The organism is Clostridium neonatale (genome assembly GCF_900465025.1).
Classification (GTDB): domain Bacteria; phylum Bacillota; class Clostridia; order Clostridiales; family Clostridiaceae; genus Clostridium; species Clostridium neonatale.
Window position 1 is genome coordinate 1,384,114 of the sequence record NZ_UICR01000002.1, and the last position, 115,343, is coordinate 1,499,456.

Below are 115,343 nucleotides of genomic sequence, written 5' to 3' on the forward strand. Positions count from 1 at the left end.
ACGTGAGTAGCTCCACCATAAGCATTTAAGAATACAGAACATGCATGTTTTACTTTGACATTCGGAGTATTTGGTATTTCAACTGAACTGTTTACAACTACATCTGCATCTGTAAAGTAAGTATATAAGCCAGCTCCATAAAGCTCATGATTTTTAACTGTATCTCCTACTTTATATGAAGCATAACCGTTTACAGTTCCATCATTACTCATCCATGCCTCTTGATTTGGAACATCATAAGGGAATTCTGTTTGATAAAAATATACTTTACCATTTTCACCATTCCATAATGTCTGATATTCATTAAAATGCTCTACAAACAAACCGTAAATTGTGACATCGTTTCCATTAACGACAAGTCCATTATCGCATCTGTTAAGTTCCCAGCCTACTCCATCACCATGATCAGCACGCCATACCCAGAAATGATCACCTATAACATCATCACTATTTATTACTATACATGATTTAGCTCTTGCACCTTCTTTGCCATCACCACCAACTCTAAAGAATAAGTCAGCTAAAAGGATTGGATTTTCTGAGTGATCTTTGTGTGATCCTTCTTCTCCTACTTTTAATAGATAAGGAGATTCCCCTTGTGCCGCATTAAACAATAATCCTGAAATATTTACTCCATCTACATCATCTACTACAATAGCTGCATTTCTATTATTTGGATTTAATGTTGCTAGACCAATTCCTAATATAATAGTATCTGGTCTTGTAATATGAAGCTCTTTATTTAGATAATATATACCTGGTGTAAATAAAATATTTTTCCCTTCATTAAGTGCTTCATTTAATGTATCTGCTGTATCTTTTTCCGGTTTTGCTATATAAAAAGTATCAGTTACAGATAATGATTCGCCTTTACCTAAACCATTTTCCCAAGATACTCCTTGCACATTCTTTCTTACATCTGGTACAAATACTTTATATTTACCATCATCATCAATATAAAGGAATGGCTTTTCTCTTATTATTGGTGTTTTATCAACAACAGTATATGCTGCTTTACCAGATACATACTTGTCGTCATCCACTTTTGGTGTGCCTTGATCTCCTACAAATACCATGTTCCAATTTGAACCATTCCAAGAATCCATATCAACATTTCTAGTGAAAAACTGTTGTTGTGACGCAGATCCAATCTTACCATCTACCTTTGAATCTGCAATAAATCCACCACTAGCCCAAGCAAGGTCATAATCGTTTTCATACGGATCCCACAATGATACGTTTCCTTTAATATGAGTACGTCTCATTGGCGCCGCTTGCGATACTGCCCAAGTTAAATCTCCTTCTTCGCTTGTTACGTTATTAGATTTATATTTAGGTGTAACTGATATATTTTCTACTGTCCTCCAGAAATTTTGAGTAGCATTTCCTGGCTGTTCTGGGAACCAGTCTGCTTCACAACGTACTGCACCTGTTATATCTACATCATCAGGAGTTTTTCCAAGACCCATTACAGAAGTATAAAAACCAACATTAACATTTGTGTTATATTTACCTGGTTTAAATAGAAGAGCGTATCTTCCAGTACCAAATTGTTCTGTTTCCATCTCATTAAACACTTCGTCAACAGTATTTTGAATTTCCTCTTTTGGCATTGAAGGATCAAAGATCTTTACTTTATCTCCTAAATCTAAATCTTCAACAATTGTTATTGAAGTATAATCCAAGACTTCCGATTCATCATTATTTTCATCTATTGATTTTAATTTATAATAGTATTTTTTTATATCTAATTCATCGGTATCAGTGTATTCTGTACCTGTTATAGGCTCTTTATTTATTTTTTCAAAACCACTATCCGCATTACTTGAACGATAAATATTATATCCCTTAGCACTATCTTCAGCATACCATTTTAACTTTACCGATTCACTTTTTCCTGATATTGATTTAAATCCAGACTCACGCCCATATACTTCAAAATCGAATATAGAATATCCATAAGTAGTAACTCTCTTTGTTCCGTACATTCTTATATATCGGCCAGTTACAGTTTCATCACAATCAAGTTCTCTTGTCTCTCCTCCCTTTCCATCTGTAACTTCCGCTACATTTTCCCATTTATTTCCATCCTTTGATAGTTGAATGTTATAAACTTCTGCTCCTGCACCTTCCCATTTTAACTTTACTTTTTTTATTTTAAAATTTCCTCCAAGATCAATGCAAATCCATTGTGGATCTTTAGTCTCAGATTCCCATCTACTCCCACCATTACCATCTACAGCTAAAGCAGCACTATTTTGTCCTGATGATGATGTTGCAGGTTTTCCCATCGCTATGTCCTCAAATTGACCATTCTCTTGAATCTCTAACACATCAATGTTCACAGCTTCATCAGTAGTATTATCAACTTCCTCTGGTATAATTACATCTACTGCTTCGTCAGTAGTCTCATCATTAAAATCCATTAAATTATTTTTAACTTCTAATTCGGTATTATTTTTTTTATCAAATTCTTTAGCCTTAGTTACAATAGAACTCTCAGCTAACAAACTGCCTAAAATACTGGTTGCTAAAATCAGAGTCAGTATTTTTTTATTTCTTTTTTTCATTTTTTTCTCCCCCTAATTGTTTGGATATTGTAAAGTTTCTTATTACTACACTTTTATATTTTCATAATCTTCTGATAAAATTCTAAAAAAAAAGAGACTCCTCTTTGTATAATAATTAAAAATTTTGATTATTAGCAAGAAGAAGTCTCATGTTTTTTAAGTTAATATTGCTGTTATTATATAAATTTTTTTTAATTTTATCTAGTAATATAAATCTATCATTTTTGAGATTTATGTGATATTTTTTCTAAGCTTGCACATTATTTTGTGCAGCTAATTCATTTTCATAATTCATTTTATCTACCTTCTTAAAGAATGGAAGATAAGTAAAGAATGAAATTGATAATACAACTATTTGCAATAATGCACCTCTAACTCCATTTACCAAGAATCCTGAGATTATTGGAGGGCAAGTCCATGGTACCATTACTCCTCCAAATGGTGGTACTAAACCGGTTGCTATTGCAAAATATGTTATAAGGCCTGAAAGCATTGGTGTAAGAATAAATGGTATTGCCATAAATGGATTCATTACAATTGGTGTACCAAATGTAAGTGGTTCATTAATGTTAAATGCAGCTGGTAGTGAAGCAAGCCTTCCAAGTTGCTTACATTGTGCTGATTTTGCTAAGAATAGCATACAAACTACTAATCCAATAGTCATACCTGCTCCAGTAACTGTCATGTATTGATCTAAGAATTGTTGAGTTACTATGTGAGCACCATTTGCTATAGTTAATTCTCTTCCACTATCTATAATTGCTTGATTTTCTAATGTATTAGCTGTTAATATACTTCCCATTATACCACCAACTATTGTTGAACCATGAACTCCAAACCACCATAAGAATGGTATAAGGAATCCCATTGCTATCACTCCACCTAAAGAATCTGTCAATCCTTGCACTGGTGTTTGTATAACCTTATATATTACATCTACAAAAGTTGTATGGAATCCCCAATTAAATACTGCATATACAATGGTTGATCCAATTATAATTACTGCTGCTGGTATTAATGATGAAAATGAGTTTGCAACTCCTTCTGGCACTCCAGCTGGCATCTTAATTCTAATATCTTTTTTCATAAACCAAGAATAAACTGCACCTACAATCAATCCAATAATAATTGCAGTAACCATTCCTTTACCGCCTAACCACGTTTTAGGAATAACATCTCCTACTTTAGTTCCATCTTCAGTAACTACGAAACCTTCAATTGTTATTAAAAATGATACAAATCCAATAACCCCTGCTGATAAAGGCTCATAGCCTTCATTTTTAGCATAAGTATATGCAATTCCTACAACTGCAATCAATGCTATTATATTGAATGATGAACCATATGCTTGTAGTAAAGGATCGGTCCACCCTTCGCCTAATGTATTAGCTAGCCATACATTTAATGTTTCAGATGGTAATGATGATAATAGTAAAAATACTGAGCCAATAAGAGTTAATGGAAGAGTATATAATAAACCATCTTTTAATGCAACTACTCCTTTGAGATTTACAAATTTCATAACAGCTGGTAATACGTTTTCATTTAATTTATCACTAAATGCCATAATCTTTTCCCCCTAAATTTATATTATAGTATATAATATAATTGATAATAATTCCGAAATTATTACTAATTCAATTTAATAGATAAATGTATTTTTTGAATCTGCCAATTCTGATATAAACATATTTATCTATTATTTTATTAAATTTAATGCAAAATCTAGTACTTTTTCTCCATTCATCATTCCATAGTCTACCATTGGAATAACTTCAACTGGAATATTTTTAGGTTCACATATTTGCTTTGCCTTTGACAAAGTATATCCTACTTGTGGGCCAAGTAGTGCCACGTTTACACCATTTAAGTGTTGGTCCATTTGTCCTTCTGGAAATGCTGCGATATCAGCTTCAATTCCTCTTTTACTAGCGGCATCTTTCATTTTATTTACTAGTAGGCTTGTTGACATTCCTGCTGCGCAAAATAATCTAATAGTTACCATTTTAATCTCTCCTTTTCTTTTAAATTAATTTATTAAATCTATATTATTATTTATTGTGATATAATAAATTTCTAGATTAACAATTTATACTCTTTCTTAACTCTATAATTTCTTGAATTAAGTTTTTCTCTGACATCGTTGTCATTAAGTGGTCTTGAGCATGTACAAATAATACTGAAAACTCTACTTTTTCTCCACTTGCTTCTTTTTGAATCATAGCTGTTTGATAATCATGTGCTCTTGCTATAGCATCTTCAGCTAATTCCATTTCTTTTTCTGCTTCTTCATATTTTTTTTCCTTAGCTTTTTTTAACGCCTCATATGCATGGTTCTTGCAATCTCCAGCATTAACTATGATATTCATGATCTGCATTTCTAACTCTTCCATTTTATCCACCTCATTTATATCGTTATCATTAATTCATTGGTATGAATTTATTATATTCCTAATATTAACTTTTGTAAATATAAATTTTGTAATTTTTTTATTTATTATATATTTAGTCAAAAAAATCCATAGCTATATTCATGCACACTACTTTAATAGCCGCCTTAAAATATAGTTATGGATTTATCAAATTCTATAATATTAAAATATCTTATATTCTATTTTATTTTTACACTTAGCTATAAGCATTTTAAATATATCAAATGATTGTCCATCTTCATCTGACATTATTTCTAGATGCCATTGTGCTGCAATAACATGTAATTTATTCATGATAGCATACAACCGGGGTCCCTGGCTCTATATTATTAAAAATTTTATTTGCCAAATCATATGGAGCATTTATGCACCCATGAGAACCATTGGTTGTATAAATATCCCCGCCAAAATTATATCTCCAGCTTGCATCATGTATTCCTATGCCTCCATTAAACGGCATCCAAAAATTAACTGGTGAAGCATATCCCTGCCCTTTTAATACTGTGTCCTTCTGCTTATAAACTAAGGAATATATCCCTGCTGGAGTTGCACAATCATTATTCACATTTCCTGATACAATATCACCTTCTGTTATTAATCTTCCGGCTTTATAAAACCATAAATGCTGTCTAGACAAATCTATTTCTACATAGGTGTTTCCTATATCATTTTTTCCAGTAGATGCTGCCTTTTGCAAATACTCTGGCTCTTTTGATATGTTTTTTCCATTTTTTATTGCCTCAATTAATAGTACACCTTCAAAATCTTCATCTATTTTATTTCCATAGCTTCCTCCTGCAACTTTAATCTTGTTTCCTAATGAAGTTGTAAATTCTCTTTCTTTACCTACTGTATTATATTTATTAGCAAGTGTTTTAATATACTCTTTTACATTTTTATCATCAATATATACTTCGTATTTATCATCAATCCTTAGCCAATTACGAATTTGCTCTTTATTTAAAATTTCTTTATCATTGCCAAATGAATAAGTTACTTCTGCACATAAATATTTGTTTAAAGTATCCTTAGCTTGTAATACTTCTTTAGATTTTGATGTATATTCTGGTTTTGTATAACAATCTAGTTTTTCTATATTTATTTCTTGTTCTACTTTTTCAACGGCTTCAGTAATCTTTTCCTCTAATACATTCTTATCGATTATATTTCCATATATCTCATCAGCAATAATATACTCTCCATTATTATAATTAATTTTAGCATTCTCGTTTTCTCTAACATCTTTATTTCTTGATTCTATTATTTTATCTACTGATTTTTTTAATAACTCTTTATCTAAAGTAACCATACTATTTATTTCATAGCTGTTATGTTTCAACATTCCAGTAATACACCAAAATGGATTTTCTTTATCCTTTATTTTTTCTATTTGATTTCCCAGATCATATTTTAATCCAATGCTATTTCCTGTTATATATTGAGTTTTTTGATCTTCTTCATTTATATTCACGCAATAATTATCTAACTTGTATGAAATAATGTCTTTTGCATCCTCAACACTTTTTCCAAACATATTAATTCCATCAATTGTTGTATTATAAAAATGAGTTCTAAAAAATATTGTTATTCCTATATATATTATAAAAACAATACAAATTAAAGTAATAATAGCCCCATTCTTTTTTATTATTTTTTTCTTTTTATTTTCTCCCAAAATTTTTGCCCCCCATAAAATAGAATAAAAACTGCAAGATTGACACCTTCACAGTTTTATACTCTATACTATGATTGATATATAAAATTAATACTAATTTTTATTAATTAACTGCTTTTATATTTTATACATATTTTAATTAAACTTCTAAACTTTTCATTACTCATATGGTAAAATTATATATATACTTTTAAATTTATACATTTTATAATATATCGAATTAGGAGAATTTTAATGGAAGAAAAAAGATTTGCTATTTTAATAGATGCAGATAATATTTCTGCAAAATATATAAAAAATATATTAGATGAAACATCTAATTATGGTACAGTCACTTACAAAAGAATATATGCTGATTGGACACAACCCACTAGCAACTCATGGAAAAATATTTTATTAGAAAATTCAATTATTCCTATTCAACAATATAGTTATACAACTGGGAAGAATTCTACTGACTCAGCTTTGATAATAGATGCTATGGATATACTTTATTCAAATACAGTTGAAGGATTTTCCATTGTATCTAGTGATAGCGATTTTACACGTCTTGCTATGAGACTTCGCGAATCTGGTATGATGGTTATTGGTATGGGAGAGCAAAAAACACCCAAACCATTTGTTTCATCATGCAATCAGTTTAAATTTTTAGACATTATTTCTGAAGAAGATGATAATAATTCTTCTATATCTGAATCTCAATCAGAATCAAATTCTGATAACACTCAAAGTCCATCTTTTAAAGATAAAAGTCTAACAAATATTGAAACAATAAAGAAAGAAATCATAAACATAATTAGTGATATTCAAGATAGTGAATCTGGTGTAAATATAGGAGAAGTAGGACAAAGATTGATAAAAAGATACCCCGATTTTGATGTTAGAAATTATGGATATAGTAAATTATCTCGTTTCTTAGCTGAAATAGAATCTTTAACTGTTAATCAAACTCTTGTGACACTAAAAATTGAAGATAATAATACTGATGCTCACACTCTAAAAATATCTAATGATATAAAAGATATGATTATTAAAATGATTAGCGAAAATAATAATAAAGTAAGAATGAGTTTAGTTCATCAGAAAATTTTAGAAAAATATCCAAATTATATAAAGAAGTATGGGTATAATAAAGCTGTTAACTTTTTTAAGTCACTTGATTTTTTAAATGTAAAACAAACCAATACTTCCTTATTCCTTACAATGCGAAAATAATTTATATAAAATGAAAAATTTATAAAATTAATAAAGAATCCTCTAAAATTATTGTTCAATTTTAGAGGATTCTTTGTAATATTTTTAAATTTTAATTTTATGCTTAGTAATTTTTTATTATATATGTTTAGTAATGTACTGTATTTCTAGTATGCTTTTTTATTTATATTAGTTAGAGAATGTTTGAGTCCCCATATACTTACCATTTCCTTTAAGTACGCCTATACCAACTTTTGTATAGTTAGGGTTCATCATATTTTGTCTATGCCCTGATGAATTCCACCATTGATTAAATAACTCAACTGGATCATAACTATTATATGCAATATTCTCTGCTGTCGCAGTATACTTATAGCCTAAAGTCTTAAGCCAATTAGTCCAGTTTGTTCCATCTGGATTTGTGTGACTAAAGTAATTATATTGAATCATATGATTACTTTTATATCTTGCAACATCTAATAATGTATTGTCCATAGTTAATGGTTTTAATCCAGCAGCTACTCTCTTTTCATTCATTAATTCAAGTATCTTTTGTTCCGCACTACTTTGAATTGTTGTTGAATAATTTGTAGGTAATGTAGGTAAACCACTTACATTTACTGACCCATTATCGTTTTGATTGTTGTCTGGAGTTGTTGATCCATTATTACCGTTTGATCCAGCATTATTGTCTGGAGTTTCTGTTGTTCCATTATCTCCATTTGATCCTCCATCATTATCTGGAGTTTCTGTCGTTCCATTATCTTCGTTTGACCCTCCATTATTATCTGGAGTTTCTGTTGTTCCATTATCTCCGTTTGATCCTCCATTATTATCTGGAGTTTCTGTTGTTCCGTTATCTTCGTTTGATCCTCCATTGTTATCTGGAGTTTCTGTTGTTCCATTATCTCCGTTTGATCCTCCATTGTTATCTGGAGTTTCTGTTGTTCCATTATCTCCGTTTGATCCTCCATTGTTATCTGGAGTTTCTGTTGTTCCATTATCTCCGTTTGATATTAAATTTCCGTTGCAATCAAATTCTTTTGAAGCATTTGGAATTTTATTTCCTACCGCTTGCCCATTCTTAGCAAATCTATATGTTGTTCCATTTATTCTAACTCTACCTGTTTGCATTACGCCTGATTTATTAAAGTAATATGTTTTTCCATCAATTTTTATTACGCCAGTTTGGATTACACCTTTACTATCTGCAAAATACCATTTGCCTCTACTTTTTATCCATCCAGTCTTAACTTTACCATTTTCCTTATAGCACAGCCTGCCATTATTTTTAGCAAATCCATTTGTGCTACTTACCTCATTAGTAGTTTGAGTAATCTCATTTCCTTGTGAAGTTGAAATATTTCCTTGTGCAGATACTCCTAATGGGTTTGATGCTATTATTGTAGCTGCAATCGCTACCCCACTTATACTTTTTAAAATAAAAGATCTCTTCATTAGTTTTTCTCCTTTTCTTTTTTATTTGGTTAATCATAACAATTATCTTTTCTTATCTTTTATAAGATTCTTTATCATTTATTCAAATTATTACAAGCAACCTTTGCACTTATGGTAACATACATTTCGTCATTTCGATTTTGTTCGACATTTGTTCTCATGCTATAAGATAAAGATATTTTAATATAACTCAAAAATACTATAAAAAACATGCATTTTACTATATGATATCCCTCTATATCCCATATAGTAAGGGCTACCCCCTATTATTTTTTTCTAAATCTATATATGCTTATATACTTTTTTAATAATTTTCAGATCTTAAAAATTGCTAAGCTAATCACACTCTTCTTTGTTACAATTCAGCTTTTAATTCATATAATAGGAATTGGAAATTAATAAATATGGAGTAAGTATGTATAAAAAAGGCGATTTTCATATTCATTCAACTTATTCTGATGGAAAATGTACACCTACTCAAATAATAGATATAGCTAAAAGACATGGTGTTGATATAATTTCAATAACAGATCATAATTGTACAAATGGAATATCAGAAAGCATAAAACATGGTAAAGAGATTGGGATAAAGGTTATACCTGGTGTTGAAGTATCTACTAGATATAATAGAACACGCGTACACATTTTGGGATACTTCAATGGTGAAATCTTCAATGACAGAACATTAATAAAATGCTTAAAATGCATAAAAAATCACAACATCTCAGAATTTAACAAAATATTAAAAAAGGAATTCTCAATTGCTTATAGAAGTGAAAACATCTGTGTTGAAAAAGGAATTGAATTACTTAGAGCTTTTGGTGCTACAGTAATTTTAGCTCATCCTGTTTTACTACCACGAAATCAATTTGAAGAGATAATCAAATTAGGTTTTGATGGATTAGAGGCAAAATATTTTAGTAATACAGAAAGAGAGACTGAATTTTTTATAAATTATGCCAATGAAAATAATATGATTTATACTGCCGGATCTGATTTTCATAGAAATAATGAATTATATAGAGCTCATGGTCTTATTGGTGATGCTTATTTAGATGAAAAAGAAATTCAGATTTTTCTTAATCATCTAGAAAAAAACGCTATTTAACTAACATTCTCATAGATTCACTGTAATCTAATTTCCTGAATAACAAAAAATATTGATGATTATGCCTAATTAAAAATCCTTAATTTGGTATAATCATCAATATTCTCTTAATACTTTTCTATTATTTTCAATATCTCATCGCCATATGCTTCTACCTTTTTACTTCCCACGCCTCTTATTTCCAATAATTCTTCTTTATCTTTAGGTATATTATTAACAATTTCAATTAAACTTGAATCAGAAAAAATAATATACGGTCTAATTCTTTCTTTATATGCTTTTTCTTTTCGCCATTTTTTAAGGTCTTCAAATAATTCTTTATTAAGAATAGTTTCTTCTTTATCCAAAATTTTAAATACTACATTTTCCTGACTTTTAAGTACTTTATACGAACGTGCATTTAATTTAAGCATGGAATAAGTTCCTTCTTTTAAATCTACATATCCTTCATTTAGAAGACTTTTAATTAAATCTTTTATAAAAGAATTTCCATATTCCTTCATTATTCCATATGTAGTTACTTTATCTAAATTATTTTGAATTATTTTAGGTCCTTTAAATCCCTTTAAAATATCAACTAAAACCGATATTCCATATTTTTCTCTCGTTCTAAATACAGTTGATAAAATCATTTGACTTTCTTTTGTAAAATCTTTGAGTTCATCATCATTTAAACAATTGCTGCAGTTATTACAATAACTTACTATTCTTTTATTCCCAAAGTAATTTAATATGTATTTTCTAAAACATTCATGATAATTACAGTAATCTATCATAGATTGAAACTTTTTAAGTTGAATAGATAATCTACTCAAAGCTGAACTTTTATTTATTATATACTCTATTCTACTTAAATCACTTTCGCTGTAGAAAAGATAACAATCACATTGCTCTCCATCTCTCCCACCTCTACCAATTTCCTGATAATAGCTTTCTATATTTTGTGGAATGGTGAAATGAACTATGAATCTTATATTTGATTTATCAATCCCCATTCCAAATGCAGTTGTAGCAATTATTATATTGTATCTTTCGTACAAAAATCCTTCTTGATACTCTTCCTTTTCTTCATCACTAAGTCCGCCATGATATTTACCCACGCTATACCCTAGTTCTTTTAAATAATAATATAAACTATCAACTTCTTTTCTCGCAGCACAATAAACTATACCTGATTGTTCATCATGAGCTCTTATAATATCTTTCACTTCTTCAAGCTTATCAATCTCTTTAAATACAGAAATATTTAAATTTTCCCTATTAATATCACCTATGTACATATAAGGGTTATTTAATCCTAGAAGCTTAATTGAATCCATCCTTACTTCATCTGTTGCAGTTGCAGTAAATGCTGAAATTACTGGTTTTGTTTTCAATATCTTATAGAATTCAGAAATTTGTAAATAACTTTTTCTAAAATCATGTCCCCATTGTGATACGCAATGGGCTTCATCTATAGCAATCTGGCATATATCCAGGTCTTTTACCATATCTTTAAATATTTTAGATTCTAATCTTTCTGGGGCCACATAAATAATTTTGTATCCCCCAAGGCTTGCTTCTATTAATATATTTTTAATATTTTCCATTGTTTGAGTACTATTTATATATGCACTTTTTACTCCAAGCTCAGTTAAATTATCAACTTGATCTTTCATTAAAGATATTAATGGAGAAATTACAATTGTTATTCCGCTAAGTATAATTGCTGGTATCTGATAACAAACTGATTTTCCTGCTCCAGTTGGCATAAGACAGAATGTATCTTCTTTGTTTAATATACTGTTTATTATTTCAAACTGTCCACGTCTTAAAGTGCTATATCCATAATACTTCTTTAAAACATAAAATATCTTTTCTTTATTATCCACACCATTCTCCTCCCTAATAATATTAATTATCTAATTTATGTAAACAGAAAGTGGCACCATTTTAACTGTTATGCCACTTAATAATAATACTATAATAATTTCCAATAATAAATAAATTATAAATATTTTATGTTATTTTTAGAATTCTCCAGTATAAAAATATTTTTTATTTAGCCTATTTAATAATTTAAATATTCTTTCTCCTAAAAATAGCATTATAAAATAATTTCCTGTTCCGTGTACAATATCATATGGAATTCCTGAAATCCAATATCCAATCCCCGAATTTATTCCAGTAAATATAAATACAGGAATAGCATATAATGCACCAAATATTAATCCAAAAATCCCCGAATAAATTGATAATAATAAATATCTCTCTTTAATTTTATTTCTTATTAAATATGTAATCATACTCAATGATGGCCATATTATTAAGTAACCAAACCACCATGTTCCAAATCCATATATAAGTCCCATCATCATTACAAAAATCACTACTATATACATCGATTTCTTCTCATAAATTAAAGAATATAATATTATCAATAAGCTTACAGTTTCAACATTTGGAATAAAACTTAACGATACCTGAGATATAGTTAAAATTGCAGCTAATACTCCAAATAAGATTAATTCTTTTACAGAACACTTCATTGCTTTACCATCCTGTTGTTAATATAAATTCTACCGTGTCACCATCATTTATCATTACATCATCAATACCTGTTGAAGAACTTTCACCATTAACAACTAAATTCCACCATTCTTGTTTTGATTCATCTGCTTTTCTTCCATTAACTTCAGTTACAAATCTTCCATATGAACCATTTTCAGATTCTATAAGTTTTCTCTTATCTAAATCTTCTCCAAGTGATTTTTCTTTTGTTGTAACATCAAATTCTTCACTAAAAGTTTTATCAGAATCTGTAACAATTATTTTATATTCTTTAATTCCATCTACTGCTTTACTATTTATATAAAATTTATATCCTGCAAAACCAAATACAGCTATAAGTAAGACAATAATTGAAACTATAAATTTCTTATTTTTTAAAATTGTATTTTTCATCTTCTCCTCCTTGATATTTTAATACCTTAAGTATATACCATATGTCTCATTTCTAAAACATATGATTTTAAATATATAAATATCTAATATTTATAACAATTATTAAGCATCTCATGCAAATCAATTTCCTGTTTAGTACATTCCTATTATAATAATACTAAAATATAATATATAAGAAGGACTTCCTTTGAAAATTTTTAATTATATGCGCTTACAAAAATATATAAAATGTATTATACCTTTAATAATATTTTTTTATTTAATGTAACGTTACCACTTCTAATTGCATCTTACACAATAATTAGCATTATTAATATTTGTAAAATAAATTCTTATAATTGTAACAATATTTCAAATAGTTTATTTACTCTAAAATCTTCTAACAATAATAGATATCTTATTCTTTTAATGTGGTTCTTTTTTGGGGAGATTGTTTTAGAAAATGATCTTTACACAAAGGATTTACCTAACGGTTCATTTACTTTTATTTGTAATTTTTTCCTTTTATGATAAGACACTCTCTCCCGAAATGATATTATTTTATATAGTTGTATGTATTGCTATTTTTCTTGAAATTTATGTATATAAAAATAATAAACCTTTAATATATGAGGATGGCTTATTTAAAAATTTATATTTTTTAAATTTTTAACTTGGTTAATTAACTATTCCTTAATTTAAAAATGTATTTATGCATAGCAACATAATACCGATACTCTGAATTTAGATGAAACAAAGAAATAAAGCTCTTATGTTGGCGGTGTCTTGCATTCGAAAATGAAGCTTTAGAATTCTTCATGTAGACTTGTTCCACAATTGTTTGTCTAAGGTATATTAAAGGAAACATCTTCATCGGTAGATGAAGATGGGCTATACTGCTAAGTTCGTACCTCACTAAGCATTATATGCCTTGGAGCAAACATTTGTGGATACAAGTCTACATGTTTGAATTCTTAGCTTCATTTTTGTAGCAAGCGAGCCACACATAAGAGCTTTATTTCGGTTATTTCACTCTAAACTTTGTACGTCCCTTATTTATTCTATGCATTATTAGATTTCCAAAATTAATTTTATTTTTTAATTTTATTAAATTCATCCTTAATTTCTTTAGCAGCCTTCTTTATATCTTTTTGTGCTATTATTGCTGAAATTATAGCAACTCCATCAATATTTATGTCTTTAAAATCTTTTATTCTTTCTTTATTAACTCCGCCAATAACAACCATTGGAAGTTTAACATTATCACTTATTTTTCTGACTTCCTCCATTGTTACTGCTGTTGCATCTTTTTTACTTCCTGTGACATAAACCGCCCCTACTCCTATATAGTCTGCTCCATCTTTTTCAGCTGTTAATGCTTCTTCAAGATTTCCTGCCGATACTCCAATTATTTTATCATTTCCTAATATATTTCTTACAATAGTCAATGGTAAATCACTTTGACCAACATGTACCCCGGCTGCATCAACTGCTTGTGCAATATCAAGTCTATCATTTATTAATAATGGTATATTATATTTATCAGTTATTTTTTTCACATTAACTGCTGTACTATAAAAATCAAGTGATGAACATTCTTTTTCTCTAAGCTGAATTAATGTACAGCCTCCCTTAATAGCTTCTTCAACTGCTTCTTCTAAAGTTTCCGTACTCATTAAGTCTCTATCTGTTACAAGATATACACTATAATCAATATAAGGCTTCATAAAATAAATTCCTCCTATAATAATAACAACTTCAATTAAATGATCAAAACTATATTAAGCTTATCAAAAATATAAATAAAGCTTGGCTCACATATGTTAGCAGATGAAACTATAATATAAAACCAAATATTTTGGTTTTTAACTTAAGAATATATATTCTTATATTCTTAAAAATTTGCTTATTTATTGAAGCTTCAGCTTATATCAATATTATTTTTAAACTCTATAAAAAAGTTATTTTTCCTCTATCCTTAATTATCTCTGCTGTAATATTACTTATTGCATCCATTATCCCAACATGAAAACTTCCGAGACCAATATTTTTATTTTTTTCTTCTGAAATTTCTCCACTTATACTCATAGATAATACAGCTCCTACTGCTGCTATAAAATAATCATTCCCACTACCTGCATAAGCTCCACAAAGTGCACTTGTCATGCATCCTGTTCCTGTGACACTTGCAAGCATTTTGCTTCCATTTGATAAAATTACACTTCTTTCACTATCTGAAACAACATCTTCTACACCTGTAATTGCAACTGTACAATTTAGTTTTTGTGCTAGATTTTTTGCTACATTAACTTTATCTTCATTAGTCATATTCATATCACTTTCAGATGCATCAACACCTTTAGTAACTGAACTTATTCCACTTATGAATTTAATTTCAGATATATTTCCTCTTATAATATCCATCTTAACTTCTCTTAAAAGTCTTTGAGCTACACTATTCCTGTATGGTGCAACACCTGCACCTACCGGATCATATATTACTGGAATACCACATTTATTAGCTTTTTTACCTGCAATAATCATAGCTTCAACCATATCATCATTTATTATTCCCATATTTAAAACTACAGCAGATGAAATAGATGCTATTGCTTCAACTTCTTTTGAAAAATCAGCCATTGTTGGTGATCCGCCAATAGCAAGTATTATATTTGCACAGTCAGTTGCTGTAACATAATTAGTTATACTATGTACTAATGGCTTCTTTTTCTTAATATTTTCTAATAAATTTCCTACTTTATTTAAAATTTCACTGCTCATTTAAACCCCTCCTTTTGACAGCTGACACCTGTAACCTTTACGCCTTAACTGTCAGCTCTCAACTACTTACTCTCTTTTTGTAATAATTCAACTTTTTCTCCATTTAAAATTCTGTTTGTAGTTCTTACTGCGCACATTTTTCCGCACATAGAACAACTGTGTTGATCCTCTGGTGGAATGCTTTCAAAGTATTCTCTAGCCTTATTACCATCAAGTGCAACCTTAAACATAGCTTCCCAATCTAATTTTTGACGTGCATCTGCCATTGCATTATCTCTATCTCTTGCTCCTTTAACACCATTTGCTATATCAGCTGCATGGGCTGCAATCTTTGATGCTATAATTCCTTCTTTAACATCATTAATATCTGGTAATCTTAAATGTTCTGCTGGTGTAACATAGCAAAGGAAGTTTGCTCCATTGGTTGCTGCAATAGCTCCACCAATCGCTGATGTTATATGATCATATCCTGGTGCAATATCTGTTACTAATGGTCCAAGTACATAAAATGGTGCTCCATGGCATAGTCTTTTTTCTATTTGCATATTAGCTGCTATTTCATTCATTGCCATATGTCCCGGTCCTTCAATCATAACTTGTACATCTTTTTCCCATGCTCTTTTAGTCAATAAGCCAAGTTCCATTAATTCTGAAATTTGACCTGCATCAGTTGAATCATCAATACATCCTGGTCTCATAGCATCCCCAAGACTAATAGTTACATCATGCTCTCTAAGAATTTCTAATAATTCATCATAATGTTCATAAAATGGATTTTCATTTCCTGTCATCTCCATCCATGCAAATAGAAGAGAACCTCCTCTAGATACTATATTCATCTTTCTTTTATCTTCTTTAAATACAGAAATAGTTCTTTTATTTATTCCAGCATGAATAGTAACAAAATCAACACCTTGTTCTGCATGTTTTCTTACTACTTCAAGAAAATCCTCTGCTTTAATATCTAAAAGATCTTTTTCTAAATATCCAATTGCATCATACATAGGAACTGTTCCTATCATAGCTGGAGAATATTCTATTAGTTTTTCTCTAAATTCTTGTGTCTTACCATAATTACTTAAATCCATTATAGCTTCTGCACCATATTCAATAGCTAATTTAACTTTTTCCATTTCTCTGCAATAATCTACTGAGTCACCTGAAATACCTAAGTTCACATTTATCTTAGTTCTTAATCCATCGCCAACACCTTCTGGATTTAGTGATTTATGATTAACATTAGCCGGTATTACAACTTTTCCTTCTGCTATAAGTTGTCTTAATTTTTCTGCTTCTATTTGTTCCTTATCTGCTACGATTTCCATTTGTTTTGTAATTATACCTTTTTTAGCTGCTTCCATTTGTGTTTTATAACTCATCTTAATTTTCCTCCTAAATATTTCCCTAGAGAATTCTAAGGGAATTTTTAAACAAATTTAGACTTAACCCAATTTTTTTATTACCCCTGATCTACCTCAGGGGTACAACTAATTAATAATATTTATAAAAATGGTGAGTTGGGCCAACGCCTTTGCCAAGCTCAAAACCATTTTTGATAGCTCCCGTAATATAATTTTTAGCTTCACCTACTGCATCTTTTATATTCATTTTCTTAGCTATATTAGCAGCAATTGCTGATGATAATGTACATCCTGTCCCATGTGTATGAGTTGTATTTATTCTTTCTTGTGGAAATAATACAAATTCATTACCATCATATAATAAGTCTGTTGCATCATCTTCTAAGTGACCACCTTTAACTAATACTGCCTTTGGCCCTAATTCAATTAATTTTTTAGCAGCATCCTTCATTTGCTCTAAATTCTTTATTTCAACGCCTAAAATCTCTTCCGCTTCTGGAAGATTAGGTGTTATTAATGTTGCTAGTGGAAATAATTCTTTTACTAATGTTTCTTTTGCATCTGGTGATAATAAATTAAATCCACTTTTTGAAATCATAACTGGATCTAACACAATATCACATAAATCTTCAACTTTGTTTAATGCATTTGCTATAGCCTTTATAGATTCAATTTTAGATACCATTCCAATTTTTACTGCATCTACTCTTATATCTTCAAAAATTACGTCTATTTGTTTTTCTATCATTTGCGGTTCTATATCTTGTATCCCAAATACGCCCATTGTATTTTGAGCAGTTATAGCAGTTATAACACTCATTCCATATACACCATTTGCAGAAAATGATTTTAAATCTGCTTGTATTCCTGCTCCCCCACAACTGTCTGAACCTGCAATTGTTAATGCTCTATACATACCTTCACATCCTTTGTTTTAGATATAATACTTAATATTTAGTTAGTTTTAGCTTCTAAATTATGCGAGCTTCTATTTATTAATGTATGTTCTATAACAGGAATCTTTAGAAATACATATGCAATTATTGCACCTGCACTGCAGCTAAGCATAAATGGTGCTACAAACATTATTACTGCTCCTTCTTTTCCTAAAAATGCTGCTGCTAGTGGATACGCAAGTAATGCTCCTAATATTCCTGTACCTACTACTTCTCCAATTACAGCAACAAGTATTCTCTTAAATTTTTTATAAAGAATACCTGAAAATAATGCACCTACCATACTACCTGGGAATGCTAACAGACTGCCTGTCCCTAATATATTTCGTATAAGTGATGCTACAAACGCATTACACATCGCATATATTGGTCCAAGAGTTACTGCTCCAACTACATTAACAAAATGTTGTACTGGCGATATTTTTGCTGCTCCTATTGGTATTGAGAATGTTCCGAATATAACAGCCATACCAATAAGTACACCACTTAGTGCAATTTTTTGTGCTTTACTCTTTTCGTTCATTTTTCAGCCTCCTTATCTTTTAATTTTAGGAAACTATACAAAAACTACGTAAAAAAAAATGTAACCCAAAGGGTTACATTATAAATATACACGCAATTATTTTGTACTTCCCTCCGTTGGCATTAACCAAATCAGGTTATAAGAGTCTAGGAAATCAATCTTTCCAATCTCAGCCGATGTATCAGCTCCCCTAGTTATAAATTATTTAATTTTATCCACAAATTAAACATTATACCAATATTATAAAATAGTCAAGATATTTTACATTCTTTACTCATTATTTTTTCCAAATACTTTTTCTTTAAGCCTAAGTCCTTCCTTTGTTGCAGCTACTCCTCCCATTGCAGTTTCTCTAAGTGCTGATGGTAAACTTTTTCCTACTTTATACATTGCTTCAACAGCATCATCAAAAGGTATTTTAGCTTCAACCCCTGCCATCACCATATCTGCTGTACAAAGAGCAGTAATAGCACCTTGTGCATTTCTTTTTGCACATGGTATTTCTACTAAACCTGCTACTGGATCGCATACTAAACCTAATACATTTTGAAGTATTATTGACCCAGCATCTAAACTCATTTTAGGAGTTCCACCCATTAATTCAACTACTGCTGCTGCTCCCATTGCAGAGGCTGATCCGCACTCTGCCTGGCATCCTCCTTCTGCACCGGAAAGGGTTGCATTCATTCCAATAATCATTCCAACAGCTGAAGCTGCAAGAAGTCCATTTATCATTTCATCCTCTGACAATTCCAACACTTCACCTGCTGCTAAAATAACTGCTGGTAATATTCCACATGATCCTGCTGTTGGACATGCAACTATTTTCCCCATGGAAGCATTTACTTCTGATGATGCAAGGGCCATTGCCATAGCTATATTAGTAGCTCTTCCTGTTAAAGTCTTCTTATTTTTAGCGTAATTATTTAATCTATGTCCATCTCCGCCAATAAGGCCACTAAGTGAGTAAACTTCTTTTTCAGTTCCTGCTTTTGCTGCATCCTTCATTACTTTTAAGTTTTTTCTCATCTTTTCTATTACTTTCTCTCTTGTTGATCCCTTCTCTTCAACTTCACATCTTATAGCATACTCGCTTAAAGAAATATTATGTTTATCACATAATTCTAATAACTCTTCTCCTGTTCTTGCAAGCATATTACCTGTTCCACCTTTCTTCTTACGCTATTGTTTAATACTATATCTCAAATTATATGCATTCCAAAGCAATTTATTATTCTTCTTGTACTGGGCTAATTGCAATAACTTTAAATACAAATTCTAATTTTTTTATTTTATCTATAACATCCTCATTTATCCTATTATCCATTTCAAAAATCATAGTTGCTTCTTCGCCTTTTCTATCTCTAAAAACTTTCATAAATGCTATGTTTATATTTTCACTTGAAAGAATCTGAGTAACTGAATTAATGACCCCCGGTACATCTTTATGAGATATAATCAATGTTTCATATATTCCTGTAAATTCTACTTCATTATCATTTACCTCACATATTTTAATATTTCCACCACCAATAGAAGATCCCATCACTTCACAATAGTTATCATCTACAGTTCTCATTATAAACTTAACTGTATTAGGATGAACATCACCTAAATCTGCTTCTTTAAATAGGAATTTCACTCCTAATTCTTTTGCTATTTCCATAGAATCTCTAAGCCTTTCATCATAAGGTTCCATCCCAAGTATTCCTGCTACCAAAGCTTTATCTGTTCCATGACCTCTATATGTTTTTGCAAAAGAACCATGTAGTAAAAATGTTACTTCTGCTATTTCTCCTCCAGCTATACTTCTTGCTATTTTCCCAAGTCTAGCTGCTCCTGCTGTATGTGAACTAGATGGACCTATCATTACTGGTCCAAGTATATCAAATATTCCTATACCTTTCATAATCGAATTTCTCCTTATTTACTTTTAACGATTGTAATGTTTCTCAAAATTTATTAAAACATATTATATTTAAAGTATCTACATTATATAATTATTTTGTCATTTTTATAAGAATATAAGCATAGTTTATTTAAATATTTAAATTTTATAACTCAAAAAATTTAAATATATATGTTGCAATTACTTTTCTACATTTTGTAGGCTGGTATTTACTTAGACTGTAAACATCTTAAATGAAATTTTATTATTGTAATATATATATTTTTCTAACTTATTAAATAATACATTAATATTATTAATTTACCCGAAATAAGGATAGCAATTAGAATGCTATCCTTATAAATGATTAATTATTTAAATATTTCTTTATAAACAATTTATTATCTACATAGTTTTTTAAATTCATCAGCTACAAATTGAACTTGCGTACCTACTATAACTTGTAGGCTTGTCTTACCTGGTCTCATAACGCCTGATACACCTGCTGATTTAATTAATTTTTCATCTACGCGTGATTGATCTTTAATTTCTAAACGTAATCTTGTTACACAATTATCAATTGAAGTTATATTTTCTTTTCCTCCAACACCTTTTAATATGATAGATGCAACTTCTGTATAATTATTATTAGCAAGTACTGCATTCATTTCTTCAGCATCATCATCTTCTCTGCCCGGAGTCTTTAAATTAAATTTTGTAATAGCAAAACGGAATACAACGTAGTAAATAACTGCAAAAACTAAGCCTATTGGTATAATATAAAGTGGATTTTCAGCCATTGGGGCTTTAAAACTTAAGAACCAGTCTACAAAACCTGCACTAAAGTTAAATCCGCATCTTACTGGCAATAATGTACATACCACTGCTGAAATTCCTGATAATATTGCATGAACTAAGTATAATCCTGGTGCTAAGAACATAAATGAGAATTCTAAAGGTTCTGTTACCCCTGTGAAAAATGCTGATATTGACGCTGCTAATAATAATCCATAAACTGCTTTCTTCTTGTTATCTTTAGCAGTATGATACATTGCAAGAGCTCCTGCTGGTAAACCAAACATCATTACTGGGAAGAATCCTGTCATATACATACCAGTCACGCCTTGTGTACCAGTTCCTGCCCAGAAGTTTCCTATATTATTGATTCCTGCAACGTCGAACCAGAATACTGAATTAAGTGCATGATGAAGACCTGTTGGAATTAAAAGCCTATTGAAGAATGTATAAATACCTGAACCAATTGCTCCTGTAGATACGATTGCTTCCCCAAAACTTACTAATCCTCCATAAACTATTGGCCATACAAAGAATAATATCAAAGATGCAACAATTGATCCTGCTGCTGTTACTATAGCAACACATCTTTTTCCACTAAAGAATGCTAAAGCATCTGGTAATTTAGTGCCTTTAAATTTATTATAACAACTTGAACCTATAATACCTGATAAAATACCTGTAAATTGTGTTGCTATCTTTCCAAATGCTGCTGGTACTTCTGCAACATCTACACCTTTAAACATTGCTACAACGGCTGGTGATAATAAAGTAGTAATCATAAGCCATGAAACAAGTCCTGCAAGTCCTGCTGTACCATCGTTGTCATCAGACATGCCGACACCAACACCAATTGCAAATAATATACCCATGTTGTCGATTAATGAGCCTCCAGCTTTTATTAGGAATGCTGCAATTATATTGTTTGCCCCCCAGCCAGATGGATCAATCCAATAACCAATTCCCATTAATATACTTGCAACTGGCAAGCAAGCTACAGGTAACATTAATGATTTCCCTAGTTTTTGTAAGTACTTCATCATATTGAAGTCCCTCCTTATTAAATATTTATTACAAGAGTACTAGACTCTCATATACATTTTTATTTTTGAACACAAAAAAGCTGAAAAGAATAGATCAAGATATAATCCTATCCTTTTCAGCTGATGCTCGAATCTAATCGGTTACACGCTATTTATTAAAAACGTATTCTGTTTATGTTTACATGTTACCATATAAATCTATTATAATCAACTCTTTTTATTAAAAAATTTAATATTAAATTTAGTATTCTTGCTTTCCTTTCTAAACCTTTCTATATGCATTGCTAAGTATGCTATCTCACTCTCTGATACTTCTTTATCAAGGTATTTTTCTAATATCTTTGCTGAAGATTCCGCTATTTTATAAGATACCTTATATTTTGACTTAATCTCATAAATAAAGTCATTACCGATTTCTGAATCTGCCAAAATTCTTTTAATAGCAAACTTTATATGAGTTACAAATCTTGCATAATTTAAGGTTTCTTTGTCTATTTTTATATCTAATTGCTTTTCTACACAGGTAATTACCATATTACTTAAATTAGTACTCTTTATTGTGTCATTTAAGTTTCCGCTATTTCTACTTGAATGAATATGCAATGCTATAAGTCCAATTTCATCTTCTGGAATTAATAAATCCAATTCATTTTCTAACATTTTTGCTGCTTTTTCAGCTAACATATATTCTTTTTTATAAAGAACTTTAGTCTCAGTAATAAAAGGATTTTCTATTATTTCTCCATTTACAATTCTCTTTATTGCAAAATTTAAGTGATCAATTAATCCAATATGTATCTTTTCATCCAAATCTTCATTTAAATCACTTGATATTTCTGTTATTATATTTTCACATAAACCAAAAAATTCTTCATCAACTTTCTCAATAACTTGTTTAAAATTCTTAAGATTATCTTCATTCTCCATAACAAAGACTTTTTCAACCTGTGTTCCTTTTGGTATTTTATCACCAAATTTTTTACCAAATCCTATTCCCCTAGAAAATAGCATTTTTTCTTTTCCTGATATTTTTACACAAACTATATTATTATTATACGCTTGTATCACTACCCCTTCATTAACAACAATACCCATGACACGCCTCCTTTTTACTAATATTTCAGCATCATATAATCATAGTATAACAAATCTATTTATATTTCAATTTAAATTATTCGATATTTTATTATGATTTCTTTATTCTGTAAACACTTAGAAATAAATCATATCAACCTTAATAATCATTCATCAGAATCTATTTATTATTATAATATCTTTATTATATCATTTTAGAAATAGGTACTATCATACAAACAAATCCTTTGTGAAGTAACTAATAACATTGTAGCTGTTAAATAGGATAATATGATTGCTACTTCATTCCATTCAAAAATTATAGATGATTTAAGTTTTTAGAATATTTTCAAAACGGATTAATTAAATGAATTTAAATATAATAAATAATGTTGAATTGTATTATACAAATATAATTCAACATTAATATTTTTAATATTCATAAAAACAAGATCCACCTATAAATTCTCTAAGCAAAGAATTCTTCGGCACATCATTTGTATTTATTTCTTTAAAAAAACTTAAAAATGTTATAAGTCTTAGTGCTTCTGAATATACTGGACTTTCTTTCGGAACCTTACTTAATTCCTCTAATGCAAAAGGTTTTAAAACGCCTAATTCATATACCAATGTAGAATTAAAAATCACATCTGCTTCTTCCTGATAAACAAAAATATTTTTCTTTTCTCCACGTTTTATTGCAGGCCACATCTTTAATGTTTCCTCTGCGCCATAACCTCTTGATAAAGAATCTCTTACAATTCTTCTAACTATTCGTGAATCTGTTGTAGAAATTCTATTGTGATCATCTATATTAAGCTGAGTTAATGCTGATATATATATTTTAAAAACATTCTTATTTAAATTATCCCATATTAATTTAGGATTAAGTCCGTGTATTCCTTCTAATATAAGTACTCCATTTTCAGGCAATTGTTCCTTATATCCATTCCACTCTTTCTCGCCAGTTTTAAAATTATAAATAGGAAGTTCAACTTCATTGCCACTCATAAGCTGCTCTAAATCATAATTTAAAAGTTTTAAATCAAGAGCATCAATATTTTCATAATCATATTCCCCACTTTCATCTTTTGGAGTATCTATTCTGTTTACAAAATAATTATCTAATGAAAGTGGTATAGGTATCATTCCATTAACTCTTAATTGAATACTTAATCTATTAGCAAATGTAGTTTTTCCAGAAGATGATGGTCCTGCTATGAGAATTATTTTAATATCCTTTTTATCATATATTCTATCAGCAATATTAGCTATCTTCTTTTCATGCAATGCTTCTGATACCATTATTATATCTTGGAGCTCTCCTGCATCGATTTTTCTATTTAATTCACCAACTTCGCCTATTCCTAATATAGATAGCCATCTTTCAGTTTCAATGAATATACTATTTAAAGATTTTTGATTTTTAAGTTTTGGAATTGTATTTAAATCACTTATATCAGGTCTTCTTAATATAAATCCTGATAAATATTTTTCAACATCAAAAGCTTTTATAACACCTGTTGAAGCTGCTATTTTCCCACAAAAATAATCATACTGACCTTCTAGTTCATATAATCTCACTTCATTTATATTACTATATTTCAACAAATTAATTTTATCTAGCATATTATAATTTTCAAATATTTTAATTGCCTCTTCTTTTGAAACAGATATTGTATTTATTGGTACATCTTTTTTTATTAATTCAATCATTTTTAATTTTATATTTTTCAAATCCTCTTCATTTATATCATATTCATTATAAATCTCACCGTATATTGATTTGCTAAAAGAATGTTGCAATGTTATCCTTGCATTTGGAAACATATCTAATGCACATTTTATAAATATAAATTGTAACGTATTTATATATATCTTCATACCAGCATCAGTATCAAATTTAACTATTTCTATTTTGCCGTCATTTGGTATGTTATCTTTTAAATTATATATATTTCCATCTAACTTGCATGCTGCAATTTCCTTAATATCTTCTCTATGTTTTTCTTCCAATGATTCATAAAAAGTAATTTTCTTTTTATCTAAAACAACTCCATTGTTATTTATCATTAATTTTCCTTCTTTCTTTAATCATCATTTATTCATAATTAGTTATATTATCGTATTTAGTTTTAATATTTCTATTCCTATTATATACATTTATCTTAAAAAGTATAAATGTAATTTTCTTATTAGCTGTCCTAACTATTATGAATTATTTTATATATTTTGCACATATTAATTTTGTGAGGTGTTTTTATGATTATTGTATTTATTAGAACAGCATTGCTTTATTTACTTGTAGTTATAACCATGAGACTAATGGGAAAAAGACAAATCGGAGAACTTCAACCATATGAATTTGTAATAACTATAATGATATCAGATTTAGCATCCTTGCCTATGCAGGATCAGAGACTTCCACTACTCCAAGGAATTATTCCAATAGTAACCTTATTATTTTTAAAAACCATCATAACACAAGTAGAATTAAAATTTCAACGTGCGAGAGATTTTCTAGATGGTGCTCCATGTATTCTTATATATAAAGGAAAGATCAATTATCAAGCTTTAAAAAAGCAACAACTAAATATAGACGAATTATTTGAAGAATTAAGACTTGCTAATTACTTTAATTTAGATGAAATACAATATGCAATTTTAGAAAACAGCGGGCAATTATCTATACTTCCTGCAAATTATAATAGCTCTAGTGGAAGTTCAAATAGCAGTTCATCATCTTCTAGCTGCAGCTGTAATCAGACCAAAAATTCCAGCAGTGCCAGTGGAAGTAATACCACAGACAAGAAAGATAATACTTCAAAAACTCCAGATGCTCAGCTCCCTAAGGTTTTAATATCTGATGGTAAAATAAACAAAAGTTCTTTAACCAGTATAAATAAAGATGAAGAATGGATTAAAGGTGTTTTAAAACGTCATAATATTCCTTCAATAGATGAAGTCCTTATCGCTATGTATGATACAGAAGGAAAATTTAAATTTCAACTATACGGTGACTACGAAAAGGAGTGTAAAAAATGAAGAATGCCATAATCTCTGTAGTTATTTTTCTTAGTTTATTAATTGCTGTAATATTTATAAATAATTCTGTCTTAGATTTATGCGATGATATTAAGGATAAAACTGATGAAATTGAATTAATACTCTTAGATAAAGATAAAGAACTCGCTTATGATAAATCTATAGAATTAATAGATTTTTTGAAAGAAAATGACTTAATAACTTCAATTTATGTTAATCATCAAGATTTTGATACTTTAAAAAATGAAGCTGTTAAATTAAGTATATATATTTCACATGATGATATTAGTGAAGCTAATGCATCTCTTCACGTTATTAAATACGGAGCGGAAACGGTAAAACATCTTCAAAAACCTGGATTAGATAATATCTTTTAAAAAATAACTATATTACTAAAAATATTTATTTTAGTAATATAGTTATTTTTTTAAATGAATTTTATATGCATTTTTATTCAGTACATGCAAATTTTATGCATATATATTTTAGTTCTTTCCTTGCTAAATACTCATAATATTCTTTATATATTTAATATTTTTTGAGTCACACTTTTATTTTTTATGAATATTATTAAAATAGGATGAATATTTTTTCATTTTTCTATTGATTATTTATTCTTTAAAATGTATAATTATAAACAAGCAAATAATTACAATTAGTCATTTATTTTATATTTTTATAGATAGATACGAAGGGGGATTTTTTCGATGAAAAAGTATAACAAGGTTGTTTTAGCATACTCAGGAGGTTTAGATACATCCATTATAATTCCATGGCTTAAAGAAAATTATGGATGTGAAGTAATTGCAGTATGTGGTAATGTTGGACAAGCTGATGAATTAGAAGGCTTAGAAGAAAAAGCAATAAAAACTGGAGCTTCAAAATTATATGTTGCTGATATAGTAGATGAATTTGTAGAAGATTATATATTCCCTACTATTCAAGCTGGTGCAATATATGAAGGAAAATACCTTTTAGGAACTTCTTTTGCAAGACCAATAATCGGTAAAAAATTAGTTGAAATTGCAAAAAAAGAAGGTGCAGATGCAATTTGTCACGGATGTACTGGTAAGGGAAATGACCAAGTTAGATTCGAAATGGCAGTAAAAACTTTTGCTCCAAATTTAGATATTATAGCTCCTTGGAGAACTTGGGATATTAAATCAAGAGAAGATGAAATTGAATATGCAGAAGCAAGAAATATTCCTTTAAAAATTAATCGTGAAACAAACTACAGTAAGGATAAAAATATATGGCACTTAAGCCATGAAGGTTTAGATTTAGAATTTCCTGAAAATGAACCAAATTATGAAAAAATATTAGAGCTTTCTAAAACACTTGAAAATGCTCCTGATAAAGCAACTTATATAACATTAACATTTGAAAAAGGTAAAGCAGTCGCTTTAGATGGTAAGGAAATGAAGCCTGCTGAACTCCTTGAAGCATTAAATGAAATTGGCGGAGAAAATGCTATTGGAATTATTGACATGGTTGAAAATAGACTTGTTGGCATGAAATCAAGAGGTGTTTACGAAACTCCAGGCGGAACTATTCTTTATAAAGCTCATAAAGACTTAGAAGAACTTTGCTTAGATAAAGAAACTTCTCATTACAAAGAACAAATAGCATTAAAATTTGCTGATCTTGTATACAATGGTCAATGGTACACTCCTCTTAGAGAAGCATTAACTGAATTTGTTAATAAGACTCAAGAAACAGTAACTGGAGAAGTTAAATTAAAGTTATATAAAGGAAACATTGTAAATGCTGGTATGACTTCACCTTACTCATTATATAGTGAAGAATATGCTACTTTTGGTGAAGATGGTGTTTATGATCAAGGTGATTCTGCTGGCTTCATTAACTTATTTGGTCTTCCAACTGTTGTTAGAGCTAAAATGCAAGAGAAACTAAAGAAAGAAGGAAAATAATAATGAAACTTTGGGGTGGACGTTTTAAAAAAGGTACTGATAAATTAGTTAACGATTTTAATTCTTCTATTCCGTTTGATTCAAGAATGTATAAAGAAGACATTGAAGGAAGTATCGCACATGCATCAATGCTTGGTGAACAAGGTATAATTCCAAAGGATGCCAGTGATAGAATCATCTCTGGCCTTCTTGAAATTTTGAAAAGAATTGATAGTGGCACAATTGAAATTGATATGACTTCTGAGGATATTCATAGTTTTGTTGAAGGTACTTTGACTTACTATATTGGAGAAAACGGCAAAAAGCTACACACGGGAAGAAGTAGAAACGATCAAGTTGCTTTAGACTTAAAACTATATCTAAAAAAAGTTCTTAAATCTATTCAAAATGATCTTATAGCATTAGAAGAAGTTCTTTTTGAAAAAGCTAAAGAGAATATAGATACAATAATGCCTGGATACACTCATATGCAAAAAGCTCAGCCTATTACACTTTCTCATCATCTTTTAGCTTATGCTGAAATGTTTAAGAGAGATGTTACTAGATTAGCTGACTGCTATGAAAGAATGGACACTATGCCTCTAGGATCTGGAGCATTAGCTGCAACCACATATCCTCTGAACAGAGAATCTGTTGCAAAGACCCTTGGTTTTTCTAAAATAACATTAAATAGTTTAGATGCAGTATCTGATAGAGATCATGCTATTGAAGCATTATCTGCATTTTCAATGATAATGATGCATCTTTCTAGATTTTCTGAAGAAATTATTCTTTGGTGCACAAATGAATTCAGTTTTATAGAACTTGATGATTCATATAGCACTGGAAGTTCTATAATGCCTCAAAAGAAAAATCCTGATGTTGCTGAATTAGTTCGAGGTAAGACTGGAAGAGTTTATGGTGATCTTATGACTTTGCTTACAGTAATGAAAGGAATTCCCCTTGCTTATAACAAAGATATGCAGGAAGATAAAGAAGCTCTTTTTGATGGAATTGATACTGTCACTTTAGCTCTTGAAACATTTACTGGAATGATTAAGACCATGAAAGTAAAAAAAGATAATATGAGAAAAGGAGCTGGACTTGGCTTCACTAACGCAACTGATTTAGCTGACTATTTAGTTAAAAAAGGTGCTGCATTTAGAGATGCTCATGGAATAGTTGGCGAAATAGTTCTTGCATGCATCAAAGATAATAAGATGATTGAAGAATTAACCCTTGATGAGTTAAAAGAATTTTCTCCTATCTTTGAAGATGATGTATATAAAGCTATTGACCTTGTAACTTGTGTTGAAGAACGTAAAGTAATTGGTGGTCCTTCTACTGAATCAGTTAAGATTCAAATTGATGCCTTAGAAAGTTTCATCAATAAGTATAAAGAAAGCTAGTTTATATTTATATAAACATCTAAAGTTAATATATCATGCACAATCCACACAATATATATTTAGAATCTCCTTCTATTATACATTTGTTATTTCTTAATATATATAATGCTGTGAATTGTGCATTGATTTTACTTTAAGGAGGATATTTTAAAATGACTAAAATAGGAATAATCGGTGCTACTGGATATGTAGGCGCTGAGCTTTTAAGATTATTACTTGCACATCCTAATGTTGAGGTTTCAGCATTAAGCTCTGTTTCATTTGAGGGGCAGGGAATTAGTGATGTATATAAAACCTTTTTTAATAAAACAAACTTAGTTTGCGGAAATGCTGATGAGGTTATTGAAAAAAGTGATGTTATCTTTACTGCTCTACCTCATGGATTAAGTGAAGATATAGCTAAAAAAGCAATTGATAATAATAAAATCTGTATTGATATGGGAGCTGATTTCAGATTATCAGATGAATCTGAATATGAAACTTGGTATGGAAAGAAATTTGTTCAACCTGAATTACACAAAAAATGTATATATGGTCTACCTGAATTAAATAAAGAAAAAATTAAAGACTGTAAATTAATTGCGAATCCCGGCTGTTACCCTACCACTATAAATTTAGGTTTAATGCCGCTATTAAAAAATTCTTTAATTGAAACTAAAAATATTATCTGTGATTCTAAATCAGGTACTACAGGATCAGGTAGAAGTTTAACTTTAACTACACATTTTCCTGAAGAAAATGAAACATTTGCACCATATAAAGTTGGGACTCATAGACACACTCCTGAAATAGAAGAAATTTTATCTACCATAGCTGATGAAAAAGTTACTATAACTTTCACTCCTCACTTACTACCTATAAATAGAGGAATTCTATCAACTATTTATTGTACACCTAAAAAAGAAATAGATCTTGAAGAAATTCATAAACTATACATTGATTTTTATAAAGATATGCCATTTGTAAACATACTTCCATTAGGAGAAACAGCATCAATAAAAAATGTACGTTTATCAAATGACTGCTTTATCTCATTACATTTGAATCACAGAAAAGATCAAATAATAGTTTGTAGCACAATTGATAACATGATAAAAGGGGCTGCTGGACAAGCAATTCAAAACATGAATATAATTTTAGGTTTTGATGAAACTGAAGGTCTTAATTTAATTGCACCAGCTTTTTGACAATTCACAATGCACAATTCACAATTAAATAATATTAATTACTTGTTTTTTTAGAAATGAATATATTTCATTTCTTTGGTTAAGTATTTATAACAAAATACTTATCTAGGAGTGATTTTTCTGAGTGAAAATATAGTAAGAGAGAAATCTTTTAAATTTGCATTGGATATCATTAATTTATATAAACATTTAACCGTGATACAAAAAGAATTTATTTTATCAAAACAGATACTCCGTTCAGGTACTAGTATAGGTGCTAATGTTAGAGAAATCCTAAGAGGTCAATCACGGCGTGATTTCTTGTCCAAAATGAACATAGCTTTAAAGGAAGCTGAAGAAACTGAATATTGGCTTGAATTATTAATTGAATCTGATTATTTAGATACTAAACATTATTATTTCTTATACAATAATTGTAAAGAACTATGCAGGATTTTACATTCAATTGTAAAAACTACCAACATAAATTAATCAATGCACAATTCAAATCAAAAACTACAATAACTACAACTGTGAATTTTGAATTTTGAATTGTGCATTGACGAAGGGGGTTATTATTATGAATTTTAATTATATAAAAGGTGGAGTTACCGCTCCAAAAGGATTTTTGGCATCTGGTATTCACTGTGGATTGAAAAAAAGCAATTTAAAAAAGGATTTAGCATTGATATATTCTGAAGTTCCTGCTGCTGCATCTGGTATGTTTACTAAAAATAAAGTTAAGGGAGCTCCAATATCAATTTCTAAAGATCATTTATCTAATAAAAAAGCTCAAGCAATAATCGTTAATAGCGGAAATGCTAATACATGTAATGGCACAGATGGTCTGAATAAAGCAAAAAAAATGACATGTCTACAAGCTAAAGAATTAAATTTAAAAGCAGATGACATTTTAGTTGCATCTACAGGGGTAATTGGGGTTCCCTTAAATATTGATGCAATAAAATCTGGAATTCCACTCCTTACACAAAAATTATCTAAAGAAGGTCATGATGATGCATCTTCTGCTATCATGACTACTGATACAGTAAAAAAAGAATTAGCATTAGAATTTACCATTGGTGATAAGGTAGTAACTATTGGAGCTATGGCTAAAGGTTCAGGAATGATTGAACCTAATATGGGGACAATGCTTTCATTTATTACTACTGATATTGCAATTACTCCTGAGTTATTAGACGAAGCTCTTAAATCTTGCGTAAAAGTTACTTATAACAGAGTTAGTGTAGATGGTGACACAAGTACAAATGATTCTGTATTTATATTAGCTAATGGATTAGCTGAAAATAATCTTATCTCTGAAAAAAATGAAGATTATGAAACTTTTCTTAAAGCACTTACAGATTTAAATACAATAATGGCAAGAAATATTGCTAAAGATGGTGAAGGTGCTACTAAACTTTTAGAATGTAAAATCTCAGGTGCAAAAACTGAAGAAGATGCTTCTATTTTAGGGAAAAGTGTTATAAATTCTCCACTTGTTAAAACAGCTATGTTTGGAAGTGATGCTAACTGGGGTAGAGTTCTTTGTGCTCTTGGATATGCAAATATTAACTTTGATCCTGAAAAAGTTGATGTATCTTTCCAAAGTTCAAAAGGTGAATTAAATGTATGTAAATCTGGTAGTTCTCTAGATTTTGATGAAGATAAAGCAAAAGAAATATTAAGTGAAGATGAAATAATAATTGATATAAATCTAAACTCCGGAAAATATGGGGCAGTAATTTGGGGCTGCGATTTAACTTATGAATATGTAAAAATTAATGGCGATTACAGAAGTTAATTCAATGCACAATTCAAAATTCACGATTCACAATTAAGGATTAAAATCCATTAAAGGATTTTCTTTTCTAATTGTGAATTGTGAATCATGAATTGACTAAATTGAGGGGGGATTTTTTTGGAATTAAATCATACACAACAAGCTGAAATTCTAGTTCATGCTCTTCCATATATTCAAAAATATCGTGGAAAAATTATCGTAGTTAAATATGGTGGAAATGCTATGATAAGTGAAGAACTTAGAGAAACTGTTATAAATGATATTATATTAATGAAATGCGTCGGAATAGAACCTGTTGTAGTTCATGGTGGTGGCCCTGACATATCTGACTTACTAAAAAGATTGAATCATAAAAGTGAATTCATAAATGGACTAAGATATACGGATGATGTAACAATTGAAGTAGTTCAGATGGTTCTTGGCGGAAAAGTAAATAAAAATCTTGTATCACTGATTGAGAAATTTGGTGGAAAAGCCATTGGATTATGCGGTATGGATGGTTCATTACTAAAAGCTAAAAAATTAAAATCAGATGTTGATCTTGGCTATGTTGGTGAAGTTACTGAAGTAAATACAGATATATTAAAAATGGCTATGAGCTCTGGATACATTCCTGTAGTAGGTAGTGTAGCTCTAGGCGAAGATGATAATAAAGCATATAACATAAATGCTGACACATGTGCATCAAAAATTGCATCTGCTCTAAAAGCTGAAGAATTAATGCTTTTAACTGATGTTCCAGGAGTTATGAAAGATCCTAGTGATCCTTCTACTTTATATCATAGCTTAAGATTGCATCAAATTCCTAAGTTATGTTTAGAAGGCATAATTAAAGGTGGTATGATTCCTAAAATTGATTGTTGCGTCGAAGCTGTCAGAATGGGCGTTGAAAGAGCAATCATATTAGATGGACGTATTTCTCATTCAATCCTTCTAGAATTATTCACTCCAGAAGGTATAGGAACAATGATACATTAAAATAATTCACACTTCAAAATGCACAATTTAAAGAAGAACTATTTACAGAATTTCTTCAAATTATATATTGCACAGATTTTAGTAATATAAAATCTATTACTAAAAATAATACTTAGATATTTCTAAGAAATATCTTCAATAATTGTGCATAGTGAATTGTGAACTATAAATTGAATAAATGGAGGTTTTCTTATGTCATACGATTTTAACGAAGCATCAAGTCATATTATGAATACTTATGGACGATTAGATCCACTTATCACTCATGGTGAAGGTGTTTATTTATATGATAAAGATAATAATAAATATCTAGATTTTACTAGTGGAATAGGTGTAAGCAGCCTAGGTTATGGAAATGAAAAATGGATAGAAGCTACATCAAATCAGCTAAAGACTCTAGCTCATGCTTCAAATATTTTTCATACAGAACCTGCAGCTAAAGTTGCAAAAAAATTAACTGAAATAGCTAAAATGAGCAAAGTATTCTTTGGTAACTCTGGTGCTGAAGCTAATGAAGGTGCTATAAAATTAGCTAGAAAATATAGCTATGAAAAATATGGTGAAGGTAGGAATACTATACTTACATTAATCCAATCATTCCACGGACGAACAATAACTACATTAAAAGCAACTGGTCAAGAAAAATTCCACAAATACTTTTATCCATTCACTGAAGGATTTAATTATGTAGTTGCAAATGATCTTGATGACTTTAAATCTAAGCTTACAAACGATGTTTGTGCAATAATGCTTGAAGCCATTCAAGGTGAGGGTGGAGTTATTCCACTAAATAAAGACTTTGTACAAGCAGTTGTTAAAATCTGCAATGAAAAAGACGTTCTTGTTATCTTTGATGAAGTTCAATGTGGTATTGCTAGAACTGGTAAGATGTTTGGATATAATAACTTTGATGTTGAAGCAGACATCGTTACTGTCGCTAAAGGATTAGGTGCTGGCCTTCCTATTGGTGGATTCCTTTGTTCTTCAAAGCTTGAAAATGTTTTTAAGCCAGGTGATCATGGTTCAACATTCGGTGGAAATCCTGTTGTATGCGCTGGCGCTGAAGTTGTTTTAGATGAATTATGTAATGAAAAATCTTTTAACGAAATTGCTGAGAAAGGTGAATATGTTAAGGATTTAATACTAGATGCAAATAATCCAAATGTTCTTGCTGTCAGAGGAATGGGCTTAATGATAGGAGTCAAAGTTGAATGTTCCCCTAAAGATGTACAGATAGCTGCTTTAAAAAAGGGATTATTAGTTTTGACTGCTGGAAGTGATACAGTTAGATTCTTACCACCTCTAGTTATTTCTAAAGATGAATTAAAAAGTGGTGTTGATATTTTACTTGATGTTTTATCTACTATATAGGAATATATATTAATTTCAAATTATATAATTTTCTAAAGTAATATTATTTATTGAAGGAGAAGTCTATTATCATGAGTGAAGAAGATTTAAGAATCAAAGAATTGCTAATTGAGAATGACCGATTAAAAAACAAAATTGAGAATTTAAAAAAAGAAAACAAGACTTTATATGATGAATATCTAAATTACATGGAGTATTCAGAGCTAACAATTCTTGATTTATCAGTAGAAATTAATAGACTCAAGGGAATTGATAACACAATGTCAAATAAAGAATTTCAAGAATTATTTAATGAATGCAAGCTCAATGAGCTTGAATACTATTCTTCTTAAATAGATTAATTCTTGTAAAATTCTAAACTTCAAGTCTTAAATAATATAACTATAATTTAAATTATAGTTATATTATTTACGTAATTATTAATTAATTATATTTAAATAATGTTATGATTTATTCATTTCTTTTGCTATATTATTGGGGGATTTTTATGAAAAAAGATTTATTACGAATTGACACCTTATCTAAGGATCAAATATTAGACATTTTAAACTTAGCTGATCAATTAAAATATGAACAAAAACACGGAATTGAACATCCACTTCTTAAAGGAAAGACATTAGGTATGATTTTTGAAAAAGCATCCACAAGAACTCGAGTTTCTTTTGAGACTGGTATGTATCAGTTAGGTGGAAATGCGTTATTTTTAAGCCACAAGGATCTACAAGCTGAAAGAGGTGAGCCTGTAGAAGACACCGCAAGAACTCTTTCAAGATATGTTCAGGGAATACTTATAAGGACTTTTTCTCAAGAAGATCTTGAAACTTTTGCCAAATATTCAACTGTCCCTGTTATTAATGGCCTAACAAATGATGAACATCCTTGTCAGGTATTAGCTGATTTAATGACAATAAGAGAAAATAAAAATATTCTCGAAGGTTTAAAGGTTGCATTTATTGGAGATGGTCATAACATGGCAAACTCTCTTATGATTTCTTGCCTAAAAGTTGGGATGAATTTCTCAATTGCTTCTCCAGAAGAATATATGTCACCTAAATCTTATATTTTAAGAGCTAAAGAAATTGCAGAAAGAGAAAGTGTTGAATTTATTGTCACTACTTCCCCTGAAGAAGCTGTTCAGAATGCTGATGTAGTAATAACTGATGTTTGGACTAGCATGGATCAAGAAGATGAATCTGAAAAAAGACTTCAAGCTTTTAAAGAATACCAAGTTAATTGGGACTTATTAAAGCACGCTGATGAAAACGCAATTGTTCTTCATTGCCTTCCCGCTCATAGAGAACAAGAGATAACTTCTGAAGTTTTAGAAGCCTTTTCTGATATAATATTTTCTGAAACAGAAAACAGATTGCATGTTCAGAAAGCCATACTTTGTAAACTTATGAAATAATAATTTAACTTTCTTCATAAACATATATGTATATAAAAAACTCTGATTCTTATATAAACAAAGATTTAGAGTTTTTTACTTTTATTTTCATTTATTTTATGCAATCATCAACATTTTGCGTAAAATGAGCTCATCTGTTCTTAATATCCTATCTCTGTACTCTACTTAATACATCTTTATATATAAGTTCATATTTCAATTTCATAATTTCTTATTATCTCGTAACTTTGCTTACTAAGGATTGATATTTTTTTTCAAGAGGTATATAAATAATATTGTAGCAATGTATTATCTTAATAATAATCCTGTTACAGTTACAAACTATGATTTAGAAATTTAACTTAAATATAATTTCTATTTTGCAATAAATACAAAAGGCTATCACATACTATTTTATTAGACAACCTCTATATTAATTTCAAGGAGGAAGCTTTAATGAATTTTGATCATCAAAAACGAATAACTCTTCTATCTGACATAAAATTTATACTAGGAAAATTAGACTCCAGAAATCAGCAGCCATTAATTGATACACTAATTGAATGTGCTGAAATCTTAGAAAACTCTAGTAAAGAACTTGAACCTTCAATCAATACTACTATAAGTAAAATCGAAAAATGCATTTTAGAAAATGAAATTAAGAATGCTCCTAATGAAATTTCTGATTTAATAAAATCATGCACTGCATTTTTACCAAATTAATCAGTATCATTATTATAAAAACATTTTAAGTATTAAAAATAATGTATTTTTTACAAACATAGATATCCATAAGGATTATTATTTTTATAAATTGCAAAAGTATATTTTTCATATTTGTAGTATATTTCTTTTTTTACAACTACAATATGTAAAAATAAACATAATATTAAAAAGCTCGATGCTTATAGCACCGAGCTTTTTAATCTAGCTAATCATATTTTTATAAGCATGTTTATTATATAGTCTATAAAATATTACCTTTTAATATTTCCTCTATCTTATCTAATTCTTCTTTTGAGAACTTTAAATTTTCTATTGTTTTTACATTATCTTCAATTTGTTTCACACTGCTTGCACCAATAATTACAGAAGTTAAATCTTCTCGTAAATTCCAAGCTAACGCCATTTGTGCGAGGGTTTGTCCTCTTTCTTCTGCAATTTTATTAAGCTTAATCACTTTATCTATCTTTTCTTCTGTTACATCAGTCTCGTGTAAATATAAACTGTGTTTAGCTATTCTTGAATCTGATGGTATTCCTTTTATATATTTATTAGTAAGAAGCCCTTGTGCAAGGGGACTAAAAGCAACAGTTCCAACGCCATTTTCTTTATGAACTTCAAACTGCTTTCCTTCTATTCTTCGTTCAAACATAGAATATCTTAATTGATTTACTATACATTTGGTACCCAGTTCATTTAAAATTTTGCAAGCCTTTTCTGTTTGCTCCGGATTATAATTTGATATTCCAACATATAGTGCTTTTCCTTGCCTTACAATTAAATCTAATGCAGACATAGTTTCTTCTAATGGTGTTTCTGGATCAAATCTATGATGATAAAAAATATCTACATATTCTAGATTCATTCTTTTTAAACTTTGATCTAAGCTAGAAATTAAATATTTTTTAGATCCTCCATCATTATATGGTCCACCTTCCCACATATCGTATCCTGCTTTCGTTGCAATAACCATTCTGTCTCTGTCATTAGATGAAAAATTTTTTTTAAGTATTCTTCCTAAAGTCTCCTCTGCAGAACCATCAAAAGGTCTCCCATAATTATTTGCTGCATCAAAATAAGTGATTCCCATTTCAAATGCTCTTTTAAAAATAGCTTCACTATTTGAATAAACATCACCATCTCCAAAGTTATGCCATAATCCTAAAGATATTACTGGTAATTTTAATCCACTATTTCCACACTTTCTATATTCCATTTTTATACCTCCATTGCTTATAATCTAAACCATTCTGAAATTGTTTTCTTTCAGTATATAACAATTATATATGTTAATTATATTTTAAGTAAAGGTATCTTGAATTATTTCAAAAATATATCATACTTTTTCTAAAATTCCTTTTACAACAGCCATTCCAACACGGTATAATGCTTCATCTGTATTTGCTCCAATATGAGGCGTAGCAACAAAATTATTAAGACTAAGAAGTGGATTATCTAAGGTGGGTGGCTCAGTTACAAAGACATCACATGCTGCACCTGCAATGTGCTTATTTTTCAAGGCATTATATAAGGCTTTCTCATCTACCACCTTACCTCTTGAAGTATTTATTAAATATGCTGTCTTTTTCATGAGTTTAATCTTTTCATTATTAATCATATTAACTGTAGAATTATTTAGTGGTACACCAATATTAACAATGTCAGAACTTCTAAGTACTTCTTCTATAGATGAACAATATTCTATTTCAAGCTCTTTTGCTTTTTCCTTAGTAAGCGATCTTGAGTATCCTATTACATTCATTCCAAATCCATATTTCATTATCTTAGCAGCACGAATAGCAATATCTCCAACACCAATTAACCCAAATGTTTTTTGTCTTAATTCAATTCCTTTTAATTCAGATGGTGCATTATCTATCTCTCTCCCTTCTCCTATTAATTTTCCTGCTAATGAAATTTTTCTGGTAAGGCTAAGGGTAAGACCAACTATCAGCTCTGCAACTGAATCTGCATTTTGGTGTGGCGTTGAAAAAACATGAATTCCTCTTTTCTTAGCTTCATCCATGTCAACCCCATCTATCCCTGTTCCATGTATAGCTATAACCTTTAGATTCTTGGCCTTGTCCATTGTTTCTTTTGTAATTTGAAGATTTCTGTTTATAATGGCATCAACTTCATTTATCTTATTCCAATCACTTATTATTTCTGAATTCATTTCTAAATATTTTCGTGCTTCTGAATGAATAAATTCACATAAAAATACCTTCATTTTTTAATCCCCACTCATTCTATATTTCTATTTTATTTTCTCGAAAACTCATATTGTCGTTCATAATTTATTTTTACTTACATATGAGTATTATACTATATTTAATTAAACATAATATATAACATAAATATACTATCCTAATTTTACTTATTAAAGTGCTATGTGAAAACATGTAATTTACCATATAACAAAAGAGATTCTATAACAAATAATCTCTTTATAATCTACAATTATTTTTCTATATAATTAATGACATTCTTTATAATTAAATTAATACTGCCATCACCATTTCTCACGACCTCAAATTTTTGTTGATCGTGATATGTTTCTTCATTTATATATAAATCAATTTGTTTATCTATATTGAGTCTTACTCTTTTTAATTTTTTATCAACCCATGTTTTATCAATTGCCACTTCCTCTTTTAATCCTTGGGATTTTATATAATTAGTGAAATCTTCTTTAACTTGTGGCGTCTCATTAAATAGTTCATGGGAAAATTCTTCAATATTTATACTATCTTCTTCCTTTAACTTAGTCTTAATAGCAGTTCTTACCTCTTCTGCTTTCTCTGCATTATCAGTAATATTTTTTCTAGTCCAATTTTCTGCTGCTTTAACAAATGTTTTAGTCATATCGCGTTCATTTGTTACAATACTTGCCCCTAAAAATGTACCTATAAAATAATTTGCTCCATATTCATCATCTTTTGATGCTTTTTGTTTATCTAAAACCATAAGGTTATATTTTTCATCTTCTCTTATAGGCTTAATAAAAGCTGCCTTTTGAATCCTTTGCCCACTTCCCGGCAAGCCAGCACTTTGTGGAACTATTCCTATACCTATTTTTTCATCAATAAACTGTACTTCATGAGTAAAGTTTTTAACATAATCCATCTTTAAAATAGCAATCATTGGCCCTTGATCTGTAGTTAATGATGCTACTATAAGATCAGCTGATGGAATATTTTCATTAGTCTGAATTATTATAAATAATTGTCTTGCTAATTCTTTTGATAGGTTTATCAAGTCATTATCTATACCATTTAAATAATCTTGAACTACCTCTTTAACTATATTTCGTTCTGGATTAAAAGCTGCATATTTTAGTTCATCATCTTTAAAACATTTTTCTATATGTTTATATAAAAATTTATATATATCTTCATTTAATTCTAAACTATATTCATTAAGTACAGGTGTACTTCCATTGCTATCTAATATATGTATAACTGCCTCGTTTATGTTTATATCATTAATGTATTCCATTAAATTCACTCCTACTTTTGTAAATAAAATAAAACTTATTAATCTCAAATTTTATCATTTAAATTCTGCTACAACTAATTATATAATATTTGCTTATCCAATTAAACTTAATCTTCATTATTTATATTCTACTATATAAAACTCTAAAATAGTAACTTTTAATCCTTTCGTTCATATGAATATATAATCAAAAAGAATCTATATTATATTAAATATCCATTCAGAGAAAAATGAAAGTACTATTGAAAAATAAAAGTAGTATTAAAGAATTTAAAATTTAATAATTTTCAAATGTTATATTTATAATTCTTAAAAAATTATTATTGTTATTACCTTTCTTATAAACTAAAATATTAATTACGAAAGGAATGGTTATTTTATGGAATTAGAAACTAGAATTGTTGATATTGATGTAGATAATATAAGAGATATTCTTACTTTAAACAACGCTGAAAAGGTTAAAAGCGAAGATCAAGTTAATGATATTTATGATTTTGAAGATGGCAGATTATTAGCAAAAAAAGGGTATGCTCGTATAAGAACTATTGAAGATAGACTTAATAAAAGAACAATATACTATATGACTACAAAAAAAATGATTTCACAAAATAAATTCAAAGTAATGGAAGAAAATGAAGTTATTATTGACAATAAAGAAATGGGTGAAGGAATTTTTAAATCTCTTGGATTAATCTTAAAAGAATCTAATAAAAAATATAGAGAAAGCTATAAAATATTTGATTCATTAGTTGAAATAGATATAAATGATAAGAACTTCTGTCCTTTCCCATATATAGAAATTGAAACTAATTCTGAAGAAAAATTAGATAAAATAGTTAAATTATTAGGATATACTATAGAAGATACTACTTCACAAACAATTTATGAAATTCTTTCAGAAAGAGGAATAACTCCAAATTCACCTAAAGGTGTGTAAACTTTGGGATAAATGGTAACACATAAATAGAGATCTCATGTTCTTCTAAAATGAAACCTATGCAGAACATGAGATCTTTATCTCTTTGTTTCATATTATTGCCAGATTCTCATATTATAACTAAAATTTAAATAATAATTATTGCTACTATAGTTGTAACAACCAATCCAATTACTACCGGCTTAATGTTTCTCTTAGCTAATTCAAAAGCATCAACACCACAAATGGCTGCTACTGGTATTATTGCCCAAGGTATTACTGTTCCTCCACCTATCCATATTCCAGCTATTTGTCCCAAAGCTGTTAGTGTTGCTACGCCTCCACCTAAAGCTGTTGAGAATATTTTAGCTATTGAACCAACTAACGATATACCTGAAAAACCTGATCCATCCAAACCAGTAATAGCGCCTACTACTGTAAGTGTACTTGCTGATATAGTTGAATTAATTGGTACTACACTTGCTAGTGCAACACCTAAATCATTTACTATACCATTTGAACCTTTTGGAAGTATATTCCCAAATATCTCTCCTAAAGCTGAATCTCCTAAATAGAAAAATGCCGCTATTGGTATAACAACACCAAATATCTCAAAGCCAAATTTTAATCCCTTTACTATATTTTCAGTAATCTTATCTAAAGATTTTTTCTTATAGCATATTATTGAAATTAAGCTCATTATAAATATAGCAGTACCTCCTATCAAAGCAGTCGCATCTCCACCTTGTAATCTATACTTATACATTAAAAAAATATCTAACGAAAATAGCACAAGTATTGACAATGCTAAAAAACGCCTTACCTTTTTAGAAGAAATTAGCTTTGAATCATATGTTTTTTCATTTATTTTATCTTCATCACTAATCTTTCCAGCCTTTATATCTTTTCTAAGGAAATAAAAAGCTGATATTGTTGTGACAAGTCCCATTATAATTGTAAGAGGTACACTTGCTGAAATAACATTAGATACTGGTATTCCAGCTGCATCTGCAGTAAGCTTTGGAGCTGCTTGAATAATATAATCACTTGATAAGGCTATTCCATGACCAAATAAATTCATAGAAATAGCCACCCCCATAGCTGGTAGACCTGCTTTTTTAGCGATAGGTAAAAATAATGCTCCTACAAGGGCTACAGCTGGAGACGGCCAAAAAAACCATGATAAAATCATCATAACAATTCCAATTACCCAATAAGCAATCCAGTAATTTTTAATCATCCCTTTAAAAGGAGATATCATCTCATCATTTACACCTGAATCTATAACAGCATTGCTCATAGCCGTTATAATTGATATGATAAAAATTGTGGGCATAAGTTCCTTTGCTGCATATACAAAGCTATTAAACACCCCCATAATTGATTTATATACAGATTGTGTTCCTATTAATCCAAGAACAAATATTCCTAATATACATAATAACGAGATATCTTTCTTTTTTATCATCGCTATTATTAACACAATAATAAATACAAGATAAACATAGTGTATTGGCATTAATGTTACGTTAATCATATACTTCTCTCTTAAAGTTGCTATATAACTAAACTATGTAAAAAATATATAATTGGTTACCTTCAAATTTATCTTATAAATACACATTTCTATGATTAACTCTGTTACATCTCTATATAATATATTTTTATATAGCGTTAAATAAAACTTTTCCAGTTAGTACGCAATTCTAGCATGCTAATATTATAAAGATACTTGCTAATTCATTGTTTTCATAGTATTCATTTTTTCATTCTCGTTCAATAAATTCCATATATTTGACTATGAATTACGTAAAATAAATTTTTTCAAATAGTCATAAAGCCGTTTAATTAAGATAATAATTTAAATAAAAAAAAATAGCGGATTTTCTAAGAATATGAATAAAATATCTCTTCTTAGAAAACCCACTTATTATATTTATCCCTTCATTCCACTCATTGATATACCTTCAATAAAGTATTTTTGTCCTATAAAGAATATTATTACTATTGGTATTAGAACTACTGTTGCTGCTGCCATCATATATTGCCATTGCGCTGAGTACATTCCTTGAAATTGCATAAGTCCAAGTGATAATGTAAATTTATCTCCATCATTTAAATATACTAGAGGTCCTAAAAAGTCATTCCATGACCCCATGAAAGAAAATAATGATACAACTATTAACGATGGTTTGCTTAAAGGCATTATTATTTTTGAATATATAGTGAAATGTCCTGCTCCATCAATACGAGCTGCTTCATCTAATTCTTTTGGTATTGTCCTAAAAAATTGCCTTAGTAAAAATACATTAAATACTCCACCTCCAAACCAAGCTGGAACTATTAATGGTGCATAGGAATTAACAACTCCAAGTTTCTGCCATCCAATAAATGTTGGGATAAGTGTAACTGCAAAAGGTATCATCATAGCAGTTAATAATATTCCAAAGACAGTATCTCTACCTTTCCATTCTATTCTTGAGAAGCTATATGCGCATAGTGAGCTTGTAATTACAGTTCCAAGTACAGTAAATACCACAACAAATAGTGTGTTTAAAAAATATCTTCCAAATGGAAGCATTGTTAATGCCTCTTTATAATTACTAAATTTTATTGGCTTAGGAATCCATATTGGTGGCATAGTAAATATTTGCGACATATCCATAAGTGAGCTTCTAATCATCCAATAAAATGGAACTAAGCATACAAAAGATATGAATAATAAAATAATGTATATTATACTTTTAGAAATTTTCTTTTTACTTTTCATTATTTACCATCTCCTTCATAATATACCCACTTAGATGTTTTAAAAATAATAAATGTAAATATAGATATTATTAAAAATAAAACCCAAGCAAGAGCAGAAGCATTTCCCATTCTAAAGTTACTAAAGGCTTCTTTATATAAATAGAAGGCATAAAATAAGCTTGCATTATTAGGTCCACCAGCAGTCATAATGTATGCCTGTGTGAATACCTGAAATCCATTAATGAATCCCATAACAAGATTGAAAAATAAAGTTGGTGTTATCATTGGCAATGTAATATTTATAAATTTATGAAAAGCATTGCCTCCATCTATTTCAACTGCCTCATATAATTGATTAGGTACATCTTGTAAGCCAGCTAAGAAAATTATTACTGTACTTCCAACTGTCCACAAGCTCATAAGTATTAACGATGGTATTACTGTTTTTTCGTCAAATATCCATTTTGATGTTGGTAATCCTACTGCACCTAAAACATTGTTAAGTAATCCAAGATCCGGATCCATAAGCCATATCCAAATCATTGAGGATGCTGCTACAGGTACAATAGTTGGCAGATAAAATATTGTTCTAAATATTCCCTTTCCTTTAACATCACTATTTAAAAGCATTGCTACTAATAAAGAAACTACTATTTGAATTGGGACACTTAAAAATACATATGTTGCAGTTACTAATAATGATTTATAAAAAAATGGATCTTGATTTGTAAATAAATTTTTATAATTATCAAAGCCTATCCATTTGGGAGTACTTGCAATACTATAATCTGTCAAGCTAAAATATCCACTAGCAATCATAGGCCCCATAACGAAAATTATAAATCCTAGTAACACGGGTGATGCGAATAATAGTCCAGAAATAATATTTTTCTTTTCTCTAGACATTTTTGTATATCTTTTTTCTTTGACTTTTATACTAACATTTTCTGTAACCTTTGTACTGATACCTGCCATAAAATTATCACCTCTCTATAATTTATATACAGCTAGATCAAAAATCTAGCTGTCATTGATTATTTGTTAGTATAAACTCCTTTAAGTTCTGGTACTACTTTAGGCTCTATTTCTTTTAATGCTTCTTCTGCTGTTTTGTCACCACTCCATACTTGATCAAGAGCAGGTGATATGATTGAAGATATCTTAACTGAATTCTTTATATAATATCCTGAATCTGGAACGCTATTGTTCATTGCTTGATCTAAAATAGCTTCTTTATATCCATCTGGATGTCCTGGTTTTACTACCCATGATTCAATTATTTCAGGATCTGTATACCACGATTTTACCGTCGGCATCCATAATCCACTAGTAATTAAATCTTTAGTCCCTTCCCCTGAAGTCATCCATTTTAAGAATTTCCAAGCTTCTTCTGGATGCTTAGTAGTATCAAACATACACATAACTTCACCAAATAATGTAGTTTTGTTATTCTTCATTTTAGGAAGTACACCAACATCATAATTAACTTTGGCATTTGCTAAATCAATTTGTACCCATTGTCCATCCCAATCCATAGCAATCTTTTTTGACTGTAATGCTACAGCTGGTGCTGGTAGAGTTTTAGATTGCGCTGGTGATGGTGCTACATGATATTTAACAGATAAATCTGCAAGTTTCTGAATTGTATCAATAACTACTGGATCTGTTAAATTTGATTTCATTCCATCATCGCTAACGTATTTTACATCGTTAAGATTTAAAAATGTTTGCCATATAGAAGTTGGCATATTCATTCCATATTGTTTGATATTATTAGGATCAAATCCGTCTTCTGTAGCATTCTTACCATTTTGGTCTATTGTTAACTTTTGACATATCTTTATGAATTCATCCCAAGTCCAAGCATCTTCTGCTTTAGTTGGTGGTAATTCTATTCCTGCCTCTTTAAATGCATCAATATTATAATATAATCCAAAAACTTCTTGACACGGAGTAATTCCTATTATGGTATCTTTATCTGTGTGTATAAATGAACCATCTATATAGGTATCCTCACTTATTTCACTATCTTTTTCTAAAAGAGGTGATATATTTCGTATCTTTCCTTGATCAGCCCATGCTAATGCTGTAGTCTTATACATAAGTGATACATCAGGCGCTGTATTACCAGCTATCATTGTTGCTAATTTAGTATCATAATCTGTTGGTATATGCTGAAGCTTAACCTTAATATTGGGATTATTCTTTTCGAACTCTTTAACGGCATTAGTTTGAGCCTTAAGTTCCTCTGGGCTTCCCCAAGTAGTATAGGTTAATGTAACAACTTCTCCATTTGAGTTATTACCTGTTGATGATTCTGTAGATGTTGTATTACTACCGCATCCAACTAATGTACTGGTAATAAATACAGCTGAAAGAATTGATACAACTATTTTTTTTATCTTCATATATTTCCCCCCTAAGTTCTTTAACTTATTCTTACAAGTAAATTATATTTGAAAACGTTTATAAGTTAAATTCTAACTTTATTGGATTAGTATACTTTTTTTAGTTTTTTCACTTTTAGGTAAATTTATTGTGATTCTAGTACCTCTATTTATTTCCGATTGAATAGTGACACCATACCTGTCTCCATAAATCAACTTAATTCTATTATTCACATTTCTTATACCAATATTATCCGTATTTGTTTCCATGACTTCTTTTATTCTTTTATTATCCATTCCCCTACCATTATCTTCAACACTAAAATATACCATCTCTCCTTCTAATCTTCCTGTTATTTTTAGACTTCCTCCACTATCAATCATACTAAATCCATGAATAATTGAATTTTCTACAAAAGGCTGTAAAAAAAGCTTTGGAACTTTATAGAATTCTACGTCTTCATCTATCTCATAAAAAACATTAAATTTATCCTCAAATCTATTTTGCATTATGTAGATATATTTTTTTAACCATTCCAAATCTTTCTTAAAGTCAGAAATTTCTTCATTATTATGTGCAGTATATCTTAACATGCTTGAAAGGCTAATGATCATTTTACTAATTTCCTTTTCATTATTCTCAATAGCAATCCAATTAATAATATTTAAAGTATTATAAAGAAAATGTGGGTTTAATTGAATATTTAAAGACATTATTATAGCTTCTTTTTCTCTTATACTACTTATATAGTTCTCTTCAATTAAAGTTGAAATCTTATCATCCATCTCATTAAATTTCTTAATAAGATTTCCTATTTCATCATTTCTATTTACTTGAACTTTAGTAGAAAACTTTCCCTCGCCCATTTTTTTAATAGCTACTAGTAATTTATCTATTGGTTTTGTAATAGATTTTGATATAAAACTAGCACATATTGAAGCTAAAATTATTAGTATAATTCCTAAAAATAATATAAAATAACGCATACTAGCTAATTCTATTAAAATAGAATCTACTGGAATAACTACTGCTGATACCCATCCTGTGGATTCTATGGTGTCATAGCATATTATCATTTTCTTTCCATCTATATCTTTTTTTATTTTTCCACTCTTATTTTCAGCTATTTCTTCTAGCCACATTGGTTTTTTCTTTGTAGCCAAGTCAGATGCATTTGTGCTATATACTATGTCCCCCATAGATGAAAATATAAAATACTGAGATTCTTTATATTGGATATCACTTTCAACAATGTCTTTAAATAAATTAGGTTTAAAATTTATTATTAGTAATGGCTTTTCAGTATTTTCATCTAAATCATCAAAACGTATGTTATCACGATTTAAATTGTTAATTATTTTTACTGCAGAAAATAAATATCTATATTCTATATCCATATCTTCCAGTTCATTTGAATTATATACGTCTGTAAACTTATATGTTGGCACCCATGTTAAAGAGCCATTACTTTCTTGTGCAATTTTATATAATTTAGATGTATAAAAATAATTTTTAGGTATTGGTATCTCACCACTTCCAAAGTTATAATAACTGGTAATAATATGAGATGAATAAACATCTGAATTATTAAAATACTTAAATAATATACTATTTATCTTCTTATCTAGCGCAATTAATTGAGATGCGCTAGATTCTTTATAATCATGTACTATATCATATAAATCATTATCTAATGTTATTGCATCTGAACTTTCTACTATTTTATTTAATTTTAAATTTATTAAGTTATTATTATTTTTAACTATTTTTAAAGAACTATCTTCTGCATTTTTTATAATAATATCAGAACTTATTTTATAGTAAACAGCAGTCATTATGATTATTGGTATTACAATTAATATTATATAAGTTATATTTAATTTTTGTCTAAGTCCAATGTTATTAATAATGGTGATAAATTTATTTTTTAATGAATTCACATTGCACCTCGTTTATTTAATGAATTTAAACGTCTATACTCATCTGGAGAAACATTCATTTCATTCTTAAATACTCTATTAAAATATTTCACATCATTATATCCAACTAAGGCTGATATCTCATATACTTTCTTATCACTATTTAATAACAATTCGCAAGATTTTTGAATTCTCAATTTCAATAGATACTTAACAAAATTCATGCCTGCTCTTTCTTTGAACATAGCACTGAAATAGCTTGAATTAAAATGAAATTTTTCCGAAACACTTTCTAGAGAAATATCATACATGTAATTGTCTTGTATATACTTCAAATATTTATCAAAAATGACTCTACTTTTATCACTCTTCCATCTTTCAAGCACACTAATTATCTTTATTATTATCAAATTACAGTTTCGCTTTAGCTCTACTATATCTTTGCTTAAATTTATTGTATTAATAATATTAGTTGTGATTTCAGTATACGTCTCACTTGTCATAAAATTTTCGACTTCTTTTGTGCTATTAATAATTAATCTTATAATATAATTCTTAAGTTCATTTGGCTCTGAATAGCCACACTCCATAAATTTACTTAAAATATTATTCACTAAATTGGTTGCTTCAATCTTATCTTGTTTGCAAATCAATTCATTAAACCTTTCTTCATCTTTATAACTAATAATCACACTTTTTTTCTAATTTGCTTTTTATCAGAAAAACTCATAATTTTACTATTTTTAAAATAGAATCTTAGTTTTAATGCATCAACGGCTTCATCAAAACATCGTCTTGCATCTTCATAAATACTATTGCACTTACTACTTACACCAATAGCTATATTTATACAATACTCACTCTTAATATAGTCTACTATTTCATTTAACTGTTGAAACTCTACTTCATAAAAATTATTATCATTTCTTTTAATTGCAGCTATTAACATTTTTTCATTATCGCGTAAATAAAAAGATATAACATTTCCATAGCATCTAAGCTTCTCTGTAATTACATCTTTAATATCATTTAAAATTTCCTCTTTATTTTCATCTATATCATCGCTTATTTTCGTAATTATTATCCATCCTTGTCCATCTTCAGCTAAATATTTTTTGACCTCTAATAAATTTTCTTTCTTAACTTCTCCTTTTATCCATTTATTAAATTCCCATTCTGAATAAACTTGCATTTTACTCTTTAAACTCTCTAATAGCTGTTCTTCTCTTTTTCTTTGTTCCTCTTCTTCATAAATACTTTTTTCCACTTTTATTAACATTTCAGATATTATCTCTTCATCAACTGGTTTTAATATATAGTCAAAAGCACCTAAACTTATAGCATTCTGAGCATATTCGAAATTTGCATATCCACTTAAAATTATTATCTTAGCGCTTTTTTCATTTTCCTTGTGTTTCTTAACAAATGATATTCCATCCATAATTGGCATCTTTACATCTGTTATTATAATATCTACTTTGTTCTTGTTTAAATATTCTAAAGCTTCGTTTCCATTTTTAAATTGATTTATTTCATAATTAGGTCTTAACTTTCCAATAAGATTTACTAATCCCTTACGATGCCTTGGTTCATCATCTACAATAATCATCTTTAAAATAACTCTCATATACCCTTTTACTCCTTTCATACTCCTTATTTTTATCTGATTATAGTGATTATAATTTAAAATAATAATTTCGTAATTGAAAGAAAAACATTTATAAAAACCTTTCTTATAAGTAATCATGTAACAAATAAAATAGAAAGATTTTGTATAAATGTTTATAATATGATTGTACACAATACCTTATAATTAAATAATAGCTATTGCTAAAACTATAAGACGTATCAAAGATATATCATTGATATCTATAGATTACTAATTGTCTAAACTTTAAAAATTTATATATTTAATGACTTATAGTTCATTTTTTGATACAATTCTTATTCCAAAAATTCTACCTGCAATTTTCTCATCACTTGAAGTAAATTTAACTTCAATTTTCCCTTTACCATTAGTAAATTCTTTAGGTATAACATAGAATTTGTCAAAAAGTGCATAAGGCTTATTTTCATTTAATGTTTCTTGTAATATCAAAGTACCATCTACATATATATTAAATTCTCTTATATATCTTTTTCCATCAATAAAACACTCTTTATCACTACCCCAATATGTTACGGCTAAATAGTTTTGTTCATCTGAATCTACAGACATTTCATAGCTAAAATACCCATCATCCATACTTTCACGCCATCCTCTTCCAGCTTCACTAGAATAATTAGACGTTGAATTTTTACATTTCATTTTGTGCTCTATTTCTGGTTGCTGTTCATTTGGATTCACTGAATCTATAGTTATTCTATCTAATTTTTCTTGATAATCAGCACTTGCTAATTCATTTTTCTTATATTCTTCACTTGTCATCCTTGTCCAATAAATTGTATATCTTTGATGATGAAGTGCATAAAATGGAATTAATGTGCATTTCACATTTCCTGGCTCACCTATTGATTCAGTTTCGAAAATTAATTTTGAAATATTTACAGGTTTTATACATTCTTCAATATTTAAATTATCTGTTACTAAGGTTGGAACTATAATTCCTGGATAGTGATTTAATTTTAATTGATCCTCTAAAATATCTGTTTCTGGAAAGTTCTCTCTTCCTAATGCTCCAGCAAGAACAATTGGTCCATACATAAAAGCAATTTTACTTTTATCTTCTTTTGAAGCATAAACATGTATATTCATTGGCAGTTTCACATCTATAATATCACCCTTATTCCAGTTACCTTCTATAGATATATATCCCTTTTCTGCTTTAGAATATTCAGTACTTCCATTTACAACTACCTTAACTTCTCCATTTACCCAATATGGAACTCTTATGTTTATATTAATAAACTTTTCTTCACCTTCTTCAAATACAAATCTTGTGCTATCACTTTCAGGAAAATTTGTTTCTTGTTTTAGTATTATGCCCTTATCTTCCAATTTAATTTCCGAAGAAATATACAGATTTACATACAAATCATCATTATCTCTATAATATATGTTCCTTATATACCTTGCTGGATTTTCCATTCCTGTACCTGTACAACACCAGAAGGAATTATCAGGTGAGCAATAAACTTTAAAATGTCCAGGCTTAGTTGAAACAAAATAAGTTTTCATTCCTGACTCTGGATCTTGAGATGCAAGTATGTGATTATATAGTGCATTTTCATAATAATCCATATATCTTGAATCATGATTCCATGAATATAAATGTTCTGTAAGCTTTAACATATTATAAGTATTACAGGTTTCAGCTGTAGTAACTCCTAATTTTTCAGTATCTGCCTTTCCAAAATGCTCATCTCTACTATTTCCACCTATAACATATGAACGGCTTCTAGTAACAACATCCCAGAAAAATATAGCAGCTTTTTTATAATCTTCATTTCCAATAATTTCGTAAAGTCTTGCTGCACCAATAACCTTAGGTATTTGAGTATTTGCATGCTTTCCTTCCAGTTCATCTTCTAACTTTGTTAATGGAGTCAATGTTTCTTTGTGATAAAATCTTCTTGATAAATCTAGATAATCTTTATTCTTAGTTATTTCGTAAAGATTCGCCATAGCTTCACACATACCACCATGTTCACAGTAAAGCATTCTATCAAACTGTTCTTCTGTTAAATTATCGCTTCCCTTTTTAGCCCAATCAGCCATTTTTATAACAACCTCAAGTGCTTGTTCATTTCCAGTTAATACATATGCATCAATAAGTCCTGCATATATCTTATGAATGCTATACCAAGGAACCCAACTATCTCCAAGTTCAAATCTTGTAACATTAAACTCTCCAGTAAATACTTTATCAAAGCATTCCCTTGGAAATCCACTAACATATCCTTTTTCATCAAAAGTTTGAAGATATGCAAGTTCAGATACAGCATAATCAAGTTTTGATTTTAAATTTTCATCTCCTTCTGCAACATACATAGATGCTAAAGCTGATAAAAAGTGTCCTAAAGAATGGCCACTTATATCCATTGATTCCCATCCACCATAACGTGGTTTTTTAGGAGTTTTTCCTATTGCCTCATAGCATGGTGCTACAAGTCTGTCCACATCTAAATATTCTAGGTATTCCTTCCCCTTATCTTGTGATACTTTAAACAGTCCATCTAATAATTTCACTTTTTCCATATTATTATCTGCCCTTCCTTTATTATCCATTATGTCTCTTACTGAATATATGCATTTATTAGCTCTAACTTTTACAATATGCACTACAATTTAATTTAGTTTCACTTGATAACCATATTTTTATCTTTATTTTTATCTAAAGTGTTTTAAATTGCATTTACACTATGATTAATACTTTGTACAATATAACTATGCCACAACGTAAAGCCATTGTCGGTAGACTATATTAACAAAAGGTGGTGAATATTGACTAATGAGATATTTAAAAGCAAATATTGATACTCCTTTAATTTCTTCAATTTGCGGAAATTTTACATCTGATAGTAATTGGATACATATGGAGAGAATAATAGATAGTTATGAAATAATTATAGTTAATAAAGGAACTGTTTATATAGAACAAGATGATGAAAAATATAAGTTAAGAGAAGGGGATTTTCTTCTTCTAGAGCCGGGGCGTAAACATAAGGGATATGCTGCCTCACCTAAAGGTACATCTTTTTATTGGGCTCATTTTTATTGTAATGAATTTTGTAGTATTTCTAATCATATTGATATTATCCCTGAAATCCATATGACTAAAAACAATCCATATTTTGATGGTTTAAAATCAAATATATTAATACCTACTTTTGCTACTGATCTAAATCTTGATAGAATAAACATACTATTTCGTCAATTATTGCATTTATCACAATCAAATTACTATACTAATCAAAGCGTAAATTATATTCTTACATCTCTCTTAATAGAGCTAACAGAACAAGTTATTTCAAATTTTAAAATAACTCCAAAAATAGTTCCTCAAGAAGATACTTTGCCTAAAATATTACAATGGATAAATATCCACATAACAAAAAATATCTCTCTTAAAGATGTAGCTTATGAATTTAATTTTTCAAAAGAATATCTAGCTAGATATTTTAAAAAAAGAATGGGTATGAGTATGCAAGAATATATTAATTATTTAAGAATCTCTAATGCTAAAAGGCTTCTATGCAGTTCAAATTTAAATATAAAAGAAATTGCAAAAGAATTAGGTTTTATAGATGAAAAATACTTTCTTAAACTTTTTAAAAAATATGAAAATTTGACTCCTAAGCAATTTCGAAATGCTTATAATATGACATTTTTAAACAATATATAAAACGCAAAAAAGAGGCAAGCATTTTCTATGGTTATGAAAATACTTGCCTCTTTTTCAAGTCTAGTATATAAATCTATTTAAATAAATTTACTCTTTTTCTTATTTCATTTAATGGTAATAAAACGAGTACATTATTAATTTTCATATAACTTTCTGTCTTTAAAGTATTTCACCATATTAATTGATAAAATATAAAAACTAAACTCTTTTTTAATATATAGAGTTCCGCTTATTTGTATCTAATAATGGTTTATATTATTATTTTATACTAACAGATCTAAATTCTATCGTATCTCCCTTATGATGTGATTTTGAATACTCAAACGCCTTACCATTATCTAAAAAACCGATCTGTTCAACTTCTAATATAGGAAATCCTTTATCAATTTCTAAGTACTCTTGTTCAGTATCATTTGGGGCAATAGCTCTTATTGTTCTATGAGCGCTCTTTATCTTTAATTTAAGTGAATTTTCTATGTAACTATAAATGGAATTTTCTAATACGTCATTTTTTATGCCTGGTATTAACGATATTGGCATATAAGTATACTCTATAACAAATGGTACATTATCAGAATATCTAACTCTAATAATATGATATACAAAGTCTTCTACTGTAATTCTAAGTTTATCAGCAATTTCCTCATCTGGATTAATAACTTCAAATTTAACTATTTTAGAAGTTACAGAACTATATTTATGCCCTTCTGAAAATCCTGTGAATTGTCTAGACATACTTAATTCTCTAGCTTCAGTAGATGCTAAATCTTTAATAAAAGTCCCTGCTCCTCTTCTTTTAACAACTAAACCTTCACTAACTAGCTGATCAACTGCTTTTTTTATTGTAATTCTACTTACATTATAATATTCACACATTTCTTTTTCTAATGGAAGTTGCTGATTAACATTATATTTACCATTCATAATATCCTGCCTGATATCCTCTGCTATCTCCTCATATTTAGTCATCATCTATCCTCCTAGTACATATTTATTTATATTATAACATATCCATTTTGCTTTCTATATAAAAGATAATTAGTTAATTTTATCCTACTAAAACGCAAAATAAAAATATATTTTATTAAAAACTCACATTAATAATAAAATATATTTTTATTTTTTTCTAGTGCCTATAGTTTTTCTCTTCTTTTAGTTGATTTTATAAATAGCTCTTTTAATGTTTGTGTATCATCATTTCTTATTGCATTCTTAATCTTATCTAACTCAATTTCAAAGTTATCGATTGAGTTAAGCAGGTTGTCCTTATTTTCTAAAAATAGCTCTGACCATAAGTCTTCATTAATATTAGCAATTCTAGTTAAATCTCTATAGCTATCCCCAATGAAATTCCCTGTTTCACGCCCTTCAACATCACTATTTATGAGTCCAACAGCAATAGCATGTGGCAATTGGCTTACAAATCCAATCATCTCATCATGATATTCAGGTGCTATTCTTTTGACTCTTTTAAATCCTAATTTATATACTAATTCTTCTACTAAATCTAAATTTTCAGGTTTGTTTCTGCTAATAGGAGTCAAAATATAATTTGCACCTTTAAAAACTTGACTTGATGCAAAATCAATCCCTTTCTTTTCTCTTCCTGCCATAGGATGTCCAAAAATAAAATCTATGTTATTTGGCAATATATTCAAAATATCTTCAATAAAAAACTTCTTTACTCCAGTTGCATCAGTTATAAGTGCTCCATCTTTGAAGTTTTCTTTATTATCAAGAATAAATTGCTTTACTAATCTTGGATATAAAGAAATTATTATCAAATCTGCTTCTTTAATAATTTCCTTTCCATCTTTAAAACCTTCTTTTATCAATTCTTTCTCTTTTGCCTTTTTTAAACTTTCTTCATTTACATCAATTCCGTATACATCCTTATATCCGGCCTCTTTCAAGGCCATAATAAAGGAACCTCCAATAACACCAAGTCCAACAACTACTATTTTCATAAATACACAGCCCCCTAAAATTTAAAATTATTCTATAAATGAAAGTTATAAATCACAGCAAACCACTCTTTGGCATATAATGCTTGGTGAGGTACGAACCTAGCATTATAGCCCTCCTATGAACGAACGTGAATAGGAGTTTCCTTGGCATATAACACTTAGCGAGATACGAGCTTAGTGGTATAGCCCTCCTATGAACGAATGTGAATAGGAGTTTCCTTGGCATATAACACTTATCGAGATACGAGCTTAGTGGTATAGCCCTCCTATGAACGAATGTGAATAGGAGTTTCCTTTTAAATTGCAGCATATCTGCTCTTTTTATAAGTGTTTATCTTCCATATCTGCTAATTTTTTTATTTTTGACATTAATTTATCGAATGCATCTGGAGTTAAAGATTGCTGACCATCACTCAATGCATTTTCAGGATCATTATGTACTTCTATCATAAGTCCATCTGCTCCTGACATAACAGCCGCTTTAGCCATTGGTTCAACTAAGTATGCGTATCCCCCTGCATGACTTGGATCTATTATTATAGGTAAATGTGATAATTTTTTTATAACAGGAACTGCCTGTAAATCTAAAGTGTTTCTTGTTATTGTTTCAAATGTTCTTATACCTCTTTCACAAAGTATTACATTATCATTACCCCCAGCCATTATATATTCAGCTGACATAAGCCACTCTTCTATTGTTGAAGATAATCCCCTCTTTAATAATACAGGCTTCTTTGTTCTACCAACTTGCTTTAATAAATCAAAGTTTTGCATATTTCTCGCACCAATTTGAATCATATCAACCTCCTCTACAAATGTATCTAAATAATCTGTAGACATAAGTTCTGTAACTATTGGTAATCCTGTTTCCTCTTTAGCTATTTTTAAAAGCTTTAATCCCTCAAGTTCTAAACCTTGAAAGCTATATGGTGAAGTTCTTGGCTTGAATGCCCCTCCTCTTAAGAAGTTTGCCCCTGCTTTTTTAACTCTTTTCGCTACTTCCACAATTTGTTCTTCACTTTCTACAGAACATGGACCAGCCATTATTCCAAGGTGTCCGCCACCTACTATTGAATTTTCAACCTTAACAATCGTATCTTCTGGTTTAAATATTCTATTTGCTTTTTTATAAGGCTCTTGAACTTTCATAACTCTATCTACACCTTTAAGCACTTGTAGTTTTTTAGGATCTATTACTGAGGTATCTCCAACTATTCCTATTATAAAATAAGTATCACCTTTTGAAAGATTAGTTTCTAATCCCCTTCCTTCTACTACTGACTTTACCTTTCTAACTTCTTCTTCCGTTGCTTTTGGGTTCATAATTATTATCATTTTTAGTTCTCCTATCCTACTCTATATTTTTATATATTAATGTTTAATTCTAATTTCAATAAATAAAGAAACTAAATAAAATTCCTCTGAACATTATAATACTAAAAACTTCTTTAAATCTTAGTTCCTTATTGATAATTAATCATTAAACATCTATTTTTTCTTAATATTTTCCTACTATACTACGTGGATTATTATAAAATAATTTAATAATAATTCCTTCTACTACTTTTTATACATTTCTAAAGCATTTATAGCCAATATATATCCATTTTCTCCAAATCCACACATCTGTCCTATACATGCTGGTGCTGTAACTGACTTGTGTCTGAATTCTTCTCTTGTATGAATATTAGATAAATGTACTTCTACTGTTGGTATATCTATACCCCTTATTGCATCATGTATTGCATAACTATAATGGGTATAAGCACCTGGATTAATTATTATTCCTTCATATTTTTCATAATATGCCTTCTGTAATTCATCAATTATTTCGCCTTCACAGTTGCTTTGAAATAGTGTTATTTCATGCCCTCTTTTTTCTGCTTCTTCTTTTACAAAATTACAGATTTCTTCATATGATCTTGCTCCATATATTCCTTTTTCCCTAACCCCTAACATATTTAAGTTAGGACCATTAATAAGCATAATCTTCATTTTACACACCCCCTTTTATCAATTCACAATTCACAATTCATTTACTAATTCACAATTCATGACTCACAATTAAATTTTTTTAATTCATAATTTTCTTCTTAAATATAGAGAAATTAAAAAATGTAAGTCATAATTTTCAATTATCTATTTATTGTGAGCTCTCAGCTATAAATTATTATAAATATCAATAATTTTATTTTTTGTATCTTCTATATTTTTATTATTTACTACTATTTCATCTGCATAATTTTTGTAAAGTAAATATCTTTCCTCATATAGTTTCAATACTTTTTCTTTTCCTTCTTTCAAAAGCGGCCTTTTAGAAATATCCACATCTCCAATAATATCATCAACAGATCTATCAATAAAAATAACAATACCATTTTCCTTTAGAAAATCAATATTTTCTTTTCTTTTTATTACTCCTCCGCCTGTAGATATGATTACATTTTTGTTTTTAGAAAGTTCTTCACATGCTAAGCTTTCTATATCTCTAAAATAATTTTCCCCTTTTTCAAATAATTCACTTATTTTTTTGTCTGTTTTTCTTTCTATATAATTGTCCATATCATAGAATTCCATAGATAATTCTTTATTTAGGATTTTCCCAAGTGTTGTTTTACCACATCCTGGCATGCCTATAAGAACTATATTTTTCCCCATACTACACCCCATATCAATTATGATTTATCAATGCTCAATTACCAATTAATGTTGAAATTCTTTGAGAATTTCTATAAATATATTTCAAATTTTGCGTTGCAAAATTACCCTTCATTGATCATTAAGAATTGAAAATTGATCATTATAAAACTTTATCTATATACGAATATACTTCATCAAGCACTTTATCATCTATTTTTCTATCCTGCCAAAATTCTTCTGATTTTATTGCTTGACCAACAAGCATTTCTAATCCACCACATATCTTTTTATTTAGATTTTCTCCAATTTCTAAAAACTTAGTTTTTCTTGGATTGTATATTATATCAATTAAAACTTTAAAATTATCTATGATATTTTCTGATACTGGACTCGCATCTATATTAGGATACATTCCAACTGGAGTGGTATTTACAATGATATCACCTTTTACATGCTTTATTTCTTCATATGTAATATATTCAACTCTAGAATCATCATAAGAAGACACAACATTTTTACTTCTTGAAACTAAATATAATTTTGAAACATTATTATCCAAAAGATAAGTCACTACAGCCTTTGATGCGCCACCTGTTCCAAGTACCATAGCCACCTTATCATTAATCTCAACCTTATTTCTATTTATGATAGTTCCAAAACCATAGTAATCTGTATTATATCCATAAAGCTTATTATCCTTTAATAATATAGTATTTACAGAATCAATTTTTTTTGCTTCATCTGCTATAAAATCTAAATAGGGCATGATATCTCTTTTATATGGAATTGTTACATTAACACCTTTTATCTTTAAAGTTTTTATTGAATCTGCAACCTTGCCTAAATCTTCTTTAGAAACTTCAAATTTCTTATATGCTCCTTCTATATTCATAATAGAAAAAACTTTATGATGAATTTCAGGCGACACACTATGACCTAGCTTTTCTCCTAATAATCCATAAAACTCCATTTTCAACACCACCTTTTTCAATTCGCAATTCACGATTCAAAATTCACAATTACTTTGACTGTTGACTGTAATTTTTGCCTTTATTCATGTCAAGTGATTTTTTATTTATTTTAGATTTACAAATTTTTATTTTTTCTTTTGACTTTATCTATATATAAAGTCAAACTCATAGATCTGAGTTATAAGATTCAAAAGATTATAAATACCAAAGCGGATAAAAATTGTATAACATTTTTTTATGCAATACTATATTTAAAGAAAATCTGTAAGATTTTCCTCCTTTTATAAAGTTAAACGCATAGATTTGAGTTGTAAAATCTAAAATATTATATATACCAAAGCGGATAAAAATTGTGCAACAATTTTTTATGCAATACTAAATTCAAAGAAAAGCCTCTGGCTTTTCATCCTTAATTGTAAATCGTGCATTGTGCATTATGAATTGCTCAAATATCCTCCAAGCAATTTAAAATATGAGCTTTTCTCATTAATACTCTTTAATGCCTTTTGGACTTTAACATCACCAAGGTTTCCTTCGAAATCAACATACAAGAAATATTTCCATACGCCACTTTCCATTGGTCTAGACTCTATCTTAATCATATTTATCTGATTTTCTGCAAGATGTCTAACTAATTCATATAGTGTACCTGCTTTATGTTCCATTGAAAATACAACGCTTATTTTATTACATTCTGAATCGGATTCAATTTTCTTTGATATAATTATAAATCTTGTTGTATTTTCACTATTATTATTTATCTTCTCTTTTATTATATTAAGTCCATATATCTTAGCTGCTCTTTCACCTGTTATTGCTGCTTTTGTTGGATCCTTTAGATCTTTTACAAGTTTTGCACTAACTGATGTGCTATGAAACGGTATAAGTTTCCACTCGGGATAATTCTTTAAAAATTCTGTACTTTGCTGGAAAGGTTGTTCATGTGAATAAACTTCTTTTATTTCTTCTATTTTAGTTCCTTCAATTCCAACCAAATGCTCATTTATCTTTACACATTCTTCACCTACAATATAAAAATCATATTTATATAGTAAATCATAAACTTTTGAAATGGCACCAGTTGATGAATTTTCTATTGGGACTACTCCATAATCTATCTCTTCTTTTTCCACAGCTTCAAATACTTCTTCAAATTCATTATATGATTTTGCATCTTCTCTTTCACCGAAATGATTAATCATTGCCTCTTCTGAGAACGAGCCTATAGCTCCAAAGAATCCTACTCTACAATTTTCTTTTTTGTGTTTATATATGTTATGTTTAGAAAAAATTTTATCAATATTAGACTTTTCTTTCATCTTTTTATGTTCAAGATCTTTAGCTATATTCATCATATTAATGAAGAAAGCTTTTAGCTCATCTGCATATTCTTTATTTTCAAGATATCCAATATTCTTTTTTAAAACTTCTCCTTCTCTTGACTTATTTAAAACTGGAAGATTATTAGCTTTTTTATATTCTCCAACCTTCATTACAACATTCATTCTTTCTTCAAAGAGCTCTGTCATCTTCTGGTCTATTTCATCTATTTTCTTTCTATAATCATCTAAATCTGACATTCTGAACCTCCAATATTAAAGTATTAAGTCAAGTATTCCAATTGCAGTAGCGGCTTCAATTACAGGAACTGCTCTTTGTACTATACATGGATCATGTCTTCCGTGTATTTCAAGTTCAGCATCTTTCTTTTCATCTATATTTATTGTTCTTTGCTTTTTAGCTATTGATGCTGTTGGTTTTATTCCCACCTTAAATAATATTGGCATTCCATTAGTAATTCCACCTGTAATTCCACCATTATTATTTGTATAAGTTTTTACTTTATCACCATCATAATAGTATTCATCATTGCAATCAGAGCCTCTAAGTTTAGTCATTTCAAAACCTTTGCCAAATTCTATTCCTTTAACTGCTGGAACTGAAAACATTAAATGTGCTAAAGTGGATTCCACTGAATCAAAAAATGGATTTCCAATACCAGGATTCATCCCAAGAACAGTACATTCAATTGTTCCTCCAACTGAATCTAAATCTGTTTTTGCTTTCAGTACAGTTTCTCTCATAAGAGCTTCTTTATCTGAAAATAATAATGGAAGTTCCTTTGTTTTCAAATTATCTAATAACTCTTTAGTTAATTCTACTTCACTAAAACTTTTATCTTCAACTTCTCCAATACTTTTTACATGTGATCCTATAAATATTCCATGACTTTCTAATATTTGCTTACATATAGCTCCTGCAAATACAAGTGGTGCTGTTATTCTTCCAGAAAAATGTCCACCGCCTCTGTAATCATTAAATCCATTATATCTTATATTTCCTGGGTAATCCGCATGACCTGGTCTCATTAAATCTTTTAATTTTCCATAATCTTTAGAATGCTGATCGCCGTTTCTAATTATAGCGCAAAGTGGTGTTCCTGTTGTTTTTCCTTCAAAATATCCACTTAATATTTCCGGTGAATCTGTTTCTCTTCTTGCTGTAGAAAGCTTACTCTTTCCTGGTGCACGTCTTGCCATTTCCTTAAGAATTTCATTCATGTTTATTTCAAATCCTGAAGGAAGTCCATCTATTGTAATTCCAATTCCTACACCATGTGATTCACCAAATATTGAAACTTTTAATTTATTTCCCCACATTCCACTCATCAACTATACCTCCTAAACATTTAAAATCATCCCAAAACATAGGATAAGATTTTGAAACGCATTCGTAATCTTTTATTACAATCGGCTCATCACATACAGTGGATGCTATTGCAAGTGTCATTGCAATTCTGTGATCCTTATGACTCCAAACTTCAACTCCACCTTTAAGCTTTTTAACACCTTCTATTATGAGTCCATCTTCTTTTTCTGTGATTTTAGCACCTAACTTATTAAGTTCAGAAGTTACTGCTGCTAATCTGTCACATTCTTTAATTCTTAATCTTCCTGCATTTACAACTTCGCATGATCCTTCACATAAGCATGCCACGAGTGATACTACTGGAATTATATCAGGACATTGTGAGCCATCTATAATAGTAGATTTTAAATTTTCAGGTGCTTTTCCTAAGAAACCATTATCTTTAGGAGTAATCTTGACTCCCATTCTTTCTAATATATCTATTACTTCTTTATCACCTTGAAGTGAATCTAATTTTAAATCTTCTGCTATAACTTCATTTGAAAGTGCATCAGCACAAAGGAAAAATGCTGCTTGTGAATAATCTCCTTCAACTCTGTAATCTCTGCTTACATAAGTTTGATTTCCTTTTATAATAAATTCTCTATAATCATTATTTATAATTTTAATTCCAAAATCCTTCATAGCACTTAATGTTAAATCTATGTAACCTTTAGATTCCATTTCTGTTGTTATTATAATTTTAGAATCACCCTCTAATAAAGGAAGCGTAAACAACAATCCTGTTATAAATTGTGAACTTATATTACCTTTTACCTTAAATTCCCCAGCTTTTAATTTACCTTCAGTAACTAAATCCAATATTCCTTCCTTATAAGTATATTTAATTCCTTGTTCATCAAATATATTATAATACGTATCTAGTGGTCTTTTTCCAAGATTTCCTCTTCCTATAAATCTATTAGCCCCATCAAAAATTGCAGCTATTGGAACTAAAAATCTAAGTGTAGAACCAGATTCATTACAATCTATGATTCTCTCAGAATCTATATCTTTACATTTATTATCTGGAGATTTTATTCCTATAACTTCAAGATAATAATCTTTCTTATTAATTATTGCCCCAAGAGATTTCATAGCATCAATAGTTGCAATGATATCATCTGAATAATCAATATTAGTAAGCTTGCTTAATCCATTACTAAGTGCTGCACAAATTACTGCCCTATGTGCCATGCTCTTAGAAGGTGGTATTTTTACTTTGCCTTTTAACTTGTTTGGATAAACTTTATAATTCCCCATTGCTAACCGCCTTTCAATTATCAACTATCAATTATCAATGATCAATTAATTTAGAAAACCATAGGTTGTCTAAAAATACTATAATAAAAAGCATATTGCTTTTTTCAATTCATTAATCATTGAGCATTGAACATTGAGAATTTTTAATATATTTCCTTAAATTTTTCATACAATAATTTATCTAAAGAAATCTACTGTAGTCTTTTCCAAATATGCTTCTCCCATTGTTTTAATTAAAACAACTTTAAGAACATTATCTATATTCTTTTTATCTAAAGATATTGTGTCTAATATATCTGAACTTTCTTTTATTGGTGCCTCATATGGAAGTCCATATTGAATTAATATTTCTTTAATATCTTCTGCAACTCCGCTTTCTGTAAGGCCTTTTGCTTCTGCTATCTTACTTATTTCATACATTCCTATAGCAACGGCTTCCCCATGAGTAAACTTGCTATAATTGTAGTAAGTTTCTACTGCATGGCCTAATGTATGTCCAAAATTTAATAACATTCTCTCCCCAGTATCTTTTTCATCATTTTCCACAACACATCTTTTTATATCACAACAAGTGTGTATAATTTTCTCTATGTTGTTCATAACTTCCTCTTTTGTTTTTAAATCTTTTAAGAAATAGAAAAATTCTCTGTCTTTTATACATCCATATTTAATTACTTCTGCCATACCATCTTTGAAAAATCTATCACTTAAAGTCTTTAAAACATTTGGATCTATTAAAACTAATTTAGGATGATAAAAGCTTCCAACTAGGTTTTTTCCTTTTTCTAGATCTACAGCAACTTTTCCTCCTACACTACTATCAACCTGAGCAAGCAGCGAAGTTGGCATCTGAACAAAAGCCACACCTCTTAAAAATGTTGAAGCAACAAATCCCCCAAGATCTCCAATAACTCCACCACCAAGAGTAATTATCAAATCACTTCTTGTTAGTTTAAAATCTAAAAGTTCGTTATATACAGAAGGAAGCGTATTAAAAGACTTAGTCTCCTCTCCTGGTTCTAAAGCCATTAATCTAACATTATAACCTTCTTTTATTAAGCACTCTTTAACTTTATCTCCATAATAAGAAGCAACATTTTTATCACTTAATATGAATATCTTTTTACCTTTAAAAACCTTCTTAATTTCTATACCCGTTTCGTCAATTAGTCCTTTTTTAATTATAATTGGATAGCTTCTTTCACCTAGGTTAACTACTAAGTCTTCCATTTTTACACTCCCCTTATTTTAAAATACTACTTATTCTTGATTATTGATTTTATTTTCTAGTCTAATTATCTAATATGCAAGAATATATATTCCTGTATTCTCATATTCTTGAGTTCTAAAATATATATTCTTATATTTCTAAGAATATATATTTTATATTTCTAAGCTCAATTCTTCGCTAAGAGCTATTTAAAGAACATATCTACCTAAAGGTAGATATGGGCTATATCTCTAAGCTCAATTCTTCGCTAAGAGCTATATGCCTCTTCCAACAGCAGTTGCAATTGGCTTTAATTCTTCAACTAATTTTTCAAATTTTGATGGCTTAATAGATTGAGCTCCATCACATAAAGCATTTTCCGGATCATTATGAACTTCTATAATAAGTCCGTCTGCTCCTACTGCTACTGCTGCTTTAGCTAACGGTTCTACCATCCAATACTTGCCTGTCGCATGACTTGGATCAACGATTATTGGTAAGTGACTTAATTTTTTAACTGCTGGAATAGCACTTAAATCCAATGTGTTTCTTGTGTAAGTTTCATATGTTCTTATTCCTCTTTCACAAAGAATTACATTTTCATTTCCTTCTGACATAATGTATTCAGCAGACATTAGCCACTCTTCTATTGTAGCAGATAATCCTCTTTTTAAAAGAATTGGCTTATTAGTTTTTCCAAGTTCTTTAAGTAAATCGAAATTTTGCATATTTCTTGCACCAACTTGAATTACATCAACATCTTCAACGAATTTTTCTATATCATATGGAGACATAAGCTCTGTAACTATCGGAAGTCCAGTCTTTTCTCTTGCTTCTTTTAATAACTCTAGCCCTTCATATTTTAATCCTTGGAATGCATATGGAGAAGTTCTTGGCTTAAATGCTCCTCCTCTTAAGAAATTAGCCCCCATTTTCTTAACATCTTGTGCAATTCCTACAATTTGCTCTTCTGTTTCAACTGAACAAGGTCCAGCTATCATAGCTAATTTTTTTCCTCCAATTTGAACTCCATTAACATCAACTATTGTATTTTCTGGATGAAACACTCTATTTGCTTTTTTGAATGGTTCTTGTACCTTCATTACTCTATCAACTATCGGATTTGCTTCAATATTTAAAGGATCAATTTTGCTTGTATCCCCAACCAATCCTAAAATTTTAATTTCTTTACCTTGGACCGGACTTATTGTAACACCCTTTGCTTCAATTTGTTTTATTAATCTTTCTACGTCTTGTTCACTTGCTTTTTGTTTTAATATTACTACCATTTATTTTGCCCCCTTGCAATTATTGTTATTAATTATAAAAAAATAGAGCTCATTATATTAATGAGCTCTATAATATATCAAAAAATATTAATTTCATTTATCAAAAAACTTTATAAAGACTAAGCACTCATTAAAAAGGTTTTATTCAGTTTTTTGCAAAATAAATAGCCAGCGCTAAAATAAAAGCCCCAGATTATAAAGTAAAAAAAGCTATAAAATTTTTGCATAACTGTTATTTTATTTCCCTTTTTCATGCTTTTGGTTTCCCTTCAATATATTTTCTTGTTATCATTATAACAAACCCTCATACTTTGTCAATGTTTATTAATAATTTTTTGTTTTTTTATTGTGTTATATAACATTTCAATAATGCTAAAAAATCAATTACATTATTAATCAAATATTCCATTATAATTTCAATTAAAATTACTGTCCCTCTATCATTTTTTGAATAAGCCTCTAAAATTAACAAAACCTATATATTATTAATATTAATTTAGGAGGTAGTCTTTATGAAAAGTTTCAGTAAAAAATTTTTCATCCTAATATTTACTTTACTTTATACAATTACTTTTATACCTTATCCAGCACAAGCTTCTACTTCTAAAGATATCCATATTATTCAGGACTCTGAATCAATCTCAGACTTACCACAACATTTTCGTAAAACTAATAATATAAACGATATAGCTAAACTAAAATCTCTAAATTTAATTGGTATGGATAAACTAAATATTTCAGGAAGCGGACAATTTACTGAATTTAATCTTCCATTAATACAAAAAGAAATAGGTAATGACTTTTCTATAATTGATGTAGATTTGAGAGAGGAATCTCATGGATTCATAAATGGTATTGCTATTAGCTTTGCTAACTCAAAAAATAATGCTAATAAAGGATTAAGCTATGACGATATTATTGCTACAGAAAATAAAAATTTAAGTTCTATAAAGATTAATGAGCCATTAACTATTTTCAATACTAATAAAACAATTACTCCAATTAGGGTGGAAAATGAGAATCAGCTTGTTACAAATAAAAATATCTCATACCTAAGAATTCCTGTAACAGATGGGGAGTTACCTAATGATGATATGGTTAAATATTTTATTGATTTTGTTAACAATCAGCCTGAAAATACCTGGCTGCATTTCCACTGCAAAGCTGGTGCAGGAAGAACTACAACATTTATGATAATGTATGACATAATTAAAAATTGTAATCAAGTAAATTTAAATGATATTATTGCACGTCAAGTTCTACTATCTAGAATTCGATCTAGAAATGCTGTAGACTTTTTTATAGGCAAAAGATATAAATTTCTTAAAGATTTTTATAATGACTGCAAAAATAATTGTTTAGAAACATGTTCTCTAAATATGACTAATGATTGTATTAATCCAATTAATGAAAATAGTGATATTTATATAAAAAATTCTATAATTCCAAAAACACTTTATATAATTGATGAAAATAATATGACTAAAGCTGAGCAAACTATGATATCAACACTCCAGGGACTTATTGCTTCAAAAACTGACACGCAGATTTATGTTTTGACTTCCAGCGAACCAGACTATAAAATCTGGCTTAATGATTTGAAAAATGATTATAAAATTAAATATAAAATAATAAAAAATCCTTGGAAATTAGTAATGAAATTTAAATCTTACGTTAATGGTTATGTATTATATAGTACTTCAAACCCATCTTCAATTAATAATGCTTGCACACTTGCTTCTTTAGAAGACTCCCTTGCTATTGATGAGTCTATAGAATTGATCTTAAATAATCATGGAATTAATAACTTAGTTAAAGATTGCAGAGATACAGATAAATATTGGGCCTACAACACTCTTTGGAATTCTGGATTAAATCACTCCACAGTAATAGAATTATCGCCAGACAAATATGTCCCTTTAAGAGATTATGCAATGATATCTAAATCTTTAATTTTCTATGAAGATGATGTAACTGATTATGATTTAAGAGAAAAAATATTTAGTTCAATGGATGATAATGGACATATTCTAGGCTGGGGGCCTGATGAACATGGTAATGTTTCACTTGCTTCAAAATATGGCGTAAATATGGTTGCTTCCGATTGGTCTTATAATCTTTCTGTTTTAAGCTCTTTTCCACTTAAATCTCAAACACAAAAGGCTAAAGCAGATATTGAAAAAGATGGTTTTCATTATGTAACATTCATTATGTCTGATGGAGATAATGCACAATGGCTTCTTGGAAGTAATTATAGTAATAAAAATTGGTTTGGTTCTCCATATAGAGGCAGATTCAATTTAGGATGGTCTCTAAATCCTTCTCTATATTATCTAGCTCCTACTGTTTTTAATAAATACTATGAAAACGCGTCATCTAAAGAATATAATGATAATTTTGTAGTTGCTCCTTCTGGGAATGGCTATATATACCCAAGTAAATTTCCATCTGATGAACTAGATAATTACACTAAAATACTAAACGATTATATGGCAAAAGTTGATCAACATAATGTATTAATTCTTGATGATGAAGCCTTTTATAGAAAAGATTTGTGGGATAAATACACATCTCATACTAATATAGAAGGCCTTCTTTATCTTAATTATGATAAAAACAACAGTTATGAAGGGCAAATAATATGGTCAAATAATAAACCAGTAGTTTCTTGTAGGGATTTACTTTGGTCCGGATTAGAAGATGAAAATCAGCTTATTTCTAATATAAATAATCGAATTAGTTCTGGTTATACTAGAATAAATGATCCTAATTCTTATACATTTGTTTATGTTCATATTTGGAGTAATACTATGGATAATGTTTATGATGTAGTTAATAAGCTAAATAAAAATCCAAAGGTAAAAATCGTAACTCCTGATAATTTTATGAGATTAATTCAAAGGAACTTGGCTGAAAGCCAGCCTTTCTAAATATAATACTAATACTTAAACATATTAGAACTTGAACTGTAAGCAACTTATCAAGAACATTATCAATATCTAATCCTAAATATCTAAATTCTACTTTTTGCAACTTACCAACATACTTTAATAAATCTATATTCAAATTCATCACTGCAATTATTTATCTTAATGCTTGAATTTCCTTTTTATATTCACATAATATCTAAATCAAATCATCTGAAGGGAGGATATTCCTATAGAATATATTTTATCAGGAATTTACTTGATTACTTATTCAAAATTTCACAGCTCTTTCTTTCAACTAAAGTAACTGGTATTACATAATTAGCTGAAAATTTCACATCTTTTTCTATAGATGTAATAATCGACTTTGTTGCTATATCTGCCATTTCTACTAACTCCATTTTTATTGAAGTAAGTGGTGGGTTAAAATATTTTGATGCCTCAATATCATCAAATCCTATAACAGAAATATCCTCTGGCACTTTGAGTCCTTCTTCTCTTATGGCCTTGACTGCACCAAATGCTATTTTGTCATTACTAGCGAAAATAGCTGTAAACTTAATGTTTCTACTTAATAATTTCTTAGTAGCATCATATCCACCTTTTTCAACAAATTCACTATTTATGATTAAGTTCTTATTCACTTTTATTCTAGAATCTTCTAGTGCCTTTTTATATCCTCTAATTCTGTCATTGGAAGAAAATTTAGCTGTACCTCCTGTGATATGTGCTATTTGTGTATGATTCATATCTATAAGATATTTTGTAGCATTATAGGCACCATTGTAGTTGTCAGCATTTACTATCATGCACTTGTTGTATACAGCATCATCAGGTTTAATTGACTGATCAACTAATACAACCTTATAACCTCTATAAATTATTGTTTTTATTGATTCATCATCATCATTCTGCCCTATGAAAATACCTCCGGAAATAGTCTTGTTATAAAAACACTCTTTAATTTTCTCGTAACCTTCAACAGTATGTATTATATGAACAAGAACTGTATATCCCATTTCACTGGCAGTTTCTATTACTGAACTAGTAAATTCTAAATAATATGGACTTTTTGTAATTCTACTTTTAAGCCCATCTTCTTTATGTACCAAATCTATAATAAATAAACCGATGACTCTGTTTTTACTTCCAGCAAGCATTCTTGCTGAAGCATGTGGTACATAATCATATTCCTTAATCACCTTTAAGACTTTTTCTCTTGTTTCTTCCGGAACATTTGAATAATTATTTATAACTCTAGATACAGTACTACGTGATACTCCTGCAAGTTTTGCAATTTCACTGCTATTCATAAAAACTTATCCCCCTATTACTCATAAACTCGTGTTTCTACTATAATACTATATTATCTACTTTTGTTTTTCAATATTTTTATTATTTATAAACATAAAGAATTACCTATATTCTAAACACTTTTTCTGCATTTATATATAGGTATCCTTATAAATATATATATTTATTTATTTAACTTATTTATCATTTAACTGCTTGAACATTTCTATCATTTCTTCAATTAATGATTTAATTGTCTCAGCTGCCATCATTTGATCTTCTGCATGCATTATTATTAATGAAAATTCAACTTTTTCTCCAGCTGCTTCTTTTTGTATCAATGAAGTATGTGCATGATGTCCTTTTACAAGACATTCAGATGCTTCATTCATCTTCTTTTCTGCTTCATCATACTTTCCTTCTCTGACATCTCTTAATGCCTCAACAGCTAATGATTTTGCCATTCCAACATTACTAATTATATCAAAAGCTATTAATTCAATTCCTTCCATTTGTAAATCTCCTCTTCTCAATCCATAAACTTTTTAATTTATTATCCTGATGCAATACAATTCTTTAACATACTCCATCAGCAGTTATATTATTAGATTGATTCTGCTATTTCATTTTCTGCTTCAACAATTGCAGCTTTATTTGCTGCTATTACAAAAGGTGCATATATTAATACACTCACTGCAAGACATATGAATCCTACAATTAATGCTGTGATATTTCCACCTGTTCCTAAGAAAGGCATTAATGGTCCTGGAGTTGTCCAAGGAATACCAATTACTACTGGTGGCATAATCTTAAGAACCATAACTGCTATATAACCAATCATTATATTTACAATTGGTGTTAATATAAATGGAATTATATAAATTGGATTTAAAACTATTGGTAAACCGAATATAACCATTTCATTTATATTGAATATTCCTGGTGCTAAAGAAAGTTTAGCTATACTCTTTGATTCCTTTGTTTTACAGAATATTAACATAGCTATAATTAAACCTAATGTACATCCTGAACCTCCATATTCAGAGAAAGCACTTGCTAAACCACTGTATGTTATTGGATAAGGAGCCCCCCATGCAGTAGCGTGATTAGCAACGTATAAAAGGTTTGCATTACCTGCTTCTGAGAACATAGTATCTCTTATTGCTGCTATAGTATTTGGTCCATGTATCCCCATAACCCAAAGTGATTGAGATAAGAATGATAATATAAGTACTGAGAATATGCTTTGACTCATTTTAGTTAATGGAGTTTGGATTATGTTGTAGATTAATTCATGTAATCCACCTGGCGCAACCATCTTAACAAAGTAGTTAATAACTGAGAAGAATATAGTTGTAATAATAATTGGTAGCAATACCTTGAATGATCTTGCAACTGCTGGTGGTACTTGTTCTGGCATTTTAATTTCTAATTTATCAGAATTTGATAATCTAGACATTAATTCACCAACTAATAAGCCAACTAAGATTGCTACAAATAATCCCTGAGCACCTGTATATCTAGTTGTAAGATAATTTACGCCTTCATTGCTAAAATAATCAGGATAGATTATAAAGTAAACAGAAATTCCTGTTAATCCGGTCAATAAATCATCACCCTTAAGTGATTTTGCAAGGTTTCTGGCTATTAAAAATACTATTAGTATTGAGAAAATATCAGCTGAACCTTTAACAACTGGAGCAAATACAGACTGGAATTTAACTATGCCAGGACATATTTTGCCAAATTGTAATATTTTAAACATAAATCCATCTGCTGATAAGAAAACATTATTAAGTAATACCATTAAAGATCCTGCCATAGTTAATGGGAATGATAATATAAAGGCATCTCTTACTGCGCATACATGTCTCTGTGCATTTAATTTTGAAGCTATAGGTACTAATATTTTTTCAATAGAACCTTGAAATTTTTCCATAAAACTCATTGTATTCAACCTCTTTTCTTAATTAATCTTGTTTAGTGCATCTTCTAAAATTGCTTTTCCATTCATAGTTCCATATAATCTCATGTCAATTACTTCTACTGGTATTCTGCCATTTACAAGTTTTTCAACAGTTGGTTTTTGGAAACGTACTTGTGGTCCTAAAAGAACTATATCTACACTTTCAACAGCGGTACTGCATTCTGCTACTGGAAGAGCATCTATCTCTACTTCAATTCCTTTTGCCTTTGCTGCTTCTTTCATTTTAGTTACAAGTAAACTTGTAGACATTCCTGCTGAACATACTAATAATATTTTTTTCATTGTTTATCACTCCTTAAATTTTTGTAATTTATATTAATTGATTATGAGCTAAATTTATAATTCTTCTCCATTAGTACTTATAACATTCTTGTACCAATAGAAACTGTTCTTTTTAATTCTCTTTAAATCCTTTTCATCATTTTCATCTCTATCCACATATACGAATCCGTAACGTTTCTGATATCCATTTAGCCAGCTTAATAAATCTGTAAATGACCAAGTGCAGTAACCTAAAAGATCAACACCATCTGTTATTGCTTCTTTACAAGCCTTAAGATGTGATCTTAGATAATTAATTCTGTAATCATCGTTTACAACATCATTTTCTTCAAGCTTATCGAATTCTCCAAGGCCGTTTTCTGTAATAAGTATAGGAAGATTATATCTACTTGTTAATCTTCTTAATCCAATTCTTAAACCTGCAGGATCAATTGCCCAGTCCCAGTTTGTTGTTTCTAAATATGGATTCTTTGCGTTTTTATAAACTCCAGGTAGTCCACTTTCTTTAGTAGTTCCTTTTTTACCTGTATTATTCATACCTTCAGATGCTCCCACTCCATCAAGTGGATTCATTGCAACTGTACTTGTTTGGTAATAATTTATACCTATAAAATCTGGTTTTGCTCTTTCTAATAATTCAAGATCACCCTCTTCAATAGTTGGTGCTATTCCAAGTCTTTCATAATATTTGAATGCGAATGCTGGATATCTTCCTTTGCAGTAAACATCAAGCCACCAGTTGCAGTTTAAATCCTCTGCATTTTCTGCTGATAAAACATCACTTGGATTGCAGCTGAATGGATAAACAGGTCCAAATGCAAAGCTTGGGCCAATCATACCATCAGGCACGTAAGTTTTAAACGACTCAATTACTGTAGCATTAGCTAAGTTTGCAATATGATTTGCATTAAGCATTCTCTTTTGATCTTTAACGCCTGGTGGGTGCATAGCTGTTAAATAACCCAATGTTAAGAATACATTTTGTTCATTTAATGATACCCAGTGCTTAACTTTATCTCCAAATCTCTTGAATAGTGTTATACAGTATTCATTAAAATCATTAATTATTTCTCTTGATTCCCATCCACCGTATAAATCTTGAAGATGCTGAGGTAAATCCCAGTGATATAATGTAATTACTGGTTTAATATCATTTGCTATAAGTTCATCTATTAAATTTTCATAGAACTTTAAACCTTCTTCATTTATTTCTTTTCTTCCATTAGGATATATACGTGTCCATGCAATTGAAAATCTGTAGGCTTTTAATCCCATTTCAGCCATTAAAGCTACATCTTCTTTATATCTGTTGTAATGATCTACTGCAACATTACCATTTGTATTTTTAAAAGTTGTTCCAGGTATTCTTGTGTATACATCCCATATACTTTCTCCCTTCCCATCTTTGTCCCATGCACCTTCAACTTGATACGCTGCTGATGCTGATCCCCATAGGAAATCATCTTTGAATTTATCTAGCTTTTCGTATATCACTATATCCACTCCTTCACATTAATGTAAATTAATTATTTGATATTAACCTATATATAAATTTATTTTTAAACTATTTCTTTCTGAAACAAAACACTCTATTTTTTTATAGAAGCATTTATAATTGCACCTAATATGTTGGCATCGTTATTGTACTTGCATCTATCAATTTTAGTAGTAATGAAATCTGCTTCAAGATATTCAATGCAGGTCTTCTTATACTGTTCCTCTACTTTATTGATAAACCAATCTTCTTCTGATATTCCTCCACCTATGCATATAACTTCTGGATTATAGAAAACTGTAATTACAATTAATTGAGCTACTATGTTTATTATCCACTCATCTACTGATAATTCAGCTGTTTTGTTTCCATCTAAGTACTTCTTGCATACTTCATATCCATACTGTACCTGCTCATCCATGTCAGCTTTGCTGTTATATATATTTATCAGCCCAGTCATTGATGCATAATCACCCATCTTATCAAGGCCACCTATCTCATCGTTTACAAAAGGCATATTATGAAACTCTCCTGCAAATGCATCTTTTCCATATACAACTCCATTTTCATCACATATGCATCCGCCAGTTCCCGTTCCTATGATTAAAAATGCTGAAGATTTGCTTCCTTTTGCATTTCCTATTTCAAATTCACATAACCCTGCTGATTTTGCATCATTAATTGATGACACTTTTTTATGTGTTCTTTTCTTGATTTCATCGTTTATATTTGTGCCATACATAATGGCTACGTTAGGGGCAGCATATGATTTAACATTTGAATCTTTATCAATGAGCCCTGGTGCACTTATACCGATTACATCAATTTCATCAATTAATTTTATATTTGAACATATATAGTCATAAAATTCATCTGCAGTATCGTATTTAATAGTTTCAATTTTCCACTTGTCTTTAATGCGGTATTGCTTGTCCATCAAGGCATATTTAATGAATGTTCCTCCTATATCTATTCCTAAATTAAATTTTTCCATAACATCGCTCCTTAAAATAAACGTCTTATAAATTACCTGCTTATAATACAATAATGAATCAATTTTGTGAACCCGCGTTTATTTTTGTTAAAAAATAAATCCATACATTCTTTTTTTGATTCGTTTTACTCTTATACTTTTTATTCAATTTTTTAATTCATATAATCTACACGTATCATCACTCTATAGATATTATTTCAATTTATTAATCTAAAAAATCATGAATAATGCTTTATCTTTTATTTATCAACTATATGGTTTAACTGTCTTACATCTGTCTAATAAATGGCTTTCCTATTAATTTATAAATACTATAATCTATAACTCTGTAAGTTATTACTATATGAATTATTAGTTACGCATTTATAACTTTGAATTATATCAGTTTATAATATCTAATATAACTTCATCATAAGTATAACTATAATTTATAAATACTTTTTCTGTAAGATAAAACGCTTAGTGAACTCGCGTTTATATATATAATACAATAAAAACAATTACATTTCAATATCTTTTTTAATTTTATATATTTTAATCCATTTTTTTCAAATCCCTGCCACACCTTACTTATCTTGTAAGTTTTTATTTTTTGTGTCATCAAACTAAGTCCAGTACACTTGCCAGCAAGTCAGGAACTAAATCACTGAAATAAAAATTACTAAATATAAATTAGCATAATAAAAAAGTGGCTGTTATAAAACTAATGTTCCATATGAAAAAGGCTAGGAAGCTTTTTAAGTACCCATTGGTATCTGTAATTATTATAGTAATCCATATAATCATCTATTATTAATTATAGTTGTACAGTTTTTTAAGTCTATCTCATCTTGGTCTTATGTCAATATATTGTACATAAAAATTGAAACTTTTTTATACTGCACTTCTAGCTAATAATTCACATTGATCCGAATTTATATAATTAATTGAAAAGTATGTAAATCATTCTTCAGAAGACTCCCTTGCTATTGATGAATCTATAGAATTGATATTAAATAATCATAGAATTAATAAATTGGTTAAAGATTGCAGATATACAGATAAATATTGGGCCTATAATATGGTAAAAATTGATCAACATAATGTATTGATTCTTGATGATGAAGCCTTTCATAGAAAAGATTTGTAGGATAAATACACATCTCATACTAATATAGAAGGCCTTCTTTATCTTAATTATGATAAAAACAACAGTTATGAAGGTAAAATAATATGGTCAAATAATAAACCAGTAGTTTCTTGTAGGGGTTTACTTTGGTCCGGATTAGAAGATGAAAATCAGATTATTTCTAATATAAATAATCGAATTAACTCTGGGTATACTAACATAAATGATCCTAATTCTTATTCATTTGTTTATGTACATGTTTGGAGCAATACTATGGATAATGTTTATGATGTAGTGAATAAGCTTAATAAGAATCCAAAAGTAAAAATAGTGACTCCTGATAACTTCATGAAATTAATTCAAAGGAACTTGGCTGAAAATCAGTCTTTATAAATCTAATACTAATACTGAAACATATTTTGAATGACGCTGATATTAGGATTACGCATATAATATTAAATTTTAAAAAACCTTAATATATATCTTAATATATATTTAATAGGAATGATTAAACTTAAAACATTTAATCATTCCTATATAAAAAGTATTCGTCTAATATATCATCTTTAATAAAATTTAAGCTTTTTACTTTAATCTACTATAATAGATTCATGTTATCATTCATATATGCCTATAATCCCAACTAAGCCATAATGTGCTCATATTATTTATAAAAATTATATTAAAAATAGTCCTTTTTCAATATAATCTATTGAATTTTTTCCAACCATTATTGAAACTTCTCCAGGCTCTACTCTATTTTCTAAATTATAATCCCATATAGAAAGTTCTTTAAATCCAAGTTTAAATTCTACATCTACTTCTTCACCTGATTTTATAAATACCTTTTTAAATCCCTTAAGCTCCTTTACTCTTCTTGTTATACTTGATTCTTCATCTCTAATATATAATTGAGCAACTTCATATCCATCAAAATCACCGCAATTTTTAATATTAACATGTATAGAAACTTCTTTACCTTTTAATAAATCTTCTATTTTAATCTCATTATCAAATCTTAATTTATTATATGTAAAATTTGTGTAACTTAAGCCAAAACCAAATGGGAATAATGGAAGTCCACTCATATCCAAATAATCTATTTTGGCGCCACTATCTTTCACATTATAATAACAAGGTAATTGCATTGATGAAACAGGTATTGATACAGCTAATTTTCCATTTGGATTGTTAATTCCAAATATCGTTTCCGCTATTGCTTCTCCTCCCATCTTTCCTGGATACCATGCACATAATACTGCATCACTAAAATCCAATATATTTCCTATTGAGTGAGGTCTTCCTTGAATTAAAACAACTATTACCTTTGTTCCAGTTTTACTTAACTCTCTTACTAGCTCCACCTGTAACCCATCTAAATCTAAATTAGCAAGATCAACATTTTCACCACAATTTACATCTTTTTTAGTATCATCAATCAATGCCGCACCATTATTCTCAAATTTCAAATCAAAATCTCTTGCACTAGATCCTCCAATTGCTACTATTGTATAGTCTGAATTTTTTGCTAAATTAATAGCTTCTTCAAATCCTGATCTACTAATGTCTCGAATACTACATCCTTTTGAATAATTTACAGTTATATTATTGGATTCAAATTTCTTAATTCCGTCTAATACTGTACTAACTGCATTTTTACGTTGTGGAGATGTATAATCTCCAAGTTGATTATATGGTGTATCAGCATTTGGTCCTACAACAGCAATTTTCTTTTTTTCTTTACTAAGTGGTAATACTCCATTATTTTTAAGTAATACTATACTTTCACTAGCTGCCTTCTTGTTTATTATAGATGGATCTATATATGATTTTTTATTTCGTTTTTTCTTATCAAATAAGCCTAATTTAAATTTAACATACAATACTCTTCTAACTGCATCATCTATATACAACTCATCTATTATTTTATTTTCAACTGCTCTATGAAGATTTGTATATATATCATCCCAAAGACTTATATCTACCCCTGCTTCTATAGCTAGTTTCCCTGCTTTTTCTTTATCTCTAGTCATTATAGTTAACCTATCAAGTGCACAACCATCAGCCATTACAATGCCATTAAATTGATATTCATGTCTCAAAATATCATTCAACAGTTTTTTGTTAACATGGCATGGTATTCCATCTATCTCATTGTAAGCTGCCATAAATCCTATGGCACCTCTTCTAGCCCCTGATTCTACTGGCGGCAAAAATATTTCTCTAAGTTCTCTTTCTCCTATATTAGCAGCACCTGAATTATGACCTCCAACAGCCGCTCCTTGAGCACATAAATGTTTTAATACAACACCTACATTATTTTCAAAATTATTTTTTTGATATCCATCAACTATTGCTTCTGTATACTTAGCACATAAATATGGATCTTCACTAAAACACTCTTCTGATCTCCCCCATCTTGGATCTCTGAGTAAATCCAAAGTAGAAACTAGCGCTAAATTTGCACCCTTTTCAGATAATTCATCTGATATACATTCTGAAACTTCTTTTATAAGATCTAGATTCCATGTTGATCCAATTGCTATATTACATGGAAACATTTCTCCATCTAAAGATTGATGACCATGAGGGGACTCTTCTGAAAAAATTGCTGGAATTTTCATTCTTGTATTTTCTTTTATATACTCTTGAATCATATTTATTACTTTGAATGAATCTTCTTTATCTATTCCATTTTCAAAATTAACTTTTGACCAAGGATCTGCCCTAAATAGTCCATAAATTGCTCCAATTCCTCCCCATCTTTTAACCTCTTCTTTAAATGTATCTGTTAATTCATATCCAGTCTTGGTTTTTTTATATATTTCCCATCCATAAAGTCTTTGATTTAATTGTCCAACTTTTTCTTTTAAAGTCATCTTTGATAATAATTCATCTATTTCTTCTTTAAAATCACTTACACTATTCATAATTAGTCTCCTTTTCAAAACGTTATGTTAAGTTATCTGAACATTACTCTTCTCAAACAAAAGAAATACAATGTGTTTCATTAGAATACAACATCCTTTCCATGGAAGGATAAGTTTATATGTTTTTAAAGAACAAGTAATTCTACAAAATGTTAAGCTATTTTTTTCATAGCAGCCTAACAGAATTCGATCTTCATATAAACATTCGTTTTTAGTTTTTAATTAAAAGCTAAAAACGAATAGGACTGTCGCATGGAAAAAATTTTCTACAAGATAATGTGTTTATAAATAATAGATATTTACAACATCTTGTGGTTTTTTCTCTTAGTGCGACAGTCCCATTACTTTTAACAACTATATAAAATATACTAGTATATACCCTACTGTTCTAACAATGTTTCATAAACAAAATTTGCAAACATAGAATTTGACCAAGCGAACCATTCCCTTGTAAATTCATGCGAATCATCACAATTAAATCCTTCATGCATCAACCCTTTGCCTCCATCAGTTGAAATTAAAGTTTTTAAAAGCTCCATCTTCTCTTGCTTACTCTCCGTTGTTAAACCTTGAATTGAAAGTGCAATATGCCAAATATAATTTTCTGGAGTGTGTGCACTACCTATTCCCCTTGCATCTTTTCCCTCATAATAATATGGATTGTCTTTACTTAATATAAACTTCCTAGTATTTTGATATATCTCATCATCATATGTTCTATACTCAATATAAGGAATAGAAAGAAGGCTTGGAACATTTGCATCGTCCATAAGAAGGGCATTTCCTCTTCCATCTACTTCATAAGCATATATCTTTCCATACTTTTCGTGGTCAACAACTGCAAATTTGTTAATTCCATTTTCAATTTCATCGCTTAACTTCTTTGCACTCTCCGCTAATTTATGATCATAATATATCTTTTCTGCAATCTCTTCAATATACCTTAAAGCTACAACAACAAACATATTTGACGGCACTAGATATCCATATTTACAAGCATCATCACTTGGTCTAAAACCAGACCAAGTCATTCCAGTATATGAAACTTCATTTCCTAATCCATTATTGTGTAATGTATCTTGATAAGGGCAATTTAGTCTAGTAAATCTATAATCGGACTCTTCAAAGTGTCTTTGCTCTTTTTTGAATTGACTTATTATTGTCTTAAATACATCTCTTATATCTTCATTAAAAAAGCTCTCATCAGAACTCTTCTTCCAATATTTATATATCATTCTTACTGTATAACACATTGAATCAACTTCATATTTTCTTTCCCATACCCATGGACTATCCTTTGTGATATCATTGTCCCACTTATTTCCATTATCTTCAATGTTAAAAGCATTAGCATAAGAGTCTATCTTTATGCAGTGTATGTGCCTATTAATAAGACCTCTAAACATTTCACCTAATAAAGGGTACTCCTTTACAAATGGTAAATAATGTTCTATTTGTGAAGTTGAATCTCTAAGCCACATAGCAGGAATATCTCCAGTTATCACAAATGTATCATTGTCTCCAATATTAACAGTAGTATCTATTGTATTTACAAAGCAATCATAAAACATATTTTTTAATTTTTCATCTTGTAACTTATCACATAATTTTTTTCCTATTTTATGTATAATCTCTTTTATTTCTTCTAGTTTTATATTATTCTCCATTTTCAACTCTCATTTCTAGTACTCTGAATTTTTTCAATTATTCTTTTAGTTAAAAAATTAACTGCCAAATGGACATGTAATCTTGTGTCCATATCTATTCCTTCTTCACTTACTTTTGCCACTGTTATTTTGTGATCTGCAAGCCTTCCAATGGTTGAACTTCCAACTTCTCCTATATAAACAACAGTAACTCCGTTTATCTTTATATTTTTTACGATATCAACAAGATTTTTAGTTTCTCCACTTTTAGAAAGTATAATAACAAGGTCTTCACTAGTTAAATTTGAAGTTTCAAGGTACATAAGCCAATTATCATCTCTATATTTGGCATCAATATTACACAAGTTTAATTTAACTTCAAGAATTTCGCCTATATAGTTATTCATTCCACTTCCACACACCATTACTCTTCTTGCTTTTAAGATATCATTTACAATATCATCTACATTAATCTCCCTAAGTAGCGATATAGTTTCAAATATCTTTTCTTCCATATAATCTAATGTTTCTTTTTCTTTTTCTCCATCTGGAATTTTATCTCTCTTGGCATATATCAAATCAAATCTAAAATCTTTAAAAGAATCATATCCTAGGTTTTTTATCATTCTAAAAATTGTTGTAGTTGAAACACTTGTATAATCAGCTATTTTTTGTAGTGTTATATCAGCTGTTATTTGCTTACTTTTTAATAAAGTTTCAAAACAAAATTTTTCTGTTTTTGTCATATATTCTTCATTATCCTGATACTTCTTTAGCAAACTCATATATTCTACCTATCTTCCCATATTATTGAATACTTTAATTATACTAAAATCAGGACTTTATTCAAATTTACTATTGTAAAATATCACTTTTATTATATATATGTTGCAATAATAAAATTTCATTAAAAATATTTATAGACTAAGTAAATACCAGTATATAAAAATGTATAAAAGTAATTGCAACATATATATTCTAATTTAACATATTAATATAGTAACAAAACTTCTATCCTTTATTTCAGGAATTATAATAGTTCCATCTTTCATAGGTAATTCTTCTTTGGGCTCTTCTTTAAGTGTAGATAAATATGCCTTGTTTCCTAGGAACTTAGTTTTAATTTTAATATCATTCAACTTCGTATTTGATGGATTTAATAATCTGATCACGTAGCCATCTTTAGATTCAGCCACTTTAAATGCTATAATCTCAACTTCTTCTCCAATTTCCATTATAGAAGTCTCCCATGGTTTATCTTCATGCTTTTCTCTTGTAAATATATTAAGTTGTCTTGAAGGTACCGGAACTCTTAAGATATTAGCTTTTCTTGTTAATTCTGATATATTTTCTTCATTTCCAAGATAAAGTGAGTACTCAAGTTCCAATTTCTGAATTAATTGAGATGATGGTGCATCCAATCTATATCCTGAGCTTCTTCCCGGTCTTATCAACAAATCAGCTTTTCCAAGTTTACCAACGGATCTAAATAAAGTAAGCGCTATTTCCTTATTGTTATATATCATATATTCACAAGGACCTTGAGTTAAAACTGCAAAAGTATTTTTTGTATTATTTAATTTAACCCATCTTTGCATTGGATAAATTGGTAATTCTTCTTCTGTTGCACCATTTTTTAATCCCACTTGACTTAATATTTCGTTATTCCTTATAATAGTTCCAAAATGATCTTCTGAAATATTTTTAGAACTTTCTTCTTTATCTTCAAAGATTGCTTTAAGTATATGATCTTTAGCTTTATTATTTATAATAGTTTTAAAATCAATTGTTTTGCTGTTATCTTTTAAAGATACTTCACTTTCAATTGTCCATTCTACTCTTTCAGCAGTTCTCTTGTGATCTACACACTCAAGTGGTGTATTCATACTATATATAATTTTATATTTTATTTCATAAGGTGAATTTTCCATTAATTCAACTATTGGCTTCATATTCTTTGTAACTATTACTTCATCACCAACTGGAGGAGAAAAATTATATTCATCTCCATCATCACCTTTTTCTTCAAAGTAATGTACATTATTATATTCTTCATTATTTTCTTTGTTTAATATATTTAATGTTCCATTTTCATTAATATTTACTCTTAAGAAATTATTTTCGAAAGTTTTATCTTTGATTAATTTTACATTTCCACTTAATTTTCCAGTGTATGGCTTGCCATAAGTCACTTTAAGAACCTTATATCCCATTGTAGGAAGTATATCTGCCTTTATTTTCACTTGAATATTATACTTAGTTCCTTCTAGTATTTCTCCAGCATCGTGGAAATTATTAGAACCATTAAAATCTTCAATTTCAGTATTTATTTCTCTTTTACAATTTACTATTACATAAGGGATTATATTATCATCCTTATCTCTTAAAATAAATTCTTTTTCCTTAGATATGAAACTTAATAAAACTAAATCATCTCTTGTATATGGTAATGTATTAAACATTACTACAGCTTCTTCATTTTCCTTTAATCCTGTAAAATCAAGTTTATCTTTTAGGCTTCTTATATTTAACCATATAAGCTCGTTTAAACCATGCCTTAAATTTAATAATCTATTTTTTACAGTCTGATTTATAGAGTCAGGTGATGATGAATAAATGGAATCGTGGAATTGATTTTTAAATATTGTTTTCCAATAATAGTTGGATATGTCTTGATCATATTTTCCACCTATTGTTTTGCTTATTATAGACATTGGTTCAACAACTAATGGTAATAAGCTTTCATATTTTTTCATCTCACTTTTAATATCCATTCTAGTTGAAGTAATTCCAGCATGTATTCTTCCAAGGGCTGCTGACTTTGCTTCCCCTTTATATACTTCAAGTGTCCTGCTACTCTTTCTTATACTTTCTTTAACTGCATCAGTGAATATTTCAGGATTTGATTGTTTTATAGTATATCCTTTACCTTCCATATCTGCTTTAATATCTTTTAATGTTTTAGCAATACTTTCTTGTGGTTTAGTATGATCACTTCCACCCATTAAAAGTATTTCTCCATCTTTAAATCTATTTTCAATCTTTTCAGTGAATCCAATAATATCACTAACTGCATTATCTTTATTTTCTGGTAAATATCTGTAGTATCCGTATCCAAGAGGGAAATGAATTGTTAATAGGGAATCTCCATTTGGTGCTTCCCACAAAAACACTGAATCATTAGTATATTCATAGTTAAATCCCCTCCATGCAAATATAGATTTCATTCCTAGTTCTTTAAATATTTGTGGAGTACTTTGTATTTGTCCAAATGCATCTGGTATCCATCCGCATTGCATACAATGCCCTAAATCTTCAGCTATATTACTTCCTATTATAAGATTTCTAAGTAATGATTCACCACTTACTAAAGCTAAATCTGGCTGAGTATACCATGGGCCTATTAATATTCTTCCTTCTTTAACGTATTTACTTATTATTTCCCTATTCTGTGGTCTTATTTTGAGATAATCATCAAGTACAGCTGTTTGTCCATCATAAGTAAAATATTTATATTCATCATTTGATTTAAGTATTTCTATCAACAAATCAAACATATATACAGACCTAATTCTGTAGGTATCTGAACTTCTTAGCCATTCTCTATCCCAATGAGTATGATTAATATAATGTATATTTTTCACGACATTCACCCTACCTAGTATTTTAAAATTTTGTTTTACGCATTCTCTTGTGTTTTATTTTGTTTTAATTGTAAGCTTAAAAATGGTGCATAAAGGAACATATCTAATATGAATAATACTCCATATAATATAACTGGTGACCATCTAAATCCTGCTAATACAAGTACATTTAAAAATACTGGTTCTGCACCTGAATTTAAAACTACCAAAGGAGTAACCAAACCTGAACTAATTGCAAAATATGCTACTACAGCATTAATAATTGGTACCATAACAAATGGTAAAAACATAGTTGGGTTTAAAACTATTGGTAACCCAAATGATACTGGCTCATTAATTCCAAATAATCCTGGTATTAATGCAACTTTTCCTACTGCTCTTTCTGATGATCCCTTAGGTGCCATAATAAGCATTAGCACTACTAATGCAAAGGTCGAACCAGATCCTCCTATCATTGCATAAACATTACTTAAGGTATTTGGAGCAACATGTGTAATTGTTTCCAAGCTTCCTGTTTTCATATATATATCAATATCTTTCATAAATATTGGCATCCAAATTACTGAAATTAATCCCCACATAATTGAGAATCCGTGTATTCCAAAAAACCAAAGTAATTGCATTATTAATATTACAATAATTACTGCAGGCAAGCCTGTACCAACATTAGATAAAGGAGCAACTATAAATTGAGCAATTAATTTTTGAATTGATTCAAATCCAAAAGATTCAACTATTACTCTAAGTGTTGAAAATATTAATAATACTCCAGAAAATGGTATGATTGCTTTAAATGAATTAAATACCATTGGTGGCACTGTATCTGGAAGCTTAATTGTGAATTTTGATTTCATAAACTTTGCATAAAGATATGTTGTTACAAGTCCTACTATAAGAGCTGTAAACATAGCTTCATAATTGAAAAAGTTTATTGTATATGCTGATGCTGACTCTGATCCAATAGTTATCTTATCTGGAATTGTTACAAAATAAGTTACAAAAGCTATTATTGAAGCAGTCATTGGCATAACATCTTTATTGTCCTTAGAAAGATGTTCCGCATAATAATATGATGATGATAAAACTATTATTACTCCAACTAATCCCATGGCTACAACATTTACATTTCCAAATATATTTAATATTTTTCCTAATATACCATCTAACGAAACTCCCCATTTAGCAAACCAAAAGTCTCCTTGTGATTTAACAAGACCAGTTAATGATCCTACAACTGTAAATGGCATACTTAAAATGAAAGCATCCTTTATAGCCATCAAGATGTAATTTCTTGATACCATTGCTGCTATAGGTGATAAATATTTTTCTAACATGTCCAAAAATTTTTTATACATTTCATATCATTCCCTTCACTTTTTTATGTCCTAATTATATTTGATATCATTTACAAAGTGAATTACTAAGTACGTAAAATTTATACTTTAAGCTACACATAATCTCTTGCAAAACATTCCTTTTTTATTAATTAATATACAAAAAATAGTAGTGTAATGTTATTATGTAACATTACACTACTACTTAAAATTATTAATTTCTAATCTTATTCTTTTCACTTCATCAGCGATTTCTTCAATAATATAAATTACTGGAACTTGAGTTGCTGAACTAAAATAGAATTTATCACGCTTACTTGGAACATAATAGCCTATACTATAATCTGCCATTTTTGCTGATTGAGAATTTTCGCTGTTTGAAATAACAACAACTTTAACCCCGCTAGCTCTTAAATTTAAAATAACTTTATTAGTTTCTTCCGTATCTCCTGATACAGTTAATATAATTGCTAAAGTTTTAGAATCATAAATATCTTCTACCCTCCAGCTTATATCATCAATAAATGAGCTCCTTATTCCTTTACGATTTAATAGTAAAGCTCCATATTTAGCCAATGCACCTGATAAACTTAATCCAAAAAATAATACTTCATCACTATTAACAATTTCTTCTGCAATTTTTTTTATTACTTCTGATACTTTTTCACCTTTTGCTCTTTGAAAATAATCTAATAAATATGCTATCTTATCATATTTTACATTATTACTTTTAGATTCATTAAATCTTAAATGTAACTTATATTCACTAAATCCATTAAACCCAAGCTTCTTGCATACACGAGTGACCATTGCTGGTGATACATGTAGTTCTTCAGCTGCTTCTTTAAGTTTTAAATTTCTTATTTTATTCTTATCTTGACTTAAGTATAAATATATTGAATATTCTAATTCATTTAGTGTTTTTATTTTATATAAATTATCCATTATAATTAAATTTCTCCCCGCTTATTTAATGATATAAAATATTATAATAGTACATCTATTATAAACTAATAAATATTATTTTAAAAATTATTTTTTGATTTTGTTGATATTATATTAAAGCTTATAAAAATAAACAAGCCCTATTATGTTTATTTACAAAATTAAACATAATAGGGCTTGTTTATAATATATTAGTCTTTATGAAGTTTTAAGTTTTCTAACCATAAATCTTCTTATAATTTGCTAAAGCTCCAACTAAATTAGAATCATTAAAGTATTTACAATTTACTATGTTTACTCTTGGAATTGGTATAGGCATTTTAGAGTAAAATTTATCTAATGATTTATTTATATATTCTATTAATATAGGTTGCTGACTTATTCCGCCACCTATTGCAATTTTGTCTGGATCAACAGTTGCCTGTATATTCCATAGTCCCATAGCTAAGATATCACAATATTCACTTAAAGCCTTTAATGCCTTTTGGTTTCCTTCATTACAGTATTTAAAAGCCTGTGGTCCATCTAACTCTTCTTTAGTTATTCCCAACTCTTTAGCTATCATTTCTATTAAATTAAATGCTGCATTCTCAACACACCATTTACTGTTAAAGCCTTCATAATCCTTCCATTTTGTTGATAAGTAGCTAAATTCACCTGCAAAGCCATGGCTGCCTGATAGAACATTATCTCCTAGTGTTATGCCTCCTCCAATTCCGCTACCTATAATACAAACTGCACCTACACTTGTACCTTTTAAACTTCCATATGTCACTTCACAAAGTGCTGCACATTTTGCATCATTTTCAATTGTAAATCTATCTGTAGTTACAGATTTTAACTCTTTCAATATATCTACACCTAAATTATACTCTAGTTTTCCAGGAATCTGCATTTTATTTGTCTGTTTGTTTATTAATCCCGGCAGTGACATAGCTATACCATCAACTTCATCTTTATATTTTTCATAGATATCCTTTACAACGTTTTTAAAGCTATCTAATGAATCCATTGGTGTCTTTACACTTGATTTTTCTATCATTTCTAATGAATCATTCATTAGAGCATACTTTATAGCACTTCCTCCAACATCCATAACCAAATAATTCATATCCAAAATCTCCTTATCCATAAATAATTTACAAGTATATTTTAATCAAATAACTGTATTATATCTAGTCTTTTAACAAATTCACCAAATGATATTCTAATCAAAATCAAATTATATATTAAGATTAATAGTATAAATCAAATGCAATATTTAATCATCTGATCTATACTATTATATTATTTTCTAAGCTGCTATTAATTTGCTCTTAGATTTATATTTAATTACTCTTGTACCTGAAATAATATCATGTAAGGCCCTTCTTGATTTCAATAAAATAACTAAAGCTATAGAAATCACAGTTATAAAAAGTCCAATACTACTATAAACTTTTGTAAGGTTCACTCCAGTAAATGCATTAAGCAATTGATGCAGCATATCGCTTGCAGTAAATAAGCTACCTTCCAAAAATAAAATTACTACAAATTGTCTTATAAAAATCTTTGTCCTTGAGGCTTTTAAGTTATTGTTATTCATAATCTTTAAACGAGTTATCCTTTTTCCAAGTGTCTGACCTTCATAAATATACATTGGTACAGCTACATAGTAAATTACAGCTGCCATGAAAGATAGTAATCCTGCAATAATATTCATTGGATATTTAAAAATTTCGATATTTTGTGGAATTATTGTAGCATTATCGTTAATAGTCATATATATAATTATTAATGGTAATGAAGCTACTACTCCACCTACATACCAATCAAACATATATGCTATGGCTCTTCTTAAAAATCCTACATCATTTGGTTTATCTAGTTTTAACTTCTTTATAAATTCTTTCATGGCACACCTTCTTCTTATATTTAAATCTTATATTTCTTCTCCATTTGAGGCAATAACTTTTTTATACCAGTTAAAAGATTCTTTACGTGATCTTTTTAAAGTACCTTCGCCTTTATTGTCTTTATCTACATGTATGAAACCATAACGCTTTTCCATTTCACCAGTACCATAAGAAACAACATCAATACATCCCCATACAGTATATCCAATAACATCTACGCCATCATCATCAACTGCCTTCTTTAATTGTTCAATATGTTGTCTTAAGTACTCAACTCTGTAATCATCATGATATTTCCCATCTTCGCTTAATTTATCATAAGCACCAAATCCATTTTCAACTATGAATAATGGAATTTGATAACGTTCATATAAAACATTTAATGAATATCTAAGTCCAACTGGATCTATTGGCCATCCCCAATCACTTGCTTTAATATATGGGTTATCTACGCAGTTTTGAACTCCAGCTCTTACTTCTCCATCTCCCTGCTTAGTTACTGATGACATGTAATAAGAAAATCCTATATAGTCTACGCATCCATTTCTTAAAATTTCTTCATCACCTTGTTCCATAACAATATTTAAATTATGTTTTTCTAAGTATTTTTTAGCATACGATGGATAGTATCCTCTAACCATAACATCAGTAAACAGATATCTTTGATGCATTTGCTCTACAGACTGCATCATATCATCTGGATTACATGAGTATGGATATACTGGCACACAAGCAAGCATACAACCTATTTTAAAGTTAGGATTTATCTTTTTACCTGCTGCAACTGCAAGTGCACTTGCAACAAATTCGTTATGAACAACTTGATACATTAATTCTTCACGATTATCATCTTCTCTAAAACGAACTCCAGAACATGTGTATATTCCGAATTCATTTTCAATGGCTGTTTGGTTGTTGATTTCATTAAAAGTCATCCAGTATTCTACTTTATCTTTGTATCTTTCAAAGCAAGCTGTTGCAAATCTAACAAAAAAATCTACACATTCACGACTTCTGAAACCATCATATTTCTTAGCTAAATAATATGGCATTTCAAAATGAGATAATGTAACAACAGGTCTTATTCCATTCTTTAATAGTTCATCAAATAAATCATCATAGAACTTTAATCCTTCTTCATTTGGTTCTAATTCATCACCATTTGGGAATATTCTTGGCCATGAGATAGACGTTCTGAAGCATTTAAATCCCATTTCTGTAAATAATGCTATATCTTCCTTATAATTATGATAAAAATCTATAGCTTCATGGTTAGGGTATATTTCACCTTCAACTAATCCATCAGTAATTCTTCTTGGAACTCCATGTGCTCCTGCTGTCATTACATCGGTTATTGATAATCCTTTTCCGCCTTCTTTATATCCGCCTTCTAATTGGTGGGCTGCAACAGCCCCACCCCATAAAAATTCTTTATTCACTATACTGTTTCTCCTTCCACTTCTTCCACTCCTCTAGAATTTGCCACAACGAATGGAAAATAAATTAGTGTGCTTACAGCTAAACAGACAAATCCTATAACTAAAGCCATAAAGTTATCAGCTCCTGATCCCAAGAATGGTATCAAGAATCCTGGTGTTGTCCATGCAACAGTATATGCAACTGGTGGAATAATCTTAAATACCATGATACATAAATATCCAATAATATTACATACAATAGGTGATATTATAAATGGAACGACAAACATTGGATTCATAACAATTGGTAAACCAAATACTATTGGTTCATTAATATTAAATATTCCTGGTAAGAATGACATCTTACAAATTTGATATTGAGCCTTATTTCTACGTCCAGCAATAAATACAGCAATAATAAGACCTAAAGTTCCTCCTGATCCTCCAATATTTCCAAAGGCATCATTAATTCCCCCCCAAGTTACTGGATAAGGAGCTCCCCATGCAGTACCATTTGCTACTACATAATCAAGATTAACCAATCCTTGTTCTGCAAACATAACAGTTCTTAATGCATTTAATGTATTTGGTCCATGTATACCTAATACCCATAAGAATTGTTGAACAATTACAAATGTTATTATTGTTCCCATTGAGTTTCCTAATGATACTAATGGTGCTTGTATAGCATTATAAATTAACACTTGAATACCTTCTGGTGAAAATTTTAACATCAAGAAATTAAGTAAGCCAGACAAACCTAACACTATCATAATAGGAAATAATATATCAAATGATTTAGCTACAGCTGGTGGTACTGTATCAGGCATCTTAATACGTAGCTTTTCATTTTTCCCCATCTTACTAAGTAACTCTGCAACAATTAAACCAACAAATAATGCAACAAATAATCCTTGAGCTCCAAAGTAAGAGTTAGTTAAACCAGTTCCACCATCTTTAAATTCTTGTGCAGCTGGATACAAAATAAAGAAAGCTGCCAAAGATGTAATACCTGATAATACTTCATCTCCTCCCATAATTCTAGCTAGCTCATAAGCTGTAAGAAATGCAATTATAAGTGCCATAATATTAGTAGTTCCGTTTACAATAGGATTGAATATTTCTTGATATTCAGCTAAATTAGGTATAAATTTATCTAAATGAAGTAAACCTGCAACAAATCCATCAGGTGATAAGAATACATTGTTAATTAAAACAACTAAAGATCCTGCCATGGTAAGTGGAAATGCCAATGTGAATGCATCACGAACAGCAGAAACATGCCTTTGGGCATTAAGCTTAGTAGCTAAAGGTACAAAATAGCGCATCATTAAAGCTTGAAATTTTTCCATATATAATTCCTCCTAATATGTCTAATATAAAATTCTAAAATACGTTTGGCCAAATATAATCGTATTTTCGTAATCGTTTCAAAAGTCATTATTATTATATCAAGTTAAAATTATAATTAAATAGGTTTACAAGTTTTATAAAATGTGTTCATTTTATGTTTTTTGTAAAAAATAAAAAACATATTGTTTTTAATATGTTTTTAGATAAAAAAAGTATAGTAAATCAAAATAATTACTTAGTTTTAATTTGCTATACTTATATATTTTTATGAATTTTTTATCTTGATATAATTCTACTTAGATTTTCTAATATTGCAATTGCTGGTATCTGTGTCGTTATATCAATTTCATCATCATATATAGATTCAATATAATATGGTATTGTCACATCTGATATTCTCGCTAATGTGCTATTTTCTGTTGTTGTTATAGCAATAACATTACATCCAAATTTCTTACTATCTTCAACTTCCCTAATTATTTCTGGAGTTTCACCTGATATAGATAGAACTATCATTACACAATCATCTTCAAGCTTTTCAATCCTTAAATAAGGATCATTTATTACAAAAGAAAACCTTCCAATACTTGAAAATAATCTTGCTCCATATTGAGCAACCATCCCTGAATTTCCTATTCCAATAAAAATTATCTTATCACTTCTATCTATAATATCTGCTGCTTCTTTAAATCTATTTTTATAAGTATCCGAATCAAATTTATCTAGGCATTGTATAATTTCTTTGAAATCATATTTAGCATCTTTATGTATTACTTTCTCTTCTTGAAGTTTATATTCATATTTAAAGCTGCTATAATTCTCATATCCTACTTTTTTAACAAAATTTAAAACTGTTGTTGTTGATACTGATACAGAGCTTGCTAATTCTCTTATTGTCATATATGGAACTTTAACTGCATTTTTACTTATAAATTCATATATCCTCATTTCTTTCTCATTAAAAGATTTTATTATATCTGATTTTATCATTATTTAATTACTCCTAAATAATTGTATTATTACTCTTCTTAATTATATCGTAATTATATATTTCTTTAAACGTTGATGATTTTAACCTTTTTACTGAAAATTTTATCATATTACAAATAGCCTCGCAATCAGTCCACAAATCCAAATTCTTACAAAGTTGTTCTATTTCTATAGATGCCCACAATATAGCTACAACTTTATCTTCTTTAATAACCGTAACACTATAAATATTCAATTTAGTTGAATCTACTTTAGATTCAACTAAATTACTTACGGAGGATTTTCCTTCAATTGAATAGTAAAAATAATCTCTATCTGAGATATTTATCACTTTTCCGTATTGAGATAAGATGCTCCATCTTGAAAAGAAATACTTAACCAAAGATTATTATCTCTCTATATAAATTCTATTTCTATTAATTTCTTTAAAAATTGGTATAAAAAGCACCTATCTTATGATAAATGCTATTAATTATGTATATCAAATCAAACAGACTTATTTATTATGATAATTTTAAAGGTATTTAGTAGATATTAATTAAAATTGAAAAATTCATCTGTTAAATCTTGTGGCGAAAATGAAATAAATACAATATCTAAATTTTCGATACTATTAACATATTCTAAAATACTTTCCTTATAATATCTAGGATCAACTAAATAGACTTCTGAACATACTGTTGACATAAAGGCTGCAAGTGGAACTGCTAATGAATCTTTTATAAATAATATTTTAGGACCATTTAAATTATCTTTATTAACGATATGAACTATTCCTCTATTTCCAAATAGATAAGAAGAATATTTATCAGCCTCTAATGAATAAATTCCTTTTTCAGTTCTAAAAGGAGACACTGTTAACAATGCTTCTTCAAATCTACCTTCCAATTTCATTTCCTGACCATTTGTTTTAGAATAATATGAATATGAAGTTTTAAATTTAGGATAGATAAGCGTAAAATCATCAATTCCACCATAAATTATTCCTGTTTTTCTTCCCATAGAACCTATATACGAATTAGGATATTTAATGAAATTATAATTTTCCTTATTTGTATAATAATCTGTTTTGTCTAAATTCATACCATAATATTTATTTAATTTATTAACTAATTGTCCAAATTCCCAAAAAACAGTTTCAGTTTTCCAATGATGATCTGTTTTATAAAATAAATCTTCTGGTGGTATTCCACTACTTAACAAATTTTCTCTTAAATCTATTGTATCAATTCCTTTTTCCTTCAAAAGCTCTATATAATCATCTGCTGTTTCATTTGCATAATTATATGGAATTCCTGTTGGTAATTCTGTATATCCTTTAATATATTTGTCAGGTGTCATCAAATATATTAATTTAGTGTTGCTATTTTTTATATTGTTTTTAAAATCTTCTGTTTTATTAGATAAGTCATATACGGGATTCGGCTGATGTGCTATAAATGTATAATGAAGAAATCCATCCTTATCTTTAACAACTTCAAAATTATTCTCCTCATTTTTGTCCATAATCTTTTGTATAAATCCATAGCTCTCTACAAATAAATATTTACCATAAACATTCTCATTAATTGTATTTTCAACCAATTCTATTACATTATCAATATTTTTTATATTAATTGGGTTATCCTCTAATACTTGCTTAACATACTTATATGACTTAGTAAAATTAAAAACAGAAAATGTTAAAAGAATAACTATGAACATTATTGAAGTTACTATCTTTTTCTTAAAAAAAATTTCCATGCTTAACACCTTTCCTTATTTCTCTTAGAAATTAAAGTATATGAACGGATTATATGTTCCCTTTACCAGATAACATACACATATAAAAAATAATCCTATGATAACTGCTGGATAAATTATACTCACTTCTCTATATAAATAAAATTTATCAACTAAAAACTTATTGGCTTTTTTAACAATTGGAGTAGAAAATATAATTGCTAAAATCCAAAATACTATATTTTCTTTTATAAACATATATGTATAGTCGCTCCAAAATCCATTATGATTAAATCCAAACATGTTTGAAATATATTTTCCTGCCTCTATTAAATCTTTTGATCTGAATAATACCCATCCTAAATTTATAATAAATAGTGTATACAGGTGCTTAACTCCTTTACTGATATTTAATTTATCAAATATCAAAATTTTCTCAATCGCAATAAATATAAAGTTCAAAAACCCCCATATAATGAATGTCCATTCTGCACCATGCCATACACCTGTTAATACCCATACAATAAATAAATTACGTATTATTTTATCTTTGTTTTTTACTCTTGAGCCTCCAAGAGGAAAATATACATAGTCTCTAAACCATGATCCTAATGATATATGCCATCTACGCCAAAATTCAGTTATTGATTTAGAGATATATGGATAATTGAAGTTCTCATCAAATTTAAATCCAAACATTAATCCAAGACCTATTGCCATATCTGAATAACCAGAAAAATCAAAAAATATCTGAAATGTATATGCAAACGATCCAATCCACGCAATACTTATTGGAATATCCATATTGCTATTCATTGTAAAAATTCTATCTACAATAATAGCCATATTACTTGATATTAGAACTTTTTTCCCCAACCCAACAATAAATCTACAGCATCCTATTCCGAATTTTTCCCATGATTCCTGTCTATATCTAATTTGATTTTCTATTGTTGAATAACGTACTATAGGGCCTGCCAATAGTTGTGGAAAAAATGATATGTATAACCCTAAATAAAAAATATTTTTCTGTACTTTAACCTTATCTTTATAAACATCAATAACATACGATAATACTTTAAATGTGAAAAAGGAAATACCTATAGGTAAAATTATCTTTGGTATTTGTATTTTATAAAATGGTAGTGTTTCATTTATATTACGTATAACAAAACCTAAATACTTAAATACAAATAATATTCCCAAATTGCTTATACAGGTAAAAATTATTATAAGCCTTGCTTTTAATTTATCTTTTCTATACTTGTCAACCATAATTCCTAAAATATAATTTAAAATTATAGATAAAAGCATTAATAATACATATTTTGATTCTCCCCATGTATAAAAAATCAAGCTAGAAATAAGCAACAATATATTTTGAGCAGTTCTTGAAAATGATAGTGCATAGTATAAAATCAATACTATAGGCAAAAAATAAAAAATAAAAAATAAAAACTATACTCGAAAAAAGCATCCTGTCTCCTCCTTTGTCATTAATAAATATGGTTTTAATTCTCTAGAAGACTATCTAATATTTTTTCATTCCATAAATCATTTTTAACATCATAAATTCCAAATTCAGAACATAACTCCCAATACCCCCAGCTAAATCCATATTCTTCTGCTTCCTTTCGCACAGCTTGTGTCCAATTTATTCTAGTAGTTTCAGGAGCATTTTTATTTACTCCAAATTCACCTAAAAATATTCTCACTTTATGATCTTCTGAATACTTTTTAGCAATTTCAAATCTGCTCTTTAAATATTGAATCTCTAAATTTGTCCCTGTCCATTGATTATCCTTTAAATTTTCAAATCCTTTATGATTTACACTTCCCTGAAATGTAACCTCATTTGGTTCATAGTAATGAAATGATACTACTATATTCTTATCTTGTGGAATCTTCAATTTTTCAAGACTATAAACAGAATAATAGTTATCAGGACCTACTATAATAGTTCTTTTGGGATTACTTTTTCGTATTATATTTATTCCTTCATCTATAAATTGGTTCCATAGTTCTCCACTTAAATTATCATTTGGCTCATTTAATAGCTCAAACATAAGTTCTTGCGGATAGTCCTTATACCTTTCCGCTACTTGATCCCATATTTTTAAATAACACTCCTTATATTCATTAGGAAATTTCATTATTTCAATAAAATGATGAAAGTCTAATATAATAACAAGTTTTTTACTCAATGCATAATCTATATAGTAATCAATCTTTTTCATGAAACTTTCATCTAATAAATAATCTTTATTATCTTTAGCATAATCTGAAAATCTTACCGGAAGTCTTACACAATCAAATCCTGCTTCTTTAATTTTATCAAAATATTCTTCATTCATCTCTACATCCCATGATAAATCTTTTGGTGCTTCAAGTGCATTTCCAATACTAATGCAAGAAGTAAATTCTATTTTAGGAGTGTTAATGACTTTTAAAAAAAGAAATACTACAAAAAACGCTAGAAGAATTATAGTTATAAAAGTGCACTTTTTATGATCCATAAAATCCATCCTCAATCTAAAATTACTTTTTTATTGTATTATTTTTCCATTTAATATATAATACTACACAGAATATTGAAATAAATACTATAAAAAATCTTATTATAATAATAAATCTATTAATATAAATTTCATCTTTATCATCTAATATGCTTCTGACTTCATTTTCTTTAGGAATACTCTTTTTTGTTCCATCTACTTCTTTTTCAGTAAGAGTCCACGATTTTAGCAAATTAACTTTAAGATTTTTAACTATAGTATCATTTATAACAGATTCAATTTCAATTTCCTGCGGAGATATATCTGGATGTATTGTAAGTCTTCCATCCTTACTAATATTAACACCATTAACATCTTTCTTCATTTTAAATTCAACTACTGTTCCTTTTTCTAAAATATCTTCATTTTCTACTGTATCAATTACTTTATAGTCCGAAATACCTTCTCCTACTACTGGTATTTCTACCTCTTTATCTCCTGTTATCTCCAGATTATATTCAAAATATTTCTTTAAATTTGATCCACTTTTTATTAATCTAAAATCCCCTACTAAAAAATCTTTATTCTCATTTTCCGCTGCTGTTGCCACAATCCCCCACGAATCTATACCAGCAACTTTAATAACTTCATTCAAAACTTCTTCTTTTTCTCTCATACTATTAAATGGTATATATATTTCTCCATTAAAATCTTTCGGAATTTCAACGGTTCCATATTTTGGATTGTAAATTTCCAACTCTTCTCGATCAATATTTTTTAACATAACAACATTCTTATCTGGAACAGATAATACTTTTCCATCTCTAGTCTTTATGTCTAAATTTATTCTTATAGAACCGCTTGATTTATTTTCAACTTTAAATTGAAAACCTTCATAATTTGACCAATCATCACTAGAATTTACATATATATATGTAGTATAATATCCAGTTTTTAATCCTGACGTATCCATATTTAATTCATACATATTGCTCTGCAATTTTGATAAAGTTGCATCTACACCATTACTAATCTGTTCAATTTTATCAGGAACATACTCCACCAGTTCTTCCTCATTTAACGCATAAACAGTAGTAAAATTAGATATAAAAACTACCAATAGAAAAATTAAAATTCTCTGCATTTTATACACCTTCATACTTTTCACCAACTCAAACATCTATAAATATTCCATTTCATTAAAGACATCTTCATCTTCCAATTTTATTTTTTCATTTTTCTTTCTTTTCATATAAATTTCATACTCTTTAATCCATTGATTAAGTATTTCTGCGAATTCTTCATTTGCAGATATTTCTTCGTAGTTATCAACCTTATATAAGTATGTATTTTCTTCTATCTTCGCACTCGAAGTATCTGTCAATATAAATTTAATATCTATGCAATCATTAATTTTTAAAATTAAACTATCAAATACCTTATTTGTTTTCAATACCGCATACTCATAATTGAAATTAATAATTTTAACTTTTCCATGCTCTTTTGAATATAGTTCTTTGTTCAAATTAACACGCGGAAGTTTTCTATTAAATTTAACTTTCTGCTCTCCTCTTTTTAAAACATTTATTCTAATATCATCAAAAATGCTATTATTCATCTCCACTATCTTAGGTAATTCTGGAACTCTATCATAAAGTATTCTCAATAATTGTTTTAAATTATGATCATCAATCTCCTGTATTTCCATTGCATATTTCCACTGCTCTCCAACTTGTCCAACATGAATTATTTTTGCCACAAATTGAGCTTTATATCTATCAGTTTGTAATAAAATTCTTATTGATTCTTTATATGGTATAAATTCAGGTTTTTTTAATACTATAGATAATCCATTTTCTGAAATATCATTAGTAGTACACTTTAATTCTTTCTCATGAAAACTTACTATGCAATCAATATTTATTGGAAATCTCTCTGCTCTTCGTAAAACCTGTCTTCCAAGCATAAAGAATATTGACATTACTATATTATACAAATTTATAATGAGCCAAAATATTAGTACAATATAGACTGGAGTTCCTGTTATAAAGGTGAATTTAACACAATTTATTATTCCTATTATAGAAAGAATTGATAAAATTATATGTGGAATTGCCTTCTTTATCTGATAATTTTTATCTTCAATAGCTCCACCTTTTCTTGTTACATTAAATTTTTTCTGAGAAATCCCCAAGCTCTCCAATATAACAGATACTATTAATGATGGAAAAAGTATAGTTTCATAAACATTTGTCCATTTTACTGTTCTTATTTTTCTTGAAACTAATTTCAGTGATTTAGAACTAAATATATACATAGGCAACCAGAATATTAATACTTCTAAAAGAGTACATTTTACAACGACTACTCCAAATACAGAAAAGAGAATTGGTGCCATAATATAAATTAACCTTTTAAGACAGCCATACCAATATGTTATTGCTGAAATATAACTTAACTTTTGGCTTATATTAAGCCCTTTTCTAAATAAAATATTTAGTTTTCTACCAGTTTGTATGCATCCTCTAGCCCACCTTTGTCTCTGTTTAACTAATCCCTTTAAATCTTCCGGTGCGAGACCTGATGCATGAACTTCATCAATAGCATAGCATGTATAACCATTACTTTGAATAAGTATTCCAGTTGCAAAATCTTCTGTTATCACTTTTGTGTAAAATCCACCTATCTCATCTAATGCTTCTCTCGAAATTACTGTATTAGTTCCTCCATATATTACAGAATTACTTTTATTTCTTGATATTTGTATATCTCTATAGAAATAATCCTGTTCATTTGGTATTCTAGTTTCTGAAAACAGATTATATTGAAATAAATCAGGGTTATAAAAACTTTGTGGTGTCTGAATAAATCCTATTTTTCCCTCTCTGTTCTTCCTTGCTTCTTTACCATCTTTTTTTTCTATTTTTTTTGCATTAGTTAAATCTTCAACAAAATACGGAACTGTTGACATTAAAAAATCATGCATTGGTATCATATCTGCATCAAATGTTACAACAAGTGGAGAATCTGTTTTCGCTAGTGCATTATTAAAATTTCCTGCTTTAGCATCTTTTCTTTCAGTCCTTGTTATATAATTAATATTCATTTCTTCTGCTAACTTTTTCATTTCAATTCTATTAGAATCATCACAAATATAAATATGAACCTTATTCTCATCTGGATATTCCATATTTATACATCCATTTATTGTTTTATATAACAATTCTACTGGTTCATTGTAAGTTGCTATAAATATATCTACATCAGGAAATTCACTAAAATCGGCTTTAGGAATCATTGGATATTTAATATTTGTCATATTATTGTAGTGTACTACCTCTTCAAGCATACCCACTATTTCCACTATGAGTAAATACATTCCAGAAATTAATGCTATAATTCCCTCACCAAAAGGAATTGTAAAAAATATACGCCATATTAAATAAATTATCGAAGTTACTACAGTTCCTGTAATTAGAGCTTTATTTCTAATTGTCTCAATTCTCATATTAATATACCCCCTCAAATTTATATAATATATGTTATTGAATAGTTTCTAACATTTATACTATCCTAAGCAAGTTCACTTTCCGGATTTTATAATATGCTTTTTCCTCTCTCCAATTTTTAATATTTAAACCATATTATAATAATAAGCTTCATGATATATTTGCATTTTTATTCAGATTATTGTATTTCAAAAGAATTGCCTATTTTATTTTTATAAAATTTATTTATTAAACAACCTATTATTATATAAAATAATATCTTTCTTGCGCTTTTTTTAATATTTATTAATAGTAATAATTCTTTTTGGTTAATAAATACTTATATACATATATTATACAACTTACACCTAGATAACAATATTATTTATCAATTTTATACATTTTTTATTTTATATATTATTTTTTGATTTATTAACAAATAATGGACTATATTAATATAGTCCATTTTGTAACCTCACATGAAACGTTATAATATTTTAAAGTATAGGTGATACCAATCTTACTAAAGATTCTTTTATTCTTAATGACAAACTTCTATTATTATGAATCTCTAAAGTAATTTCAGTTGAATTTCCAATATCCTTAATAACTTCTTTTTCATATTCTTTAGCAATTCTATCGTCATAAATTAATGCATTAACTTCAAAGTTAAGCTTAAAGCTTCTAATATCTAAATTTGCTGTTCCTATACTTGTAGCAAGACTATCAACAACAATTGTTTTTGAATGAATAAATCCAGTATTATAATGATATATCTTAACTCCTGCTTCTAATAATTCACCTACATAAGAGCTTGCAACCCAGGGCATAAAAAAATGATCTGGCTTACCAGGAAGTATTATTCTTACATCAACTCCAGATAGTGCCGATATTTTTAATGCTTCTAGTATTGGTTCATCAGGCACTAAATATGGTGTCTCTACATAAACATTTCTTTTAGCATTATTTATAAGCTTAATATATGAGTTCCTAATGTATTCTTCTTTATGGTCTGGTCCACTAGTAATTATTTGTATTCCAACATCGCCAATATCATTATCTTTTTCACTTATATATTTAGAATATTGAATTATTTCTTCTCCAGATGCATGACACCAATCAAGAAGAAATCTTTCATTTAAATCATCAACTGCATCACCTTGTATTCTTACATGAGTATCTCTCCAAAATCCAAATTCCCTATCTCTATTTATATATTCATCCCCAACATTAAATCCTCCTACGTAACCATATTTGCCGTCTATAACAACAATTTTTCTATGATTTCTATAGTTTATACGTGTATTTATATGTGGAAGTATTCCTGGAAAAAATATAGAAAATTTCCCACCAGCACTTAAATATTCCCTTAAATACTTCTTTATTAAACTTCTTGATCCCATTGCATCTACCAACAGCCTAACTTCAAGTCCTTCATTAAGCTTCTTAGTAAGTTCTTTTATTATTTTCTTGCCAAGATTATCACTTCTAAAAATATAATACTCAATATGTATGTATTTCTTTGCATTTTTTATATCTTCAATCAGTTGTTTAAATTTATCCTCGCCATTTACATACACATTAACACAATTATTAATAGTATATTTTGCACCACAACTCTTATAATTCATTATTCTAAGATCTGAAAATCTTTCGCCACCATCATGAATGTTATCATTATAACTATAATTCTCATTAAGTATTTTTCTTTTATTAGTATCCTTTATTATTTTCTCCTTAAATATCTTTTGCCTACTTAAATTTTGACCAAACATTAGGTATAATATAAATCCAAATCCAGGTAGTATAAGTAATATTAATAACCACGCCCATGTTGTCGTAGGATTTTTTCGTTCTATAAATATTAATGATAAAGAAAATATAATATTTAAAACTAAAATTATAATACTTAAACCTAATAATATACTCAAATCAAATCACTTCCTTGTTGCTTAAGTGTAGAAAAATCTATTTTTTCTAAAAACTAAATACCATATTAATTAAATATATCATATTTTTAGTATTTTATCATTCAATTTAATCTTACTTTTCTAATAATAAAAGAGCTGTTGCATTAACATGTTTAGATATCTGATATAATTTATTTTTTATTCTTTAAATTTATTTATTATTTTTTGTTTAGACTATTTTACCTATTCAAAAAATAAATTAAGCTTTTGTTAAGGTGACCATATTATACTAATTAATGAAATAATAGAGAGAGGGAAGTATAATGAAAATCTGTTTTTTACTATTTTTTCATTATGCAAGGTGAAATTATGAAATTAACAACTTCAAAGAAACTAGGGTTAGATTTAGTACTATTAATTCTTATGATTCTTTTATATCAAAAAAATATAATCTCAATGAGCTTTCATGAGATAGGTGGGCTTGTTCTATTTTGCTTATTTATAATCCATTTATTATTTAATCGAAAATGGATTAAATCAATAACAAAGCGCTTATTCGATAAATCAATTCCTATAAAAACTAGAATAAGCTATATTCTAAATGTCTTATTAGTTATTTGTTGGTGTTTAGTCATTATTAGTGGAATTTTTATATCCAAAGTAGTTTTTCACTTTTCAGTAGGTGGTCCATGGAAATTAGTGCATTTTTCTTGTGCGGCATTTGCTTTAATTTTAATAGGTACTCATATTGGATTACATTGGAATTTAATTTCTAATTCATGTAAAAAGCCATTAAAATTATTGGATAAATTTAAAAAACCAATTAGTATAATATGTATCATATTTGTACTTATTAGTGGAATTTATAGCATGAAAAATACAAATTTTATAAAATGGATTACTATGCCATTTAGTGTAGATACTATGTCAGATTCCGAAAATCATATTAGAGGAGCAGAAAATAATAAACCAGATAATACGAATTTAAATAAAGAATTTAATGGTCAAAAGGAAAAAGGTAACGAAAACTTTAGCTTTATGAATGTATTAAAATTGTTATTAAATTATGGTTCTATTATATTGATGTTCTCTATATTTACACACTATATAGAATTAGTTTTTATTAATAAGAATAAGACTTTACTAATATCAAAGCATTCGAAATGATATAAAATTAATATTATATTTTTCTATAAAATATTTTCTTAACGAAAACATTTTATAATAAATGCTAAACTCAGTGAGGTTTAGCATTTATTTTTTCAAAATGAGATGTCGCACTAATTATTTAGTGCGACAGTGCCTATTAAAAAATCTTATTAACATTTCTCATTTCTATGCCTAATTATCAAATAATATTTATAATTTTTTCATATAATTCTTTAATATTTTTAAATATATATTCAGGTTTAAATATCGTTGTTTCAATATCTTCTTTTTTAGCTTCTCCTGTTAAAACAAGTGCAGTATCAATATTACTATTTATGCCACATGCTATATCAGTATATAACCTGTCGCCAATTACCAAGGTCTCTTCTTTAGTAAATCCACTTTTCTTTATACAAAGATCACCTATTATTTTATTAGGTTTTCCAATAAAAATTGGCTCTCTATTTACTGCAAGTTTTATCATTTTACAAATCGCTCCACAGTCTGGAACAAATCCAAATTTAGTTGGGCATACAAGATCAGGATTTGTAGCAATATAATCGATATTTTTTTTGGTTGATAGCAATTCACATATTTTTTCTATTTTTTTGTAAATAAGTTCATTATCATATGCAACAACAGCACATTGTATATCTTCTTCTAAATCCTCTGTCGTATTTATATTAAAAGATTTTAACTCTTCAATAAATGATTTTGTTCCAACTACAAAAATCTTTTTCTCTTTATAATGTTCTTGTAGGTACAAAGCAGTCGCATACGACGCAGTTATAAAATTAGTTTCATCTACTTTTATACCAAGGCCTATAAATTGTTCTACATAGTCCTTTATACTTTTAGTTGAGTTATTTGTTATAAAAATATATTTGCCACCTATATCTAAAACATAATTCATAAAGTTTTTGGTTCCATCAATTAAAATGCCATCTATAGCAATTGTTCCATCAATATCTAGTAAAAATAATTTTTTATCCTCTAACATAAATATTACTCCTAATTCTTTATTAATTCCTAGATTATTATTGTTTCATATTATTAATTATAATATGTTTTTCCCAAAAAGTAATATTCATGATTATATATAATTAAGTTAAGTGAATATAATTTATAAATATCCTCTCAAATATATAAGAATTAATGTATGAGGTAAACGAAAATCCAAATAGTATATATAATATTAAAATATAAGAAAAATAATGCCCTCCAAATAAATATAAAATTAATGGAAGCATATTAACAGCTATGATTACTATTGTTAGTAAGATATGTTTAATAGACATGAAAAAAGAATTTTTTATATAATTAATGATTGTATTATCGAATTTAGAAATCATAGGGAATATATAACAAAATATCATATATTGAACTGCTCCAAAAATAAAAAATATAACTTTAAAATAAAGCTTATTTTGTCCATCTAAAAATATAGATAAACATTTTATATCAATTATAAATACTATTCCGCACAAGACAAACAAAATCCATACAATTGTAGCTGGTTTGAAATTCTTCTTAAATGCTTCAAAAAAACCTCTTAATAAATATCCCTCATTTTTAATAAGCTTCATAGAAACACTATACATAGCACTTATAGATGCACCAATTGTTATTATAGGTAGACAGCAAATTATAAATATGAGGTTTAAAATCATTAAATCTCCTATTGTTCCCATAAAACTAAAAAATTTATTATTTAAGTCTAAAAATCCTTCTTTCATATTATAAGCTCCTATTGATTATTTATATCCATATAAATATTAAATGTATATGGATATAAATAATATTGTTATTTTAAATATATAGCCACTGCTTTCATATTTTCTGATGCATTATATATTAATTTATTATTTTCATAAGTAATATCACATTCAGTATCAGAATACACTTCACATATACTAAAATCATATTCTTCTGGAATTTCTATTTCTAATTTTTCTTTAACTTTACCATTAAATACATGATATATAGCCACTGCTTCTTTATTTTCGCCAATACGTAATATCCCCTGCCATCCTTCTGGATTCCTGTAACTGCTGATTTCATTGCCATAGCGATAAGTATAACCATTTCTAATTATAGGTGAAATTTTCTTATAAAAAGCTATACCTCTATCAATTAAATCCCATTTTTCTTTTTCTAAATCAAGTACATCTCCTGAAAGACACATTCTTCCTAAGAATGTATTAATTATAGAATATGCTATTCTTTTTAAAGAATCACTATTACGTATTACAGCCCATATTTGGCTTTGTCTTGGTAAAATTACTCTATGAAGATTTGCCGCTATAATAGGTATTTCTTCACATTCATGCGCATCTGAGAAAGATGCCATACTGCACATAGACATCATAAGTGGTTCTAATTTATGTCCACCTGAAGCACAGTTTTCAAGAATAATCCCTGGTACTTCTTCTTTTACTTTTTCCAAAAACTTAATTGATGCTTCTGCATTTTTTCTTAGTCCTTCTCCAAGAGATTCTGCTCCATCAGAGCCCAATCCGATTGTGTCATTATAATCTATTTTCATATAGTCAAACTCGTATTTCTTTAAAGTTCCTATAACTTTATTGGTTAAATATCCTTCTACCCATTCATCTGTCATATCCCAAAAACGTCTCATTGTAGTTGTTAATACACGTCCATCTCTTTTTAATAAATGTGCTTCTTCATTATATGCTTTTGATGCACTTCCTACATTCTCTATTTCGAACCATATACCTGGTTTAAGATTAGCTTTCCTTATAATATCTACTGTTTTCTCAAGCCCTTCCGGAAATAAATCTTGTGATGGATTATAATCCCCCATTGATATATCCCAAGGAACATCCTTCTCCTTATACCATCCACAGTCAATAACAAAGTAGGTAAATCCTTTATCTTTTATTTTTTCTACTATATTACTTATATTTTCATGAGAAGGGCATCCCCATGTTGTACAATACTCATTAAATATAATTGGAAGATCTTGTTCAACTTCTGGGCCTTCATCTACAAATCTTTCTATTGAAGAAGTTAATCTTTGAGAAATTTTATCTATTCCTCCACCACTGCAAACAGATATTATAGCTTTTGGAGTTATAAATTTTTCATTTTTATTTAACTTTTTCATCCAACTTCCAAACTCTCTATCAGCTAAACCTCCTGATACTGCCAAACAATCATCTTTCCTATATAATTCAATCTGCCAAGAAGCATTGTGAGCTACTTGAGCTCCCCAAAAGATATCATTTTTCGTATCTTCTACTGCTACATATGGAAAATATCGATTAACAGGCATAGATCCAACTTGACCAAAGCGCTCTGCTCTTATAGCATGATCAGCCCAGCATGGTTCCAATTGTAAATCCTCAACACTTCTTGTTTCTAGCCTTCCTTCCATGCTCCATACGCTTCTTAGTCTATGAACCTTCAATGTATCGTAAGCATCTTTTTCAACAAATGGAGTAATTCCACCTAAAGAAAAACTTGAAATCATTTCTATTGATATTTCATCATTGCTCATATTTTCTATAGAAGTATATGTTTCTAAACTCTGTGAATTTAAAAACCATATTAAGTGATGCTTTATTATATAACCTCTACTGTCTTCTAATACTGTAACAACTTCCTTTTTATCATCAAATGAAAAATATTCTTGATTCTTGTAGGATAATCTTGTTGTTGATTCTCCTTGATGCATTGTGCTTCCACCAGCATATCCGCCTGGATAAATATCTCCTGCTAATTTCAATTGTACAAGACTATCAATTGAATGTTTTTTATTACTCACTATCTTATCCTTATAGTTGTCTGGTATAAGTTCTAGTTCAACATTCTTTGAATTTTCATCTATATAATATAGTGCAATCATATCTCCAAATTTATATTCTTTTAATAATGATATATTCATAAGTACACCTCCACATTAACCTTTTACTGCACCAACAGTCATTCCTTTGATAAAATATTTTTGTAGACTAATAAATAAAATTGCGATTGGAAGTACAGAAATAACAATTGCAGCAATAGCTGTTAAGTAATCACTAGTCTGAGCTGAGAAAAGAGACTGTATAGCTACAGTTAAAGTTTTTAATTTCTTATCACTTACATATAAACTAGCTAATAAGTAATCGTTCCATATTTGAAATGCCTGCATTATTATTAAAGTTGCCATTGCAGGCTTAAGTAATGGCATTACTATTTTAAAATAAGTCATAAATACAGAACATCCATCTATTCTTGCTGATTCTTCTAACTCAATTGGCACTGTAGACATAAAACTTGTCATAAGGAATACACCAAATGAAATTCCTGTTGCAACATACATAAATATTATTCCATACCTTGTATTAATTAAATTTAATTTATGTCCTATAATGTAAACTTGTAAGAATAATGCTTGATATGGAATTAAAATTCCGATTATAAAGTATATATAGCAGAATTTGAAAAACTTATGTTTACATCTAGCAATTGCCCATGCTGTTGTTCCACATAAGACTGCTAAAATTAATACACTGACTGCAGTATATAGTAATGTATTCGAGAAAGTTGTTACCATATCTAACTTATTGAATGCTTTAATATAATTATCGAAATTAAATGAGTTGGGCAAAGATAGTGGACTTTCCATATATAATTCTTTTTTTGTCTTAAAGGAATAGTTAATTATAACAAATACAGGCACTAGAAAAACTGCTGCAATAATAGTCATTATAACTTGAGTATAAAAAGTATTTTTAGTATACTTGCTTTTTGTTTCAATATCTTTTTTCTTCTTCATTATGCCTGCACCTCCCTCTTTCTTAGGCCTTTAACTTGAATAAGTGCTACTAATAATAGAACTACTATCATTGTAATTGACATGGCAGAGCCATATCCATATTGTCTTCCATTTATTGCTGTGTTATAAGTTTTATATATGATCGATGTAGAAGCATGTCCTGGGCCTCCATGTGTAGATGAAACCATTAAATCATACACTTTCAATGATCCAGTTGTAATTCCAACAATACATATAGTTATTGAGGGTGCTAACATTGGAATAGTAACATTGAAGAATCTTTTTATAGGGTTAGCTCCATCTACCTTAGCTGCTTCATATAATTCTGCTGGTATTGATTGTAGCCCTGCAAGATAAATTAGCATCCAGTATCCTATCCATTGCCAGTTATTAGCTATTAATAATCCTCTTAATACAGTACTACTTTTACCGAAAAAAGCAAAATCTATATTAGTTCCTAATATATTATTTATTTCAGGTAATACATTTGTAAACATACGAAGCCATATAAACCCTACAACAACTGAACTTATAAGACAAGGTAGGAAAAATGCAGTTCTATAAATTTTTTGTCCTTTAATTCCACTATCAAGTGCTATTGCAAATAAAAGTGCTAAGACATTTTGTATAACAGTATTCCATAAAGTAAACTTTATAGTGAATACCCATGCAGATTTAAATTCAGCATCTTTAAATAAATTTATATAGTTCTGAAATCCAACAAAAGTTTTTTCTGCGCTCATTCCATCCCAACTTGTTAGTGAATATCTAAATGCCATAATCATAGGAATAATTAATCCAATAGTAAAAATTATAAGTCCTGGAATTACCAATACCAAATATTGATTGAACATGGCTTTTTCCATGCTGTTTTTTCTTATCTTTTCCATATATAATCACCGTCCTCCTAATATAATGAGGTATCACACTAAAAATATTTTCTATAACAATATATCAATTATGTAAAAACAAACTTCATACTGCATCATTGCATATTTTTTAATAGTGCGACAGCCTCATAGAATGATCACTTTACATTAAATTATCTGACTTTATAATTAATTACTATCTCCGCTACGTTCAACCCTTGAATCTGATGCAGCAAGAGCATCTTCAAAAGTTTCATCGCCTAATAGCCAAGCTGATATATCTTTTGCATTTTCTTCTTGGAAACCATTCCAAACAAGTTGGTTATTTCCTAGAGTAACATCCACAATCATATTTTCTTCTGCATATTTATCTATATCTACTTGACTTGGATTTTTGAATGTAGGTGTAACATCCTTAAGCATTGGTGCTGTTTTTGTAAAATCATAAATTTCAACAGCTAAATCTTTATCACTAGTTAAAATGTCCAAAACATTATTTACAGCATCTTGATATTTAGTTTCTGCGCTTGTCATAATAGTAATATTAGGTTCAAAAATTAATTTTGAATCACCAGTTTTATTGGGAAATGGGAATATACCCATATTAAAATCTTCATCTATATCAAGGAAGTTTTGAATTGACCATGATCCAGATACTTTCATAGCTGCTTGTCCATCAACCATTCTTGCATCACATTCAGTTTGTTCTAATGAGAATGTATCATCAAATGTATTATCATAAATTAATTTATTATATTTATACACATCTTGCATTTCTGTGCTATTTGTAAATGAAACTTCTCCTTTTCTGAACTGATCTCCCCAGTTTGGATTTTTATTAAATATATCATTCATAGCAAATTGCATAGTTACATTTCCAATTGACCATGTATCTGCCATATGACTAGCAAATGGTACTATTCCTTTTGCCTTGCAGTCTTCAATTATTTTATTTAAATCATCTTGAGTTTTTGGTACTTCCCATCCATTTTCCTTAAACATATCCTTGTTATAATAAACACCTTGATATAATGCATTATATACTAGACCATATGTTTTTCCATCAATAGTTACGTTATCACTAGCTGCATCAAGAAGTCTGCCTGTATAAGTACTATCAATTTCTTTAAAAATTCCTTGTGGCGCATATGCTCCAACGTCCTGAGCTTTACCTATTATTATATCTGGCATTCCAGTCTGCATATATTGCTGCATCTTAGCTTGAAAATCGCCGCCCCACCCAACGCATTCCCATTCTAATTTTATATTAGGATATTTTTTCGCTAGTGCTTCATCGATCATATCTTCAATTCCAGCATCTGTTGTTGATTGCCCAGCTAAAACTTTTAAGGTAACCTTTTCATCCCCTTGGCCACTACTGCTTTCTGCTTCTGGACTAGAGCCACATCCTGCAATCATGCTCACCATCATAACTGATGTTAATATAACTCCTAATATTTTTTTGATTTTCATAAAATACACCCCTCTTAAATTTATAATTAATCTTTACAGTTATAATTTACACTATAATAATCATTACCATATAGGACAAATTTGAAAAAATCACTTGTACTTTTTTGAAAACGTTATCTAAGTGTTGGGGTTATTTCTATAATCTCTTGGACTAATTCCTTCAATTTTACGAAAGACTCTGTTAAAATATGCATAGTCATCATATCCTACCATAAATGCTATATCCGTCAATTTTATATTAGGATTTTTCATATGTTCCTTAGCTTTATCCATACGTTTCTTTGCAATGTATGACATTAAATTAACACCAGTTTCCTGCCTAAATACTTTAGAAAAATAAGAATGCTCAACATTATATTTATCTGCAATTGTATTTAAAGATAATTCTTCTGAATAATTATCATCTATGTATTTTATAGCCTTGTGCACAGATCCAACTATTGAATCAGCTGAAACAACATTATTTAAATTAACAATATCTTCAAGTATAATTTCTAATATTTCAATTAGCCTTTTCTCATCCAAATAATCTATGCTCTTATTCAATTTTGCAATATTTCTTTGAATATCTTCTGTATTCTTATCTTTTAAATCCTCACTTATAAATTCCATTATTATATCACAAATTTTCTTAATAGTCTGATTAACTTCTAAATACGTCCAGCTATTTTCATCGCAAGATGCTAGACCTATTTTTTCTAATATTATTTTTTCTAATAAGCTTTTATTGTTAATACGAAGTAATTTTTTTATATTTTTTTCATCTTCTTCAGTTATATGATTAGTTACTTTTATCTTTATATCTGCCTCCTTACTAATCATTAATATTTCACTTTTTTTATTATATTTGCGTGTCATAAGTTTAGAAATTATATTGTTATATGCACTATTTAAATTATCAATTGAATATGAAGGTTCAGTAATAAGTAAACTCAATGGTGACTTAATTATAGATTTGAAATATGCTACTATTTTATTTGCAAAGCCAACTAATTCCTTATGGTTTACATCTGTTATCACTATAAATTGATTAGAATAATGTATATAATTAAATATAATCACATCATCACGTCCAATAATATCCTTAATTTTCTTTTTAACATTATAAGATAACATATTCATATCATAATGATAGTACTGTATTAGATTGTCTAAATTATGAATTACAAAAACCACTATGCTATATTTAGCAAAATGAGTATTATCATCTATATTCATAACTGTTCCTATTTGATTGTCTTCTCTTTCTAATATGAAACTAAGCTCTCTATCTTGAATTAATGAAGATGCTTTTAAGCTACTTAATCTTTCTTCTTCCTGTTTTATCTCCTGCATCTTTCTATTTCCAAGAATCTCAAGAGCTTTTGAAAGTGTAGATACTAAATCTACCTTTGTTATTGGTTTTAGCAGATAATTAATAGCGCCTGCAACTAATGTATCTTTAACATAACTAAAATTACTGTACCCTGATATTATAAATATTATTATATCTGGATATTTTTCTTTTATTAATCTAACTAATTCAACTCCATTTATAAAAGGCATATTAATATCTGTAATTAATATATCTGGTCTATATTCTTCTATTTTATTTAAAACATCTTCACCATCTTTTGCTGGCTCTAATAATTCTAACGAATAATTACTCCATTCAATCATATTTTTTATTTTTTCTCTTATCCAAAATTCATCATCTGCAATTAATACCTTATACATTATCTTGTCCATCATTATCTCTCCTCATTTTAGTTTTAGGTGTTGTTAATATAATTCTGCTTCCTTTACCTCTATTACTTTCAATAAACAACCCAAATCTATCCCCATACAATATTTTCATTCTGGAATTTATATTTATTAATCCTATAGATGAACTATCATTAAAAATATCTTTCTTTGAATCCTTTAGTTTTTTGTTCATCATGACAGAATCCATACCTACTCCATTGTCTTCAACAATAATTTGTAATACGTCATTAGATTCATGTGCTCTTATATAAATTTTTTTCTCACCACGTTTATTCTTAAGCCCGTGCTTCAACGCATTCTCGACTAGTGGTTGGATAGATATTTTAGGTAAAGAATAATCTAACACTCTATCATCAATATCAAAATAGTATTCTACTTCCCCATTCATTCTGACATTCATAAGAAATATATAATTCTTTAAATGAAGTATTTCTTTTGAAATGGTAGAATAGGGATTTTTTATATCTAAACTATATCTAAATATATTAGAAAGCGAATGACACATATTGCTTACATTATCACAATTCTGTATACTGGCAATACTCCCCATTGTATCTAATGTATTATATAAAAAATGAGGATTAATCTGTGCTTGAAGTGCAGCATATTCAGCTTTGTTAAGTGATAACTTTGCTTCATATTCACTGCTTATAAGCTCTTCAATTTGATCAAGCATCTCATTAAAATTTTCAGATAAGATACCAATTTCATCATTTTTGTTATACTCTGCTCTTTCATCTATATGTCCTTTTTTTATCTTATTGATAGCTATCGTTAGCTGTTCTAAAGGTTTAGTTATCCCCCTAGATACTAATATTGATAAAATTATTATTACTATACTCATACAAATAACAATAATAATTAAATAATTGGTCAATACTCTTTGATTTTCTTCAAGATATGATTGAGAAATAATTGAATATGCATCTAGATTATATTCTTCTTGAGATACTCTAAAGATAACTTTATTTCCTCTAACTGAAACATTAACATTGTCTATTGAACCTTCGTTTATTTTCTCAATGTTATCATAATAATAGTTTTCACTTTTTTCTTCTAAATTTCCAATAGATATAATTGGTCTATCTCCTAAAGGTTGAATCCACATGAACATATCATTTTCGCTACAGTATTTTTTAACAATAGATGTAATATCCTTATTTGTTATATCACAAACCAAAGATCCAATTACTTTCTTTTTATTACTGCTATCATATATTTTGATTGCAAATCTAACTATACTCTCTTTTTTACTTTCATTATAATAACTTGATATAAGCATCTCTCTACTATCTTGCAATAAGTATTCTTTAAGTACTTGAGAATTATATTTTCCCTCATCCTCATAAATATTTTTAGGATAATTATTACGGGGTGTATTTAACCTTCTATAGCTACTAATTAAATTAGAGTTTCCATCATATATGTATATAGCCATTACATTAGTTGATAGCGGCATTTTTTCACAATTGAATCTAGTTGCTTTGTCTTTGTATTTTTTTCTAAGATATTCTGTTGACTTATCGCTTTCTAAATCATATAAAAAGTCCTGTTCATTATAAATTTTTATCAAATTACGTTCTACAGATTTTATATAAGTATACACTTCACTTTGCATACCCTTTAATTTATCAACAGTTGCAGCTTTAGATTGTTCATAAATAATTTGTGACGATTTACGTTCAAAAATCAGTGCCTGTAAAACTAATATAAATAATGTACTGCTTAGAAATAACACTAATATTTTCATTCTCATTTTCATAAATATATTCCCCCTTTATAAACTGAAATTCAATTATACTAACCTAAAAAAATATACTTACAAATTAAAATCTAGCTGCACTTTATGTTTACGTTATCAAAAATTTTCTATGTAATGCTTTGTTTATAAACATATAGTTACAAACAAAATTTATAAAAATATATTCACATTTTCTTTAATAACGCTGCATGAAAAAATTTGTATAATGTTGACCTTAATATAAATTACAAAGTAACTTATTCTAATACATCTTGTTTTTATCTTGTACGTACATTATTATAATATATTATCGTTTAAATTTTTTCTACATAATATCCATAAAAGTTTATCATATTAAATGCGTTTTCATCATCACTCTTTTTCAATGCAGCAAGATATCCTGCACTTACCACGACAAAATCACATATAATCCCAATAAGAATCAAAAATAGCAGTGACATATAAATTTTAAAATTATTAAAATTACTTATAACTGCACAAGGCAATATTATATTTAATACAATCCTTGATATAATTACCAAATCGCTTATATTAATCACCATAATTTTATCATTATCTTATACAATTTAATGGTAATATTTCATAATTATGTATTTCAAAAAAAACAATTTAATCAAAGAAAATAAAAAAACAATGGTCAAGCTCGCAACCTCGTAGCTTTTCCATTGTTAGTGTACATTTTGTTATTTGATTAAATCATATTGTTTGTGATTTATTTAGTTCTTATAACTTCTACCTTATATCCATCGGGATCAGTAACAAAGTAATAATCAGCTGGCCTTCCTGGAAGGCCCTTCAAATCTGTAACTTCATATCCTAAAGCAATATGTTTTTCTCTTTCTTTTTCTATATCCAGAACACCAATTGCAGTATGACTAAATCCATTTCCAAGTTCATATGGCACTTCTTGATCATAATTATAAGTTAATTCAATTTCATATCCACCTTCTTCATTTGACAAATAAACAAGAGAAAATTTGTATTCTGGATAATCAATTCTTCTTGTTTCTATCAAGCCCAATGCATCCTTATAAAATTCCAATGATTTTTCTAAATCCTTTACTCTAATACAAGTGTGTAACATTTTTACTGACATATTCTTCAAACTCCTAACTTTTTCTTATACTTTTCCATTCATTATAAAAACTATTATTTCTTTTTTCTTCACCTATTGTACTGCTTTCATAATGGCCTGGGTGAATCCTAATATTTTCATTTTGATTTTCAATTAAATTAATTATTGATTTTTTTAATAAGTTTAAATCTCCGGTTGGAAAAATCCATTTTCCA

96 protein-coding genes, 1 pseudogene and 1 riboswitch (2 of these 98 only partly in view) are annotated in these 115,343 nt (G+C 28.6%); of the genes and pseudogenes, 20 read left to right on the forward strand and 77 right to left on the reverse strand.

Annotated features, from left to right (window positions below):
* The 6 genes from CNEONATNEC86_RS17850 to CNEONATNEC86_RS17870 form a co-directional block, all read right to left on the reverse strand.
* Window positions 1–2,570, reverse strand: partial view of a discoidin domain-containing protein gene (locus CNEONATNEC86_RS17850; protein ID WP_159136514.1) — the 5' portion only. The gene continues 1,597 nt to the left of window position 1, outside the view; only the first 2,570 of its 4,167 coding nucleotides appear in the window; its start codon is at window positions 2,568–2,570; its stop codon lies beyond the left edge, outside the window.
* 247 nt (window positions 2,571–2,817) lie between these two features.
* A complete protein-coding gene (locus CNEONATNEC86_RS17855; protein ID WP_097919247.1) occupies window positions 2,818–4,137 on the reverse strand; it encodes a PTS sugar transporter subunit IIC in 1,320 nt (439 codons plus the stop codon).
* A gap of 132 nt (window positions 4,138–4,269) precedes the next feature.
* The gene (locus CNEONATNEC86_RS17860; protein ID WP_058296507.1) at window positions 4,270–4,575 is read right to left on the reverse strand and encodes a PTS sugar transporter subunit IIB; all 306 of its coding nucleotides are present in this window, start codon (window positions 4,573–4,575) and stop codon (window positions 4,270–4,272) included.
* 76 nt (window positions 4,576–4,651) lie between these two features.
* Complete coding sequence (locus CNEONATNEC86_RS17865; protein ID WP_058296508.1) at window positions 4,652–4,963, reverse strand: PTS lactose/cellobiose transporter subunit IIA; 312 nt, start codon at window positions 4,961–4,963, stop codon at window positions 4,652–4,654.
* Between the two features lie 201 nt (window positions 4,964–5,164).
* Window positions 5,165–5,296, reverse strand: coding sequence for a hypothetical protein (locus CNEONATNEC86_RS21865; RefSeq protein WP_268259302.1), 132 nt, complete (start codon window positions 5,294–5,296; stop codon window positions 5,165–5,167).
* The gene (locus tag CNEONATNEC86_RS17870) at window positions 5,289–6,677 is read right to left on the reverse strand and encodes a L,D-transpeptidase family protein (RefSeq protein WP_159136515.1); all 1,389 of its coding nucleotides are present in this window, start codon (window positions 6,675–6,677) and stop codon (window positions 5,289–5,291) included. Before CNEONATNEC86_RS17870 ends, CNEONATNEC86_RS21865 begins: the two co-directional genes overlap by 8 nt.
* 234 nt (window positions 6,678–6,911) lie before the next feature.
* Here CNEONATNEC86_RS17870 and CNEONATNEC86_RS17875 point away from each other — a divergent pair, with 234 nt between their 5' ends.
* A complete protein-coding gene (locus CNEONATNEC86_RS17875; RefSeq protein WP_058296510.1) occupies window positions 6,912–7,892 on the forward strand; it encodes an NYN domain-containing protein in 981 nt (326 codons plus the stop codon).
* A gap of 168 nt (window positions 7,893–8,060) precedes the next feature.
* Here CNEONATNEC86_RS17875 and CNEONATNEC86_RS17880 read toward each other — a convergent pair whose 3' ends face one another.
* Window positions 8,061–9,329, reverse strand: coding sequence for a CAP domain-containing protein (locus CNEONATNEC86_RS17880; protein WP_159136516.1), 1,269 nt, complete (start codon window positions 9,327–9,329; stop codon window positions 8,061–8,063).
* Between the two features lie 415 nt (window positions 9,330–9,744).
* Here CNEONATNEC86_RS17880 and CNEONATNEC86_RS17885 point away from each other — a divergent pair, with 415 nt between their 5' ends.
* Complete coding sequence (locus CNEONATNEC86_RS17885; protein ID WP_058296511.1) at window positions 9,745–10,437, forward strand: PHP domain-containing protein; 693 nt, start codon at window positions 9,745–9,747, stop codon at window positions 10,435–10,437.
* 107 nt (window positions 10,438–10,544) lie between these two features.
* Here CNEONATNEC86_RS17885 and recQ read toward each other — a convergent pair whose 3' ends face one another.
* From recQ to CNEONATNEC86_RS17950, 13 genes are all read right to left on the reverse strand, one after another.
* Window positions 10,545–12,308 carry a DNA helicase RecQ gene (gene recQ, locus CNEONATNEC86_RS17890; RefSeq protein ID WP_125147529.1) on the reverse strand — a complete coding sequence of 588 codons (1,764 nt, stop codon included), beginning with the start codon at window positions 12,306–12,308 and terminating at the stop codon, window positions 10,545–10,547.
* A 138-nt stretch (window positions 12,309–12,446) separates the two neighbouring features.
* Window positions 12,447–12,965: a hypothetical protein gene (locus CNEONATNEC86_RS17895; RefSeq protein WP_058296513.1), complete on the reverse strand. Its 519-nt coding sequence runs from the start codon at window positions 12,963–12,965 to the stop codon at window positions 12,447–12,449.
* Between the two features lie 4 nt (window positions 12,966–12,969).
* Window positions 12,970–13,380 carry a DUF4430 domain-containing protein gene (locus CNEONATNEC86_RS17900; protein WP_058296514.1) on the reverse strand — a complete coding sequence of 137 codons (411 nt, stop codon included), beginning with the start codon at window positions 13,378–13,380 and terminating at the stop codon, window positions 12,970–12,972.
* 1,070 nt (window positions 13,381–14,450) lie between these two features.
* Entirely contained in the window at window positions 14,451–15,086 is a 636-nt protein-coding gene (gene thiE, locus CNEONATNEC86_RS17905; RefSeq protein ID WP_159136517.1) for a thiamine phosphate synthase, read from the reverse strand.
* Between the two features lie 223 nt (window positions 15,087–15,309).
* Window positions 15,310–16,140, reverse strand: coding sequence for a hydroxyethylthiazole kinase (gene thiM / locus CNEONATNEC86_RS17910; protein ID WP_125147531.1), 831 nt, complete (start codon window positions 16,138–16,140; stop codon window positions 15,310–15,312).
* Window positions 16,141–16,202: 62 nt separating this feature from the next.
* Complete coding sequence (gene thiC / locus CNEONATNEC86_RS17915; protein ID WP_125147532.1) at window positions 16,203–17,519, reverse strand: phosphomethylpyrimidine synthase ThiC; 1,317 nt, start codon at window positions 17,517–17,519, stop codon at window positions 16,203–16,205.
* Between the two features lie 112 nt (window positions 17,520–17,631).
* On the reverse strand, window positions 17,632–18,417 hold the full coding sequence (gene thiD, locus CNEONATNEC86_RS17920; protein ID WP_058296518.1) for a bifunctional hydroxymethylpyrimidine kinase/phosphomethylpyrimidine kinase: 786 nt from the start codon (window positions 18,415–18,417) through the stop codon (window positions 17,632–17,634).
* A 38-nt stretch (window positions 18,418–18,455) separates the two neighbouring features.
* The gene (gene thiW, locus CNEONATNEC86_RS17925; protein ID WP_159136518.1) at window positions 18,456–18,980 is read right to left on the reverse strand and encodes an energy coupling factor transporter S component ThiW; all 525 of its coding nucleotides are present in this window, start codon (window positions 18,978–18,980) and stop codon (window positions 18,456–18,458) included.
* Window positions 18,981–19,071: 91 nt separating this feature from the next.
* Window positions 19,072–19,182: riboswitch (TPP riboswitch) on the reverse strand.
* 68 nt (window positions 19,183–19,250) lie between these two features.
* On the reverse strand, window positions 19,251–20,135 hold the full coding sequence (sdaAA, locus tag CNEONATNEC86_RS17930) for an L-serine ammonia-lyase, iron-sulfur-dependent, subunit alpha (protein WP_125147533.1): 885 nt from the start codon (window positions 20,133–20,135) through the stop codon (window positions 19,251–19,253).
* Window positions 20,136–20,211: 76 nt separating this feature from the next.
* Window positions 20,212–20,889 (reverse strand): L-serine ammonia-lyase, iron-sulfur-dependent subunit beta, encoded by a 678-nt coding sequence (gene sdaAB / locus CNEONATNEC86_RS17935; protein WP_125147534.1) that lies wholly within the window; start codon window positions 20,887–20,889, stop codon window positions 20,212–20,214.
* A 380-nt stretch (window positions 20,890–21,269) separates the two neighbouring features.
* Complete coding sequence (gene nagE / locus CNEONATNEC86_RS17940) at window positions 21,270–22,706, reverse strand: N-acetylglucosamine-specific PTS transporter subunit IIBC (RefSeq protein WP_159136519.1); 1,437 nt, start codon at window positions 22,704–22,706, stop codon at window positions 21,270–21,272.
* Window positions 22,707–22,913: 207 nt separating this feature from the next.
* Window positions 22,914–23,801 carry a PRD domain-containing protein gene (locus CNEONATNEC86_RS17945; protein ID WP_058296523.1) on the reverse strand — a complete coding sequence of 296 codons (888 nt, stop codon included), beginning with the start codon at window positions 23,799–23,801 and terminating at the stop codon, window positions 22,914–22,916.
* Window positions 23,802–24,212: 411 nt separating this feature from the next.
* Entirely contained in the window at window positions 24,213–25,853 is a 1,641-nt protein-coding gene (locus CNEONATNEC86_RS17950) for a nucleoside kinase (protein WP_159136520.1), read from the reverse strand.
* Between the two features lie 189 nt (window positions 25,854–26,042).
* On the opposite strand from CNEONATNEC86_RS17950, the gene CNEONATNEC86_RS17955 reads away from it, so the two are divergent.
* The 12 genes from CNEONATNEC86_RS17955 (at window position 26,043) to CNEONATNEC86_RS18010 (ending at window position 37,573) form a co-directional block, all read left to right on the forward strand.
* The gene (locus CNEONATNEC86_RS17955) at window positions 26,043–26,825 is read left to right on the forward strand and encodes a YetF domain-containing protein (protein ID WP_159136521.1); all 783 of its coding nucleotides are present in this window, start codon (window positions 26,043–26,045) and stop codon (window positions 26,823–26,825) included.
* Entirely contained in the window at window positions 26,822–27,202 is a 381-nt protein-coding gene (locus CNEONATNEC86_RS17960) for a DUF4363 family protein (RefSeq protein ID WP_125147537.1), read from the forward strand. Before CNEONATNEC86_RS17955 ends, CNEONATNEC86_RS17960 begins: the two co-directional genes overlap by 4 nt.
* Window positions 27,203–27,532: 330 nt before the next feature.
* On the forward strand, window positions 27,533–28,756 hold the full coding sequence (locus CNEONATNEC86_RS17965; protein ID WP_058296527.1) for an argininosuccinate synthase: 1,224 nt from the start codon (window positions 27,533–27,535) through the stop codon (window positions 28,754–28,756).
* A 2-nt stretch (window positions 28,757–28,758) separates the two neighbouring features.
* Window positions 28,759–30,144 (forward strand): argininosuccinate lyase, encoded by a 1,386-nt coding sequence (argH, locus tag CNEONATNEC86_RS17970; RefSeq protein WP_058296528.1) that lies wholly within the window; start codon window positions 28,759–28,761, stop codon window positions 30,142–30,144.
* 152 nt (window positions 30,145–30,296) lie between these two features.
* Window positions 30,297–31,331: an N-acetyl-gamma-glutamyl-phosphate reductase gene (argC, locus tag CNEONATNEC86_RS17975; protein WP_159136522.1), complete on the forward strand. Its 1,035-nt coding sequence runs from the start codon at window positions 30,297–30,299 to the stop codon at window positions 31,329–31,331.
* Window positions 31,332–31,451: 120 nt separating this feature from the next.
* Window positions 31,452–31,802 (forward strand): four helix bundle protein, encoded by a 351-nt coding sequence (locus CNEONATNEC86_RS17980; protein ID WP_159136598.1) that lies wholly within the window; start codon window positions 31,452–31,454, stop codon window positions 31,800–31,802.
* 88 nt (window positions 31,803–31,890) lie between these two features.
* A complete protein-coding gene (argJ, locus tag CNEONATNEC86_RS17985) occupies window positions 31,891–33,114 on the forward strand; it encodes a bifunctional glutamate N-acetyltransferase/amino-acid acetyltransferase ArgJ (RefSeq protein WP_058296530.1) in 1,224 nt (407 codons plus the stop codon).
* A 117-nt stretch (window positions 33,115–33,231) separates the two neighbouring features.
* Window positions 33,232–34,092, forward strand: a complete 861-nt coding sequence (gene argB, locus CNEONATNEC86_RS17990) for an acetylglutamate kinase (RefSeq protein WP_058296531.1) — start codon at window positions 33,232–33,234, stop codon at window positions 34,090–34,092.
* A 192-nt stretch (window positions 34,093–34,284) separates the two neighbouring features.
* A complete protein-coding gene (locus tag CNEONATNEC86_RS17995; RefSeq protein ID WP_058296532.1) occupies window positions 34,285–35,463 on the forward strand; it encodes an aspartate aminotransferase family protein in 1,179 nt (392 codons plus the stop codon).
* Window positions 35,464–35,534: 71 nt separating this feature from the next.
* Window positions 35,535–35,795, forward strand: a complete 261-nt coding sequence (locus CNEONATNEC86_RS18000) for a hypothetical protein (RefSeq protein WP_058296533.1) — start codon at window positions 35,535–35,537, stop codon at window positions 35,793–35,795.
* Window positions 35,796–35,950: 155 nt separating this feature from the next.
* A complete protein-coding gene (gene argF / locus CNEONATNEC86_RS18005; protein WP_058296534.1) occupies window positions 35,951–36,871 on the forward strand; it encodes an ornithine carbamoyltransferase in 921 nt (306 codons plus the stop codon).
* 435 nt (window positions 36,872–37,306) lie between these two features.
* Window positions 37,307–37,573 (forward strand): hypothetical protein, encoded by a 267-nt coding sequence (locus CNEONATNEC86_RS18010; protein WP_159136523.1) that lies wholly within the window; start codon window positions 37,307–37,309, stop codon window positions 37,571–37,573.
* 244 nt (window positions 37,574–37,817) lie between these two features.
* Here CNEONATNEC86_RS18010 and CNEONATNEC86_RS18015 read toward each other — a convergent pair whose 3' ends face one another.
* The 3 genes from CNEONATNEC86_RS18015 to CNEONATNEC86_RS18025 form a co-directional block, all read right to left on the reverse strand.
* Window positions 37,818–38,789: an aldo/keto reductase gene (locus CNEONATNEC86_RS18015; RefSeq protein WP_159136524.1), complete on the reverse strand. Its 972-nt coding sequence runs from the start codon at window positions 38,787–38,789 to the stop codon at window positions 37,818–37,820.
* Between the two features lie 120 nt (window positions 38,790–38,909).
* Window positions 38,910–39,803 carry a hydroxyacid dehydrogenase gene (locus tag CNEONATNEC86_RS18020; RefSeq protein WP_125147543.1) on the reverse strand — a complete coding sequence of 298 codons (894 nt, stop codon included), beginning with the start codon at window positions 39,801–39,803 and terminating at the stop codon, window positions 38,910–38,912.
* 230 nt (window positions 39,804–40,033) lie between these two features.
* On the reverse strand, window positions 40,034–41,071 hold the full coding sequence (locus tag CNEONATNEC86_RS18025) for a nucleoid-associated protein (protein WP_058296538.1): 1,038 nt from the start codon (window positions 41,069–41,071) through the stop codon (window positions 40,034–40,036).
* Window positions 41,072–41,450: 379 nt separating this feature from the next.
* Here CNEONATNEC86_RS18025 and CNEONATNEC86_RS18030 point away from each other — a divergent pair, with 379 nt between their 5' ends.
* Window positions 41,451–42,008, forward strand: coding sequence for a class IV adenylate cyclase (locus tag CNEONATNEC86_RS18030; RefSeq protein ID WP_058296539.1), 558 nt, complete (start codon window positions 41,451–41,453; stop codon window positions 42,006–42,008).
* Between the two features lie 127 nt (window positions 42,009–42,135).
* Here the strand turns inward: CNEONATNEC86_RS18030 and CNEONATNEC86_RS18035 are convergent, their stop codons facing one another.
* The 8 genes from CNEONATNEC86_RS18035 to CNEONATNEC86_RS18070 all read right to left on the reverse strand — a co-directional run bounded on the left by CNEONATNEC86_RS18035 (window position 42,136) and on the right by CNEONATNEC86_RS18070 (window position 53,273).
* A complete protein-coding gene (locus tag CNEONATNEC86_RS18035; protein WP_198157502.1) occupies window positions 42,136–43,524 on the reverse strand; it encodes a hypothetical protein in 1,389 nt (462 codons plus the stop codon).
* A gap of 399 nt (window positions 43,525–43,923) precedes the next feature.
* Window positions 43,924–44,757, reverse strand: coding sequence for a carbohydrate ABC transporter permease (locus CNEONATNEC86_RS18040; protein ID WP_058296540.1), 834 nt, complete (start codon window positions 44,755–44,757; stop codon window positions 43,924–43,926).
* Complete coding sequence (locus tag CNEONATNEC86_RS18045) at window positions 44,757–45,713, reverse strand: carbohydrate ABC transporter permease (RefSeq protein ID WP_083498861.1); 957 nt, start codon at window positions 45,711–45,713, stop codon at window positions 44,757–44,759. The genes CNEONATNEC86_RS18040 and CNEONATNEC86_RS18045 overlap by 1 nt, the downstream gene beginning before the upstream one ends.
* Before the next feature lie 59 nt (window positions 45,714–45,772).
* Window positions 45,773–47,146, reverse strand: a complete 1,374-nt coding sequence (locus CNEONATNEC86_RS18050) for an ABC transporter substrate-binding protein (protein ID WP_125147545.1) — start codon at window positions 47,144–47,146, stop codon at window positions 45,773–45,775.
* 78 nt (window positions 47,147–47,224) lie between these two features.
* Window positions 47,225–49,066: a sensor histidine kinase gene (locus tag CNEONATNEC86_RS18055; protein ID WP_159136525.1), complete on the reverse strand. Its 1,842-nt coding sequence runs from the start codon at window positions 49,064–49,066 to the stop codon at window positions 47,225–47,227.
* Window positions 49,063–49,737, reverse strand: a complete 675-nt coding sequence (locus tag CNEONATNEC86_RS18060) for a helix-turn-helix domain-containing protein (RefSeq protein ID WP_159136526.1) — start codon at window positions 49,735–49,737, stop codon at window positions 49,063–49,065. The genes CNEONATNEC86_RS18055 and CNEONATNEC86_RS18060 overlap by 4 nt, the downstream gene beginning before the upstream one ends.
* The gene (locus tag CNEONATNEC86_RS18065) at window positions 49,734–50,672 is read right to left on the reverse strand and encodes a response regulator (RefSeq protein WP_159136527.1); all 939 of its coding nucleotides are present in this window, start codon (window positions 50,670–50,672) and stop codon (window positions 49,734–49,736) included. Before CNEONATNEC86_RS18065 ends, CNEONATNEC86_RS18060 begins: the two co-directional genes overlap by 4 nt.
* Window positions 50,673–50,963: 291 nt before the next feature.
* Window positions 50,964–53,273 carry a glycoside hydrolase family 127 protein gene (locus tag CNEONATNEC86_RS18070; protein ID WP_200848540.1) on the reverse strand — a complete coding sequence of 770 codons (2,310 nt, stop codon included), beginning with the start codon at window positions 53,271–53,273 and terminating at the stop codon, window positions 50,964–50,966.
* Between the two features lie 223 nt (window positions 53,274–53,496).
* Here CNEONATNEC86_RS18070 and CNEONATNEC86_RS18075 point away from each other — a divergent pair, with 223 nt between their 5' ends.
* Window positions 53,497–54,390 carry an AraC family transcriptional regulator gene (locus tag CNEONATNEC86_RS18075; protein WP_159136528.1) on the forward strand — a complete coding sequence of 298 codons (894 nt, stop codon included), beginning with the start codon at window positions 53,497–53,499 and terminating at the stop codon, window positions 54,388–54,390.
* A gap of 258 nt (window positions 54,391–54,648) precedes the next feature.
* On the opposite strand, the gene CNEONATNEC86_RS18080 is transcribed toward CNEONATNEC86_RS18075, so the two are convergent.
* The 11 genes from CNEONATNEC86_RS18080 to aroF (CNEONATNEC86_RS18130) form a co-directional block, all read right to left on the reverse strand.
* Window positions 54,649–55,359 carry a GntR family transcriptional regulator gene (locus CNEONATNEC86_RS18080; RefSeq protein WP_058296545.1) on the reverse strand — a complete coding sequence of 237 codons (711 nt, stop codon included), beginning with the start codon at window positions 55,357–55,359 and terminating at the stop codon, window positions 54,649–54,651.
* A gap of 164 nt (window positions 55,360–55,523) precedes the next feature.
* On the reverse strand, window positions 55,524–56,357 hold the full coding sequence (locus CNEONATNEC86_RS18085) for a prephenate dehydrogenase (RefSeq protein WP_058296546.1): 834 nt from the start codon (window positions 56,355–56,357) through the stop codon (window positions 55,524–55,526).
* A 321-nt stretch (window positions 56,358–56,678) separates the two neighbouring features.
* Window positions 56,679–57,692: a 3-deoxy-7-phosphoheptulonate synthase gene (gene aroF, locus CNEONATNEC86_RS18090; protein ID WP_159136529.1), complete on the reverse strand. Its 1,014-nt coding sequence runs from the start codon at window positions 57,690–57,692 to the stop codon at window positions 56,679–56,681.
* 225 nt (window positions 57,693–57,917) lie between these two features.
* Entirely contained in the window at window positions 57,918–58,352 is a 435-nt protein-coding gene (gene aroQ, locus CNEONATNEC86_RS18095) for a type II 3-dehydroquinate dehydratase (protein ID WP_159116858.1), read from the reverse strand.
* A 165-nt stretch (window positions 58,353–58,517) separates the two neighbouring features.
* Window positions 58,518–59,027 (reverse strand): shikimate kinase, encoded by a 510-nt coding sequence (locus tag CNEONATNEC86_RS18100; protein WP_394372120.1) that lies wholly within the window; start codon window positions 59,025–59,027, stop codon window positions 58,518–58,520.
* A gap of 130 nt (window positions 59,028–59,157) precedes the next feature.
* Window positions 59,158–59,967 carry a shikimate dehydrogenase gene (gene aroE / locus CNEONATNEC86_RS18105; protein WP_159136531.1) on the reverse strand — a complete coding sequence of 270 codons (810 nt, stop codon included), beginning with the start codon at window positions 59,965–59,967 and terminating at the stop codon, window positions 59,158–59,160.
* A gap of 435 nt (window positions 59,968–60,402) precedes the next feature.
* Window positions 60,403–61,548, reverse strand: coding sequence for a prephenate dehydratase (pheA, locus tag CNEONATNEC86_RS18110; RefSeq protein ID WP_159136532.1), 1,146 nt, complete (start codon window positions 61,546–61,548; stop codon window positions 60,403–60,405).
* Window positions 61,549–61,563: 15 nt separating this feature from the next.
* The gene (aroC, locus tag CNEONATNEC86_RS18115) at window positions 61,564–62,637 is read right to left on the reverse strand and encodes a chorismate synthase (RefSeq protein WP_058296552.1); all 1,074 of its coding nucleotides are present in this window, start codon (window positions 62,635–62,637) and stop codon (window positions 61,564–61,566) included.
* A complete protein-coding gene (gene aroA / locus CNEONATNEC86_RS18120) occupies window positions 62,615–63,919 on the reverse strand; it encodes a 3-phosphoshikimate 1-carboxyvinyltransferase (RefSeq protein WP_058296553.1) in 1,305 nt (434 codons plus the stop codon). Before aroA ends, aroC begins: the two co-directional genes overlap by 23 nt.
* A gap of 177 nt (window positions 63,920–64,096) precedes the next feature.
* The gene (gene aroB, locus CNEONATNEC86_RS18125) at window positions 64,097–65,149 is read right to left on the reverse strand and encodes a 3-dehydroquinate synthase (protein ID WP_058296554.1); all 1,053 of its coding nucleotides are present in this window, start codon (window positions 65,147–65,149) and stop codon (window positions 64,097–64,099) included.
* Between the two features lie 255 nt (window positions 65,150–65,404).
* Window positions 65,405–66,418, reverse strand: coding sequence for a 3-deoxy-7-phosphoheptulonate synthase (gene aroF, locus CNEONATNEC86_RS18130; RefSeq protein ID WP_058296555.1), 1,014 nt, complete (start codon window positions 66,416–66,418; stop codon window positions 65,405–65,407).
* 512 nt (window positions 66,419–66,930) lie between these two features.
* Between aroF (CNEONATNEC86_RS18130) and CNEONATNEC86_RS18135 the strand changes: the two genes are divergently transcribed.
* Window positions 66,931–69,348: a GxGYxYP domain-containing protein gene (locus CNEONATNEC86_RS18135; RefSeq protein ID WP_159136533.1), complete on the forward strand. Its 2,418-nt coding sequence runs from the start codon at window positions 66,931–66,933 to the stop codon at window positions 69,346–69,348.
* A 260-nt stretch (window positions 69,349–69,608) separates the two neighbouring features.
* Here CNEONATNEC86_RS18135 and CNEONATNEC86_RS18140 read toward each other — a convergent pair whose 3' ends face one another.
* From CNEONATNEC86_RS18140 to CNEONATNEC86_RS18165, 6 genes are all read right to left on the reverse strand, one after another.
* On the reverse strand, window positions 69,609–70,658 hold the full coding sequence (locus CNEONATNEC86_RS18140) for a LacI family DNA-binding transcriptional regulator (protein WP_058296557.1): 1,050 nt from the start codon (window positions 70,656–70,658) through the stop codon (window positions 69,609–69,611).
* A gap of 177 nt (window positions 70,659–70,835) precedes the next feature.
* Window positions 70,836–71,150, reverse strand: coding sequence for a PTS sugar transporter subunit IIA (locus CNEONATNEC86_RS18145; protein WP_058296558.1), 315 nt, complete (start codon window positions 71,148–71,150; stop codon window positions 70,836–70,838).
* A gap of 92 nt (window positions 71,151–71,242) precedes the next feature.
* Entirely contained in the window at window positions 71,243–72,586 is a 1,344-nt protein-coding gene (locus tag CNEONATNEC86_RS18150) for a PTS sugar transporter subunit IIC (RefSeq protein ID WP_058296559.1), read from the reverse strand.
* Between the two features lie 18 nt (window positions 72,587–72,604).
* Window positions 72,605–72,907, reverse strand: coding sequence for a PTS sugar transporter subunit IIB (locus CNEONATNEC86_RS18155; RefSeq protein WP_058296560.1), 303 nt, complete (start codon window positions 72,905–72,907; stop codon window positions 72,605–72,607).
* Between the two features lie 54 nt (window positions 72,908–72,961).
* Window positions 72,962–74,401, reverse strand: coding sequence for a glycoside hydrolase family 1 protein (locus CNEONATNEC86_RS18160; protein ID WP_159136534.1), 1,440 nt, complete (start codon window positions 74,399–74,401; stop codon window positions 72,962–72,964).
* A 95-nt stretch (window positions 74,402–74,496) separates the two neighbouring features.
* Window positions 74,497–75,396: an ROK family protein gene (locus CNEONATNEC86_RS18165; protein WP_159116862.1), complete on the reverse strand. Its 900-nt coding sequence runs from the start codon at window positions 75,394–75,396 to the stop codon at window positions 74,497–74,499.
* Window positions 75,397–76,321: 925 nt separating this feature from the next.
* Here CNEONATNEC86_RS18165 and CNEONATNEC86_RS21965 point away from each other — a divergent pair.
* Together CNEONATNEC86_RS21965 and CNEONATNEC86_RS18170 are read left to right on the forward strand one after the other, a co-directional pair.
* Entirely contained in the window at window positions 76,322–76,525 is a 204-nt protein-coding gene (locus CNEONATNEC86_RS21965) for a hypothetical protein (RefSeq protein ID WP_338132753.1), read from the forward strand.
* 12 nt (window positions 76,526–76,537) lie between these two features.
* A pseudogene (locus CNEONATNEC86_RS18170) lies at window positions 76,538–76,897 on the forward strand (GxGYxYP domain-containing protein); the annotation flags it as partial.
* A 284-nt stretch (window positions 76,898–77,181) separates the two neighbouring features.
* On the opposite strand, the gene CNEONATNEC86_RS18175 reads toward CNEONATNEC86_RS18170, so the two are convergent.
* The 18 genes from CNEONATNEC86_RS18175 to cls form a co-directional block, all read right to left on the reverse strand.
* Window positions 77,182–79,434: a glycoside hydrolase family 3 N-terminal domain-containing protein gene (locus tag CNEONATNEC86_RS18175; protein ID WP_159136535.1), complete on the reverse strand. Its 2,253-nt coding sequence runs from the start codon at window positions 79,432–79,434 to the stop codon at window positions 77,182–77,184.
* A 380-nt stretch (window positions 79,435–79,814) separates the two neighbouring features.
* A complete protein-coding gene (locus CNEONATNEC86_RS18180; protein ID WP_159136536.1) occupies window positions 79,815–81,101 on the reverse strand; it encodes a glycoside hydrolase family 125 protein in 1,287 nt (428 codons plus the stop codon).
* Between the two features lie 2 nt (window positions 81,102–81,103).
* Entirely contained in the window at window positions 81,104–81,865 is a 762-nt protein-coding gene (locus CNEONATNEC86_RS18185) for a MurR/RpiR family transcriptional regulator (RefSeq protein ID WP_058296565.1), read from the reverse strand.
* 198 nt (window positions 81,866–82,063) lie between these two features.
* Window positions 82,064–84,724 (reverse strand): glycoside hydrolase family 38 N-terminal domain-containing protein, encoded by a 2,661-nt coding sequence (locus CNEONATNEC86_RS18190; protein WP_159136537.1) that lies wholly within the window; start codon window positions 84,722–84,724, stop codon window positions 82,064–82,066.
* 35 nt (window positions 84,725–84,759) lie between these two features.
* The gene (locus CNEONATNEC86_RS18195; RefSeq protein WP_159136538.1) at window positions 84,760–86,079 is read right to left on the reverse strand and encodes a PTS sugar transporter subunit IIC; all 1,320 of its coding nucleotides are present in this window, start codon (window positions 86,077–86,079) and stop codon (window positions 84,760–84,762) included.
* Window positions 86,080–86,259: 180 nt separating this feature from the next.
* Window positions 86,260–87,003 carry a MurR/RpiR family transcriptional regulator gene (locus tag CNEONATNEC86_RS18200; protein WP_125147557.1) on the reverse strand — a complete coding sequence of 248 codons (744 nt, stop codon included), beginning with the start codon at window positions 87,001–87,003 and terminating at the stop codon, window positions 86,260–86,262.
* Between the two features lie 217 nt (window positions 87,004–87,220).
* Window positions 87,221–88,114, reverse strand: coding sequence for an ROK family protein (locus CNEONATNEC86_RS18205; RefSeq protein WP_159136539.1), 894 nt, complete (start codon window positions 88,112–88,114; stop codon window positions 87,221–87,223).
* Window positions 88,115–88,297: 183 nt separating this feature from the next.
* Window positions 88,298–88,897 (reverse strand): RDD family protein, encoded by a 600-nt coding sequence (locus CNEONATNEC86_RS18210; protein WP_159136540.1) that lies wholly within the window; start codon window positions 88,895–88,897, stop codon window positions 88,298–88,300.
* A gap of 27 nt (window positions 88,898–88,924) precedes the next feature.
* Window positions 88,925–90,340 carry a 6-phospho-beta-glucosidase gene (locus CNEONATNEC86_RS18215; protein ID WP_159136600.1) on the reverse strand — a complete coding sequence of 472 codons (1,416 nt, stop codon included), beginning with the start codon at window positions 90,338–90,340 and terminating at the stop codon, window positions 88,925–88,927.
* On the reverse strand, window positions 90,337–91,668 hold the full coding sequence (locus CNEONATNEC86_RS18220; RefSeq protein WP_159136541.1) for a PTS sugar transporter subunit IIC: 1,332 nt from the start codon (window positions 91,666–91,668) through the stop codon (window positions 90,337–90,339). The genes CNEONATNEC86_RS18215 and CNEONATNEC86_RS18220 overlap by 4 nt, the downstream gene beginning before the upstream one ends.
* A gap of 277 nt (window positions 91,669–91,945) precedes the next feature.
* Window positions 91,946–92,659, reverse strand: coding sequence for a MurR/RpiR family transcriptional regulator (locus tag CNEONATNEC86_RS18225; protein WP_125147561.1), 714 nt, complete (start codon window positions 92,657–92,659; stop codon window positions 91,946–91,948).
* A gap of 13 nt (window positions 92,660–92,672) precedes the next feature.
* Window positions 92,673–93,041, reverse strand: coding sequence for a hypothetical protein (locus CNEONATNEC86_RS18230; protein ID WP_159136542.1), 369 nt, complete (start codon window positions 93,039–93,041; stop codon window positions 92,673–92,675).
* Between the two features lie 152 nt (window positions 93,042–93,193).
* Window positions 93,194–94,402: an alginate O-acetyltransferase AlgX-related protein gene (locus CNEONATNEC86_RS18235; RefSeq protein WP_159136543.1), complete on the reverse strand. Its 1,209-nt coding sequence runs from the start codon at window positions 94,400–94,402 to the stop codon at window positions 93,194–93,196.
* A 24-nt stretch (window positions 94,403–94,426) separates the two neighbouring features.
* Complete coding sequence (locus CNEONATNEC86_RS18240) at window positions 94,427–95,656, reverse strand: MBOAT family O-acyltransferase (protein ID WP_338149288.1); 1,230 nt, start codon at window positions 95,654–95,656, stop codon at window positions 94,427–94,429.
* Between the two features lie 236 nt (window positions 95,657–95,892).
* Window positions 95,893–96,897: a glycoside hydrolase family 5 protein gene (locus tag CNEONATNEC86_RS18245; RefSeq protein ID WP_159136544.1), complete on the reverse strand. Its 1,005-nt coding sequence runs from the start codon at window positions 96,895–96,897 to the stop codon at window positions 95,893–95,895.
* Between the two features lie 22 nt (window positions 96,898–96,919).
* Window positions 96,920–98,020, reverse strand: coding sequence for a carbohydrate binding domain-containing protein (locus tag CNEONATNEC86_RS18250; protein ID WP_159136545.1), 1,101 nt, complete (start codon window positions 98,018–98,020; stop codon window positions 96,920–96,922).
* A 36-nt stretch (window positions 98,021–98,056) separates the two neighbouring features.
* Window positions 98,057–100,384 carry a glycosyltransferase gene (locus CNEONATNEC86_RS18255; RefSeq protein ID WP_159136546.1) on the reverse strand — a complete coding sequence of 776 codons (2,328 nt, stop codon included), beginning with the start codon at window positions 100,382–100,384 and terminating at the stop codon, window positions 98,057–98,059.
* Between the two features lie 477 nt (window positions 100,385–100,861).
* Window positions 100,862–102,295 (reverse strand): cardiolipin synthase, encoded by a 1,434-nt coding sequence (gene cls / locus CNEONATNEC86_RS18260; RefSeq protein WP_159136547.1) that lies wholly within the window; start codon window positions 102,293–102,295, stop codon window positions 100,862–100,864.
* Window positions 102,296–102,643: 348 nt separating this feature from the next.
* On the opposite strand from cls, the gene CNEONATNEC86_RS18265 reads away from it, so the two are divergent.
* Complete coding sequence (locus CNEONATNEC86_RS18265) at window positions 102,644–103,441, forward strand: DUF4405 domain-containing protein (RefSeq protein WP_159136548.1); 798 nt, start codon at window positions 102,644–102,646, stop codon at window positions 103,439–103,441.
* A 181-nt stretch (window positions 103,442–103,622) separates the two neighbouring features.
* Here the strand turns inward: CNEONATNEC86_RS18265 and CNEONATNEC86_RS18270 are convergent, their stop codons facing one another.
* From CNEONATNEC86_RS18270 to CNEONATNEC86_RS18320, 11 genes are all read right to left on the reverse strand, one after another.
* On the reverse strand, window positions 103,623–104,423 hold the full coding sequence (locus tag CNEONATNEC86_RS18270) for an HAD-IIA family hydrolase (RefSeq protein ID WP_159136549.1): 801 nt from the start codon (window positions 104,421–104,423) through the stop codon (window positions 103,623–103,625).
* Between the two features lie 103 nt (window positions 104,424–104,526).
* On the reverse strand, window positions 104,527–105,159 hold the full coding sequence (locus CNEONATNEC86_RS18275; protein WP_125147571.1) for a YesL family protein: 633 nt from the start codon (window positions 105,157–105,159) through the stop codon (window positions 104,527–104,529).
* Window positions 105,160–105,227: 68 nt separating this feature from the next.
* Entirely contained in the window at window positions 105,228–107,330 is a 2,103-nt protein-coding gene (locus CNEONATNEC86_RS18280) for a glycoside hydrolase family 36 protein (RefSeq protein WP_159136550.1), read from the reverse strand.
* A gap of 15 nt (window positions 107,331–107,345) precedes the next feature.
* Window positions 107,346–108,203 carry a carbohydrate ABC transporter permease gene (locus tag CNEONATNEC86_RS18285; RefSeq protein WP_058296584.1) on the reverse strand — a complete coding sequence of 286 codons (858 nt, stop codon included), beginning with the start codon at window positions 108,201–108,203 and terminating at the stop codon, window positions 107,346–107,348.
* Complete coding sequence (locus CNEONATNEC86_RS18290; RefSeq protein WP_058296585.1) at window positions 108,203–109,093, reverse strand: carbohydrate ABC transporter permease; 891 nt, start codon at window positions 109,091–109,093, stop codon at window positions 108,203–108,205. Before CNEONATNEC86_RS18290 ends, CNEONATNEC86_RS18285 begins: the two co-directional genes overlap by 1 nt.
* 168 nt (window positions 109,094–109,261) lie before the next feature.
* Window positions 109,262–110,545, reverse strand: a complete 1,284-nt coding sequence (locus CNEONATNEC86_RS18295; protein ID WP_159136551.1) for an ABC transporter substrate-binding protein — start codon at window positions 110,543–110,545, stop codon at window positions 109,262–109,264.
* A 117-nt stretch (window positions 110,546–110,662) separates the two neighbouring features.
* The gene (locus CNEONATNEC86_RS18300) at window positions 110,663–112,273 is read right to left on the reverse strand and encodes a response regulator transcription factor (RefSeq protein ID WP_159136552.1); all 1,611 of its coding nucleotides are present in this window, start codon (window positions 112,271–112,273) and stop codon (window positions 110,663–110,665) included.
* Window positions 112,254–114,053: a sensor histidine kinase gene (locus CNEONATNEC86_RS18305; protein ID WP_159116879.1), complete on the reverse strand. Its 1,800-nt coding sequence runs from the start codon at window positions 114,051–114,053 to the stop codon at window positions 112,254–112,256. The genes CNEONATNEC86_RS18300 and CNEONATNEC86_RS18305 overlap by 20 nt, the downstream gene beginning before the upstream one ends.
* Before the next feature lie 293 nt (window positions 114,054–114,346).
* Entirely contained in the window at window positions 114,347–114,595 is a 249-nt protein-coding gene (locus CNEONATNEC86_RS18310; RefSeq protein WP_159136553.1) for a hypothetical protein, read from the reverse strand.
* A 170-nt stretch (window positions 114,596–114,765) separates the two neighbouring features.
* On the reverse strand, window positions 114,766–115,149 hold the full coding sequence (gene gloA, locus CNEONATNEC86_RS18315; protein ID WP_058296590.1) for a lactoylglutathione lyase: 384 nt from the start codon (window positions 115,147–115,149) through the stop codon (window positions 114,766–114,768).
* 13 nt (window positions 115,150–115,162) lie between these two features.
* A protein-coding gene (locus tag CNEONATNEC86_RS18320) for an MBL fold metallo-hydrolase (RefSeq protein ID WP_159116880.1) crosses the window boundary here: on the reverse strand, window positions 115,163–115,343 show its final stretch. It continues 440 nt past the right edge of the window; only the last 181 of its 621 coding nucleotides appear in the window; its start codon lies beyond the right edge, outside the window; its stop codon occupies window positions 115,163–115,165.

What these genes read in the sequence shown, in the direction of transcription:
- CNEONATNEC86_RS18155 (WP_058296560.1), bottom strand. Translation starts at nt 72,907, where the DNA reads ATGAAAAAAATATTATTAGTATGTTCAGCAGGAATGTCTACAAGTTTA.
- CNEONATNEC86_RS17860 (WP_058296507.1), bottom strand. Translation starts at nt 4,575, where the DNA reads ATGGTAACTATTAGATTATTTTGCGCAGCAGGAATGTCAACAAGCCTA.
- CNEONATNEC86_RS18015 (WP_159136524.1), bottom strand. Translation starts at nt 38,789, where the DNA reads ATGGAATATAGAAAGTGTGGAAATAGTGGATTAAAATTACCAGTAATA.
- CNEONATNEC86_RS18250 (WP_159136545.1), bottom strand. Translation starts at nt 98,020, where the DNA reads ATGCAGAGAATTTTAATTTTTCTATTGGTAGTTTTTATATCTAATTTT.
- thiC (WP_125147532.1), bottom strand. Translation starts at nt 17,519, where the DNA reads ATGAGTTATAAAACACAAATGGAAGCAGCTAAAAAAGGTATAATTACA.
- CNEONATNEC86_RS17950 (WP_159136520.1), bottom strand. Translation starts at nt 25,853, where the DNA reads ATGATAAATAACAATGGAGTTGTTTTAGATAAAAAGAAAATTACTTTT.
- CNEONATNEC86_RS17880 (WP_159136516.1), bottom strand. Translation starts at nt 9,329, where the DNA reads ATGAAGAGATCTTTTATTTTAAAAAGTATAAGTGGGGTAGCGATTGCA.
- CNEONATNEC86_RS17895 (WP_058296513.1), bottom strand. Translation starts at nt 12,965, where the DNA reads ATGAAGTGTTCTGTAAAAGAATTAATCTTATTTGGAGTATTAGCTGCA.
- CNEONATNEC86_RS18185 (WP_058296565.1), bottom strand. Translation starts at nt 81,865, where the DNA reads ATGAGTTTGCTAAAGAAGTATCAGGATAATGAAGAATATATGACAAAA.
- aroB (WP_058296554.1), bottom strand. Translation starts at nt 65,149, where the DNA reads ATGGAAGACTTAGTAGTTAACCTAGGTGAAAGAAGCTATCCAATTATA.
- gloA (WP_058296590.1), bottom strand. Translation starts at nt 115,149, where the DNA reads ATGTCAGTAAAAATGTTACACACTTGTATTAGAGTAAAGGATTTAGAA.
- CNEONATNEC86_RS18245 (WP_159136544.1), bottom strand. Translation starts at nt 96,897, where the DNA reads ATGGATCATAAAAAGTGCACTTTTATAACTATAATTCTTCTAGCGTTT.
- CNEONATNEC86_RS18100 (WP_394372120.1), bottom strand. Translation starts at nt 59,027, where the DNA reads ATGGGGTGTAGTATGGGGAAAAATATAGTTCTTATAGGCATGCCAGGA.
- aroE (WP_159136531.1), bottom strand. Translation starts at nt 59,967, where the DNA reads ATGGAGTTTTATGGATTATTAGGAGAAAAGCTAGGTCATAGTGTGTCG.
- thiD (WP_058296518.1), bottom strand. Translation starts at nt 18,417, where the DNA reads ATGTATAGAGCATTAACAATTGCAGGTTCAGACAGTTGTGGGGGAGCA.
- pheA (WP_159136532.1), bottom strand. Translation starts at nt 61,548, where the DNA reads ATGTCAGATTTAGATGATTATAGAAAGAAAATAGATGAAATAGACCAG.
- CNEONATNEC86_RS17955 (WP_159136521.1), top strand. Translation starts at nt 26,043, where the DNA reads ATGATTATTGTATTTATTAGAACAGCATTGCTTTATTTACTTGTAGTT.
- aroA (WP_058296553.1), bottom strand. Translation starts at nt 63,919, where the DNA reads ATGGGGAATTATAAAGTTTATCCAAACAAGTTAAAAGGCAAAGTAAAA.
- argF (WP_058296534.1), top strand. Translation starts at nt 35,951, where the DNA reads ATGAAAAAAGATTTATTACGAATTGACACCTTATCTAAGGATCAAATA.
- sdaAA (WP_125147533.1), bottom strand. Translation starts at nt 20,135, where the DNA reads ATGCTTGCAAGAACAGGAGAAGAGTTATTAGAATTATGTGATAAACAT.
- CNEONATNEC86_RS18135 (WP_159136533.1), top strand. Translation starts at nt 66,931, where the DNA reads ATGAAAAGTTTCAGTAAAAAATTTTTCATCCTAATATTTACTTTACTT.
- argJ (WP_058296530.1), top strand. Translation starts at nt 31,891, where the DNA reads ATGAATTTTAATTATATAAAAGGTGGAGTTACCGCTCCAAAAGGATTT.
- CNEONATNEC86_RS18010 (WP_159136523.1), top strand. Translation starts at nt 37,307, where the DNA reads ATGAATTTTGATCATCAAAAACGAATAACTCTTCTATCTGACATAAAA.
- CNEONATNEC86_RS18295 (WP_159136551.1), bottom strand. Translation starts at nt 110,545, where the DNA reads ATGAAAATCAAAAAAATATTAGGAGTTATATTAACATCAGTTATGATG.
- aroQ (WP_159116858.1), bottom strand. Translation starts at nt 58,352, where the DNA reads ATGAAGATTATGCTTATTAATGGTCCTAACTTAAATATGTTAGGGGTT.
- CNEONATNEC86_RS18305 (WP_159116879.1), bottom strand. Translation starts at nt 114,053, where the DNA reads ATGAAAATGAGAATGAAAATATTAGTGTTATTTCTAAGCAGTACATTA.
- CNEONATNEC86_RS18270 (WP_159136549.1), bottom strand. Translation starts at nt 104,423, where the DNA reads ATGTTAGAGGATAAAAAATTATTTTTACTAGATATTGATGGAACAATT.
- CNEONATNEC86_RS18000 (WP_058296533.1), top strand. Translation starts at nt 35,535, where the DNA reads ATGAGTGAAGAAGATTTAAGAATCAAAGAATTGCTAATTGAGAATGAC.
- CNEONATNEC86_RS18040 (WP_058296540.1), bottom strand. Translation starts at nt 44,757, where the DNA reads ATGAAAAGTAAAAAGAAAATTTCTAAAAGTATAATATACATTATTTTA.
- CNEONATNEC86_RS17945 (WP_058296523.1), bottom strand. Translation starts at nt 23,801, where the DNA reads ATGGGTATTGTTGTTAATGAAGGGGTAGTGATACAAGCGTATAATAAT.
- CNEONATNEC86_RS17900 (WP_058296514.1), bottom strand. Translation starts at nt 13,380, where the DNA reads ATGAAAAATACAATTTTAAAAAATAAGAAATTTATAGTTTCAATTATT.
- CNEONATNEC86_RS18300 (WP_159136552.1), bottom strand. Translation starts at nt 112,273, where the DNA reads ATGGACAAGATAATGTATAAGGTATTAATTGCAGATGATGAATTTTGG.
- aroF (WP_159136529.1), bottom strand. Translation starts at nt 57,692, where the DNA reads ATGATAATAATTATGAACCCAAAAGCAACGGAAGAAGAAGTTAGAAAG.
- thiW (WP_159136518.1), bottom strand. Translation starts at nt 18,980, where the DNA reads ATGAACGAAAAGAGTAAAGCACAAAAAATTGCACTAAGTGGTGTACTT.
- CNEONATNEC86_RS18265 (WP_159136548.1), top strand. Translation starts at nt 102,644, where the DNA reads ATGAAATTAACAACTTCAAAGAAACTAGGGTTAGATTTAGTACTATTA.
- CNEONATNEC86_RS18290 (WP_058296585.1), bottom strand. Translation starts at nt 109,093, where the DNA reads ATGGAAAAGATAAGAAAAAACAGCATGGAAAAAGCCATGTTCAATCAA.
- CNEONATNEC86_RS18200 (WP_125147557.1), bottom strand. Translation starts at nt 87,003, where the DNA reads ATGGATAATTTATATAAAATAAAAACACTAAATGAATTAGAATATTCA.
- aroF (WP_058296555.1), bottom strand. Translation starts at nt 66,418, where the DNA reads ATGGTAGTAATATTAAAACAAAAAGCAAGTGAACAAGACGTAGAAAGA.
- CNEONATNEC86_RS18225 (WP_125147561.1), bottom strand. Translation starts at nt 92,659, where the DNA reads ATGATAAAATCAGATATAATAAAATCTTTTAATGAGAAAGAAATGAGG.
- CNEONATNEC86_RS18255 (WP_159136546.1), bottom strand. Translation starts at nt 100,384, where the DNA reads ATGAGAATTGAGACAATTAGAAATAAAGCTCTAATTACAGGAACTGTA.
- thiE (WP_159136517.1), bottom strand. Translation starts at nt 15,086, where the DNA reads ATGAAGCCTTATATTGATTATAGTGTATATCTTGTAACAGATAGAGAC.
- CNEONATNEC86_RS18085 (WP_058296546.1), bottom strand. Translation starts at nt 56,357, where the DNA reads ATGAAAATAGTAGTTGTTGGACTTGGTGTTATTGGAGGTTCCTTTATT.
- CNEONATNEC86_RS18195 (WP_159136538.1), bottom strand. Translation starts at nt 86,079, where the DNA reads ATGTATAAAAAATTTTTGGACATGTTAGAAAAATATTTATCACCTATA.
- CNEONATNEC86_RS18030 (WP_058296539.1), top strand. Translation starts at nt 41,451, where the DNA reads ATGGAATTAGAAACTAGAATTGTTGATATTGATGTAGATAATATAAGA.
- CNEONATNEC86_RS17865 (WP_058296508.1), bottom strand. Translation starts at nt 4,963, where the DNA reads ATGGAAGAGTTAGAAATGCAGATCATGAATATCATAGTTAATGCTGGA.
- argC (WP_159136522.1), top strand. Translation starts at nt 30,297, where the DNA reads ATGACTAAAATAGGAATAATCGGTGCTACTGGATATGTAGGCGCTGAG.
- CNEONATNEC86_RS18080 (WP_058296545.1), bottom strand. Translation starts at nt 55,359, where the DNA reads ATGACTAAATATGAGGAGATAGCAGAGGATATCAGGCAGGATATTATG.
- sdaAB (WP_125147534.1), bottom strand. Translation starts at nt 20,889, where the DNA reads ATGAAAGGTATAGGAATATTTGATATACTTGGACCAGTAATGATAGGT.
- CNEONATNEC86_RS18285 (WP_058296584.1), bottom strand. Translation starts at nt 108,203, where the DNA reads ATGAAGAAGAAAAAAGATATTGAAACAAAAAGCAAGTATACTAAAAAT.
- CNEONATNEC86_RS18180 (WP_159136536.1), bottom strand. Translation starts at nt 81,101, where the DNA reads ATGGAGAATAATATAAAACTAGAAGAAATAAAAGAGATTATACATAAA.
- CNEONATNEC86_RS18065 (WP_159136527.1), bottom strand. Translation starts at nt 50,672, where the DNA reads ATGAGAGTTATTTTAAAGATGATTATTGTAGATGATGAACCAAGGCAT.
- CNEONATNEC86_RS18140 (WP_058296557.1), bottom strand. Translation starts at nt 70,658, where the DNA reads ATGAATAGCAGTGAAATTGCAAAACTTGCAGGAGTATCACGTAGTACT.
- CNEONATNEC86_RS18175 (WP_159136535.1), bottom strand. Translation starts at nt 79,434, where the DNA reads ATGAATAGTGTAAGTGATTTTAAAGAAGAAATAGATGAATTATTATCA.
- CNEONATNEC86_RS18275 (WP_125147571.1), bottom strand. Translation starts at nt 105,159, where the DNA reads ATGAAAGAAGGATTTTTAGACTTAAATAATAAATTTTTTAGTTTTATG.
- CNEONATNEC86_RS17965 (WP_058296527.1), top strand. Translation starts at nt 27,533, where the DNA reads ATGAAAAAGTATAACAAGGTTGTTTTAGCATACTCAGGAGGTTTAGAT.
- CNEONATNEC86_RS18035 (WP_198157502.1), bottom strand. Translation starts at nt 43,524, where the DNA reads ATGATTAACGTAACATTAATGCCAATACACTATGTTTATCTTGTATTT.
- CNEONATNEC86_RS18205 (WP_159136539.1), bottom strand. Translation starts at nt 88,114, where the DNA reads ATGAATTATTTGGTTATGGATGTTGGAGGAAGTGCTATAAAGTATGCT.
- CNEONATNEC86_RS18150 (WP_058296559.1), bottom strand. Translation starts at nt 72,586, where the DNA reads ATGAGTTTTATGGAAAAATTTCAAGGTTCTATTGAAAAAATATTAGTA.
- CNEONATNEC86_RS18235 (WP_159136543.1), bottom strand. Translation starts at nt 94,402, where the DNA reads ATGGAAATTTTTTTTAAGAAAAAGATAGTAACTTCAATAATGTTCATA.
- CNEONATNEC86_RS18220 (WP_159136541.1), bottom strand. Translation starts at nt 91,668, where the DNA reads ATGGAAAAATTTCAAGCTTTAATGATGCGCTATTTTGTACCTTTAGCT.
- argH (WP_058296528.1), top strand. Translation starts at nt 28,759, where the DNA reads ATGAAACTTTGGGGTGGACGTTTTAAAAAAGGTACTGATAAATTAGTT.
- CNEONATNEC86_RS18210 (WP_159136540.1), bottom strand. Translation starts at nt 88,897, where the DNA reads ATGAAAGAATTTATAAAGAAGTTAAAACTAGATAAACCAAATGATGTA.
- CNEONATNEC86_RS17875 (WP_058296510.1), top strand. Translation starts at nt 6,912, where the DNA reads ATGGAAGAAAAAAGATTTGCTATTTTAATAGATGCAGATAATATTTCT.
- CNEONATNEC86_RS18050 (WP_125147545.1), bottom strand. Translation starts at nt 47,146, where the DNA reads ATGAAGATAAAAAAAATAGTTGTATCAATTCTTTCAGCTGTATTTATT.
- CNEONATNEC86_RS18025 (WP_058296538.1), bottom strand. Translation starts at nt 41,071, where the DNA reads ATGGAATACATTAATGATATAAACATAAACGAGGCAGTTATACATATA.
- CNEONATNEC86_RS18070 (WP_200848540.1), bottom strand. Translation starts at nt 53,273, where the DNA reads ATGGATAATAAAGGAAGGGCAGATAATAATATGGAAAAAGTGAAATTA.
- CNEONATNEC86_RS18075 (WP_159136528.1), top strand. Translation starts at nt 53,497, where the DNA reads ATGAGATATTTAAAAGCAAATATTGATACTCCTTTAATTTCTTCAATT.
- CNEONATNEC86_RS17995 (WP_058296532.1), top strand. Translation starts at nt 34,285, where the DNA reads ATGTCATACGATTTTAACGAAGCATCAAGTCATATTATGAATACTTAT.
- CNEONATNEC86_RS18045 (WP_083498861.1), bottom strand. Translation starts at nt 45,713, where the DNA reads ATGGCAGGTATCAGTACAAAGGTTACAGAAAATGTTAGTATAAAAGTC.
- thiM (WP_125147531.1), bottom strand. Translation starts at nt 16,140, where the DNA reads ATGAGCAGTGAAATTTTAAATAAAGTAGGAAATTTATTAGAAAATATT.
- CNEONATNEC86_RS18145 (WP_058296558.1), bottom strand. Translation starts at nt 71,150, where the DNA reads ATGGAAGGAATTGAATTAATAGCTTTTGATATAATTAGTAATGTTGGA.
- nagE (WP_159136519.1), bottom strand. Translation starts at nt 22,706, where the DNA reads ATGATGAAGTACTTACAAAAACTAGGGAAATCATTAATGTTACCTGTA.
- CNEONATNEC86_RS18280 (WP_159136550.1), bottom strand. Translation starts at nt 107,330, where the DNA reads ATGAATATATCATTATTAAAAGAATATAAATTTGGAGATATGATTGCA.
- CNEONATNEC86_RS17885 (WP_058296511.1), top strand. Translation starts at nt 9,745, where the DNA reads ATGTATAAAAAAGGCGATTTTCATATTCATTCAACTTATTCTGATGGA.
- CNEONATNEC86_RS18020 (WP_125147543.1), bottom strand. Translation starts at nt 39,803, where the DNA reads ATGAAGGTATTTTTATGTGAATTTATTCATTCAGAAGCACGAAAATAT.
- aroC (WP_058296552.1), bottom strand. Translation starts at nt 62,637, where the DNA reads ATGAGTGGAATGTGGGGAAATAAATTAAAAGTTTCAATATTTGGTGAA.
- CNEONATNEC86_RS18240 (WP_338149288.1), bottom strand. Translation starts at nt 95,656, where the DNA reads ATGGTTGACAAGTATAGAAAAGATAAATTAAAAGCAAGGCTTATAATA.
- CNEONATNEC86_RS18165 (WP_159116862.1), bottom strand. Translation starts at nt 75,396, where the DNA reads ATGGAAAAATTTAATTTAGGAATAGATATAGGAGGAACATTCATTAAA.
- CNEONATNEC86_RS17960 (WP_125147537.1), top strand. Translation starts at nt 26,822, where the DNA reads ATGAAGAATGCCATAATCTCTGTAGTTATTTTTCTTAGTTTATTAATT.
- CNEONATNEC86_RS18310 (WP_159136553.1), bottom strand. Translation starts at nt 114,595, where the DNA reads ATGGTGATTAATATAAGCGATTTGGTAATTATATCAAGGATTGTATTA.
- CNEONATNEC86_RS17855 (WP_097919247.1), bottom strand. Translation starts at nt 4,137, where the DNA reads ATGGCATTTAGTGATAAATTAAATGAAAACGTATTACCAGCTGTTATG.
- CNEONATNEC86_RS21865 (WP_268259302.1), bottom strand. Translation starts at nt 5,296, where the DNA reads ATGAATAAATTACATGTTATTGCAGCACAATGGCATCTAGAAATAATG.